Source organism: Bilifractor sp. HCP3S3_D3 (assembly GCF_052063915.1).
Lineage (GTDB): Bacteria > Bacillota > Clostridia > Lachnospirales > Lachnospiraceae > Bilifractor.
In genome coordinates this window covers 1-115,343 of record NZ_JBQHWP010000003.1, presented here as the reverse complement: position 1 = coordinate 115,343, position 115,343 = coordinate 1, and the positions used below count along the sequence as shown (strand labels likewise).

Annotated in this window: 97 protein-coding genes, 1 tRNA gene, 1 rRNA gene and 1 other RNA gene (1 of these 100 running past the window's edge); 89 read left to right on the top strand and 11 right to left on the bottom strand. The window is 50.4% G+C overall.

Features of this window, described 5'->3' with window-relative positions; translation table 11 throughout:
- The 22 genes from ACTNDI_RS02810 to ACTNDI_RS02705 all read left to right on the top strand — a co-directional run.
- Positions 1–1,122: the 3' end of a glycoside hydrolase family 2 gene (locus ACTNDI_RS02810; RefSeq protein WP_441099237.1), read on the top strand. 1,521 nt of this gene lie to the left of the window's left edge; 1,122 of the gene's 2,643 nt are visible here — the last part of the coding sequence; its start codon lies beyond the left edge, outside the window; it ends in the stop codon at positions 1,120–1,122.
- A 39-nt stretch (positions 1,123–1,161) separates the two neighbouring features.
- Positions 1,162–3,579: a GH39 family glycosyl hydrolase gene (locus ACTNDI_RS02805; protein ID WP_441099236.1), complete on the top strand. Its 2,418-nt coding sequence runs from the start codon at positions 1,162–1,164 to the stop codon at positions 3,577–3,579.
- Positions 3,580–3,841: 262 nt separating this feature from the next.
- Positions 3,842–5,521, top strand: coding sequence for an ABC transporter substrate-binding protein (locus tag ACTNDI_RS02800; protein ID WP_441099235.1), 1,680 nt, complete (start codon positions 3,842–3,844; stop codon positions 5,519–5,521).
- A gap of 161 nt (positions 5,522–5,682) precedes the next feature.
- Positions 5,683–6,651: an ABC transporter permease gene (locus ACTNDI_RS02795; protein ID WP_441099234.1), complete on the top strand. Its 969-nt coding sequence runs from the start codon at positions 5,683–5,685 to the stop codon at positions 6,649–6,651.
- A 15-nt stretch (positions 6,652–6,666) separates the two neighbouring features.
- Positions 6,667–7,575 carry an ABC transporter permease gene (locus tag ACTNDI_RS02790; RefSeq protein WP_441099233.1) on the top strand — a complete coding sequence of 303 codons (909 nt, stop codon included), beginning with the start codon at positions 6,667–6,669 and terminating at the stop codon, positions 7,573–7,575.
- A 13-nt stretch (positions 7,576–7,588) separates the two neighbouring features.
- Positions 7,589–8,578 (top strand): ABC transporter ATP-binding protein, encoded by a 990-nt coding sequence (locus ACTNDI_RS02785; protein WP_441099232.1) that lies wholly within the window; start codon positions 7,589–7,591, stop codon positions 8,576–8,578.
- The gene (locus ACTNDI_RS02780) at positions 8,571–9,536 is read left to right on the top strand and encodes an ABC transporter ATP-binding protein (RefSeq protein ID WP_441099231.1); all 966 of its coding nucleotides are present in this window, start codon (positions 8,571–8,573) and stop codon (positions 9,534–9,536) included. The genes ACTNDI_RS02785 and ACTNDI_RS02780 overlap by 8 nt, the downstream gene beginning before the upstream one ends.
- 17 nt (positions 9,537–9,553) lie before the next feature.
- Complete coding sequence (locus ACTNDI_RS02775; RefSeq protein WP_441099230.1) at positions 9,554–9,889, top strand: nuclear transport factor 2 family protein; 336 nt, start codon at positions 9,554–9,556, stop codon at positions 9,887–9,889.
- An 87-nt stretch (positions 9,890–9,976) separates the two neighbouring features.
- Entirely contained in the window at positions 9,977–10,144 is a 168-nt protein-coding gene (locus ACTNDI_RS02770) for a hypothetical protein (protein WP_441099229.1), read from the top strand.
- A 39-nt stretch (positions 10,145–10,183) separates the two neighbouring features.
- Positions 10,184–11,638 (top strand): FAD-dependent oxidoreductase, encoded by a 1,455-nt coding sequence (locus ACTNDI_RS02765; protein ID WP_441099228.1) that lies wholly within the window; start codon positions 10,184–10,186, stop codon positions 11,636–11,638.
- A 163-nt stretch (positions 11,639–11,801) separates the two neighbouring features.
- On the top strand, positions 11,802–13,916 hold the full coding sequence (locus ACTNDI_RS02760; protein WP_441099227.1) for an FAD-dependent oxidoreductase: 2,115 nt from the start codon (positions 11,802–11,804) through the stop codon (positions 13,914–13,916).
- Positions 13,916–15,091, top strand: coding sequence for an NADH-ubiquinone oxidoreductase-F iron-sulfur binding region domain-containing protein (locus ACTNDI_RS02755; protein ID WP_441099226.1), 1,176 nt, complete (start codon positions 13,916–13,918; stop codon positions 15,089–15,091). Before ACTNDI_RS02760 ends, ACTNDI_RS02755 begins: the two co-directional genes overlap by 1 nt.
- Before the next feature lie 163 nt (positions 15,092–15,254).
- Positions 15,255–15,788, top strand: a complete 534-nt coding sequence (locus ACTNDI_RS02750) for a hypothetical protein (RefSeq protein WP_441099225.1) — start codon at positions 15,255–15,257, stop codon at positions 15,786–15,788.
- A gap of 239 nt (positions 15,789–16,027) precedes the next feature.
- Positions 16,028–17,887, top strand: coding sequence for a BglG family transcription antiterminator (locus ACTNDI_RS02745; RefSeq protein WP_441099224.1), 1,860 nt, complete (start codon positions 16,028–16,030; stop codon positions 17,885–17,887).
- A 311-nt stretch (positions 17,888–18,198) separates the two neighbouring features.
- On the top strand, positions 18,199–19,140 hold the full coding sequence (locus ACTNDI_RS02740; RefSeq protein WP_441099223.1) for a sugar phosphate isomerase/epimerase family protein: 942 nt from the start codon (positions 18,199–18,201) through the stop codon (positions 19,138–19,140).
- Positions 19,141–19,158: 18 nt separating this feature from the next.
- Positions 19,159–20,085 (top strand): sugar phosphate isomerase/epimerase family protein, encoded by a 927-nt coding sequence (locus ACTNDI_RS02735; protein ID WP_441099222.1) that lies wholly within the window; start codon positions 19,159–19,161, stop codon positions 20,083–20,085.
- A 74-nt stretch (positions 20,086–20,159) separates the two neighbouring features.
- Positions 20,160–21,341 carry a Gfo/Idh/MocA family protein gene (locus tag ACTNDI_RS02730; RefSeq protein ID WP_441099221.1) on the top strand — a complete coding sequence of 394 codons (1,182 nt, stop codon included), beginning with the start codon at positions 20,160–20,162 and terminating at the stop codon, positions 21,339–21,341.
- 26 nt (positions 21,342–21,367) lie between these two features.
- Positions 21,368–22,357, top strand: coding sequence for a sugar phosphate isomerase/epimerase family protein (locus tag ACTNDI_RS02725; RefSeq protein WP_441099220.1), 990 nt, complete (start codon positions 21,368–21,370; stop codon positions 22,355–22,357).
- Between the two features lie 20 nt (positions 22,358–22,377).
- Positions 22,378–23,526: a Gfo/Idh/MocA family protein gene (locus tag ACTNDI_RS02720; RefSeq protein ID WP_441099219.1), complete on the top strand. Its 1,149-nt coding sequence runs from the start codon at positions 22,378–22,380 to the stop codon at positions 23,524–23,526.
- Between the two features lie 421 nt (positions 23,527–23,947).
- Complete coding sequence (locus tag ACTNDI_RS02715) at positions 23,948–24,460, top strand: VOC family protein (RefSeq protein WP_441099218.1); 513 nt, start codon at positions 23,948–23,950, stop codon at positions 24,458–24,460.
- 142 nt (positions 24,461–24,602) lie between these two features.
- The gene (locus ACTNDI_RS02710; protein ID WP_441099217.1) at positions 24,603–25,574 is read left to right on the top strand and encodes an aldo/keto reductase; all 972 of its coding nucleotides are present in this window, start codon (positions 24,603–24,605) and stop codon (positions 25,572–25,574) included.
- Positions 25,575–25,890: 316 nt separating this feature from the next.
- Positions 25,891–27,576: an ABC transporter substrate-binding protein gene (locus ACTNDI_RS02705; protein ID WP_441099216.1), complete on the top strand. Its 1,686-nt coding sequence runs from the start codon at positions 25,891–25,893 to the stop codon at positions 27,574–27,576.
- A gap of 205 nt (positions 27,577–27,781) precedes the next feature.
- Here the strand turns inward: ACTNDI_RS02705 and ACTNDI_RS02700 are convergent, their stop codons facing one another.
- The gene (locus ACTNDI_RS02700; RefSeq protein ID WP_441099215.1) at positions 27,782–28,501 is read right to left on the bottom strand and encodes a YczE/YyaS/YitT family protein; all 720 of its coding nucleotides are present in this window, start codon (positions 28,499–28,501) and stop codon (positions 27,782–27,784) included.
- A gap of 193 nt (positions 28,502–28,694) precedes the next feature.
- On the opposite strand from ACTNDI_RS02700, the gene ACTNDI_RS02695 reads away from it, so the two are divergent.
- Positions 28,695–29,576: a LysR family transcriptional regulator gene (locus tag ACTNDI_RS02695; RefSeq protein ID WP_441099214.1), complete on the top strand. Its 882-nt coding sequence runs from the start codon at positions 28,695–28,697 to the stop codon at positions 29,574–29,576.
- Positions 29,577–29,666: 90 nt separating this feature from the next.
- On the opposite strand, the gene ACTNDI_RS02690 is transcribed toward ACTNDI_RS02695, so the two are convergent.
- Entirely contained in the window at positions 29,667–29,894 is a 228-nt protein-coding gene (locus ACTNDI_RS02690; RefSeq protein ID WP_441099213.1) for a helix-turn-helix transcriptional regulator, read from the bottom strand.
- Positions 29,894–30,403, bottom strand: coding sequence for a hypothetical protein (locus tag ACTNDI_RS02685; protein ID WP_441099212.1), 510 nt, complete (start codon positions 30,401–30,403; stop codon positions 29,894–29,896). Before ACTNDI_RS02685 ends, ACTNDI_RS02690 begins: the two co-directional genes overlap by 1 nt.
- A gap of 501 nt (positions 30,404–30,904) precedes the next feature.
- Here ACTNDI_RS02685 and ylxM point away from each other — a divergent pair.
- The 13 genes from ylxM (at position 30,905) to ACTNDI_RS02620 (ending at position 42,755) form a co-directional block, all read left to right on the top strand.
- A complete protein-coding gene (gene ylxM, locus ACTNDI_RS02680) occupies positions 30,905–31,267 on the top strand; it encodes a YlxM family DNA-binding protein (protein ID WP_441099211.1) in 363 nt (120 codons plus the stop codon).
- Positions 31,268–31,306: 39 nt separating this feature from the next.
- Positions 31,307–32,668 (top strand): signal recognition particle protein, encoded by a 1,362-nt coding sequence (ffh, locus tag ACTNDI_RS02675; RefSeq protein ID WP_441099210.1) that lies wholly within the window; start codon positions 31,307–31,309, stop codon positions 32,666–32,668.
- Between the two features lie 124 nt (positions 32,669–32,792).
- The gene (gene rpsP, locus ACTNDI_RS02670) at positions 32,793–33,038 is read left to right on the top strand and encodes a 30S ribosomal protein S16 (RefSeq protein ID WP_441099209.1); all 246 of its coding nucleotides are present in this window, start codon (positions 32,793–32,795) and stop codon (positions 33,036–33,038) included.
- Positions 33,039–33,065: 27 nt separating this feature from the next.
- Complete coding sequence (locus ACTNDI_RS02665) at positions 33,066–33,296, top strand: KH domain-containing protein (protein WP_441099208.1); 231 nt, start codon at positions 33,066–33,068, stop codon at positions 33,294–33,296.
- A gap of 308 nt (positions 33,297–33,604) precedes the next feature.
- A complete protein-coding gene (rimM, locus tag ACTNDI_RS02660; protein ID WP_441099207.1) occupies positions 33,605–34,117 on the top strand; it encodes a ribosome maturation factor RimM in 513 nt (170 codons plus the stop codon).
- Between the two features lie 67 nt (positions 34,118–34,184).
- Positions 34,185–35,741, top strand: coding sequence for a DUF4190 domain-containing protein (locus ACTNDI_RS02655; protein WP_441099206.1), 1,557 nt, complete (start codon positions 34,185–34,187; stop codon positions 35,739–35,741).
- Between the two features lie 45 nt (positions 35,742–35,786).
- Positions 35,787–36,998 carry a tRNA (guanosine(37)-N1)-methyltransferase TrmD gene (trmD, locus tag ACTNDI_RS02650; RefSeq protein WP_441099205.1) on the top strand — a complete coding sequence of 404 codons (1,212 nt, stop codon included), beginning with the start codon at positions 35,787–35,789 and terminating at the stop codon, positions 36,996–36,998.
- 117 nt (positions 36,999–37,115) lie between these two features.
- Positions 37,116–37,463, top strand: a complete 348-nt coding sequence (rplS, locus tag ACTNDI_RS02645; RefSeq protein WP_441099204.1) for a 50S ribosomal protein L19 — start codon at positions 37,116–37,118, stop codon at positions 37,461–37,463.
- An 85-nt stretch (positions 37,464–37,548) separates the two neighbouring features.
- The gene (locus tag ACTNDI_RS02640; RefSeq protein WP_441099203.1) at positions 37,549–38,715 is read left to right on the top strand and encodes an iron-containing alcohol dehydrogenase; all 1,167 of its coding nucleotides are present in this window, start codon (positions 37,549–37,551) and stop codon (positions 38,713–38,715) included.
- Positions 38,716–39,369: 654 nt separating this feature from the next.
- The gene (gene lepB / locus ACTNDI_RS02635; RefSeq protein WP_441099202.1) at positions 39,370–40,077 is read left to right on the top strand and encodes a signal peptidase I; all 708 of its coding nucleotides are present in this window, start codon (positions 39,370–39,372) and stop codon (positions 40,075–40,077) included.
- Positions 40,078–40,225: 148 nt separating this feature from the next.
- Positions 40,226–41,071, top strand: a complete 846-nt coding sequence (gene ylqF, locus ACTNDI_RS02630; protein WP_441099201.1) for a ribosome biogenesis GTPase YlqF — start codon at positions 40,226–40,228, stop codon at positions 41,069–41,071.
- A gap of 41 nt (positions 41,072–41,112) precedes the next feature.
- Positions 41,113–41,847 carry a ribonuclease HII gene (locus ACTNDI_RS02625; protein WP_441099200.1) on the top strand — a complete coding sequence of 245 codons (735 nt, stop codon included), beginning with the start codon at positions 41,113–41,115 and terminating at the stop codon, positions 41,845–41,847.
- A gap of 530 nt (positions 41,848–42,377) precedes the next feature.
- Positions 42,378–42,755: a YraN family protein gene (locus tag ACTNDI_RS02620; RefSeq protein WP_441099199.1), complete on the top strand. Its 378-nt coding sequence runs from the start codon at positions 42,378–42,380 to the stop codon at positions 42,753–42,755.
- Positions 42,756–42,991: 236 nt separating this feature from the next.
- On the opposite strand, the gene ACTNDI_RS02615 is transcribed toward ACTNDI_RS02620, so the two are convergent.
- On the bottom strand, positions 42,992–44,161 hold the full coding sequence (locus ACTNDI_RS02615) for a ribose-phosphate pyrophosphokinase (protein WP_441099198.1): 1,170 nt from the start codon (positions 44,159–44,161) through the stop codon (positions 42,992–42,994).
- 208 nt (positions 44,162–44,369) lie between these two features.
- Between ACTNDI_RS02615 and ACTNDI_RS02610 the strand changes: the two genes are divergently transcribed.
- The 4 genes from ACTNDI_RS02610 to ACTNDI_RS02595 all read left to right on the top strand — a co-directional run bounded on the left by ACTNDI_RS02610 (position 44,370) and on the right by ACTNDI_RS02595 (position 48,784).
- Positions 44,370–45,764: a DUF512 domain-containing protein gene (locus ACTNDI_RS02610; protein WP_441099197.1), complete on the top strand. Its 1,395-nt coding sequence runs from the start codon at positions 44,370–44,372 to the stop codon at positions 45,762–45,764.
- Positions 45,718–47,049, top strand: coding sequence for a ribosome biogenesis GTPase Der (gene der, locus ACTNDI_RS02605; protein WP_441099196.1), 1,332 nt, complete (start codon positions 45,718–45,720; stop codon positions 47,047–47,049). Before ACTNDI_RS02610 ends, der begins: the two co-directional genes overlap by 47 nt.
- A 3-nt stretch (positions 47,050–47,052) precedes the next feature.
- Complete coding sequence (locus ACTNDI_RS02600) at positions 47,053–47,712, top strand: glycerol-3-phosphate acyltransferase (protein WP_441099195.1); 660 nt, start codon at positions 47,053–47,055, stop codon at positions 47,710–47,712.
- Positions 47,713–47,776: 64 nt separating this feature from the next.
- Positions 47,777–48,784 (top strand): NAD(P)H-dependent glycerol-3-phosphate dehydrogenase, encoded by a 1,008-nt coding sequence (locus ACTNDI_RS02595; protein WP_441099194.1) that lies wholly within the window; start codon positions 47,777–47,779, stop codon positions 48,782–48,784.
- A gap of 24 nt (positions 48,785–48,808) precedes the next feature.
- Here the strand turns inward: ACTNDI_RS02595 and ACTNDI_RS02590 are convergent, their stop codons facing one another.
- Positions 48,809–49,675 carry an aldo/keto reductase gene (locus ACTNDI_RS02590; RefSeq protein WP_441099193.1) on the bottom strand — a complete coding sequence of 289 codons (867 nt, stop codon included), beginning with the start codon at positions 49,673–49,675 and terminating at the stop codon, positions 48,809–48,811.
- 844 nt (positions 49,676–50,519) lie between these two features.
- On the opposite strand from ACTNDI_RS02590, the gene ACTNDI_RS02585 reads away from it, so the two are divergent.
- The 19 genes from ACTNDI_RS02585 to queA all read left to right on the top strand — a co-directional run bounded on the left by ACTNDI_RS02585 (position 50,520) and on the right by queA (position 74,302).
- Positions 50,520–50,876, top strand: coding sequence for a cobalt transporter (locus tag ACTNDI_RS02585; RefSeq protein ID WP_441099192.1), 357 nt, complete (start codon positions 50,520–50,522; stop codon positions 50,874–50,876).
- A gap of 31 nt (positions 50,877–50,907) precedes the next feature.
- Positions 50,908–51,090 (top strand): CooT family nickel-binding protein, encoded by a 183-nt coding sequence (locus ACTNDI_RS02580; protein WP_441099191.1) that lies wholly within the window; start codon positions 50,908–50,910, stop codon positions 51,088–51,090.
- Positions 51,091–51,321: 231 nt separating this feature from the next.
- A complete protein-coding gene (locus tag ACTNDI_RS02575; RefSeq protein WP_441099190.1) occupies positions 51,322–52,089 on the top strand; it encodes a nucleotide-binding protein in 768 nt (255 codons plus the stop codon).
- A gap of 188 nt (positions 52,090–52,277) precedes the next feature.
- Positions 52,278–54,167 (top strand): anaerobic carbon-monoxide dehydrogenase catalytic subunit, encoded by a 1,890-nt coding sequence (cooS, locus tag ACTNDI_RS02570; protein WP_441099189.1) that lies wholly within the window; start codon positions 52,278–52,280, stop codon positions 54,165–54,167.
- A 212-nt stretch (positions 54,168–54,379) separates the two neighbouring features.
- Positions 54,380–55,165 (top strand): nucleotide-binding protein, encoded by a 786-nt coding sequence (locus ACTNDI_RS02565; RefSeq protein ID WP_441099188.1) that lies wholly within the window; start codon positions 54,380–54,382, stop codon positions 55,163–55,165.
- Positions 55,162–57,285, top strand: coding sequence for an acetyl-CoA decarbonylase/synthase complex subunit alpha/beta (acsB, locus tag ACTNDI_RS02560; protein WP_441099187.1), 2,124 nt, complete (start codon positions 55,162–55,164; stop codon positions 57,283–57,285). The genes ACTNDI_RS02565 and acsB overlap by 4 nt, the downstream gene beginning before the upstream one ends.
- 332 nt (positions 57,286–57,617) lie before the next feature.
- Positions 57,618–58,562, top strand: a complete 945-nt coding sequence (gene acsD, locus ACTNDI_RS02555) for an acetyl-CoA decarbonylase/synthase complex subunit delta (protein ID WP_441099186.1) — start codon at positions 57,618–57,620, stop codon at positions 58,560–58,562.
- A 24-nt stretch (positions 58,563–58,586) separates the two neighbouring features.
- Positions 58,587–59,939, top strand: coding sequence for an acetyl-CoA decarbonylase/synthase complex subunit gamma (gene acsC / locus ACTNDI_RS02550; RefSeq protein WP_441099185.1), 1,353 nt, complete (start codon positions 58,587–58,589; stop codon positions 59,937–59,939).
- Positions 59,940–60,019: 80 nt separating this feature from the next.
- Positions 60,020–60,805 (top strand): carbon monoxide dehydrogenase/acetyl-CoA synthase methytransferase subunit, encoded by a 786-nt coding sequence (acsE, locus tag ACTNDI_RS02545; protein ID WP_441099184.1) that lies wholly within the window; start codon positions 60,020–60,022, stop codon positions 60,803–60,805.
- 309 nt (positions 60,806–61,114) lie between these two features.
- Positions 61,115–63,043, top strand: a complete 1,929-nt coding sequence (acsV, locus tag ACTNDI_RS02540) for a corrinoid activation/regeneration protein AcsV (protein WP_441099183.1) — start codon at positions 61,115–61,117, stop codon at positions 63,041–63,043.
- A 385-nt stretch (positions 63,044–63,428) separates the two neighbouring features.
- Entirely contained in the window at positions 63,429–65,120 is a 1,692-nt protein-coding gene (locus ACTNDI_RS02535; RefSeq protein WP_441099182.1) for a formate--tetrahydrofolate ligase, read from the top strand.
- Positions 65,121–65,548: 428 nt separating this feature from the next.
- Positions 65,549–66,211 carry a cyclodeaminase/cyclohydrolase family protein gene (locus tag ACTNDI_RS02530; protein ID WP_441099314.1) on the top strand — a complete coding sequence of 221 codons (663 nt, stop codon included), beginning with the start codon at positions 65,549–65,551 and terminating at the stop codon, positions 66,209–66,211.
- Between the two features lie 210 nt (positions 66,212–66,421).
- On the top strand, positions 66,422–67,276 hold the full coding sequence (locus ACTNDI_RS02525; protein ID WP_441099181.1) for a bifunctional 5,10-methylenetetrahydrofolate dehydrogenase/5,10-methenyltetrahydrofolate cyclohydrolase: 855 nt from the start codon (positions 66,422–66,424) through the stop codon (positions 67,274–67,276).
- Positions 67,273–67,584: a hypothetical protein gene (locus ACTNDI_RS02520; RefSeq protein WP_441099180.1), complete on the top strand. Its 312-nt coding sequence runs from the start codon at positions 67,273–67,275 to the stop codon at positions 67,582–67,584. The genes ACTNDI_RS02525 and ACTNDI_RS02520 overlap by 4 nt, the downstream gene beginning before the upstream one ends.
- A 294-nt stretch (positions 67,585–67,878) precedes the next feature.
- Positions 67,879–68,062: non-coding RNA, 6S RNA (gene ssrS / locus ACTNDI_RS02515), on the top strand.
- 867 nt (positions 68,063–68,929) lie between these two features.
- A complete protein-coding gene (gene pheS / locus ACTNDI_RS02510) occupies positions 68,930–69,949 on the top strand; it encodes a phenylalanine--tRNA ligase subunit alpha (protein ID WP_441099313.1) in 1,020 nt (339 codons plus the stop codon).
- Between the two features lie 187 nt (positions 69,950–70,136).
- A complete protein-coding gene (pheT, locus tag ACTNDI_RS02505) occupies positions 70,137–72,563 on the top strand; it encodes a phenylalanine--tRNA ligase subunit beta (protein WP_441099179.1) in 2,427 nt (808 codons plus the stop codon).
- A 19-nt stretch (positions 72,564–72,582) separates the two neighbouring features.
- Positions 72,583–73,287, top strand: coding sequence for a histidine phosphatase family protein (locus tag ACTNDI_RS02500; RefSeq protein ID WP_441099178.1), 705 nt, complete (start codon positions 72,583–72,585; stop codon positions 73,285–73,287).
- On the top strand, positions 73,274–74,302 hold the full coding sequence (gene queA / locus ACTNDI_RS02495) for a tRNA preQ1(34) S-adenosylmethionine ribosyltransferase-isomerase QueA (RefSeq protein WP_441099312.1): 1,029 nt from the start codon (positions 73,274–73,276) through the stop codon (positions 74,300–74,302). Before ACTNDI_RS02500 ends, queA begins: the two co-directional genes overlap by 14 nt.
- A gap of 94 nt (positions 74,303–74,396) precedes the next feature.
- On the opposite strand, the gene ACTNDI_RS02490 is transcribed toward queA, so the two are convergent.
- Positions 74,397–75,263: a DegV family protein gene (locus tag ACTNDI_RS02490; RefSeq protein ID WP_441099177.1), complete on the bottom strand. Its 867-nt coding sequence runs from the start codon at positions 75,261–75,263 to the stop codon at positions 74,397–74,399.
- A 459-nt stretch (positions 75,264–75,722) separates the two neighbouring features.
- Here ACTNDI_RS02490 and ACTNDI_RS02485 point away from each other — a divergent pair, with 459 nt between their 5' ends.
- The 7 genes from ACTNDI_RS02485 to ACTNDI_RS02455 all read left to right on the top strand — a co-directional run bounded on the left by ACTNDI_RS02485 (position 75,723) and on the right by ACTNDI_RS02455 (position 83,729).
- Entirely contained in the window at positions 75,723–77,069 is a 1,347-nt protein-coding gene (locus ACTNDI_RS02485) for a butyryl-CoA:acetate CoA-transferase (RefSeq protein WP_441099176.1), read from the top strand.
- A gap of 263 nt (positions 77,070–77,332) precedes the next feature.
- Positions 77,333–78,523, top strand: coding sequence for an acetyl-CoA C-acetyltransferase (locus ACTNDI_RS02480; protein ID WP_441099175.1), 1,191 nt, complete (start codon positions 77,333–77,335; stop codon positions 78,521–78,523).
- 99 nt (positions 78,524–78,622) lie between these two features.
- The gene (locus tag ACTNDI_RS02475; protein WP_441099174.1) at positions 78,623–79,417 is read left to right on the top strand and encodes an enoyl-CoA hydratase-related protein; all 795 of its coding nucleotides are present in this window, start codon (positions 78,623–78,625) and stop codon (positions 79,415–79,417) included.
- Positions 79,418–79,525: 108 nt separating this feature from the next.
- Positions 79,526–80,401 (top strand): 3-hydroxyacyl-CoA dehydrogenase NAD-binding domain-containing protein, encoded by an 876-nt coding sequence (locus tag ACTNDI_RS02470; RefSeq protein ID WP_441099173.1) that lies wholly within the window; start codon positions 79,526–79,528, stop codon positions 80,399–80,401.
- Between the two features lie 213 nt (positions 80,402–80,614).
- Positions 80,615–81,781, top strand: a complete 1,167-nt coding sequence (locus ACTNDI_RS02465) for an acyl-CoA dehydrogenase (protein ID WP_441099172.1) — start codon at positions 80,615–80,617, stop codon at positions 81,779–81,781.
- An 89-nt stretch (positions 81,782–81,870) separates the two neighbouring features.
- Positions 81,871–82,665 carry an electron transfer flavoprotein subunit beta/FixA family protein gene (locus tag ACTNDI_RS02460; protein WP_441099171.1) on the top strand — a complete coding sequence of 265 codons (795 nt, stop codon included), beginning with the start codon at positions 81,871–81,873 and terminating at the stop codon, positions 82,663–82,665.
- A 17-nt stretch (positions 82,666–82,682) separates the two neighbouring features.
- The gene (locus tag ACTNDI_RS02455) at positions 82,683–83,729 is read left to right on the top strand and encodes an electron transfer flavoprotein subunit alpha/FixB family protein (RefSeq protein WP_441099170.1); all 1,047 of its coding nucleotides are present in this window, start codon (positions 82,683–82,685) and stop codon (positions 83,727–83,729) included.
- Between the two features lie 283 nt (positions 83,730–84,012).
- On the opposite strand, the gene xylB is transcribed toward ACTNDI_RS02455, so the two are convergent.
- The 5 genes from xylB to ACTNDI_RS02430 form a co-directional block, all read right to left on the bottom strand.
- A complete protein-coding gene (xylB, locus tag ACTNDI_RS02450; RefSeq protein WP_441099169.1) occupies positions 84,013–85,470 on the bottom strand; it encodes a xylulokinase in 1,458 nt (485 codons plus the stop codon).
- Positions 85,471–85,548: 78 nt separating this feature from the next.
- Positions 85,549–87,042, bottom strand: a complete 1,494-nt coding sequence (locus ACTNDI_RS02445; RefSeq protein ID WP_441099168.1) for an L-fucose/L-arabinose isomerase family protein — start codon at positions 87,040–87,042, stop codon at positions 85,549–85,551.
- Between the two features lie 181 nt (positions 87,043–87,223).
- Positions 87,224–87,844, bottom strand: a complete 621-nt coding sequence (locus ACTNDI_RS02440; protein ID WP_441099167.1) for a DUF4867 family protein — start codon at positions 87,842–87,844, stop codon at positions 87,224–87,226.
- A gap of 327 nt (positions 87,845–88,171) precedes the next feature.
- Positions 88,172–89,464 (bottom strand): 3-phosphoshikimate 1-carboxyvinyltransferase, encoded by a 1,293-nt coding sequence (aroA, locus tag ACTNDI_RS02435; RefSeq protein WP_441099166.1) that lies wholly within the window; start codon positions 89,462–89,464, stop codon positions 88,172–88,174.
- A 131-nt stretch (positions 89,465–89,595) separates the two neighbouring features.
- Positions 89,596–90,690: a prephenate dehydrogenase/arogenate dehydrogenase family protein gene (locus tag ACTNDI_RS02430; protein WP_441099165.1), complete on the bottom strand. Its 1,095-nt coding sequence runs from the start codon at positions 90,688–90,690 to the stop codon at positions 89,596–89,598.
- A 294-nt stretch (positions 90,691–90,984) separates the two neighbouring features.
- Between ACTNDI_RS02430 and ACTNDI_RS02425 the strand changes: the two genes are divergently transcribed.
- From ACTNDI_RS02425 to ACTNDI_RS02315, 23 genes are all read left to right on the top strand, one after another.
- A complete protein-coding gene (locus ACTNDI_RS02425; RefSeq protein WP_441099164.1) occupies positions 90,985–93,075 on the top strand; it encodes an elongation factor G in 2,091 nt (696 codons plus the stop codon).
- Positions 93,076–93,412: 337 nt separating this feature from the next.
- Positions 93,413–93,964, top strand: coding sequence for a hypothetical protein (locus ACTNDI_RS02420; protein WP_441099163.1), 552 nt, complete (start codon positions 93,413–93,415; stop codon positions 93,962–93,964).
- 47 nt (positions 93,965–94,011) lie between these two features.
- The gene (locus ACTNDI_RS02415) at positions 94,012–94,812 is read left to right on the top strand and encodes a hypothetical protein (RefSeq protein WP_441099162.1); all 801 of its coding nucleotides are present in this window, start codon (positions 94,012–94,014) and stop codon (positions 94,810–94,812) included.
- Between the two features lie 450 nt (positions 94,813–95,262).
- Positions 95,263–96,297, top strand: coding sequence for a branched-chain amino acid aminotransferase (locus ACTNDI_RS02410; protein ID WP_441099161.1), 1,035 nt, complete (start codon positions 95,263–95,265; stop codon positions 96,295–96,297).
- A 228-nt stretch (positions 96,298–96,525) separates the two neighbouring features.
- Complete coding sequence (locus ACTNDI_RS02405) at positions 96,526–98,145, top strand: aminotransferase class I/II-fold pyridoxal phosphate-dependent enzyme (RefSeq protein ID WP_441099160.1); 1,620 nt, start codon at positions 96,526–96,528, stop codon at positions 98,143–98,145.
- Between the two features lie 38 nt (positions 98,146–98,183).
- Positions 98,184–98,936: an exodeoxyribonuclease III gene (locus tag ACTNDI_RS02400; RefSeq protein WP_441099159.1), complete on the top strand. Its 753-nt coding sequence runs from the start codon at positions 98,184–98,186 to the stop codon at positions 98,934–98,936.
- A 194-nt stretch (positions 98,937–99,130) separates the two neighbouring features.
- The gene (locus ACTNDI_RS02395; RefSeq protein WP_441099158.1) at positions 99,131–101,014 is read left to right on the top strand and encodes a Type II secretory pathway, pullulanase PulA and related glycosidase; all 1,884 of its coding nucleotides are present in this window, start codon (positions 99,131–99,133) and stop codon (positions 101,012–101,014) included.
- Positions 101,011–101,565 carry a DUF5662 family protein gene (locus ACTNDI_RS02390; protein WP_441099157.1) on the top strand — a complete coding sequence of 185 codons (555 nt, stop codon included), beginning with the start codon at positions 101,011–101,013 and terminating at the stop codon, positions 101,563–101,565. The genes ACTNDI_RS02395 and ACTNDI_RS02390 overlap by 4 nt, the downstream gene beginning before the upstream one ends.
- Positions 101,562–102,881, top strand: coding sequence for an aspartate kinase (locus tag ACTNDI_RS02385; protein WP_441099156.1), 1,320 nt, complete (start codon positions 101,562–101,564; stop codon positions 102,879–102,881). Before ACTNDI_RS02390 ends, ACTNDI_RS02385 begins: the two co-directional genes overlap by 4 nt.
- A gap of 111 nt (positions 102,882–102,992) precedes the next feature.
- Entirely contained in the window at positions 102,993–103,688 is a 696-nt protein-coding gene (gene pyrH, locus ACTNDI_RS02380; RefSeq protein WP_441099155.1) for a UMP kinase, read from the top strand.
- A 22-nt stretch (positions 103,689–103,710) separates the two neighbouring features.
- A complete protein-coding gene (gene frr, locus ACTNDI_RS02375; protein WP_441099154.1) occupies positions 103,711–104,265 on the top strand; it encodes a ribosome recycling factor in 555 nt (184 codons plus the stop codon).
- 191 nt (positions 104,266–104,456) lie between these two features.
- Positions 104,457–105,158, top strand: a complete 702-nt coding sequence (locus ACTNDI_RS02370) for an isoprenyl transferase (RefSeq protein ID WP_441099311.1) — start codon at positions 104,457–104,459, stop codon at positions 105,156–105,158.
- A 58-nt stretch (positions 105,159–105,216) separates the two neighbouring features.
- Positions 105,217–106,053, top strand: a complete 837-nt coding sequence (locus ACTNDI_RS02365) for a phosphatidate cytidylyltransferase (RefSeq protein WP_441099310.1) — start codon at positions 105,217–105,219, stop codon at positions 106,051–106,053.
- Between the two features lie 64 nt (positions 106,054–106,117).
- Positions 106,118–107,266, top strand: coding sequence for a 1-deoxy-D-xylulose-5-phosphate reductoisomerase (locus tag ACTNDI_RS02360; protein ID WP_441099153.1), 1,149 nt, complete (start codon positions 106,118–106,120; stop codon positions 107,264–107,266).
- A 15-nt stretch (positions 107,267–107,281) separates the two neighbouring features.
- Entirely contained in the window at positions 107,282–108,583 is a 1,302-nt protein-coding gene (locus ACTNDI_RS02355) for a site-2 protease family protein (RefSeq protein WP_441099152.1), read from the top strand.
- Positions 108,584–108,820: 237 nt separating this feature from the next.
- Positions 108,821–109,378, top strand: coding sequence for a phosphatase PAP2 family protein (locus ACTNDI_RS02350; protein WP_441099151.1), 558 nt, complete (start codon positions 108,821–108,823; stop codon positions 109,376–109,378).
- A gap of 194 nt (positions 109,379–109,572) precedes the next feature.
- Positions 109,573–109,656: transfer RNA gene (locus ACTNDI_RS02345), tRNA-Leu, on the top strand.
- 212 nt (positions 109,657–109,868) lie between these two features.
- On the top strand, positions 109,869–111,266 hold the full coding sequence (locus tag ACTNDI_RS02340) for a sensor domain-containing diguanylate cyclase (RefSeq protein ID WP_441099150.1): 1,398 nt from the start codon (positions 109,869–109,871) through the stop codon (positions 111,264–111,266).
- Complete coding sequence (locus ACTNDI_RS02335) at positions 111,244–111,810, top strand: DapH/DapD/GlmU-related protein (protein WP_441099149.1); 567 nt, start codon at positions 111,244–111,246, stop codon at positions 111,808–111,810. Before ACTNDI_RS02340 ends, ACTNDI_RS02335 begins: the two co-directional genes overlap by 23 nt.
- A gap of 639 nt (positions 111,811–112,449) precedes the next feature.
- On the top strand, positions 112,450–112,842 hold the full coding sequence (locus ACTNDI_RS02330) for a GntR family transcriptional regulator (protein WP_441099148.1): 393 nt from the start codon (positions 112,450–112,452) through the stop codon (positions 112,840–112,842).
- A 170-nt stretch (positions 112,843–113,012) separates the two neighbouring features.
- A complete protein-coding gene (locus ACTNDI_RS02325) occupies positions 113,013–113,708 on the top strand; it encodes an ABC transporter ATP-binding protein (protein ID WP_441099147.1) in 696 nt (231 codons plus the stop codon).
- Positions 113,702–114,484 carry a hypothetical protein gene (locus tag ACTNDI_RS02320; RefSeq protein WP_441099146.1) on the top strand — a complete coding sequence of 261 codons (783 nt, stop codon included), beginning with the start codon at positions 113,702–113,704 and terminating at the stop codon, positions 114,482–114,484. Before ACTNDI_RS02325 ends, ACTNDI_RS02320 begins: the two co-directional genes overlap by 7 nt.
- A gap of 645 nt (positions 114,485–115,129) precedes the next feature.
- A 16S ribosomal RNA gene (locus ACTNDI_RS02315) occupies positions 115,130–115,343 on the top strand; the annotation flags it as partial.

The following is a 115,343-nucleotide window of genomic DNA, read 5'->3' as shown; positions in this document are numbered from 1 at the left end:
TGGACAGGAAAATCGATGCCGATGCAGAAGGTGTGCAGGGTACTTATGACGCACCAGATTGATTTTGATATCGTCAGCCTGGACATGCTGGCCGATCTTCCGGCATGGAATGGCAGCGTCGGGGGCGGAAAGCTGAACATTAACGGAGAAGAGTTTGATACCCTTCTTATCCCTTATGCACAGTACCTGCCGGAGCGTCTGCTTGCATTTTGCAGAAAGGATCCCGGATTTCCGGTGTTTTTCATCGGAGGGTATCCGGAAGCTATTTTGATGGACGAGGAAAGAATCGCTCCGGAGGATGAAACCTGGAAGCAGAGATTCGGACTTCTTGCACCAGAGGATCTTGCCGGGGAGCTTCAGGCAAGGGGATGGGCGGAACCGCTTCTTGATCAGGATTTTCCGGATCTGTCTGCATACTTCTATGAGAAGGATGGAAAACAGATCCTGATGCTCTTTAACGAATCGGCGGACCGGAACTTCAGGGGCCGTGTAAAGCTCCCGTTTTCGGGTGATGCCTTCTATGAGGATCTTTTTGAGGAGATCCGCCGGACAGTGAAAACCGACGAAGAGGGACGGGCGGTGGTAGAGCTGCCTGCAGGAGGCAGCTGTCTGCTTGTAGAGAAGAATGAGGAAGAAGAGGAACCGGAAATCTACCGGCCGCTGTCAGATATTCTGGCGGGGGTAAAAGAGGTTTTTGATCTGTCCGGTGAATGGATGGTTTCAGCAGTGAAAGCCATCGACTATCCGGCATTTGGAACAGAAAAGGAAGAGAAGAGCTTAAGACCTTACAGTGAAGATCATCCGGATTTTTCCGGCGTAATCCGTTACCGGAAATCCTTTCATCTGAAGGAAAATTGGCATCAGGGATATCTGTCAGCGGAGCAGGTATTTGATGTTTTCCGCGTGACGGTCAACGGAAAGACGGCCGGCATTTGCCTGACGCCGCCCTATACAGTGGATCTTCGGGGACTGCTGCAGGAGGGAGAGAACGAGATCGTCTGTGAGGTTGCGACTACCCCGGCGAGGGAGCAGAGAAAGTATCCCTCGGCACCATTTGATTTTTGCCATGAGGTTACAGATCCGACCGGCATGTCCGGTAAAATTCGTCTCTACCTCATGTAAAGGAGTAGTATTTCATTTGATTCAGGAGAACAGAGAACAATGATCGGAAAAGAAAAGTTCAGAACAGAAGTATATGATCAGGCCAACGGAGTGGAGAATTTCCGACAGGAGATGGTGCTGGTCTTTGTACTGGAGGGAAGTCTGGAGGTCAGTGTTGAAAATAAGATCTCACATATGAAAAAGGAAGATATTCTGATTGTGAACACCAATAAACGGCATGTGCTCCGTTCGGCAGGAGAGGTTCTCTTTATGATTCAGATGTTCGACACCTCGCTGATCTCCGAAACCATGCAAACCCGCGACGTGATTTTTTGGTGCGATTCCTCCGTGTCTGAGAATGGGCGCTATGAAGATCTCAGGATTCTTCTTCGCAGAATGCTGAATCACTACATTGAGACGGGAGAGAATTCTGCAAGTTTCAGTTATCTGAGCGATTGCTATGCGATTCTGAACAACCTGACTGCAAATTTTATGATAAAGCCCGGAAATGACATCGAGGCAGATGCAGAAGAAGGTGACCGCTACGAGGAGAGGCTGCAGCAGATTAACAACTATATTTATGCAAATTATGATCAGGCGATCAGCATGAAGGATCTTTCCGAGAAGCTCTTTCTGTCGAACGGGTACCTCTCCCGGTTTTTCAAGAAGAATTATGGGATGAGTTTCGCAAGTTATCTGACCAATGTCAGGGTGTACCATGCGGCGGATGATTTGCTTTATACTGACGCGCCGATCACGCGGATCGCATATAACAACGGTTTTACCTCGGCGGCACTTTTCAATAAAGACTTTAAGAAGGCGTATGGAGTGACACCTTCGGAGTTCCGGAAGAAGTCCACGTCTTCCGATAAGAAGAAGGAGAATGAGGTTCGCTGGAAGACACTGGAGAAGAAACTGGAAAAGGTACTGGTCGAAAAAACGGAGAAAGACACAGGGGATGCGCATGCGGCGATTTGTTCCGGCAATTTTTCAGCACAGCAAAGTGAGCCGCTGCAGATGTTCTGGGACAAAATCATCAATTTCGGATCTGCAGCTGCGATACTGAATTCCGCGGTTCGGGAACAGCTCCTGATTCTGCATCAGGCACTGGGATTTGAATATGTGCGGTTCTGGAATATTTTTTCCAGAGAGCTGTATATCGATCCTACGCAGGAGGCGGACTACCACTTCAGCCAGATTGATTCGATCCTCGATTTCATTCTGGAGCAGGGGATGAAGCCGTTTATCGAACTGGGGATGAAGCCGGATGTTCTCCACTATGAAATCGGAAGAATCAGTCCCGGAGCGGAGGAAAGCGGGTGGCCGAAGCAGGAAACCATGGAGATGTGGGAGAGACTGATGAGAGCCTTTCTCCGCCATTTGTCAAACCGTTATGGGCAGGACGCACTTGACGACTGGAAGATGGAGCTCTGGTATGACGAGGATCTGAGAAGAGAACCCGACAAGTACAACGAGCTGTATCTGGAGAAGTTCCGGGTCACAAAAAGACTGATTAAGGAATGCAATGAGAAGATCCAGTTCGGCGGATACAGCATTCGCATGGATGCCGGCGCGGAAAGAAGAGCAGATTTTCTGAAACGGTGGAACCTGGAGGGAAACAGGCCTGATTTTATATCGATCATGTATTATGGATATGAGAGAGGCGGGGATGGACTCGATGAATTCGCAAAGAGGACAACGGACAATGAGGCTCTGCTGCATATGCTGACCCGGGAGAAAAAACTGATCCGTGAAGCCGGTTTTTCTGATGTTCCGGTGTATGTGAATGAGTGGAATCTGACACCAAGTGTACGAAATTACATCAATGATACAACCTTCAAGGGCGCATATATTATAAAAAATATTATCGACGTTTATGGTCTGGTGGACGAGATGGGCTATGGGGCAGGCAGTGATCGTGTGTTCAGCTATTTCGATACTTCGGATATCCTGTTCGGAGGGACAGGGCTTCTGACTAATGACGGAATTCTGAAGCCGGCTGCCTTTGCCTTTGATTTTATGAATCACAGGCTTTTTCCGTATTATCTTGGGAAAACCAGGAATTATCTATTGACGACTGACCGGCATGACAACTATGCGGTAGTCTGTCACAATCAGCAGCGGTTGAATTACAACTACTACCTGACAAATGAAACCGAGCTGGACCGTTCAAACATGTGGAAATACTATGAGGAGCGTAAAAAAATCAATATCCGGATCCGGATATCAGATGCTGTCGACGGGGAGTACACCGTCAAGATGTATCGGATCAACGATGACTATGGGAGTGTGCTGAAGATCTGGGAGGATCTGGATTTTGAGAAGGAACCGTCGCGAAATGACATCAAGTATTTCCGCAGAGCCTGCGAGCCGAATATGACAATTTGCAGAACAGAGGCGATCGGTGGAGTGCTCATGATTGAAGAACAACTGCAGCCGAACGAGATCGCCGTTATCCGGATTCACAAAGTCAGATAGACAGAAGAAGGCACCAGTCAGATTTATTAAACTGGATGGCCGGTTGAAAACTCGGATCGCAGAGACCAGTCTGAGAAGCAGACAAAAACCACCACCTGACCTGTCATATTTTGACCTCCTTTCAGACAAATCTTCGCATGAAGTCATTTTCTGATGGAAAAGGAACAAATTGCGGAGAATATAAAAAACAGCACACCTGATACAATGATCACAGTTGGAGAAGGAACAACTGTCTTTCACGAATCATTAAAGGAGGAGAAGAATGAAACTCGGGAAAATGGCAATGATGGGACTCGCCGGGGTGATGGCGTTTTCCATGGCGGGGTGCGGGAGCAAAGCTTCCGATGCATCTTCAAACGGAGCTGCCTCAACCTCTAATGCGGTTGTAGCAACATCCGGTCAGGCTCAGGCGGACGCAAATGCACAGGCTGCGGGAGTCCTGACTGCAAACACTGACCCGGCCAATACAGAGGTGACAGACAAAAACATCACGATTGGCCTGGCTTCGGAGCCCTCCGCAATCTGGGGAGCCGGTAACGGCACAACGGAAAATGAGGAACAGATCGTCAGCGGTGCGATCCTGGATACTCTGGTTGCCAAGGATCAGAAGACAGGTGAGATTATTCCGGAGCTTGCAACGGAGTGGAACTGGACGGACGGAACGCATCTGCAGTTTACGCTTCGTGACGGAGTGACAATGACTGACGGATCTCCGCTGACGGCGGACGACGTTGTATATTCCGTAAACGTATGGAAGACTGCTTCGGCCACCTCGGATACCGGACGTTTCCTGGTCGGAGCCACGAAGGACGCGGACAACAAGGTTACGATTGAGTATAACATTGCCGCTCCAGCCATGCTGGAGATGATGACGATGACCAACTTCGGAATCGTCAGCGAGGATGAGGTAAACGCAGCCGGCGGACTGGACGCGGCATGCAAGAACCCGGTGATGGGATGCGGAAAGTACAAATTCAAATCCTGGAATCAGGGACAGAACATTGTCCTTGAAAGAAATGATAATTACTGGAACAAGGATTACAAGGGATACTATAAGACGATTACCTTTACATTCACCAATGATGCGGCAGCACGTGAGATGGCTGTTGAGTCCGGCGACGCGCAGGTGGCATATGACATGCCGGTATCACAGGCGGCGACCTTCAAGGATAACGACGCCGTACAGACTTGCGTATACACCTTCGGACAGGTGGCACACCTCTGGTACAACATGACAGATTCTCATCCGACAAAGGAGCTTGCGCTTCGCCAGGCGATCGACAAGGCACTTGATTTTGACGCGATTGCACAGGTCGGAACCGCAGGTTTCGGTAAACCGGCGCTGGGCTATTTTGAGGATGACAGTCCATATTACAACCAGACCTACACGACAGAAGAAAGGGCTGTCGATATCGATGGAGCAAAGAAGATTCTGGAGGATGCCGGCATCGCAACTGACGGATCGGTTGAGCTGACCGCCATCGGCCTTCAGGATGTAAACCCAATCTATACTGTTATGCAGGAGAACCTTTCCAAGATCGGCATCACCCTGAAGATCGATATTACCGATACCCCGACCTTTGTACAGAATGCATTCGGCGGAAATTATGATCTCATCATGGTTGGAGAGTACACCGCCGAGAGATATCCTACACTGATGTGTTTCATGCAGCAGGCGACCATTGATTCCGGATTTGTCATCGGCGGACCTAAGGTCACCACACCGGAGATCGACGCGGCAATCACACAGCTGATCGAGGAGACAGATAGTGCAAAGGCAAAGGAGGAAGCAGGAGCGCTCGAGAAGACAATGAAGGAGCAGTGCATTGTTTCCAATCTCTATCCGGAGATGAAAGCATCAATTCTGGCAAAGAATCTGAAGGGATACACGACCAGAGAGCGCGGATTCCTGGATGCCACCAACTTCTACGAGGCGGAGTAAGCGTCTGGCCCCGGACATCGATCAGATTCACTGAATAACAGAAAAATTCAGATCTGAATCTTCCATTGGAATCAATGTCAGAGCACCGTGGAGGAATCCTCTTCGCGGTGCCATTCTTTGAGAAAAACAGGATTCATCTTTATCAAACAGGGAGAAAAATTATGTTCAAATATATTATCAAACGTATTCTTCTTCTCATCCCGATCCTGATTGGCGTTTCGGCAATCATCTTTGCCCTGAAAACGGTCACCCCCGGTGATCCGGCCAGACAGATTCTGGGCAACAATGCCACGCAGGAGCAGATCGATGAGAAAAGAGAAGAGTTGGGACTGAATGATCCCGTGCTGGTACAATATGTGAGATATATCGGTGGTGTATGTCATGGGGATTTCGGCAACTCCTACAGAACGGGCGAACCGGTTCTCTCAGAGATTCTTCCGAGACTGAAAACCTCCGGAATTATAACGCTCGGAGCAGTTGCAATCGGCGCGTTTCTGGGAATCATTCTGGGCATCATATCTGCTCTGAAGAAATACACGTGGATAGACTCGCTTGTTCTGGTCATCTCGATGTTCTTTCAGTCAGTGCCGGAGTTCGTTGTCGGTCTCGTTCTGATCCTGGTATTCGCAGTAAAGCTGCATGTCCTTCCGACATCCGGCATAGAAAATCCGCTCGGCTATATCATGCCGATGCTCTGTATCGGACTTCCGTCCATTGCGGGTTATACCCGTATCACGCGGTCTTCCATGCTGGAGGTTCTCGGCGAGGACTATATTCGGACGGCAAGGGCCAAGGGCCAGACCGAACATAACATCACATATCATCATGCACTTCGCAACGCGATGATTCCGGTGGCGCAGTCAGTCGGAACTTCTCTGGGCAACTCGATCGGTGGCGGCATGGTTGTTGAGACCGTCTTCGGAGTTCCGGGAGTCGGTAAATATATTGTTGACTCTATCACACAGAGAAACTACCCATCCATTCTTGGAGGAGCGCTGATCATCGCTATTGTTCTGGTTGTGATCAATCTTCTGGTAGATATCGCGTTCGTACTGATTGATCCGAGACTGAAAACGACAATTATTGCCGGTGAGAAGAAACAGAAGAAAGCCAAACCGGCAGTTGCTTAAGGGAGGCAGATAAAAATGGCAAAAATGCATACTCCCGCGATGGAGAAAATTGAAAGAAAGAATGCAAGACGGAAAAGACCAAGGAGGATTACCCCATCCTATGAAGCATGGAAGCGTTTCCGGAGAAATCCGACCGCGCTTGTCGGACTGATCATTGTTGCGGCACTGATTGTGATCGCGATTCTTGCGCCGGTGATTGCTCCTTATGACTATCAGTCGCAGGACTATACGGCTATGATGCAGAAGCCGAGCTCCGTCCATCTGTTCGGTACCGACCAGTTCGGGCGCGATATCTTCAGCCGGTGTATTTATGGCACCAGATATTCCCTGCTGATCGCAGTCTTCTGTACGCTGGCGGCACTGTTCAGCGGCGGATTGCTTGGTATCATTGCCGGATATTTCGGCGGCAAAGTGGATACAGTCATCATGCGTATTATGGATATCTTCCAGGCTATACCGATGATCATGATGGCTATGTGCATTGTGGCTGTCCTTGGAAATGGCATTCCCCAGCTGGTCGCTGCAATTATGTTTGCTTCGATGCCCACCATGGCGCGTAACAACCGCGCTGCGATTCTCCGGGTGCGTGGAAACGACTACATCGAATCTTCTGAGGCGATCGGATGCAGCAAGTTCCAGCTGATCATGAAACATATGATTCCGAATGCTGCCGGTATTATGGTCATTTTCTTTGTCGGATTCCTTGCAGTTTCGATCATGATGATGTCTTCCATGAGCTACATTGGCGTCGGTCTTGCTGCTCCTACACCGGAATGGGGACTGATTCTGAACGACGGAAAATCTTATCTGACATCAGCACCCTATATGATGGTATTCCCGGCGTTGATGATCATGGTTACCTGCTTTGCATTTAATCTGATGGGCGATGGTCTCCGTGATGCATTTGACCCGAAGATGAATTAAGGAGACGGCGAAAATGGGTGAGAGAATATTAGATATCAGAGATCTTGTAATACATTATGAAACCGATGAAGAGGTTGTCGAAGCCGTAAATAAAATTAATCTCTCTCTGGAAAAAGGAGAAATCCTTGGTCTGGTCGGCGAGACCGGAGCCGGCAAGACGACGACGGCTCTTGGAATCATGCGGCTGTTGCCGCCTAAAGTAGGGCATGTTATTCAGGGCAGCATTAATTTTGAAGGAGAGGATCTGATGAAGTGCTCTGAAAAAGAGATGCGTGCTATCCGGGGCAAGAAGATCTCCATGATCTTCCAGGATCCTATGACGGCTCTGAACCCTGTGAAAACTGTCGGCGATCAGATCGCCGAGGTAGTGGAGCTTCATGACAACTGCTCGAAGGTAGAGGCGTTGAAGCGTGCGCAGGAAATGCTTGCCATGGTAGGAATCGTCCCGGAACGATATAAGGAGTATCCGCATCAGTTTTCCGGCGGCATGAAGCAGAGGATTGTGATTGCGATTGCCCTTGCCTGCGAGCCGGATCTTTTGATTGCTGATGAGCCGACCACAGCACTGGATGTAACGATTCAGGCACAGATCCTTGACATGATGCGAAAACTTCAGAAGGAGAAGGGAACTTCGATGATTCTGATTACCCACGATCTGGGTGTGGTGGCAGAGATGTGCGATCACTGCGCAGTAATGTATGCGGGGGAGATCGTGGAATACGGTACAACCGAGCAGGTGTTTGATAATCCGAAACACCCATATACCAGGGCATTGTATCAGTCTATTCCAAGTCTGGACAAGGAAGTGAAGCGTCTTCACGTGATTCCGGGAATGGTCTGCGATCCATCCGATCTGCCGACCGGATGCAGCTTCTGCGACAGATGCACGGAAAAGAAGGCGGCGTGCGCCGAACATGATCCGTGGATCGTCAATGTAGAGGCGGGACATTATGCGAAGTGTTTCCAGTACACACCGGAATGGGAGGCGGACAAGAATGAGTGAGAATCTTCTGGAAGTCAGAAATTTAAAAAAATATTTTTCCACTCCGCGCGGGGCACTCCATGCGGTTGATAACGTCACTTTTAATATTGAGAAGGGAAAGACGATCGGAATCGTCGGGGAATCCGGATGCGGAAAATCAACACTGGGGAAAACTCTGATGCGTCTGCATGAGCCGACCAGCGGTGAGGTTCTGTATAATGGCGTGGATATTGCGGGTATGCCTCTGAAAAAATTCAAAAAGGAGTATCGTTCTCATATCCAGATGATTTTTCAGGATCCGTATGCTTCTCTGGATCCGCGTATGGACGTATTGCAGCTGATCGAGGAACCGATCAGGGTAAATAATAAGAATCTGAGCAAGAAGGAGGTAGAGGACAAGGCGAAGGAGATGATGGAGCTGGTTGGTCTGGCAAAGCGTCTCGAAACAGCTTATCCGCATGAGCTGGACGGCGGTCGTCGTCAGCGAATCGGAATTGCCCGCGCGCTCTCACTGAACCCGAGTTTTATCGTCTGTGATGAGCCGGTTTCCGCGTTGGATGTGTCCATTCAGGCGCAGATTCTGAATCTGCTGATGGATTTGCAGGAGCAGAGAGGTCTGACTTATATGTTCATCACGCATGATATGTCGGTGGTAAAGCATATCTCAGACGATATTGCCGTGATGTATCTGGGGCAGATGATTGAAAAATGCCCGGCAGATGAAATTTTCCGTGACACGATTCATCCCTATTCGCAGGCGCTCCTGTCCGCGATTCCGATTCCGGATGTGCACGCGAAGCATGAACGGATGGTACTGAAGGGAGAACTTACCTCTCCAATCAACCCTAAGCCGTGCTGCCGGTTTGCCAAGAGATGCCCATATGCGACAGAAAAGTGTCGTCAGGAGGAGCCTAAGCTTCGCGAGATGCGCCCGAATCATCTGGTTGCGTGTCATTATGCGGAAAAGTTTGTGAAATAACAGAACAGGAGGCTTGCATGACCAATAAAGAAATTATTACAGCAATGTATAAAGAGTTCTTCAATGAGCATAATTTAGATGCAGCACGGAAATATGTCCGGGAGGATTATAAACAGCACAATCCCGGCGTTGCACAGGGAAGAAAGGGACTGATGGACGGCTTTCGTCAGAAATTCATTGATGAACCGACCTTCCGGTTGGAGATTCAGATGATTATCTCGGAAGGAGATATGGTGGCTGTTTATCTGAAAAATGTGGATCCGGAAGGCAATACCAAATGCAGAGTGGTCGATATCTACCGGATTCAGGGAGGACAGCTTGCGGAGCACTGGGACGTGCTTCAGCCCTGCTGAGGTCAAAATATGACATCTTTTCTGACCTGGCGAAAAAAACAGGCAGGAGGATGTCATTTTTTTTCGCGGGATGGGTTTGTAAAGGAAATGCATCCGGCATCAGACTGCAATACAATAATGCCAGAAATCAGGAAAGAAACCAGGCTGAGGGAAAGTGCATCGGCAAAATCAGAAGCACTGAAGCTGAAAATCAAAAAGTTCAGCAGGAAAAATAAGAAGTACAGTAATAAAGATGTGACAATTGAAAAGCTTTGACAGAACACATGGACGAACGGTCCGGAAATGAGGAGAGATATGGCAGATTTTGAAACCCAGATTGTAGTAATTGCGGGTGGCCCCGCAGGATTATGCGCAGCTGTTCAGGCTGCCGAGGATGGCGCGGATGTCATCCTGATCGAGAAAAATGCAGCAGTCGGCGGCGCGGCCAACATGGGAATGGGCCCGTTGGCAATCGGTTCCAAATACCAGAAGAGACAGATGTATGACATCACTGTTGAGAAGGCACTCAACATGTTTATGGAGTACACCCATTACAATGTAGACGCCCGTCTGATGAAGAGATATTTTGAACAGTCCGCGGAGACGATCGAGTGGCTTGAGGACATGGGCGTTGAATTCGAAGGCGCTTATAAGTACTTCACAAAGAGCGAGCCGACCTGGCACATCGTAAAGACAGATCAGGGAATCGGACCGCGCGCGGCTTCCTTTATGAACAAGGCCCTGTTTGCAAGGGCACAGGAGCTGGGTGTAAAGGTTATGCTTGAGACCCCGGGAAAGAAAATTCTGAAAGACGAGAATGGTCATGTATGTGGTGTCCTTGCCACAGATAAAGAGGGCAAAGAGATCACGATCGCCTGCAAGGCGGCAATCATTGCTACCGGAGGTGCCGGCGCAAACCCGAAGCTGATCAAGGAAGAGACCGGATATGAGTTCGGAAAAGACATGTTCAACTTCGCAATCCCGGGAAATGTCGGAGACGGAATTCGTATGGCATGGGAAGCCGGCGTAGACCATGTGCCGGTACGCATTGAGCAGGCGGCAAACTTTGAAGGAATCGATGAACTTCCGCAGAGCGTGCCCAATGTTCTGATGCAGCCGAATCTTCTTGTAAACCTGTTCGGCAAGCGTGTCATGGATGAGGAACAGATGCAGAACACGACATTCCTGAGCAACGCGGCATCTCATCAGAAGGAGCGCAAGCTGTTCAGTATTGTAGACAGTTCCATTGTGAAATACTATATGCGCAACGGCGTGGATGAGATTTCCATGGTTCGTACAAATCCTGATGTATCCGACTTTATCGAGGGAGTGAAACAGGCAGAGGAGAGCGGCAATAAGGGACTCTACGTGGCTGACAGTATTGAGGAGCTGGCGGAGAAGACAGGAATCGACGCTGACAATCTGGTAGAAACCGTCGAGGAATATAACGATTACTGCGACAGCACAGATGAAGAGTTCTTCAAGCGCAAAAAATATCTTCGCCCACTTGTAAAAGCACCGTACTATGCGGCAGCCATTCGTCCGGGCGGATATGGTACGGTCGGAGGCATCCGGATCAATGAAAACTGTGAGGCATGCGATAAGGACTTTGAGCCGATTCCGGGTCTGTATGCTGCCGGCGCAGATGCCTGCAACATTTACGATGATTCTTACATGTTCCTGCTTCCGGGCAACTCCATGGGATTTGCTGTCAACAGCGGCAGGATTGCAGGTATGGAAGCTGCGGAATTTGTAGAGGATGAAGACTGATTATAGAGGAGTCGGTCTGCGTCGTGCGGGGCATATAAATATATAGGTTTCCCGCGCGGCTTCCATGCTTCGGAAGAAGAACTTATACAGGTATAGGACAGCCATGGCTTTGAAGAACATAATATTCTCAGACCATGGCTTTTTTGAAGAGGAGAATGTAACGATGGCTGTCATCACAATTGATGGAGTAAAAATTGAAGTTCCGGAGGGGAAGAACGTCCTGGAATGTGCATTGGACGCGGGAATTTACATCCCGCACCTTTGCCATCACAAGGATCTGAATCCGCTCGGTTCCTGCCGGATGTGTATCGTGCAGGTAGAGGGACATGATCAGGTAGAGCCTTCCTGTATGCTGAAGGCAGAAGACGGGATGGTGATCGAGACACAGAATGAAGAGATCAAGAGACTTCGCATGCTTGCACTCGAACTGCTTCTGGCAGGACATCCGGAGGATTGTTCAACCTGTCCGAAATATGGGCACTGTGAGTTGCAGGTATTGATCCAGTATATCGGACCGAAGACCGGACGCATGAAAATGCGTTCCAAGGGATTCGCTGTCAATGATAAAAATCCCCTGCTCCTTCACGATATGAATCGCTGCATTCTCTGCGGACGATGTGTCCGCGCCTGCGATGACCTTCGCGGCGTCAACGTCCTGCATTATCAGAAGAGAGAGGATCTGGAGGTTTATACAGGAACCCTGAAGAACCGGCTTCTCAAGGACGCCGACTGCCGTTTCTGCCAGGCATGCGCAGAGGTATGCCCGACCGGAACGATCCGGGATATACTGGCATCGACGGAAAAGAGCAAGGAAGATTACGTAGTTCCCTGCAAGGCAGGATGTCCGGCCCATACCAACATTCCGGAATACCTTCGTTATATCAAGGAAGGTGACTATGATGCGGCAACGGCCGTAATTCGTGAGAAGCTCACCATGCCGAAAACTCTTGGATATATCTGTACCCATGCCTGCGAGCTGGAGTGCAAGCGCAGACTGGTCAATGAGCCGATGTCCATCCGGAATCTTAAGAGATACGCGACGGAGCACGAGACAGGCAGGTACTGGAGAGGAAAAGGCAAACAGCTTCCGGACACCGGCAAGAAGGTCTGTGTTGTCGGCGGAGGTCCTGCCGGACTTACCGCTGCGTATTATCTGAGAAAACAGGGCCATGACGTAACGGTGAAGGAAGCGCTTCCTACTGCAGGCGGCATGCTTTCGTATGGAATCCCCTCCTATCGTCTGCCACGAGAGATGGTACAGGAGGAGATTCAGGTCTTCACGGATCAGGGAGTAAAGATCGAGACCGGTGTGCGGGTAGACAAGCCGACAGAGCTGCTTAAAGAGTATGATGCGGTTCTGATGGCGATCGGCGGACACAATGGCGTACGCCTTCCGATGCCGGGAAAGGACCTGCCGGGAGTTCTGGTGAATATCGATTTTCTCCGCAAGGCGTCGATGGGCCTGGAAACAGGAATGGGACGCAAGGTCATCGTTCTCGGCGGCGGAAATGTTGCCTTTGACTGTGCAAGAACGGCAAAGAGACTTGGAGCGGAAGAGATCCATGTCGCCTGCCTTGAGGCAAGAGACAAGATGACCTCTGACGATGAAGAGATCGAGCAGGCACAGGAGGAAGGGATCTTTGTTCATCCGGCTCAGACCTTCGAGGCGATTACGGGTGAAGATCATGTGACCGGTGTCGACTTCATGAATGTAGAATCCTTTACGTTCGATGAGAACCATCGCGCAATTATTAAGAAGGAAGCAGGCTCCGAGCACCATATTGACGCGGATACTGTTATTTTTGCGACAGGACAGAGACCGGATATCACTGAGGATGCAGGCCTTACCCTTGGACGTGGGAACAGTATCACGGTTACAGATATTGTAAAGGATAAGAGAACTTCAGTGGAAGGAATCTTTGCTGCCGGTGACTGCATTTATGGTACAAAGTCAGTGGTTATGGCGATTGAGTCTGGCCGCGAGGCTGCCAGCCAGATTGACCGTTATCTGGGTGGCGATGGTGATATAGAGGAAGAACTCGCTCCGAAACAGGCAAAGAATCCATACATCGGAAAGATTGAAGGATTTGCATATCAGCAGAGACGTCAGCCGAAGATTGACCCGGCAGAGATGCGTCAGAACAACTTCAGCCTGTTCGATCATGGTCTGTGTGAAGAGGATGCTTGCGCTGAAGCCGGCAGATGTCTGCAGTGTGATCTGCGGCTGCAGATTTCAACACCGAAGACATGGGCAGACTTTGCAAAGGAGGCAAAATGATGGGAGCTCTTGCAAATGCGAAACAGGCAGGCCGCGAAGCGGTTCTTGCAAAGATCAAAGAAGCCGGACTGTGGGAGTACGGGGTAAAAAAGGAAGCACTTTCCGATAAATTCGAACGCGCAGCAGAGGGCGCGGCTGTGGAAGCCGGACTCAACAACGCCGACACAGACAAGGTTCTGCTTGGCCTTCTGAAGGACACACCGGAAAAAGTGCTGGAAGGAATTGCTGTAGCAGGATTCCTTACCGGGACAGAGTCTCTATCTCTTTATCTCCCGGAGAGTGAAACAGAGCTGACGGAAGCGTTGAAGGATAAGGCTGAGGCTTACGGCATTCAGCTCTTTAATGAGATCATCAATGTAAGAGCAGCTGGAGATGCGGTACTTCTTCATATTGTGACGGCTGCAGATCTTGCGGATCTTATGGACGGCTGTTATCAGAAAGGAGTCTATGTATCTGTTGACGGCGCACCGCTTCAGAAGAAGGCCGCCGATACCGGAATCGGTGAACTGGTATCCTTGGGATCGGCAAAGGCCGTAAAACTCGGATATCGCTATTATACTCCCACCGAGGCAGAAAGTCTGACGGCGGCGGATGCTACTACAGGCCTGATCCATGTTCTGACGGACAAGGACTGCATCGTAGCGGAGACGAGAGATCAGATGACCGAGTACCGCAAGGTCAGCTGCGGCAAATGCGTTTTCTGCCGCGAGGGACTGATTCAGCTGGAGTATGAGCAGAAAGAAATCACACAGGCACGCGGTAAGATGGAGTTCCTTGATCTCACGAAAGAAATCGGCGATGCCATGAAATTCTCGTGTCTGTGTTCCGTCGGACAGGAGGCGGCAAAAGCTGCTCTAGACGCGACAGAGAAATTTACGGGAGAGTACGAGGCACACATCAGGAAGAATAAGTGCCCGGCTGGTGTATGTACTGCTTTTGTACATATTTATATCGACCCACATACTTGTACGGGATGTGGAGAGTGCCTGGATGTGTGCCCGGCAGATTGTATCGAGGGCAAGGATAAATATATTCACATGATTGATGAATTTGACTGCACCAGATGCGGTAAGTGCATTGAGGCCTGCGAGGAAGGCGCTGTCATTCAGACGGCCGGAAAGCTTCCGAAACTTCCCAACCGTCTTACAAAGGTCGGAAAATTCCGCAGACATTAATTCGATGTGGACCGTTGTGTCCGTCTTTCTATATCAGGGGACAGAAACTGCGAAGAGGCGAAATGACAAGGGAACCTATACATTTTGTGGTGCTCCGGTTGCAGGAGATGAGTTGTTCGTGTATGAAAATCCTTTGTGTATATGGAGCGGAGGTGAACAGCAAGTGAAAAGTTTTCAGGAACGGCTTCTGAAGGACTTTGACATAAAACAGAAGATGGTCAATGGCAGGATGAAGAATGTTTATGTATATAAAGGAAAGTACGTCGCCTGGGATGTGAAACCGGATATACTGCAACGCTTTCGCAGAATCCATCTGGGAGGCGGGATTCTTGCACTGCTGCTTCTCCTGTGGGGAGCTTTCCAGAGCGTACCGGTTAATGCCTCCCACCTGACAGGATTTTTTACCCTGGTTTCCTGTGTGCTGATGGCGGTTCTGTTTTATGGAATTGTCTGGTTCTGCCGGTCGGGGGAACGAATGTACCTGAGAGACTGCAGGATGATCAGAGATATTATTCTGTGGAGTGGGATCACTTATGCTCTGGCTGCCGCGGCGAATGGAATTTGCGGCTTTATTTACCTGGTGTTGAATGGTGCGGGGGTCCGGTCAGTGCTTACAATTCTGGCTTATCTGGCTTCCGGTGTCATTGTACTTCTGGTCTACCTGGCTCAGCTGAAGCTGGCCTACCGGGAAGTATGATAAATAGGTTTGCAGTAATTGGAGTAAAAATGGAGGGAATCTCGAAGCGGGGCTTTGGGGTTCCTTTTTTACGCGAGCGTCGCGATAGCGAGATTAAAACTCGCGTAGCTTGTTTTATCTCGTTGAGTGAATGGAGAAGGGCTTTATCGGGTGAATCAGTGCTATGTGGATGGAAGATCATCTGATAAAATATAAGGTGAACTTAGAAACCACACTTCATAGCAGAAAGAAGAATTGTTGTGGAAAATTTCACGTTGAGCGCAAGGCAGAAGGTCATCCTTGAGCTTTTGAATCATTCGGGCGGAATCATGGCAGGTCCGCAGCTGGCCCGCAAGGTCGGTATTACGACGAGGACGCTTCGGACAGAAATCCGTCAGATGCAGGAGATACTTGACCGCAGAGGAATACGGATTCTGTCTCATTACGGAAAAGGGTATGAGCTGGAGATCATCAACAAGAAGACCTTTCAGCAGATTTTCTCAAACATGAATGAGGGACTGTCTAAAACCGACCGCATTCACTATATGATGATGAGACTGATGAATACCAGAGACCGGGTGGATATGTATGATATGGAGGATGAGATGTTCGTAAGCCGGTCTACGCTGGAAAGCGATCTGAAGGAGTTGCAGCGCATGATCAGCTGGAATGAACCTTTCATCGGCCTTATGGTGGGGAAAAATCAGATTCTTCTGGAAGATGATGAATTAAAAAAGCGGGACATTATGATCCGTATCCTGATGGAGTCATGGGATTTCAATTCCGAACAGGGGATTCAGGAAAACCGCTGGCTGGAAGGACTTGAGTATATTTCGCACGTTCAGAAAACCTTATACGCTGTATTTCAAAAGAGAAATATTCATCTGGACGAGTTTCAGTTCGTCTATCTGACCATCATGGTGCTTGTCATTTATACGCGAAATCTGAATGGATATCTCCTATACAGCGGAAATATCACGAACAACACCGCAAGATTTCTTTCTGTTGCGCATGAGATCCTCGATAATCTTGGTGTTCTGCAGGACACAGATATGGAAGAAGGCGACTATGAATGGCTGGCTGAGAGTCTTTCGGCATATTGCATCTGCAACGGAGAGGTTGAGGATGTGACTGTCGAAGATGATCATGAGCTTGTCGCGGAGCTGATCGACGGGCTGCGGGATGAATACGGAACGGATTTTTCGGGAGATACGGTGTTTCGTGCGGCATTGCAGGAAAACATCCGGAGGTACCGGTACCGCAGAGTGGCACTCACAAGCCGGATGCAGTATCTGTATCAGGACATTGAAAGAAACAATCCCATACTCGGGGACATGGATCGTTATCTGGAATGGAAGCTGGAGACAAAGTTTTCCTATCACGCGCACAGAGAGGAGCGCGGGCATCTGCTTCCGGTTCTTGCTGCCGCGTGGATCCGATACCAGAGGAGCCATCAGATGGAACTGACGGCTGTGATTGTCAGTGGTTTTGATTCTCAGATGCGAATGTATACGAAGGAAACCATCTGCAGAATGTTTGGGGGACGAATGCATGTGATCGCCTGTATTGCTCCGTTCGAGACGGAAGAGCTGAAAAAACTGCGTCCATCTCTGATCATATCGACGCAGAAACCTTCGGCGGAGAGGGAAAGCGGCGTGCCCATTGTCTCGGTCTCACCGGTTCTACAAGATGAAGATGTCCGGAAAATTCACTTTATCCTGGAAGAGCTTGAAAACGACATGCTTTTCCCTCGGATGAAGTATCCGATTGAAAGCTGTTTTCCGAACGATCTGCGTAACGTATGTCCGTCCGGCAGAGATCTGCGGGAGGTCCTCTCCGGATTTTCCGGTGCAATGAAGGAGATGGGCTATATTAAAGAGCTTCCGGATTTGTCCGAACTACGGTTCGGATTTCCCATGGAGCGGACGTTATTCTGTTACTGCAGTCGGGAAAGCATCTCGCAGACGGTTTTTGCAGAGCTGACCCTGAATCGCGAAATGATGTGGAACAAACAATATCCGGTCAACCATATCATCTTCGGAGCAGTCAGTAAAGGAGATCTTATCTACATCGGGCGTTTTTACCGGCATTTCGGGAACAGGATTTCCGATAAAATTTAAAAAAGCCTGAAAGAACATAAAAAACTATGGCGACGATTCAAGGGAACGGATGGTGCGGCAGTGCACGGTCCGTTTTTTATATGTGTGAATAGATGTCGTCAGCTCTGTGACATTTCTGCATGGAAGAGAAGCAGACATTCCGATATTTCCGCCATATAGGGGAAATAATCCGTTTGCCGCTGACGATACAAAACCGTATTCTGTAATTATCAGTTCTACATGATTTGGTGATGTAAAACGTATGAATTCCGCATGGTGCTCCGCGAGAAGCGCGAATGCATGAAGCGGCTGCGAGAGTTGGGAGGTAAGATATGAAACTGAGCTTCAGTACAGAGGTCGTAGACCTGGACCATCAGGCTCCGAACCGAAATAAACGGGAGAGCAAGTATTTCTGGGATGAAATGTATCAACTGATTTCCGCGGGTGGATTCCGTAAAATTGATATTCCTTATGAGCCGAAGTGGGATTTCGGCGGCAGATCAGGAATTCCGAGAACCAGGAGATCGATCGACATCAAATTCGGGAACACAGAAGGATATCTGAAATTTCTATCGGAAAATGGAATAGAAGGAATCAGCTCGGTGCATCTGGACCCGACGCTTTTCTGCCAGGGGGCGCTTCCAATATTTTTTGGAGCGGCAGAGCATTTTGGAAGGGATGCGATTCAGTTTGCTTCCGAGGCAGGTGCCGATTCTTTTATCCTTACCGCGACACCGACCTGTTATGCCGTGCGTCGGACTCTCGGGGAAGCATCTGAAGAGGATTTTTTGAAGCAGATGAAGGAACTGACAGAGAGACTGGCGGATTTTGCAGAGGAAAAGGGCGTCAGGCTTTGTCTGAAAAACGAATACTGGGGACTGCTTCGGGGAGACGGGATCACAAATTTTGTGAGAGATATGAAAGAGAATGTGTATCTTGATGTGGATACCGCGCACCTCTCCATTGCCGGAGCAGATGTTCGGGAATTTATCAGGGAGAATAAGCGGCGGATCGGGTCCGTTACCCTTACAGATACTTCTTTTAAGGATCAGAAAGAAGCCTACAGGCAGGTTATGCCGGAATTTCCGGCGAAAGCGGCAACATGGGTATTCCGGGATCCGGGATTTGGAACGGTTGATCTGAAGGCATGTGTCGAGGCTGCGGGCGAGGCCGGGTATGATGGAACATTCCATTTGAACTGCAGAAATTCTGCTGCTATCTGCCGGTCTATTCTGCGGGCACGCTATTATGCGGACCATGTCCTGCATGCATGAGAAGGGGGTCAGACGATCATGGAGAACAATATCAGATTATCACATATGAGTCATTGGAAGACGGTTCCTTACAAACAGATCGACAATTTCCGGGACTACTATTATGAAGACAAGTCAAATGTCTGCTACTACCAGGACTGGGACAGAATTCTCCGGTATCACAAGCAGACCGGTTACGAGGGGATCGAGCTGGCACCGTGGGATCTGAATGAAATCCTCGGTCTTTTCGGAACACCTCAGAATTTTACAGACTTTGCCGCGGATCATGGAATCAAGGTGAGTGGAATGTTCCACGGATGTGACGACTCTCACCTTGCGCAGAAGCATGACGAGGTGGTACAGGCGGGAAAGGACGCGGTGGATATCTGTGCGTCCTTTGGCGGAAAGCATCTGAACACCTGTCCGGGAAATAACTATTACGGCAATGGGCCTCTGGATGAGCAGGGCCTGAAAAATATTGCCTCCTGTCTGAACGAAATCGGCGCCTACGCGGAATCGAAGGGGGTTCAGATCGGCATTCACAATGAATTTTTCTGCGTTTCCAATAAATATAATCATCGGCAGCTGATTGAGCTGACGGATCCTAGATATGTGCATTACTGTCTGGACACCGCGCAGATCGCACTGATGGGGGATGATCTGATCGACTTTTATGACACGTACAAGGAGAGAATCTGTACCTTCCATCTGAAGGACACCGCGGATATCGGCGTTCCGGATGAAATCCGTTTTGCGCAGGATGTCGAGATTCAGGATGACGGTCACCGCTGGTTCTGGGAGCCCGGAGAGGGCGTGCTTCCTCTGCGTGAGCTGTGGAAGCATGTGGCTGACTATGGATTCAAGGGATGGGTTACCGTCGAGGATGACGGCGCCCCCGATTATCTGGCGGCGATGACGCTATCGGCGTACTATGTACAGCAGGTGCTCGGCAGCATCTACAGATAAGAAGGGCTGTAAGAATCGGTGATGGCAGGAAATCTGTGAAAAACAGGAGAAAAGAAATGCAAGGGGACAAATATATGGAGAAGAAAGACAGGGTGAAAGTGGGAATCATCGGTTGCGGTACGATTTCCGACGTCTACATGACAAATATCACCAAACATTATCATAATCTGGAGCTCGTCCGAGTCGCGGATTTATACGTGGAAAAGGCGAAGAAGGCGCAGGAAAAGTATGGGATTTTGCACGCGGGCAGCGTAGAAGAACTTCTGTCGGATCCGGAGATTGAACTTGTGCTGGACCTGACGATTCCGGCGGCTCATTACAGCGTCAATCGGCAATGCCTGGAAGCGGGAAAGCATGTATATTGCGAGAAGCCTCTGGCGCTGAAATTCTCAGAGGCAAAAGAGCTGAATGATCTCGCGGCCGCAAAGGGACTTTTCTGTGTGGCCGCACCGGACACTTTTCTGGGAGCCGGCATACAGACGGCACGGTCCGTGCTCGACGGCGGAAAAATCGGAAAGCCGGTCGGATTTACCGCGAACATGACCTGCGCCGGACATGAGCTCTGGCATCCGAACCCCGGATTTTACTATCAGAATGGCGGAGGACCGATGTTTGACATGGGGCCCTATTATCTCACTGCTCTGGTATATCTTCTGGGATCGATTCATTCGATTTCCTGTTTCGCCGTGAAGGGGCGGCCTGTCAGAAATATACTGGGAAATCAGGTGGAATCAGAGGTTCCAACGACATATACCGCGATTTTATCCTTTGTCTGCGGCGCTGTGGGAACCATGACCATGAGCTTCGACACCTGGAAAACAAGGCTGCCGCTGCTGGAGATCTATGGAACAGAGGGCAGCATGGAGGTGCCGGACCCGAACGGATTCGGCGGGAAGGTGGAAATTTTTGACGGGAATAAGCTTCGGAGTATTGTGGATTCGGTTAAGGATCCGTTCCCGGCAAAGCTGATCGCCATGATGCAGAATCAGGCCAACTGCACGGACGAGATACGCTCGGAATTTGCAGAGGATCCGGATCCGCAGGGCAATATGCGGGGCCTCGGCGTCAGCGATCTGGCGCAGGCAATCCGCTTCCACAGGCAGCCAAGGGTATCCGAGGCAGTCTCTCTGCATGTCGTTGAGGCGCTGAATGCCTTTGAGATTTCTGCGAGAAGCGGCGTGGTTTATGAGATGACGACTAAGGCTGAGAGAACGGAGCCGATGGGAAAAGACTGGAAACTTTGGGAAGTAAGATAAGTATCAAGAAGAAAAGAGGTACAGATATGGGAAGACTTGTGACCATTATGACTTCGCAGTGGGCGGATCTTGATTTGGATACCATGTGTAAAATTGCGAAAGAAATGGGATATGACGGAATTGAGCTTGCCTGCCAGGGACAGCATCTGGATGTAAAGCGCGCGGCGACAGAGCCGGACTATGCGAAAGAGGTCAGGGACACCCTGAAGAAATATGATCTCAAGTGTGAAGCGATTGCGGCGCACGTCATCGGACAGTGTGTCGGAGATTATAATGATCCGCGGCTGGACAATTTTGCGCCGCCGGAGCTGGCCGGCCAGCCGGATAAGATCCGGGCATGGGGAATCGAGTATATGAAATACTCTGCGATTGCCGCGAAAAACATTGGCGCACATATTGTGACAGGTTTCACGGGATCTCCTATCTGGAAATGGTTTTACTCGTTCCCGCAGACGACAGAGGAGATGATTCGAGACGGCTATCAGCAGATTTATGACCTTTGGTGTCCGATTCTCGATGTGTTTCGTGAGAATGGAATCCGGTTTGCACTTGAGGTTCATCCTGGAGAAATCGCATTTGACTACTATTCGACACAGAGAATTCTTCAGGTATTTGCTGACCGCCCAGAGTTCGGTATTAATTTTGACCCAAGCCATCTGATCTGGCAGGGGGTGACGCCGCATGTATTTTTGAATGATTTTATTGACAGGGTTTATCACGTACATATGAAGGATGCCGCTGTGACGCTAGACGGAAGAGCGGGACTTCTCTGCTCGCATATTGACTTCGGCGATCTCAGAAGAGGCTGGAATTTCCGCTCTTTGGGACATGGAAATGTGAATTTTGAGGAGATAATCCGTGTCCTGAACGCACATGACTATGAGGGACCGCTTTCCGTAGAATGGGAGGATTCCGGCATGGATCGTATCGCGGGAGCGACTGAAGCTTGTGCGTTTGTCAGAAAAGCAGATTTCAAAAAATCGGCAATTAAATTCGATTCGGCGATCGCAAACTAAACAGGAAGGGGATGCATAGGATGAAAAAATATGTTTCTTACGGAATGGTTGGCGCGGGTCTGGACTCGTTCATCGGGAATGTGCATCGTGTCGCAGCCGGTTTTGACGGCCTGGCATTTCTGACGGCCGGCTGTTTCAGCAGGCATAAGGAGAAAAACCAGGCGGCCGGAGAATTCTACCGCCTGGATGCGGACAGGGTGTATGAGGATTACAGGGAAATGGCGGAAAAAGAAGGGGCGCGCCCTGACGGCATCGACTTCGTGGTGATTTCTGCGCCTAACAACGCCCATTACGCGACGGCAAAGGCGTTCCTGGAAAACGGCATCCATGTACTCTGTGAGAAACCGCTCTGCTTTGAGGTGAGTGAAGCGGAAGAACTGAAGCAGCTGGCGCAGGAGCGGAATCTGATGTTCTGCGTCAATTACTCCTATTCCGGCAATAACATGGTCAAAGAGGCCCGGGAATTGATCCGGAGCGGATATATCGGGCAGATCATAGACGTGAATGCGGAATATCTGCAGGAATATCTGGTGGATGATATTGGAAAAGGAGACCAGACGATGAATAAGCTCTCTTCCTGGAGAAAAGATCCGAAAATCGCCGGGATCTCCAACTGCGTCGGAGACATCGGAACACACATCGAAAACACGGTGGCCTATATGACCGGGCTTCGGGTGAAACGAGTGGCTGCAAAGCTGGACTATTTCGGACAGCCGTTGGATTTGAACGCGAACATGCTCGTGGAGTTCGAGAACGGCGCGCACGGTGTATTCTGTTCCTCACAGGTTTGCGTCGGGCATATGAATGGTCTTGTCACGCGAATATTCGGTACAGAAGGGGCGATTGAATGGCACGAGGAGGAACCGAATATTCTGTATGTTACAAAGAAGGGACAGCCTACAGAAATCCGGCACAGAGGGATGGCTTATGTCAGTCAGAGGTCTGCAGAGATGAACAGACTTCCGGCTGGTCATCCGGAGGGACTTTATGAGGCGTTTGCGAACATCTATAAGGTCTGGATCGGAGCAATTCTGAAGCTGAGCAGCGGGGAGACGCTGACGGAAAAAGATTGTGATTTTCCGACTGTAGATGACGGGATCGAGGGCGTAAAATTCTTGCACGCCGCGGTGGAAAGCAGCCGGAGAGATGCTGCCTGGGTAGAAGTCTGAAGCAGTTGTCCGGAGACGGACATGGTATGATTTACGCGAACAGTGAGCCGCAGCCGAATGCGCAGTATTCGTGTGCGGCGAGCGTCGCGATAGCGAGATAAAACTCGCGCAGTATGTTTTATCTCGTTTGAGAATTGTTGTTACGTGATGTGGGTCGGGCCGATAGAACCGCTGGAGTGCTTTGCACTCTCGAGCGGTGCTGTCGGCCTGACTTTTCTATTCAATAAAATATTTCCTCTACATAGCGGAAATCGTCGCTTTGCGTATACATTTTCCGGGTGATAGGATGGAACCATCGAAAGAGCCCGGGATCAAAGCGCTGGATCAAATAGCGCAGAAGATATTTTTACATAAAGTGAAAATACAAAAATCTTATACAAATGAATTTGAAAACGATGAAAGCGTCAGGAGGATAAAGAAAATGACACCTAAATTTCCTATGTTGTTTCAGATCGGAATTATTGTTCGGAATGTAGAGGAAGCAGTTAAGAACTGGGAAGCAATCGGCATGGGCCCGTGGGCGATCAATGAGATGAGCGGCGAGAATCCGCCAACCACAGATCTCACGATCGACGGAGTCGCAAGACACGGAAAGGTCGCCAGACAGGCGTTTCTCTCTGCGTATGGAATGGAAATTGAATTGATCGAGCCTGTAGAGGATTCTCCTTACAAGCAGTGGCTGGATGAGCATGGACCGGGAATCCATCATATCGCGGCAGCGATTGATCAGCCATATGAAGAGGTTCTCAAGGAGTACAAGGAAGAGACCGGAAAGGATCCGTGGATCCGCGGCCAGGGAATCGGCGGGCTCATGGATTTCTCTTATCTGGATCTGAGAGAAAAGCTTGGAATCATCGTTGAGATCTATAAGAATATAGATCCGGCCAAGGTGGGACACAGCTACGATGCAAAGGGAGAACCAGCACTTAAATAATAAACACGCATACTATATGTTGTGCCACAAACTGTATAAGTTGCGGATTGCTCCGTGCTGCGCACTTCCGCAATCTACAGGTATCATCAGAAACAGAATGTAATATTGTCGATTGTTAGAGAAGGAAAAGGAGAGTACAGATATGGAATACAGTACATTTGAAGAAGGCGGAAAAAAAGTCAGCCGTTTTATCGTCGGAACCATGAATATCATCAACAAGGATGATAATGAAGAGGATTTCAAGCGCCTGGATGACGCGCTGGAACTGGGAATCAATGTAATTGATACCGCAATGGGATATGGAAGAGGAACAACCGAGATTGCGCTCGGAAAATATTTTGAGAGCCGGAAGAACAGAGACGAAGTTTTTCTGATCAGTAAATGCTGTCATCCTTCACCATGGCGTACCAGAGTCACAACCTTCGATATGGAGGCAGATCTGAATGATGCTCTCGTCAAGATGAAAACGGATCATATTGATCTGTACATGCTCCACAGAGACGATCCAACAAAGCCGGTCGGACCACTGGTAGAGACATTGGATAAATATTACCGTGCCGGCAAAATCGGCGCATACGGGGCTTCCAACTGGAGTATTGAAAGAATTCAGGAGGCGAATGATTATTGCCGTGAGCATGGTCTGAAAGGATTCTCCGTATCCAGTCCGAACTACTCGCTGGCACAGCAGTACAGCAATCCTTTCGCACCCGGATGTGTATCAATTTCCGGACCGGAAAACGTAGAGGCGCGACAGTGGTATGAGAAGACACAGATGCCGGTGCTGGCATGGTCTTCCATGGCCGGAGGAATGATGAGCGGAAGATTCACCAGGGAAATGTGGAAGAACCATCCGGAGGAGCTTCCGGGAAGCGTTCAGGCATACCTGGGAGAGGAGAATTTTACAAGGCTCGAAAGATGTGCGCAGCTCGCAGAGAAACATGACTGCGAAATCCCGCAGATTGCTCTGGCATTCGAGATTGACGGACCGATGAATGTATTTCCGATTTTGGGAGCGGCAAATAAGGAAGAGCTGGAGTCCTCCCTGCGTGCTCTCGATGTGAAGCTGACGAAAGAAGAGTGCGAGTACCTGGATTTAAAGAAAGAGGAACTTTAATCCATATCTAGGCTCGTCTGATAAATAGTATGGTAATTTTCAAGGCAGGAGCTGTACCGATTGGTACAGTCCCTGCCTTCTGCATTATTAAGAATATGAAACCATACTTAGGTACGTCATCGCCTTTGATATTGACATGCGGAGGGTGATCTGCTGCGTCAGTTTACCCAGTTATGTTTTTCCTCTAGAAAGCGGAAAAATAAAAATTGAATAAAAATTAGACAAAATGTATCTTGGTTTTATGAAAAGTTCGCGGACGGTACCGAGAATTAAATACAATTTAGAACGTAAATGCTAATAAAGGGAGGAAAACAGGATGAAGTACAGAAGAATGATTAGTTTTGGACTGGCAGTTCTGATGGCTGTTTCTATGTCCGCATGCGGAAGTACAGGGAAGACGGATAAGGCATCCTCTAGTACCGGAGCCGCTGTCTCGGCATCAAAAGCTGCGTCCGGGGAATCTGCAGAGGCATCATCTGTGGCATCCGGAAGCAGTGATGCACTTTCAGATATTTCAGCAATCGCCATGGATCCGGCAAATACAAAAAAGACAGATGAGACGCTTGTTGTATCGTGTCAGTCAGAACCATCCGGTCTTTGGGCAGGAACGGGAAAAATGGAAAATGAGATTCAGATTATTGATAACACCATCATGGATCGCCTGGTAAAACTGAGCGACGATAAGAAAGAAGTACTTCCAAGCCTGGCAACGGACTGGGATTGGACAGACAGTAATCATATCCGCTTCACTCTACGGGATGATGTAACGATGACGGACGGTTCTCCTCTCACACCAGAGGATTGTGTATATACTTTCCAGACACTTGCCGCAAACAGTGCCAATACAGATACCGGGCGCTATATTGATCCAGATACGACTTCCGTCAATGACGAGCATTCCTTCACCCTAGGGCTCAAGGAAGCCGATCCTGATATACTGTATATGCTGGCGTGGTCGAACTTCGGGATTATCAGTGAAGATGAGGTTAATGCAGCCGGCGGTATTGATGCCGTGGTGAATACACCGGTTATGGGATGCGGCCGATATAAATTTTCCGATTGGGTTCGTGGAGAATCTGTTACTGTAGAGAGAAACGAAAACTACTGGGATCCGGATTATGTGGGATACTACAAGACGATTAAATTCGTCTTCACACAGGATCCTGCGGCGCGTGAAATGGCAGTAGAAGCAGGAAATGCCCAGGTTGCCATGCAGATGCCGGTATCTCAGGCTGCTACCTATGCGGGCAATCCGGCTGTTCAGGTTAAGATCTATGGATTTGGACAGGTGCACCATCTGTACTATAATCTGCGCGATGGCGCATGCAAGGACCAGAAGGTTCGTGAGGCAATTCAGGCCGCACTTGACTTCAATGCGATCGCACAGATCGGAACTGCCGGCCATTCCGGTGTAGCGACCGGGTGGTTTGCAAACAGCAGTAAATACCATACCGATACCTATAAAGAAGGGGAACGCACAAGAGATATCGAAAAAGCAAAGCAGCTCCTCGCAGAAGCCGGTTATCCTGACGGACTTGAGATTTCAACCGTTACGACTGCAGATGGCACAACACTTGCAACGGCTGTTCAGGATCAGCTCAGAGAGGCTGGTATCACGCTGACGGTTAATACGGCAGATACACCGCAGTTTGTACAGGATGCTTTTAACGGTAATTATAATATTATCTTTGTTGGATCGGATGAATTCGTTCGTACACCGACTGCTTTTACAGCATTCCGCAAGGCGAATCTTGATTATAGTATCGGTGGACCGAAATGGACTACAGATGAGATTGATGAGTCAATCGCGAAAGCTTTATCCGAGACGAATGAGGACAAAGCAAAAGAAGAACTTGCACAGATTGAACAGACCTTTAAAGAGAATCATTACGTGGAAGATCTATTCGAAGAACAGTATAGCGTTATCCTGGCCCCGAATCTGAAAGGAATTACAACGATGGAGAGAGGGTGGCCGGATATGACAACCTTCTACGCAGAATAATCGGTTCCTTAGCGATCCTTTAGCATCCGGTCAGTTCCATTGCAGAACATCCGGATGCCGGATAAAATATTATATTCGGTATAAAAAAAGAGACTGTCGCGATAGCCCATGGTACGAGAACGGCTTACGCGAAGGTCTCTTTATGTTTGCAATTACGTATAGCAGAGGGATAATAGAGTAATGGAGTATTTTATCCTTGGATTCGTCAGTTCTCGGAACCTGTCTCGACAGAGCGGGAGGTAGAATAGAACCACTTCTCCATGATCGGGTTAAGAAGTCTGCAGAACTGACGGGCAATATAACCGACAATGATGGCAGAAATCACAGTACCTTCACGAACGCCGTTGACACGGTGGAAGAGGACAAGGGAAAGAACAACTGCGGAAGCCATCATGCTTACATCGACAATAATTTTTACACTGCCAGCTTCTTTCCCGGTAATCTGATGCAGAGCGGTCGCAACGCCTTCGCCAGGCAGCATGATCACATTGGCTGTGAATTCCATGGATACGCCGAAGGCGAGGATCAGACAGCCGACCAGGAGACTGATAATTTTCATCAGATACTGCTGCGGATTCAGCCAGTAGATCAGGTATTTCATGGAAAAATCAATAAAATATCCGAAAAGGATGGAGACCGGAATTTGAAGGAGCTGGATCGGCTGATAGTTCTTCCGGAGCAGGATGAGCTGAAGCGCAACCAGAAGAAGGCTGAACAGAATGGTAAATCCGCCGAGCGTCACGGGGTACTTCAGACTCAGAACATAAGGGATGCTGGAGATGGGAGAAGTACCGAGGCGGGCATTGGTGATGAAAGCCACTCCAAGAGAATTGACGAAGAGACCGATGATGAAGTACAGATATTTTTTGAGAAGCGGCATATGACGCATAGAAACCTCCTCTAAAATGAAAACAATTTCTTTCATGACAGACTTCCTTATCATAAAAAGATCAGAGCAGAATATCAAACAGAAAAATCCATGAGAATCATAAGAAAAAGTTATGAGGAGTGATGGATGTTGTGTTATTCTGTTTATATAGCGCCGTTAAAGATCATTCATGGGTTCCGGCTGTCGGACAGTCTGCTGCCGGAGAAGGAAATCAGAGGAGGTATGTGACTTGACAATTCGTCAATTGGAATATTTTCTGACAGCAGCGCAGACGTTGAGTTTTACGAAGACAGCGCGACAGTTCTTTATTTCACAGTCGGCGGTGACGCAGCAGATCCATGCGTTAGAAGAGGAGTTCGATGCGGAATTGTTTCTGCGCAGAAATAATAGAATCCGCCTGACCCCGGCAGGAGAAACGCTGGTGCAGGATGCGGAAATGATGGTAGCCAGATACTATGACGCGCTCGAAAAGGTGCATGCCACACGGGACGGCATGAGCGGAGAATTGCGGATCGGTTATCTGCAGGGAATGGAGATGTCCCGCTTCCCCAGGACAGTACAGGAATTCCGCGCGGATTATCCGGGAATTCAGATTTCCTTGAACCGTGACAATGCCGTAAATCTGCACGATGATTATCTGAATGGCAGATACGATATTATTTTTAATGTAAAAAATCCCCTTCTTCGGTATTCAAACAGCATTTCATGGACGATTGGAGAATATCCGTATTACGTGGTGGTTCCGACGGATCATTATCTGTCTGGCATGCGAAAGGTGGAATTGTCTCAACTCCAGTATGAGAAGCTGATTCTTCATGATTTTAAGATTGAAGTACCGGCAAATTCGGAGATCCATCCGCATCCGTTTCTGAATAAGGAGATCATGAAGAATGTCGCACAGGTCACGGATGATATCGAGAATATTCTCATCTTTGTAGCGGCGGGGATCGGCATTGCGATTGTGCCGGAATTCGATGTCTTTAAGCCGCAGATCAATATCAATCTTTCGTATATACCGCTCGATACGGGAGACTTTCGGGAGAAGCTGGAGATCGTATACCCGGAAAAAGATGCAAATCCTCTGCTGCGTTATTTTATGGATAAGATCTAACAATTCTGCCGTATATAAAATCAGGATTATTGAGCTGGAATGATAGGCCAAGCCTGAAAAAACCTTATTTTATACGGGTTTCAGGCAAATTCATGTTGCTGCATCTCCGTGGTTTTGAATGTATCCAGCCTCCCAGAATAGATCGTCAAGCGTTTTATCCAGCGCTTTGCAGATGGCGATGCAGAGGCGGATTGTGGGATTATAGTCCCCTTTTTCAATCGCGTTGATTGTTTGCCGTGACACGCCGACCAAATCGGCAAGCTGCTGTTGGGAGAGGTCTTTGGCGGCTCTTGCGGACTTCATCTTCAGATTCTTCATCAGTCCTCACTCCGTTTCTCTCTCGCTTTTTGGATCAAGACAGCAGCCACGATGACCATAAACATAACGCCCATTATGACCGTGATGTTGGTAGCAGTTAGCTTCCCTTCCGGCAGCCCATCCTCGGCGATACGAAGTATGCCAGTGATGAGATTGCAGAGACCGATGATAAAGATCAGGAGAGTCCATTTCTTCCATTTTCCCGAAACGCCAAAGTAAACGCCCTTCATGACCATATAGACAACGTAGACTGTAATCATCAGAAAGCTGACAGCCATTATTGCAAGGCTTCCGTCCATAGGGAATGCATCCCAGTCCAGAAGGAACGAAGTTATGATCCCGGAAAGAACACCGGTGACAGTCGCATACTGATACGCACGTCCCCTGACTGCTGCCTGCATCTCATCATACATAACCTGCTTGGTCTTTTTCTTCTCATTGAGTACGAGCACAAGAAGCACAAAAACTGCAAATGCCAATCCAATACCGATACCTATTTCGTAATACATGATTCGTCCTCCTTACTTTGTGTCAAGTTTATTTGACATCAAGAGCATAGCATAATGAATAGCAAAATGTCAACTATATATTACATGTTTTTGGGAATAATAAAACAATAGAAATATCAACGATTTCGTGATGTGATAAACAAGACTTTTGAAGCAGAATCTATCGGAGGAAAACATAATGGCTGTGCAGTATAACAGGCTTTTTAACTTTAAGCTTGACAGGATCGAGTTCGAATAATCAGATCAGTGAATTAGATCAGTCAAGTAAAAACACTTGACACGGATTGCGATATCGTGTAGGATAAGCGGGTACGTTAGAAAAGCGTACCCGTTTTGTGCGCAAACAGGGACACACATGTGACTGAGAAGCAGTCATTCGCGGCGGGTATCGCAATAGCGGGATATCATCAGCGAGGAGCAATCCGTAGCTTATACAGTTTGTGGCACGACTTATCGTATGGACGTTTGCTGTCGCTGCAGGATGGGAGATCGGGAATTGCTATGGAAGAGTTTGTGGAGAAATCTTACCTGTTTGATTTTTACGGCGAACTCTTGACAGAGCATCAGAGACGGATCTACTCCGAGATTAACTTTGAGGATTATACTGCTGCGGAGGTGGCCAGAGATGAAGGAATCAGCCGCCAGGGCGTGCACGACCTGATGAAGCGCTGTGACAGGATACTGGAGGATTATGAGAAGAGACTTCACCTTGTCGAGAAGTTTCTGAAGATCAGGAACAGCGTCAGGGAGATTCAGAAACTGACGGATTTCGGAGATCCGGCAACCCGGGCAGATGCTGCGGAGGCAGATCATCGTATGGAGAAGATTTACGGTATTTCTTCTTCAATTCTGAAGGAACTGTAAACCCGGGCAGAACGCCGCATGATATGAGGAACAGAGAGTATGGCATTTGAAAGCTTAACCGATAAACTTCAGAATGTGTTCAGGAATCTTCGAAGCAAGGGTAAGCTGACGGAGGATGATGTTCACGCCGCGCTGAAGGAAGTCAAGATGGCGCTTCTTGAGGCAGATGTCAATTTCAAGGTTGTCCGCAAATTCACGAAAACCGTGGAAGAGAAGGCAATCGGACAGGATGTCATGAACGGACTGAATCCGGGTCAGATGGTGGTCAAGATCGTAAATGACGAGCTGATCAATCTGATGGGCTCCGAGACGACCGAGCTTCCGCTGAAGCCGGCCTCGCAGATTACGGTTCTCATGATGATTGGTCTTCAGGGATCTGGTAAGACAACGACCGCCGCAAAGCTTGCAGGCAAGCTGAAACAAAAGGGCAGGAAACCGCTTCTGGTTGCCTGCGATGTATATCGTCCGGGCGCGATTGAACAGCTGCAGACCAACGGCGGAAAGGTCGGAGTCGATGTCTTTTCCATGGGAAACAAGGCAAAGCCGGTGAACATATCGAAGGCCGCATATGAGCATGCCAGAAGCAACGGCTACAATGTGGTCATCCTTGATACGGCAGGCCGTCTGCAGATCGATGAATCGATGATGGAAGAGCTTGTGGCCATCCGGGAAGCGGTGACCGTTGACTGTTCGATCCTTGTGGTAGACGCTATGACAGGACAGGAAGCTGTCAATGTGGCGAAGACCTTTGAGGATAAGGTCGGCATCGACGGCGTGGTACTGACGAAGCTCGATGGAGATACAAGAGGCGGTGCGGCACTCTCGATCCGTTCCATCTGCGGCAAGCCGATCCTGTACGTGGGTATGGGAGAGAAGATGGAGGATCTTCAGCAGTTTTATCCTGACCGTATGGCGTCCAGAATCCTCGGCATGGGTGATGTGCTCAGCCTGATCGAAAAGGCACAGGCAAATGTCGATGAAGAGAAAGCCAGGGAGATGGAACAGCGTGTCCGGAAGGCGCAGTTCACCTACGATGACTACATGACCAGCATGGAGCAGATGAAGAATATGGGCGGCATTTCAAGTGTCCTTTCCATGATGCCGGGAATGACCGGAAGCAAGATGAAGGAAGTGGAGGGGATGATCGATGAGAAGGATCTCGCCAGAAAAGAGGCCATTGTCCGCTCGATGACGCCGAAGGAACGCGCAAATCCTGATCTGATGAACATTTCCCGAAAACGGAGGATTGCCGCAGGAGCAGGAGTGGACATTTCCGAGGTCAACCGCTTTATCAAACAGTTTGACCAGACCCGTAAGATGATGAAGCAGATGCCCGGCATGATGAAGCAGCGCGGCAGGAAAGGCATGTTCGGTAAGGGAGGTTTCAATTTTCCTTTTTAACCGGATGGAGATATCCGGAACGAAAGAGGGAAGATTGTTCTCATAGAAGTAATCAGAGGAGAGATACCTTACAGATTACAAATCACATTATATACAATTATTTTTATTATGGAGGAAAAGAACAATGGCAGTTAAAATTCGTCTGAAGAGAATGGGACAGAAGAAGGCACCTTTCTATAGAATCGTGGTAGCAGATGCGAAGTCTCCGAGAGATGGCAGATTCATTGAGGAAATCGGCACCTACGATCCGACCAAGGATCCGAGCGTTTACAAGGTGGATGAGGAAGCTGCTCAGAAGTGGCTGAAGAACGGCGCTCAGCCGACTGCAGTTGTCGAGAAGATCTTTAAGCTCGCCGGTATCCAGAAGTAATCATATTCAAGCCGGAGGTGGATTTTTGTGAAAGAGCTGGTTGAAGTAATCGCCAAAGCTCTTGTAGATAATCCCGATGAAGTGGTTGTCACGGAGATTGAAGACGGCAGCGACCTTCGAATTGAACTCAAGGTCGCAGCGGCGGACATGGGCAAGGTCATCGGACGGCAGGGAAGAATTGCGAAGGCAATCCGATCCGTTGTGAAGACCGCCTCTACCCGGATTGACAAAAAGGTGACAGTCGAGATCATCGAGTAAATCGCATGAGCAGCTTGCGGTGACGGATAAATGATTCATAAGAGCAGTCGTTTAAGGAGCATCTCTCTAGGGCTGATGCTGCTTGATCGGCGGCTCTTTTTATATAAAGATAGTAGAACGTTCAAAAATAAACAAACCAATTATTGGTACAAGATGGCACTCTGTAAAGCCGTACTCAATATATCGATTGGTCTGGACGAATAAAGAACGCTCTGATAGTTCACAAAATATCAAGGTGGAAATGCTGACAGATGGTCTGCGTGCGGCGCTGACCGGAACAGATGTACAGGAGATAAGGGGCAAACAATATGGAAAAATTTCTGAAAATCGGTGCGGTGACGACGACGCACGGTGTCCGCGGGGAGATGAAGGTATTTCCGACGACGGACGACCCTGAGCGGTTCCTTGATCTGGATGAGGTGATTCTGACAAACGGAAGACAGTCGGAGACCCATCAGATCCTTGGCGTCAGATTTTTCAAGAATCTTGTCATACTGAAACTGGAAGGGATCGGATCCATGGATGACGCGGTGAAATACCGCTCGTGGGATGTGATGATTCCCCGGGAAAAGGGAGTGCCGCTGAAGGAAAATGAGTACTACGTTGCGGATGTGATTGGAATGACAGTCCGGACGGAGGACGGGCAGATCTTTGGAACGCTCAAGGACGTTATAGAGACCGGGGCCAACGATGTCTATGCGGTTGAGACGCAGGAGCACGGCGAAGTGTTGATTCCCGCAATTAAAGCGTGTATTATGAATGTTAACGTCGAAAAGGGCGAGATGACGGTCCATCTGCTTCCCGGTCTGATCGACGGGTAAGAGTGGTAATCGAGATGCAACCCGCGCAGAGCGTGTTATCTCGATTGAGAAGAGAGGTATACACGAATTGAAAAAATGCATACATTGTGGCGCGGAACTGCCGGATGACGCAAAGGCGTGCAATAACTGCGGCTGGCCGGTCGGTAAACCGGATACGATTTCCGGGAGTTCACCTGAAATACCACGGGGATCATCGGAGACGCCTTCCGAAGAGCGCAGCGCCGGAACGGACGCGGAAGTAAATAAATCCGGGGACACAAAGACACCCGCGGCTCTGGATACACCGGAAGAGCAGGAGAAAACGGCAGAGCAGGAGAAAACAGCAGGAGCTTTGGGAGCCGCGGATTTTCCGGAAGCGGAAGATATTGACCATAAAGAACAGAATGCGGCATCGACCGCGACTGACGCGGAGACAGCGAAAACAGAATCCGAAGTGCGGGAAGAACAGAATGCGGCATCGGCTGCGACTGATTCGGAGACGGCGAAAACAGAATCCGACGTGCGGGAAGAACAGAATGCGGCATCGGCTGCGACTGACGCGGAGACGGCGAAAACGGAAGCCGGCGTGCGGGAAGAACAGAATGCGACACCGGCTGCGACTGACGCGGAGACGGCGAAAGCGGAAGCCGGCACACAGGAAGAGCAGAAGATCGCCATGGCTGCGGCGGGTCACGGCGTTATATGGGATAAGGCTGATTCCGAGGACAAGATCGACATTCCTTGGGATCCGGAAGAGGCTGACCGGAAGAAGGCAGAGGCCAGAAACGGCGGCGGAGACGGCGGATTTGGGAATGCGGAAAGTTCCGGGAATCACACGGATGTGTTCCGGAACAGAAGCGGTGAAGAACATTCTGAGCAGCCCGGAGGCTACTGGTTCCAGGGAAAATGGCATCCCATCTCGGATCTGAATTCCGGTGAGAGCAGTAATCGGGAAAGGACGGGATCCGGTAACGGCAGGTACTGGGAAAATGGTGCCTGGCATGATGGTCCGTCTGCCGGAAATTGGAAAAATAACCGTGACAGTTCTGAGAACAGCGAAAATGCGGGCGGCTGGAACGGAAGTGGTTCAAACGGAGGAAATTCCGGAAACGGCTGGAACAGTGGGAAAGCAGATAGTGGCTGGAACAACGGCAGTTCGAACGGCGGGTGGAATAGCAGCAGTTCGAACAGCGGCTGGAATAATGAACAGAATACCAGCTGGAACAGCAGCAATTCAAATGGAGGCTGGTCCGGAAACCAGGGAAATGGTTCTTACGGACAGGGTTATGGTCCCGGATATCCGATCAGGAACAACAGCTTTGCGGTTGCGGCAATGGTACTCGCGGTCATTTCGATCTTTCTGAACAGCCTGTACTGTATCCCATCGGTGCTCGGCATTTTCTTTGCAATTGTCGCACTGAACCAGATCCGGAAAAATCCGAGGGCATACAGGGGAAGGGGGATGGCAATAGCGGCGCTGATTATGTGTATCGTGCTGTTTATCGTCTATCTGATTGCCTTTATCGAGGTCTTCAGGCTGATGCGGGATCCTGCGTTCATGAAACAGATTGAGGATTATCTGAAGCAGCTGCAGGGAGCTGCTTCCTCATCCGCCGGTCAGGCGGCAGCGATGTTCCGTATGTGAGACTGGAGAAGACACTGAGAAGAATCCCTTCACGAGGTATGCAGCTTGAATTTTTATGTATTGACTTTGTTTCCGGAAATGATACAGAATGCCGTGGGAACGAGCATCACCGGACGCGCCATCAAGAACGGCAGCATCCGTGTAGACACTGTGAATATCCGTGATTTTTCTACGAGAAAGACCATGCGCGTGGACGATTATCCCTATGGGGGAGGCGCGGGGATGGTGATGGAGCCGGAACCGGTATTCCGCGCGGTGAAATCCGTTGAGGCAAGGATCGGACGGAAGCCGAGGGTGGTCTATATGACCCCGCAGGCGCGGGTGCTGGACCAGACAAAAGTGGAATCGCTTGCGCAGGAAAAAGATCTGGTCATCCTTTGCGGTCATTATGAGGGGATCGATGAGCGTGTTCTCCAGGAAACGGTGACCGATTATATTTCGATCGGCGACTACGTGCTTACGGGAGGAGAACTGGGAGCCCTGGTTCTGATTGACGCGGTGTCCCGATTTGTGCCCGGTGTACTTTCAAATGAGGAATCCTCGCAGTTCGAATCTCTGCAGGACAATCTGCTTGAATATCCTCAGTACACGAGACCGGAGGTGTGGCATCAGCAGAGTGTTCCTCCGATTCTGCTGTCCGGCGATCATCTGAAGATCGAGGAGTGGAGACATGAGGAATCTCTGAAACGTACAAAGGAGCGCCGTCCGGATCTTTTGAAGAACAGCTATCGCGTGATCTGCGTGAGCTATGGAGAACCGGGGGCGGCGGAAAATGGACGTCTTCTGACGGAATCTGTATCCCGTTACGGGGAATACATGGATTATAACCGACGGAAGCTGCAGAAAACGCTTCTTCGCATGAAACCGTGGAACCTGCTGCTTCTGGTAATGCCGGGGGCTGCGGGAGAGGACAGCGCATTTCCTGCGGAGATGCCCGGAGCGGCAGGGGTGGAGAAGGCGAAGCCTGCGGCGATTCCGGGAGCTGCGGGAGAGGAGAAGACAGCCTCTGCGGAGGGGAAGACCGCCGTCCGTTATGACCCGTCCGTTCCGTTTGCGGAGCGGTTCCGCGGCCTGTACGGTTCAGAGACACCGGCGGTTCTCGTTGGCAGCGATGACGAGATCGAGAAGGCTTCGGCCTTCCTCGAAAACCGCAAATTCCGTGTAATTGCCCGGGTCAGCCCTGCGGTGTTCGGCGGGGATTCGCTTCTTCGTAATGCCGCGCTGGATATCAGGGAAAAAGTCTTGCATTTCCACTGAGCATAAGGTATAATGTCAAAGTCTGTGGACAGGTGAGCAAGTCCCGGATGATGGTCCGCTGTCACGTTTATCGGTGGTATGAACATCCATTTTATATAGTATCAAGGAGAGATAGAAATGAACGAGATTATCAAGAAGATCGAAGAAGAGCAGCTGAAGAAGGACGTTCCGCAGTTCCGCGTTGGCGATACCGTTAAGGTTTACGGCAAGATCAAAGAGGGAAACCGTGAGAGAATTCAGGTATTCGAGGGTGTCGTACTGAAGAAGCAGGGTGGAAGCAACCGCGCTACATTCACGGTTCGCAAGACTTCCAACGGCATTGGCGTTGAGAAGACATGGCCGCTTCATTCTCCGCTTGTAGAGAAGGTGGAGGTTGTTCGCCAGGGTAAGGTTAGACGTGCAAAGCTGAACTACCTCAGAGGTCGTTCCGGTAAAGCCGCAAAGGTTAAAGCGCTGGTTAAATAATTCATTTCAGACGGACAAGGAGGCCCCGAAAGGGAGCCTTCTTTTTGTTTTATCGGATGTGAATAATTCCGGGAAAGGTGGCAAAATGTACAATTTCAGATTCAGTATTCCCACAACAATTTATTTTGGAAAGGGACAGATCTCTCATCTGTCAGAGCTTTCCGATTATGGATCAAAGGTTCTGCTCGTCTATGGCGGCGGGAGTATCAAGCGGAACGGAATCTATGACACGGCGATGAAGATCATGAACGATGCGGGGCTTACGGTGATGGAGCTTTCGGGGGTTGAGCCAAATCCCAGAATTGAGACGGTGCGTAAGGGCGTTGATCTCTGCAAAAAAGAGCAGATCGACATGGTTCTTGCGATCGGCGGCGGAAGTACGATTGATTGTGCGAAGGCTGTGGCCGCTGGAGCTGCGTACGACGGCGATGCCTGGGATCTGGTACTTGATCCGTCGAAGATTACCGGGGCTCTTCCGATTTTCTCCGTTCTGACGATCGCCGCGACCGGTTCTGAGATGGATAAGTTTGCGGTTATCTCGGATATGACAAAGAATGAGAAGTGGGGAACATGCGCTGAAGCGATGAAACCGACGATGCCCATTCTTGATCCGGAATATACCTATTCCGTCTCCCGCAGGCAGACCGCGGCAGGAACCGCTGACATGATGAGCCACACTTTCGAGAACTATTTTACAAAGGAACCCGGATGCGACGTCCAGCAGAGATTCGCGGAGGGCCTTCTGAAGACCATGATCAAATATGGCCCGGTTGCTTTGAAGGAGCCGGATAACTACGATGCGCGTGCAAATCTGATGTGGGCGGCAAGTCACGCGATCAACGGACTGATCTCAGACGGCAGCAAGCCGACATGGTGTGTTCATCCGATGGAGCATGAGCTGTCAGCTTTTTATGACATCACACATGGAGAGGGACTTGCCATTCTCACTCCGGTCTGGATGGAATTCGTTCTCGGAAAGGATCCGTCTGTTGTCCGGAATTTTGCGGAATATGGCAGAAATGTATGGGGGCTTTCCGGTGAGGATGAGGCGAAAATCGCAAAGGACGCGATCGCGAAGACGCGGACATTTCTTTTCGAGACCATGGGACTTCCCTCCAATCTCCGCGCGGTCGGAATCGACAGCACGGAGAATTTCGAGACGATGGCGGCGAAGGCGGCCAGGAAGAGCGTGGGAAGCTTCGTACCGCTTACCAGAAGGGATATTGTAGAGATTTACCAGGCTGCCTTTTGATGGAACTGCCTTCAGATCGGTCAGCTTTCGGATAGGTTAGCTTTCGGATAGCTGTTGTACAGTGAAACAGGTGCGAATTCCCCTCGTCGGCTCCTGTTTTCTTGCCTTCGAAATCGCATCCAGTCTCTTACACACGCTTCGCGCGTGATGATCCTGTCTGCGTTTTCGAAGAGCTTATACAGTAAACCTCATACGATAAGTTGTGCCATATACTGTATAAGTTCCTGCGTCACTTCGCTGCTTCGCAGCTTCCGTGCCGCTAACAGGTGACCGACTTCGTCGGTCTGTCGCGGCGTTCGCCCCACCGCTTCACACTTTGTGTGAGCGGATGTGGCTCACTGCCCGCGCATATTCGCATTCCCGCGTTGCTTCGCACCGCTCCATGCTCATACCTGTTGTCGTCGCTAATGTTCTTGCCCACTGGTGAGCAAGCTCCCCGTGGGCCAAGAACATTGCGACTGGACTTATACAGTAAAGAGATTTTTCTTCTGCGGGACCATCGGTCTTTGCTGTGGACAGTTCCCACGGCGGCGGAAGGAGGATCTCTTTTTTGCGTGAATCGGTCTCTTTTTTGCCCGAATCGGTCGTGGCGATTTTACGGCTTATGTGGTATGATTTAGCAATACAGTTTACAATGGACGGGGAGCGGAAGTTATGGGGAGAATGAAAAGAAAACGGCAGGAGACGCCGGCCGGTGTGAAAACGGTGGAACAGCAGGCACTGGAACGACGGCAGGCAGAGGCGGCGCTCCGGCGCGATGCGGAACGGGAGGCCGATAAACCGGAGGATCCGGGTGTTCAGGAGAGCCGGAAAGGGGTGAAGAAGGCGTACCAGCATTCGCGTGGATTCCGGATCGGAGGATGGTGCGCTGCAGCAGCCTGCGTACTTATTCTGGCGTTTCTGTTTGCACAGGCATTCTGTCATGCGATTGTGATCAACGAGGGGTCTATGGAACCGACGTTATCAGCGGGACAGACCTGTCTGATTAATGAGGCGGCATACAGGCTGAGCCGGCCAAAGCGCGGAGATATTATTGTTTTTCGTTCAGGGAACGGAAGGTATGGGGAGGGCCTGCGGATCAAGAGGATCGTGGGACTGCCCGGAGAGACGGTTCAGATCAGCGATGGAAGGATACTGATTAACGGGACGGCGATGAAAGATGACTTTGCCTCAATCGTTGATCCGGGTGTGGCGTCAGAACCAGTCACTCTTGACGCGGATGAGTATTTCGTGCTCGGAGACAACCGCAACGGGAGCGAAGACAGCCGTTATGACGCGGTCGGGAATATTGCGGAATCGGAGATCGTGGGGAAGCTGTGGCTCCGTGTGCTGCCGTTTCGAAAGCTTTCGGTTCTGAGGTGAGAGAATTGTAAAGCCGGAATTGTACAGCCGGAATCTTATATCCGGGAACGCGCGGTCGAATTTATTTGAAAGGCATTTACACATCTGTCTTCTTGTGACGGCGGCAGGAAGGCTCATGTGCGGAAGAATCATTTTCGGGAGGTTCTGAATGGAAATACAGTGGTATCCGGGACATATGACGAAGGCAAAACGTCAGATGCAGGAGGATCTGAAACTGATTGATATCATCATTGAGCTGATCGACGCGAGAATTCCTTATTCCGGCCGGAACCCGGATATTCGCAGCATGGGCGCACAGAAATCGAGGCTGATTGTACTCAACAAGGCGGACCTTGCGGATGAGAAAAGGAACAGGCTGTGGATGGAATATTATCAGCAGCAGGGAGCCCAGGTCCTGCTGGCGGATTCGAGAAACAGAGGAACCTTGAAACAGATCCAGCCGCTGATCCGGGAGGCATGCAGAGAGAAAATAGAAAGAGACCGGCGCCGGGGGATCCGGAACCGCACGATCAAAGCGATGGTTGTGGGCATACCGAATGTCGGGAAATCGACCTTTATCAACTCCATGGCCGGAAGGGCTTCGGCAAAGACAGGCAATAAACCCGGTGTCACCAAGGGAAAGCAGTGGATTCATCTGAGTAAGGAACTTGATCTGCTGGATACCCCGGGCATCCTGTGGCCGCGGTTTGACGATCCGAAGGCCGGGGTGCGCCTGGCATTTATCGGCTCTGTCAGTGATGATGTGGTGCAGACCGAGGAACTTTCGCTGGAACTGATCCGCTATCTGACAGCGGAATATCCGGGCATGCTGGAGGCAAGGTATGGCGTCTCCGAATCGGAAGAACCGGTAAAGATTCTGGAGAATATCGCAGTAAACAGGAAATGCCTGTCGGCCGGAAATCAGGTATCATACGAGAAGGCGGCGGCTATCCTGCTGGATGAATTCCGCAGAGGCGCTCTCGGGAGAGTGACGCTGGAGATCCCCGAAGCTTGATGTTTTTACGAAATGTCTCCGTAAAGTCTCAGGCTTTGGTAATGGGGAGGTCAGGCGGCAATAATGAGATCAGGTATGCTGAGGCCGTAAGAAGAAAGGACCGTATGTCAGATATGACGAAGAAAGAGGAAGCGGAATTAAAGCGGGAGGCAAAGCTTCGGAAGGAAATGGAGCGGGTAGAGGCTCTCTGTGAGTTTGAAAAAAAATATCCGGACTGTGAACTGATCTGCGGGATCGACGAGGTGGGAAGAGGACCTCTTGCCGGGCCGGTGATGGCAGGAGCCGTGATTCTTCCGAAGGAGATCCGGATCCGCTATATCAATGATTCCAAGAAGCTCTCCGAGAAAAGACGAGAGGAGCTGTTTGAGGTGATTTCGCGGGAAGCCACTGCGATCGGGATCGGAACGGCTTCTCCGGAGAGGATCGATGAGATCAACATCCTTCAGGCAACATATGAGGCGATGCGGATGGCAGTCGGAAAGCTCGGGGTAAGTCCGGATCTGCTCCTGGTGGATGCGGTTCATATTCCGGATCTGGCGTTCAGACAGGTCTCCATTGTAAAGGGAGACGCGAAGAGCCAGAGCATTGCTGCGGCCAGCATTATGGCGAAAGTTACCAGAGACCATCTCATGGAGGAGTATGACCGGAGATTTCCGGAATACCGGTTCGCGAAGAACAAGGGGTACGGAACGGCAGAGCATATTGCGGCGCTTAAGGAATACGGTCCCTGTCCGATTCACCGGAGAACATTTATCGGCCATTTTGTTGACGTCTGATAAGGCGCGTTTTTGCATTTCCCGATTTTTTTACATAGAAATTCAGTTTTTCTTTCTGGCGACGTGTAAAAAATCCATCCGTCTTTTACATGTTGCATTGCATTTCCAAAATCTTCGCCCTTCACAAGACGGCTGGCGATGCAAATCATTAAATCCACGGAATCGCCGCTCTTCACAAAATGGCCGGTTGGAGAAAAACAAGAATCTAATACGTTTGTCTGTTGGTTCTTGTACCGTCAGTTTTGCACATCTGGGGCAGGAAAAAATCCTGATGATTCTGATCCCCGATTCCGGGGGCAATTTCCCTTGTTTCTGATAATAAAACGAAAATACATGTAACGACCCAGCGCACCATTAATAAAACGAAAATACATGTAACGACCCGGCGCACCATATAATAAAACGAAAATATATGTAACGACCCGGCACACCATATTAAAACAAAAATATATGTAACGATTCATCACATTGTAATTTTGAGCGGAAAAGACTGCTTGTGGGCTTTAAAACGGATGGATTGGAGGAAAAGGGTGAATAAGAGGAAAACGGGATCAAAATACGAAACGCTGGCGGCAAGGTATCTGGAGGATAAGGGCTATCTGATTCTTTGCCAGAATTTCCGGTGCCGCACGGGGGAGATTGACCTGATCGCGAGGGATGAGACGAAGGAACAGAGAACTCTTGTTTTCGTAGAGGTGAAATACAGAAGAAACGGCGCCGCCGGACTGCCCGAGGAGGCAGTCAATGAAAATAAAAGAAGAAGAATCAGCCGGGCGGCAGATTACTTCCGGATGCAGTACCGGATTTCTCCGGATATGCCGTGCCGGTTTGATGTGATAGCGATCGAGGGTGACAGGCTGAGGCACCATGTCAGTGCATTTGAGTATGAGGCGCAGAGGCAGTATTGAATGTATGGAAAGGGACATGGAGAGTTGGCTCTGGGATGCAGGGATGAGAGCCGGCATTGAGAGACGGTATTGGGATGCAACTCAACGAGATAAAACACGCTGCGCGAGTTTTATCTCGCTATCGCGACGCTCGCCGCACACGAATACTTCGCATTCGGCTGCGGCTCACTGTTCGCGTAAAAAAATACTGCCGCACAAATTGAATTGTACGGCAGTTATAGTCTTTATGGTCTGAGTTAGCGTCCGTGCTGCTTGAGAAGCTTATTGATCTTCAGGGTGTTGTCACGCACCTTGTTGATGGATACGTCGTGATTCAGGGTATCAATGATGCTGGCCATGTACTTACCCATCTTCGCGGTGGAATACCACGGGCGGGAGAGCAGTTCCGGTGTCTGGTAGATCAGGTTGGTGGTGATGACCTTCTTGATCATTCCCTTTTCGTAGTATTCATCAAATTTGGCCAGTCCGTCCGTGAACAGACCGAAGGTGCAGCAGACATATACGTTGCGGGCACCGCGGCTTTTCAGCTGTGTCGCGACATCGAGCATGCTGCCGCCGGAGGAAATCATATCGTCGATGACGATGCAGTCCTTGCCTTCTACGGAGTCGCCGAGGAATTCGTGGGCGACGATGGGGTTCTTGCCATTGACGATTCGGGAATAATCACGGCGCTTGTAGAACATGCCCATGTCAACTCCGAGCACATTGGAGAAATAGATGGCGCGGGACATGGCTCCCTCATCCGGGGAGATGATCATCAGGTGGTCATTTGAAATCTGGATATCGGACTCTGTCTTCAGCAGTGCCTTCAGAAACTGATAGGTCGGGAAGAAATTATCAAAACCGTGAAGCGGAATGGAGTTCATGACGCGCGGGTCATGTGCGTCAAAGGTCAGAATATTGGTCACGCCGTAGTCCACGAGCTCCTGCAGGGCAAGCGCACAGTCGAGGGATTCCCTTCCGGTTCTCTTGTGCTGGCGGCTTTCATACAGGAACGGCATCATGACGCTGATTCTGTGTGCCTTTCCGTTTGCCGCGGCGATGACGCGCTTGAGGTTCTGGAAATGGTCATCAGGGCTCATGTGGTTGATGTTTCCGAACTCGCTGTAGGTGACGCTGTAATTGCATACATCAACAAGGATGAAAAGGTCAACGCCCCGTACGGACTCATTGATGACACCCTTGCCCTCGCCGCTTCCGAAACGGGGAAGGTTCACGTCGATGATGTAATTGTCTGTGGCATATCCATAGGTGTCCTTCTTTGCGGTGTTCTGGGCAGAAATCTCCTGCCGGAACTGGATCAGATACTTGTTGATGGTCTTAGCCATTTCTTCGCATCCGGGCAGAGCGATCAGCTTGAGAGGAGCGACTGCAGATGCATTCACCAGATATTTTGTATTAGCCATGAAAGCCTCCGGTATAATGTTTTTTCACAACGGGATGCCCGGAAATTCGCGTAAAAAACGGCTCCGCTATAGCAGATAATGAATTCGCACGGGCGTACACGACACATATTAGCATTGAAAAAAAGGGGTGTCAATGCCTGCTTCCGCGGTCAAGTTGCTTTTTCAGTGCGGATTTGTTATGATTTGAAGGATGATCGGAGGATGGAAAATGGGAAAGACTGCACATATAATAAGGAAAATCGAGCCCGGAAGCATTGCTGAGGAAATGGAAATGGAGCCCGGCGATGAGATCCTGAAGATCAATGGAAACGATATCGAGGATATTTTTGATTACCGGTTTTTAATGAATGACAGTTATATTGTGGTCCTGCTGAAAAAGAAGAAATCCGGCGAAGAATGGGAACTGGAAATTGAGAAGGATCCGGATGAGGACCTTGGTGTGGAGTTTGAAAACGGGCTGATGGATGACTACAAATCCTGCAGCAACCACTGCGTTTTCTGCTTCATAGACCAGATGCCGAAGGGGATGCGGGATACGCTTTATTTCAAGGACGATGATTCCAGGTTGTCTTTCCTTCAGGGCAACTATGTCACGCTGACGAACATGAGCGACAGCGATATCGACCGGATTATCCGCTACCGAATGGAGCCCATCAATATTTCGTTCCAGACCACGAATCCGGAACTCCGCAGGAAGATGCTTCACAACCGGTTTGCGGGAGATGTTTTTCCGAAGGTGAAGCGGCTGGCGGACGCCGGGATCGAGATGAACGGGCAGATCGTTCTCTGTAAAGGCCTGAATGACGGGGAGGAGCTGGAACGGACCATCCGGGATCTCACCGGATACCTGCCTGCTCTCCGGAGCCTTTCCGTTGTTCCGGTTGGGCTCTCCAGGTTCCGGGACGGTCTGTACCCCCTCGAGCCGTTCAATGGAGATGATGCGGCGAAGGTAATTGACCGTATCGAAAGCTGGCAGAAAAAGCTGTACCCAAAGTACGGAGTGCATTTTGTGCATGCGTCGGACGAGTGGTATCTTCTGGCGGGCAGGGACATTCCGGAGGAGGAGCGGTATGACGGCTATCTTCAGCTGGAAAATGGTGTCGGCATGCTGAGGCTTCTGGAGACAGAGGTGAGAGAGGAGCTGCGGGAACGCAGCGGAGATGACAGGACACGGAACCTGACGATTGCGACGGGACAGCTTCCTGCCGATACCATTCGAAAGCTGTGCGGACTGATCCGGGAGAAATATCCGCAGGTCTGCGTCCGGATCGTACCAATCCGGAATGACTTTTTCGGCGAGAGAATCACTGTGTCCGGACTTGTCACAGGGACGGATCTGATTCGTCAGCTGAAGGGAAAGGAACTCGGGGAGGAGCTTTTGATTCCCTGCAATATGCTTCGTTCCGGGGAAAATGTTTTTCTAGATGACATCACGGTTGAACAGGTTATAATGGAACTAAAGGTTCCCGTCACTGTGGTGGATCCGGAGGGAAAGGATTTCTGCCTTGCGGTTCTCGGAGAGACGAAGGGCAGTACACATAGAAGGAGACAGATGTATGAGCAAACCGATCGTAGCAGTTGTGGGACGCCCGAACGTGGGTAAGTCTACATTATTTAATGCTCTTGCAGGAGAGAGAATCTCCATTGTGAAGGATACGCCCGGAGTGACCAGGGACCGGATCTATACCGATGTCAGCTGGCTCTCCCATGAGTTTACGATGATTGATACCGGTGGAATCGAGCCGGACAGCAGCGACGTGATCCTCTCGCAGATGAGAGAACAGGCGATGATCGCCATCGACACCGCGGATGTGATCATTTTTATGACCGACGTTCGTCAGGGACTGACGGACGCGGATTATCAGGTTGCCACCATGCTGCGCAAGAGCCGGAAGCCGATTGTGCTTGCCGTGAATAAGGTGGACAGCTTCAAGACACAGCAGATGGATGTATATGAGTTCTATAACCTTGGTATAGGAGAGCCTTATGCGATTTCTGCAGAAGGAAAGCAGGGACTTGGGGATCTTCTAGATGCGGTGATTTCGAAGTTCCCAGAGGGAGCAGAGGCGCAGGAGGAGGACGAGAATCCCAGAATTGCCGTTGTCGGGAAGCCGAATGTCGGAAAGTCCTCCATTATCAATAAACTGCTCGGCGGTAACCGGGTCATTGTATCGGATATCGCAGGCACCACAAGAGATGCGATCGACACGGTTATTTCCCGGAACGGGAAGAATTATACCTTCATTGATACCGCGGGTCTTCGGAGAAAGAGCAAGATAAAGGAGGACCTGGAGAGGTACAGCATCATCCGGACTGTATCTGCGGTAGAGCGCTGTGATATCGCTGTTGTCGTGATCGACGCGACGGAAGGAATCACCGAGCAGGACGCGAAGATCGCAGGAATCGCCCACGAGAGAGGGAAGGGGCTGATTGTCGCGGTGAATAAGTGGGATGCGGTCGAGAAGGATGATAAATCCGTGAAGGAGTTTACGAACAAGGTGAGAAATACCCTCTCCTTTGCTTATTACGCGGAGATTATCTTCATATCCGCCAAAACCGGACAGAGACTTCCGAAGCTCTTTGACACCATCGATGAGATTTTGGATTCGCAGACGCTTCGTGTGCAGACCGGTGTTCTGAATGACATCCTGACCGAAGCTCTTGCCATGCAGCAGCCGCCGTCAGATAAGGGAAGGAGGCTGAAAGTTTTTTATATGACACAGGTAGCGGTGAAGCCGCCGACCTTTGTAATCTTTGTGAATGAGAAGAAACTGATGCATTTCTCTTATCAGAGATATCTGGAGAACCGGGTGCGTGATGCCTTCGGTTTTAAGGGAACCGCGATCCGTTTCATTATCAGGGAGAGACAGGACAAGGAGGAGAACTGAGAGATGCTTGCACGGGCTTGCAGTCTGCTGATCGGATACGGATTTGGTCTGTTTCAGACCTCTTATTTCATCGGAAAAGCAAAGGGCGTGGACATCCGGAAGATGGGGAGCGGCAACGCGGGAACGACTAACGCGCTTCGCACGCTCGGAACGAAAGCCGGTCTCATGACGATGGCCGGGGACGTAATGAAGTGTATTCTTGCTGTTATTCTTACCTGGCTGATTTTCCGCAATTCATACCCGGAGCTCTTCCCGCTTCTCAAGATCTGGACAGCTGCCGGAGTCATCCTCGGACATGACTATCCGTTCTATATGGATTTTCGAGGGGGCAAGGGAATCGCTGCGACGGCGGGAATGGTCATCGCTTTTGGCGACTGGCCGATGATACTGGTGGGTACGGTGCTGTTCTTTTCGATTTTTTTCGCGACTCACTATGTGTCTCTGAGCTCGCTGTCACTGTCTACGGAGTTTCTGGTATTTCTCTGCGTTTTTTGTGCAATGGGAAGATATTCGATGACAACAGCCCGGCTCACGGAGATGTGTGTGCTTACGGCGATCCTCACCGCACTCGCGTATTTCCAGCATCGTGGCAATATCAAGAGGCTTGCGGCCGGGTGCGAAAGGAAGACTTATCTGAGTCATCGCCATCCGTCGGATAAATAATAACGGTGACTCGCGCATTGCAGCGGGGCCGTGGCGGCACGGCAGATATTAGGGAGGTGAATCGATGGCAAAAATCAGTGTGATTGGTTCGGGAAGCTGGGGGACCGCGCTTACCTGGCTTTTATGCAATAATGGTCACGAGCTGACCCTTTGGTCCTACCGCGCGGAAGAAACGGAAATGTATCAAAAGAATCATCAGAACACGGATAAACTTCCGGGTGTGATTCTTCCGGATTCCGTGGAGTATACGACAGATCTCGGGGAGGCCTGTGCCGGAAGGAATCTCATTGTGCTGGCAGTTCCTTCTCCTGCCCTGAGGAATACGGCACACAAGATGAGTGGACTGGTCCGGCCCGGACTGCTGATCGTCAGTGTGGCAAAGGGGATCGAGGAAAATTCTCTGATGACAATGAGCGAGATCATTGAGCAGGAGATTCCGCAGGCGGATGTGGCTGTTCTTTCCGGCCCCAGTCACGCGGAGGAGGTCGGAAGAGGCCTTCCGACGGCTATTGTCGCCGGGGCGCACAGCAGAGAGACCGCGAACCGGGTGCAGTCCGTCTTTATGTCGCCGGTATTCCGGGTGTACACAAGCTCGGACATGAAGGGAATTCAGCTCGGGGCGGCATTGAAGAACGTGATGGCTCTTGCGGCGGGAATTGCGGACGGGCTCGGATACGGGGACAACACAAAGGCGGCGCTGATCACCAGAGGAAGCGCAGAACTTGCAAGGCTTGGAGGCGCGATGGGCATTCACATGAGAACGCTCTACGGTCTGTCCGGAATTGGTGATCTGATCGTAACCTGCGCGAGTCTGCACAGCCGCAATCGGAAGGCGGGCTATCTGATGGGGCAGGGATATACCATGGAAGCCGCGATGAAGGAAGTGCACCAGGTGGTCGAGGGCGTATATTCTGCCAGGGCGGGAAAAATGCTCGCGGAGAAATATCACGTGGATATGCCGATCGTGAATGAGGTGAATGAAGTGCTCTTTCACGGAAAGCCCGCCCGTGACGCCGTAAATGAGCTGATGCAGCGGGACGGAAAAGATGAGATCGAAGAGTGGGACGAATAAGTTATCCTTTAATCAATCCGTCTGTCAGTCAGTCAGAACCGCCCATTCCGTATCAACAAGATCCTGAGGGATGTGAGCGGTGCGAAGCCCTTCATCCATCGCGTCGATTGCGGTCATCTCCGGTTCTGTGAGGGCAAAATCAAAGATGTCCGCGTTTTCCACGATGCGGGAAGGGTGTACGGATTTCGGAATCACTGAGATGCCCCTCTGTATCAGCCACCGGAGACCGGTCTGGGCGGCCGTTTTTCCGTATTTTTCGCCGATCTTGATGAGAATCTCGCGGTCCTTGTATGCGCCGCGCGCGAGCGGCGCATAAGCCTGAACCTGAATACCGTGGCTCTGGCAGTAATTTACGGTTTCGCGCTGACGCCAGAGGGGATGGCATTCTATTTGATTGAGTACCGGAACAACGCCGGTTTCCTGCTCAAGACATTCGAGCTGAGCCGGGGAAAAATTGCTCACGCCGATGGATCGGGCAAGTCCTGATTCCTTCAGGCGGATCAGTTCCCTCCAGGTCTGCCGGGTACATCCCGGAACCGGCCAGTGAATCAGGTATAGATCGATATAAGCGGTTCCGAGCCTGTCCAGCGTCCGCTGGAAGGCACCCGACACGTCTCCGAGCCGCTGGGCGTTGTTCCAGACCTTCGACGTGAGAAAAATCTTCTCTCTCGGAATATCAAGGTCCCGGATGGCATTTCCCAGAAGTTCTTCATTGCCGTAGACAGAAGCAGTGTCAAACAGCCGATAGCCGCAGCGGTAAGCTGCATCCACGGCAGTATGCATGTCTTTTTCATCAGTTGTCTTGTAAACCCCGAGCCCCAGGAGCGGGATGGAATTCCCGTCGTTCAGGGAGTGAGAGGGGATATTTATCTTCTTAAATACTTCGGTCATAGTCTGATACCTCACATTAAAACATCTGAAATACTCTGCCTATCATTTGATACCCATTGAAAATGATTTACGCGAACAGTGAGCCGCAGCCGAATGCGAAGTATTCGTGTGCGGCGAGCGTCGCGATAGCGAGATAAAACTCGCGCAGCGTGTTTTATTTCGCTTTTGCTCAATTGCTCCGGTTATCTTTGAACATCCGGTTGATAAATATCAGAACGATAAGATGTGACATTGCTTACAGCTGCAAGACGAAGCTGAGAATGCCGGAATGTGCAGAATGCATGAAAAAGTATGGAAATTACGGATGAAATCATTTAAAATAGAGATGTTACCGGAAACATAATATCTGAAAGCGGGGGAAAATGCACAGCGCCATTGATGATATTCCCTGCACAGATGGAAAATATTGCTATTATCATAATACACATTGTGAAAAAGTGCAATCATCACCGCGGCGTAAGGACAGATATGCGCTGTGTTTGCAAAAAAATACAATTTTTTGATACCCTGCGGAAGAATTGTGCAGATTACATTAAAAAGACGTGCCAAAAATGTGCAAGTTTTCGGGCTGGAGAACCCCCTGGGGAGGATGGTGACGGCAACAGACAAAAGCTCTTCCTGTTGTCAAGGATGACTTGTGCATACCTGTACAAAAAGATCGGGATTCAGGAGAAGTTTAATTTTGTGAAAACGTTTTTTTACGTTCACTTTGTACAAAAAACGAGCCCTTCGCCAAATGACTTCTATTGATATTTTCCATGGGTGAGTATATAATCAAAGTGATTGTGAAAAGAATATCATGCTTGTTTTTTTCAGCAATTGATCATTTCAGCGGAGGTCTCTCATGCATATTTTAAGAGATGAAAATGGAAATCTGATTCCTCACGGTGCGCACGATCATGATCACCACGATCACGATCATGCGGCAGCCTGTGATGCCGGATGCGGAAACTGTGAACCGGAAAGCGGGAAGTGCAAGGATCAGACATTTGCTTTACTGAACTATATGGTTCAGCACAACACACAGCACGCCGCGGAAGCGGAGAAGATGGCCGGCCAACTGGAGAATCAGGGACTGGCAGATGTTGCGGCACAGATCAGGGAGGGCGTCACCGAATATCAGAAGGGCAACATGTATCTGAATATCGCTCTGACACTTTATAAGGAACACCTGAAGGAAAAGGCCGGAGAGGAGCACTGACGCAGAAGACACAGCAAAGGAGTTGATAGAAATGTGTCTCGCAACCGTATATAAAGAAAGCGACAATACCGTAATCATGGAAAACACCGCACGAATCGATGTGGACGGTGATTTTGTGATTGTAGAAGATATTGTCGGAGAACAGACAAGAATTCAGGGCAGAATCAAGTGGGTGGATCTTGCGGCGAGCAAGGTTATGCTGGTCTGCGACTGATGAAGCGCGAACGCGCGAAATCCGAATATGCGCGGGCAGTGAGCCACATCCGCTCACACAAAGTGTAAAGCGGTGGGGTGAACGCCGCGACAGACCGACGAAGTCGGTCACCTGTAGGATTGCGGGAGTGCGAAGCACGGAGCAATCCGTAGCTTATACAGTATGTGGAACGATTTATCATATGGGCGTTTGCTGCAGATGCAGATAAGGAAACAGGAGGTGTAATCGCCAATGGCGCATGTGATTGCCGTTGCAGGCAAGGGCGGTGTCGGAAAGACGACACTGACTGCATTATTAATACAGTATCTCTGTAAGAGCGGGAAGGGTCCCGTGCTTGCGGTGGATGCGGATGCAAATTCAAATCTTAACGAAGTTCTCGGAGTCGAGGCACCGCCGACACTCGGAGAGATTCGTGAAGAGATCAATCATGCGGAGGATTTTGGAAGCAAGCTTCCCTCCGGAATGAGCAAGGCGGAGTACGCGCAGTTCCGTTTACAGGGCGCGCTCACAGAGGAGGATGATTTTGACCTCCTGGTCATGGGGCGTACTCAGGGGAAGGGATGCTACTGCTACGTCAACGGACTGCTTCAGACACAGCTTCAGAAGCTTCAGTCGAACTATCCCTACATTGTAGTGGACAATGAGGCGGGACTTGAACATATCAGCAGGGGCATTCTTCCAAGTATGGAGACGGCAATTCTTGTCAGTGACTGCTCCAGAAGAGGCGTTCAGGCTGCCGGAAGGATCAAGGATCTGATTGCAGAGTGTCATCTGAACCCGGAGAGAATCGGACTGATTGTCAACCGTGCTCCGAACGGAAAGCTCAATGAGGGCACAAAAGAGGAAATCGAGAAGCAGGGCCTGGAGCTGCTCGCGGTGGTTCCGGCAGATGATACCGTGTATGAGTTCGATTGCGATGGAAAACCATCTGTTGATCTCCCGGAGGATTCACCGGTAAGAGCTGCTCTGATGGAGGCAGTCAAAAAGCTGGGACTCTGAGATCCGGATGCGGGTAACGTACCGGAGGGGCGTAAGCCGGGTACGTATTTCATTTCGAATGCTGGCACAGGCGATGCAGTGGTTCTGCTGCCTGCGGCAGAGCGGTTCTGTGATGAGGGACCGCAGATAGATTATATTTTTGTTTAATTAACTTAATAAACCATTATACTTTTGAGGAGGACAAAAGCATGGCATTCAGACCGTATACGATCGAAGAACTCGAGGCGGCCACCAACAGATTATTGGAAACTGGCGCAAAAGTAGGAGCGGATTCCTATCAGGCCAGACTGAAGAATCAGACCCCGCACTGCGGATTCGGTGAGAAGGGAATCTGCTGCCGGATCTGCCGCATGGGCCCGTGCCGTATCACACCGAAGGCACCTCGCGGAATCTGCGGCTGCGACGCGCATGGAATTGTTGGAAGAAACTTCCTGCGTTTTGTAGCGGGAGGCGCTGCCACCCATTCAGATCACGGACGTTCCATCTGCTACACCCTTTACAATACAAAGCCGGAAGGCCCGTACACCGTGAAGGATCCTGAGAAACTGACCCGTATCGCGAAGGAGTGGGGCGTTGAGACTGAGGGAAAGGATATCTATGACCTCGCTCACGAGGTTGCGTACATGGCAATGGAGGAGTACGGAAAGGTATTCGGCACGCAGAGATGGCTGTCGAGAGCTCCGGAGCACACCAGAGAGCTCTGGCACAAGGCGGAGATTGAGCCGAGAGCAATCGACCGTGAGATTTCCTGCTCCATGCATATGACACATATGGGCAACTCCTCTCTGCCGGAGGCACTGATCCGTCAGTCTCTGAGAGCCGGAATGTCCGACGGATGGGGCGGTTCCATGGCCGGAACCGAGTTCTCCGATGTTCTGTTCGGAACACCGAAGCCGGTTGACACAAGCGCGAACCTTGGCGTAATGGTCGAGGAGAACGTAAATATCGTTGTACACGGACACGATCCGGCACTTTCCGAGCTTGTCTGTGACTATGCGGAAGATCCCGAGATGATCGAGCTCGCCAAGAGCGTCGGCGCAAAGGGAATCACCGTATCCGGCGTGTGCTGCACATCCAATGAGGTTGCGATGCGCCGCGGAATCCCGATGGCAGGAAACTTCCTGCAGCAGGAAAATGTAGTTCTGACCGGAGCCTGCGAGGCGATTGTTGTTGATGTTCAGTGTATCTTCCCGGCACTTGGACCCCTGTCCAAATGCTTCCACACAAAGTTCATCACAACTTCTCCGATTGCCAGAATGCCAGATTCCGATTTCATCGAGTTTGATGTAGATGACGCGGATAAGCAGGCAAAGCTGATCGTTGAGACGGCTGTGAAGAACTTCAAGAACAGAAAACCGGAGCTTGTACATATCCCGCAGCTGAAGACAAAGGCAACCGTCGGATATTCTGTTGAAGCAATCAAGAAACAGCTCAACGTGGTTACAAACTCTCAGGTGGACGAGCTGGATACGCTTCAGCCGCTGGTTGACTGCATCACATCCGGTGTTATCCGCGGATGCGTTGCGATGGTCGGCTGCAATAACCCGCGTGTTCGTCCGGATACCGCTCACATCGGGCTGATGAAGAAGCTGATCGAGAACGATATTCTGATTGTCGCATCCGGATGTTCGGCACAGGCAGCGGCAAGAGTCGGACTCATGGATAAGGAGGCAAAGGAGATCTGCGGAACCGGTTTGAAGACCGTTTGTGAACTCGCAGACATCCCGCCGGTTCTTCATATGGGATCCTGCGTAGATATCAGCCGTATGTGCGTACTGGTATCGGATCTGGCAAAACAGGCTGGCTGCAATATTTCTCAGCTTCCTGTTGTCGGCTGCGCTCCGGAATGGATGTCCGAAAAGGCAGTATCCATCGGAAACTATGTGGTTGCTACCGGAATTGATACCTTCCTTGGAGTTGAACCTGGAGTATCCGGATCGGATCAGATCACTGACCTTCTTACCGGTGGAATCCGCGACTGGGTTGAGGCTGCATATACCTTCGAGCCGGATATCGATAAGCTTGGTGACGAGATGATCGAGAGAATCGAGGAGAAGAGAAAAGCACTCGGAATCTGATCAAAAGCCGCACAGACAGATTTACAAATGCAGGCCGGCGCACCCGGATGCGGGACGCCATAGAAAAGTATCAGCTGCGGATCGCTTCGTGACCTGCATCTTCGCGGGTTCCGGGGCTGTCCGCCGCTGTTTCCGGCTGCTTTTGCGCAGATTATCCGTGTGATAAGAACGTGAGCGGCCGGAATTATTCAGCAGAGTTGGAGGCTTTATTAATGAAGATAGCGATCACCGGAAAAGGCGGCGTCGGCAAGACCACGTTTGCGGCAACACTGGCCAGGATGTATGCGGATCAGGGCAATGGGGTGCTTGCGGTGGATGTGGATCCGGACGCAAACCTTGGACTGGCGCTCGGTTTTTCAGAAGACGAACTCGACCAGATCGTTCCGATCACAAAGATGCGTGAGCTGATTAATGAGAGGACTGATCTGGACGAAATTACGAATATGTACAAGCTGAATCCGAAGGTTGATGATCTTCCGGATAAGTTTGCAAGAGAGAAGAACGGCGTGAAGCTTCTTCTTCTCGGAACCGTAGATACAGCGGGCCGCGGGTGCGTCTGCCCGGAGCACGTGCTGCTCCGAAGACTGATTCATCATCTGATGCTTCGCAGCAACGATGTGGTGATCATGGATATGGAGGCAGGACTGGAGCATCTCGCAAGAGGAACCACAAAGGGAATGGACCAGTTCATTGTCGTGATCGAACCGGGGGCGAGGAGCATTCAGACATACAAAAATGTAAAACGGCTTGCCGCTCAGCTTGGCATCAACGATGTCAATGTAGTGGCAAATAAGATCCGTGACGAGAAGGATGAAGAATTTATCCGATCCCGGATACCGGAGGAAAATATCCTCGGATTCATACACTATAATACGGATATCATGGATGCCGACAGGCAGGGCTGTTCACCGTATGATTACAGCAGGCAGCTCCTTGAAGAAGTTAGTTCTATTAAAGAAAAAATAGATCAAATAAAAAACGCGGAGGTAGAAAAATGACTTTATTTGATGTGATTTTTCAGGGAAATGATGCAGTTTACGGACTGACAGAAAAGGCCGTAGACGATGCCATCGCAAAGTATGGCGCAGACAAAAAGGTAGGCTTTCCGGGGACTGCATACAGCATTCCGTGCTATTATGCTGTTACAGGAACCAAGGTCGGCACACTCGGCGAGCTGAAAGATGCGCTTGCGGTTGTCAAGACACTTATGACAAGAGGGGCAAAGCTGAATGACGCTCTGATGTCCGGTGTAGCAACGGCTCTTCTTGCGGAGTTCATCGAGGTTCTCAAGTATATCGATAACGATACGCCATATGAGGCTCCTTACACAGGTCATCTGCCGGATCCGGTTATCCGTGAGCTCGGTGTTCCGCTTGTTACCGGAGACATTCCAGGCGTTCCGGTTATCATCGGTGAGGCTCCGACAGCAGAAGAGGGCGCAGCCCTTGTTAAATCCTATCAGGAGCAGGGACAGCTCGTTACACTGGTCGGCGGAATCATTGATCAGTGCGCGCAGCAGAAGGTTAAGATGGGCGCTAATGTCCGTGTAATCCCGCTTGGCAAGGATATCACAGCTGTTGCACATGTCGTTTCTGTCGCGATCCGTGCGGCTCTGATCTTTGGCAACATCAAACCGGGTGACGCCGCAGGACTCATGGCATATACCAAGGAGCGCGTTCCGGCATTTGTCAATGCTTTTGCTCCTCTGAACGAAGTTATCGTGGCTGCCGGCGCCGGCGCGATCGCGCTTGGATTCCCGGTTATCACGAACGAGGATACCTTCGCGGTTCCGGAATGCCTGATTCCGAAGGTCCCGGTAGAAAAGATGAATGCTGCTTCCCTGGAAGCGAGAAACATCAAGATCAAGATTACAAAGGTAGATATTCCGGTTTCTTTCGGCTCCGCGTTCGAAGGTGAAATCGTACGCCGCGGTGACATGCAGGTTGAGTTTGACGGTTCCCGTGTGGATTGCTGCGAGCTCGTACATATGAAGGATCCGTCAGAGGTTGAGGATCACTCCTTCGAGCTGATCGGACCGGACTTCGATGAATTCCCGGTCGGCAGCAAGCAGTCTATCGCCTATGTGGTTGAGGTTGCCGGAAAGAACATGCAGGCAGACTTCGAGCCGGTATTTGAGCGTAAGTTCCATTCTTACCTCAACTGCATCGAGGGTCTGATGCACACCGGTCAGCGTGATATGATCCGTATCCGTATCAGCAAGGATACCTTCAATGCCGGCTTCCGCGCAAAGGATCTTGCAGAGGTTCTGTACACCCAGATCAAGAACGAATTTGCCGCTGTTGTAGACAAATGTCAGGTAAAGATTTACACCAAGCCGGAGGACTGCACAAGAATTCGTCATGAGATTGCCATTCCGATGTTTGACAAGCGTGACGAGAGACTGTCGAGCATGACTGATGAGGCAGTTGATGTATATTACAGCTGCATCATGTGTCAGGCATTCTCTCCGAGCCATGTATGTATCGTAACTCCGGAGCGTCTTGGACTGTGCGGAGCCGTATCCTGGTTCGATGCAAAGGCAACGCATGAGCTGGATCCGAACGGACCCTGCCAGGTTGTTACAAAGGAGCGCCCGATCGATGAGAGAATCGGTGAGTATGAGGATGTAAACGAGGCAGTCAAGAAGTTCTCCCAGGGTGCGCTTGATGATGTATCTCTGTATTCCATTATGGAGAAGCCGATGACATCCTGCGGATGCTTCGAGTGTATCTGCGGTATTGAGCCGTTCTCCAACGGTGTCTGCATCGCAAACCGTGAGTATGCAGGTCAGACTCCTCTCGGAATGACATTCTCAGAGCTCGCTTCCATGACAGGCGGCGGTGTTCAGACACCGGGCTTCATGGGACATGGCAAGCATTTCATCGCATCCAAGAAGTTCATGAAGGCAGAGGGCGGAATTGCCAGAATCGTATGGATGCCGAAGGATCTGAAGGATCAGGTTGCGGATGCTGTCAATAAGACCGCGAAGGAACTGTACGGAATCGACAACTTCTGTGATATGATCGCGGATGAAACCGTTACGACCGATCCTGAGGAGCTGGTTGCATGGCTGACCGAGAAGGGACATCCGGCACTCAGCATGGATCCGATGATGTAATTCGTTGATCAGGCTGGTCGGAAAAGGCGTTTATGGGGACGCCTTTTCCGGCAGGCTTTTTTACGCGAACAGTGAGCCGCAGCCGAATGCGAAGTATTCGTGTGCGGCGAGCGTCGCGATAGCGAGATAAAACTCGCGCAGCGTGTTTTATCTCGTTGTGGTATTTCACCTGTCAGGATGGAATATTGATGCATTTTTTGGTATGATAGAAGGGTAACAATTCCGGCATCGCAGAAGCTGCCTGTGTATTTTTGCTGACAGATAACCTGGCGGAGCCGGCAGAAGTTTAAGATTGTTATACTATTTTTACTCGCTTAGGAGGAACAAGAGAAATGCCGTTTAACCGTAAAGCACACAAATTCAATGCCTCTATTAATGAGGTTGAAATCGGAACAGGCGACAAGGCGATCAAGCTCGGAGGGGAGAATACATTTCCTTTCTACAGCTTTGACGGGTCGCTCGGCTCCGGCCCGAAGATCGGCGTTGAGATCACAGATCTTGGTCTTGACGGAGAGCCGGATGGCGTAAAGGCTTATTACGCGGGATGCAATACCATCGGCGAAATCGCCAAGAAGGCAGCACAGATGCCCGGCGGAGATTTTGTCGTACTTCGTTTGGCTGGCGGAGATCCGAACGGAGCAAACAAATCAGTGGATGATCTGGTAGCGGTTGCAAAGGAAGTTGCCGATGCCATCGACACTCCGCTGGTTGTGGAAGGCTGCAAGAACGTTGAGAAGGATGCGGATCTTCTCGCGAAGGTTGCGGGAGCCCTTCAGGGAAAGAATATTCTGGTAATGTCAGCGAAGGAAGAGAACTACAAGGCAATCGGCGCAGCTGCGGGCCTTGCTTACGGTCAGAAGGTCGGAGCAGAATCCGCGGTTGATATCAACCTTGCAAAACAGCTGAACGTAGTAATGACGCAGCTCGGCGTTCCGGCATCCAGTATCGTGATGAATACCGGTTCCGCAGCGGTCGGATACGGCTTTGATTACACGATTTCCACATTTGACCGTGTACGTGCGGCGGCACTCGGACAGGATGACAAGATGCTTCAGATGCCGATCATCACACCGGTTGCTTCCGAGACATGGGCAGTGAAGGAATCTACGGCTGCAGAGGAAGATGCTGATGAAGGATGGGGACCGGTTGAGGCCCGCGGAATTTCCATGGAGGTTCAGACCGCGACAGCCTGCCTTGTTTCCGGTTCTGATGCTGTAATTTTGAAACATCCGGAATCTGTTAAAACAATTTCCAGGTTAATCAAGGAATTAGTCTAAGAGAGCAGAGGAGGATAAAGAATTATGGCATTAAGTGGTATTCAGATTTTCAAACTGACCCCGAAGAAAAACTGTAAGGAATGCGGATGCCCGACATGTATGGCATTCTCCATGAAGGTAGCGCAGGGCGCAAAGCAGATCAGTGAGTGCCCGCATATGTCTGCAGAGGCTCTGGAGCAGCTCTCTGAGGCAACTGCTCCGCCGATGAAGACGATTAAGGTAGGAGCGGGAGACAGCGAGCATACGCTCGGCGGAGAGACGGTTCTGTACAGACATGAGAAGACCTTCGTAAATAAGACTGTTTACGCGGCAAACATCTGCACCTGCATGGATGACGCGGAGATCGATGCAAAGCTCGCACAGGTTCCTTCTGTAGACTACGACCGTATCAACGAGCGTATGTATACAGAGATGATCAATGTAAACTTCGGTAAGGATACGACACCGGAAAGATTCGCTGAGGTGGCAAAGAAGGCTGCAGCGGTTCGCCCGGTTATCCTTTCCGTAAAGGATGAGGCAGCGGCAAAGGCTGCACTGGATGCGGTTAAGGATACCAAGCCTGTGCTTGACGGAGCGGACGCTTCCAACTACGAGGCATTCAGCAAGCTTGCGACCGATGCCGGTGTTGTGCTTGGTGTCGGTGGTACTAGTATCGACGAGCTGTATGATACCGTTCAGAAGCTTGAGAAGCTTGGCAATAAGAACCTGATTCTCGATGTGACAATGGATTCCATCAAGGCTACGTTTGAGGCTGCTGTTATTATCAGACGTGCGGCACTGGCAGACGGAGACCGCAGCTTCGGATATCCGTCCATTGTAAAGGTCAACAAGCTGACCGATGACAGAGAGCTTCAGCAGTCTCTCGTTGCTCTGTTCACACTGAAATACGGCTCCATCGTCGTTGTGGACACCATGGATTACGCTATGGCCCTTCCGCTCTACGGACTGCGTCAGAACCTGTTCACTGATCCGCAGAAGCCGATGAAGGTCGCACCGGGAATCTATCCGATCAACGGAGCAGATGAGAACTCTGTATGCCTGACGACCGTTGACTTCGCTCTTACGTACTTCCTTGTATCCGGTGAGCTGGAGAGATCCGGAGTACCCTGCAATCTGATTATTTCCGATGCCGGCGGACTTTCCGTACTGACATCCTGGGCTGCAGGAAAGCTCTCCGCAACCTCCATCTCCAAGTACATCCAGGAGAACGTTGAGGGCAAGATCAAAAATCGTACCCTTATCATTCCTGGTAAGGTCGCTGTTCTGAAGGGAGATCTTGAGAACAAGCTTCCGGGCTGGAAGATTGTAGTGGCTCCTCTTGAGGCAGTTCAGCTTGTGAAGTTCCTGAAGGATATGAAAGCAAACGGAGAGATCTGATCTCTTCGGGCAGGGTGGACAGCAGTTATGCTGCCCGTCCCGCGGCAAAATCTATATAAAAGTATAAAGGAGACAAAAACATGGCAAAATTCGTTACAATCGGTGAACGCATCCATTGCATTTCCCCGGCAATCCGCAGAGCTATGGACAACAAGGAGCCGGAGGCTATTCTGAAGCGTGCAAAGGAGCAGATTGACGCAGGCGCTACGTATCTTGACGTTAACATCGGACCTGCTGAGAGCAACGGACCGGAGCTTATGAAATGGGCGGTTGAGCTTATTCAGAGCAATTTTGACAACGTTCCGCTTGCGCTGGATACCTCCAACAAGGCAGCGATTGAAGCGGGAATTTCCGTTTACAACCGTTCCAAGGGCAAACCGATCGTGAACTCCGCGGATGCAGGAGACCGCATGAGCAACATCGACCTTGCTGCGGCAAATGATGCAATTGTTATCGCACTTTGCTCCAACGGACCGATCGCTGCCGATAACGATGAGCGTATGATGCATTGCCAGAATATGCTTGAACACGGCATGGAGCTCGGTATGGAAGCTGAGGATCTCTGGTTTGATCCGCTGTTCGTCGTTGTAAAGGGAATGCAGGACAAGCAGATGGAGGTTCTGGAGTGCATCAAGATGTTCTCCGATATGGGACTGAATTCTACCGGCGGTCTTTCCAACAACTCCAACGGAATGCCGAAGAACATCCGCCCGATCATGGATTCTGCACTTGTTGCCATGGCAATGATGCAGGGTCTTACCTCTGCAATTGTGAATCCGTGCGATCAGAGACTGATGGAGACAATCAAGTCCTGTGATGTATTCAAAGGCAACACACTGTATGCAGATTCCTATCTGGAGCTGTAATCACAGAGGATGGAAAAACAGGCTCCGGGAAGAATACTTCCCGGAGTCTGTTGCTGTATAAGGCTGTCGTCAAGCGGAAAGCTTTTGTGCATGTGAAGCATGGTAAGAAGTCCGGAACGGAAACAACGATGAATTTTACACAGGATAAAAGTCTCTCTGCATGCGAAGCATGCTCGGAAAACAGCATACATATTGTGGTGTCCTGCTTGCGGGGCAAGTGGTGACACGGGGCTGATACAGCCGGATAACCGGTGTGATAACCGCCGGATCCGTTACCGGAGAGAGAACAGTAGAAGGTGGAGGTAAGGTATGTACAAGATTACATTTGTGACAGAGGAAGGCAGCCGGACGGAAGCCTTTGCAAATGATGGAGAAACGATTCTGTCTGTAGCGCAGAAGAGTAATGTCGCGATTGACGCACCCTGTTCCGGGAATGCTTCGTGCGGAAAGTGCCGGGTAAAAATCGTGTCAGGGGAAGTGGAGTCCAGGCAGACGCGGCACATCACGGATGAGGACTATGCGGCAGGATGGAGACTGGCCTGCGCCAGCAAGGTGATCGGGGATGTCACAGTTGAAGTTCCGGATATTGCTTCCGCCTACAAGAGCAGAATGCGGGTCGCGGATTTGAGTTCTCCTGCTGAGCTGAAAATCTTCCGGGATGCGACGGATCAGGTAAAGAAGGCGGGGATTGAGTACCGGAATAATATGGATGTCATCGAGATCCGGATGGATGCTCCGACGCTGGATGATACCAGGCCGGACAATGAGAGAGTTGTGGATGCGATCGAGGAGAAAACCGGGATTGAGAAAGTGAGCCTGCCTTATTCTGTCATGCGGAAAATGGCGCATGTCCTCCGGGTGAGCGATTTTCATGTGAAATGTGTCGTCCGGACGACCGGGAAAAATGTGTTTGTATATGACATGCTTCCGGCCTCCGTTGATGTTGTGATTGGCGGACTTGCGGTTGATATCGGTACCACTACGGTTTCCGCGGTGCTGCTGAATATGAAGACCGGAGAAATCCTCGGAAAGGCGTCATCGGGCAACGGTCAGATCCGTTATGGAGCAGACGTCATCAACCGGATCATTGAATCTCAGAAACCGGGAGGTGGTAAAAGACTCCAGGACGCGGTGATCAAGGAAACGATCAATCCGCTGATTCAGGAAATCTGCCGGGCGGCAAAATTTCCGAAGAGCCACATCTACCGAATGGCTGTCGCGGGAAATACGACGATGAACCATCTTCTGTTCGGCGTCGATGCGGATCCGATCCGAAAGGAACCCTATATTCCGACGTTCTTCAAGACGAATTCACTGTTTGCCTCGGATATCGGAATCGACATTCACCCGGATGCACACATCATTCTGGCTCCGAATATCGGAAGCTATGTGGGAGGCGACATCACAGCAGGAGCGTTCATCAGCATGATCTGGAACCGTCCGGAGATGTCGCTGTTCATTGATCTTGGAACGAACGGAGAGCTGGTGCTGGGAAATTCCGATTTTCTCGTGAGCTGCGCATGTTCAGCAGGACCCGCGTTTGAGGGAGGCGATATCAGCTGCGGTATGCGCGCGACAGACGGCGCGATCGACGCGATCACGATCGACAAGGAGACGATGGAGCCGACGCTCAGCATCATTGGAGATAAGGGGCAGAAGCCGGTCGGCCTGTGCGGATCAGGGCTGATTGACACTATCGCTGAGCTGTATATCAACGGGATTATCAATCCGAAGGGAAAGTTTGTCCGTGAGGGGGAGAGAATCCGACACGACAAATACGGAATGGGAAGCTATGTCATTGCATATGAGAAGGATGCAGACAGCGTTAAGGACATTGAAATCACAGAGGTTGACATCGACAACTTCATCCGTGCGAAGGGAGCCATTTTTTCCGCGATCCGCACGATGCTCAGGCAGCTGGAGCTTCCTGTCGAAGTTATCGATGATGTATATGTGGCAGGCGGAATCGGCAGTGGCATAAACATGAAAAACGCGGTTACGATCGGAATGTTTCCGGACATACCTCTTGAGAAATTCCATTACATTGGCAATTCCTCTCTGACGGGTGCGTACAGCATGCTGCTGTCGGGAGATGCTGAACGAAAGGTGTATGAGATTGCGCGCAGCATGACTTACATGGAACTTTCCACAGTGAATACGTATATGGATGAATTCGTCGCATGCTGTTTCCTGCCGCACACGGACAGCACGCTGTTCCCGTCCGTAAAGCTCAGATGACGGCAGAAATCTTTAATTGGGCAAATTGTACAAATAATTTCAAAAAGATTCCGCAAAGATCACGGACGGTCTGATTGTTATTTATTTCACACAAATATTGGTTAGACTGAACAAAAAACAGGAGATTGAGTCAAAAAGATATGATTCAATCTCCTGTTTTTTGTAGGAGATTGCACAATTTTTGAGGAAAATTATTTGCGCCAGAACGAGAAAATGACAGTAAATAAAAGATATAAAAGCATACATGATTGAATTATATTAAATATAATTAGAAATAACAGAATAATATTAAAAAAAGAAGTAGATGACTATTGTAAACTGTGTTACAATAATTACCGGTACAGTATAGTATATGAGATGCTGTCTTAAAGGAGGATATTTTAGTATGGGCTACAAATCAGACATTGAGATTGCTCAGGAATGTGTAATGGATCCGATCTCGAAGGTCGCTGAAGCAGCGGGTATCGACGAGGAGTATCTGGAGTACTACGGAAAGTATAAGGCGAAGATCTCCGACAAATTAATGGACAAACTGGATAAGCCGGACGGAAAGCTGGTTCTTGTCACCGCAATCAATCCGACTCCGGCAGGCGAGGGCAAGACAACGACTTCCATCGGTTTGATTGATGCCCTTTCCAGATTAGGCAAGCATCCGGTAGGTGCGATCCGTGAGCCTTCGATGGGACCTGTATTCGGTGTCAAGGGCGGAGCCGCAGGCGGCGGCTATGCTCAGGTTGTGCCGATGGAGGACATTAATCTTCATTTTACCGGCGACATGCATGCCATCGGAGCTGCGAACAACCTTCTCGCGGCAATGGTAGACAATTCCATTCAGCAGGGAAATCCGTTCAACATTGACCCCAGAAAGGTGATCTGGAGACGCTGCGTAGATATGAACGACCGTCAGCTCAGAAACGTAATCGATGGTCTTGGAACCAGACTTGACGGTGTTCCGCGTTCTGACGGATTTGATATCACCGTGGCTTCTGAGGTTATGGCTACCTTCTGTCTTGCAAAGGATCTGATGGATCTGAAGAAGAGATTGTCAAAGCTTATCGTCGGCTACACCTATGGCAAGGCTTCAGAGGAGAAGCCGGTTACAGCCGGAGATCTCGGCGCAGCCGGAGCAATGACCGCCCTTCTGAAGGATGCGATCAAGCCGAACCTGGTTCAGACGCTGGAGCATACGCCGGTTCTGGTTCATGGAGGCCCGTTCGCCAATATCGCGCACGGCTGCAACTCCGTTATCGCTACACGCACAGCTCTGAAGCTCGGTGATTACTGTGTGACAGAGGCCGGATTCGGCGCGGATCTGGGAGCGGAGAAGTTCCTGGATATCAAGTGTCGTTTTGCAGGCCTTAAGCCAAACGCGGTTGTGATTGTCGCTACCGTTCGTGCTCTGAAGTACAACGGCGGAGTCGCAAAGGCGGATCTGAACAATGAAAATCTTGAGGCTTTGGAAAAAGGCCTTCCGAACCTGCTCAAGCATGTAAGCAATATCAAGAACGTATATCATCTTCCCTGCGTGGTTGCGATCAATGCGTTCCCGACCGATACAAAGGCGGAGCTTGATCTTGTTGAGGAGAAGTGCAAAGAGCTCGGCGTAAATGTCTGCCTGTCCGAGGTATGGGCTAAGGGCGGCGAAGGCGGTATTGATCTTGCCAAAGAGGTGGTACGTCTCTGCGAGCAGGACAATTCCACATTCACCTACAGCTATGAGCTTGAGGGTACCTCAATCGAGGATAAGCTGAATGCCATTGTTCAGAAGGTATATGGCGGAGATCATGTTGAATTCACAGCGAACGCGAAAAAGCAGCTGAAGAAGCTGGAAGATGCGGGATACAGCAATGTTCCGATCTGCGTGGCGAAGACACAGTACAGTCTCACGGATGATCCGACCAGACTCGGCGCACCGAGCGGTTTTGTTGTAACAGTCCGTAATTTGAAGATTTCGGCGGGAGCAGGCTTTATTGTAGCGCTTACCGGTGAAATCAGCACAATGCCGGGACTTCCGAAGCATCCGGCGGCAATGGACATCGATGTGGATGAGAACGGCAAGATCACAGGCCTGTTCTGAGATGACCTTCTGCGTCCGGCTGATCCGGTAAAGCTTATAGGGACTGTACTTTCATGTACAGGGTGAAATAACCAGTGTGCCTGCGGTTTTCTTGCTGTTCAACGGCAGTTGCCGCGGGCACATTCTGTATCTGCGCGGGCGGAAAACCGCAGCCGGGGCAAAGAGGATCAGAGGTCGGGATAATGTTACGAAATCCGCGGAGTGTACCTTATCTCGTCAGCTAAAAGATAAACGTCCAATACATTGTGCCATGAGCTGTATTAATTTATAAAATCTATAATGAAGGTCCGGATTTATATGCGCTGCGGATTCCGCGACGGGTGATCTGTTTGCGTTTCCGGATAATGAATAACGGATGGTGTATGTAGTGATCTAACGTTTCAGAATCAGAAAAGGAGGCAGACTATTCAGTGAGTGATGAAAAAGTAATGAATCAGAAGGATTCAGCGGGACAGACTTACAGATTCACAGATCTTTCCTGCGAAGAGTTTACGGAAAAGCTTTCCTCGAAGGCTCCTGTACCCGGCGGCGGCGGAGCTTCAGCTCTTGTAGGCGCCCTTGGGGCGGCGCTCTGCAACATGGTGGGGAATCTCACGGTTGGCAAGAAGAAATATAAGGATGTTGAAGCGGAGATTCTGGATCTGATGGAAAAGGTCACGAAACTTCAGCAGGAGCTGCTCGAGTGCGTGGAGGAGGATGCAAAGGCGTTTGCTCCGCTGGCAGCCGCATACGGGCTTCCTCACGCGACGCCTGAAGAGCAGGCACATAAGGCGGAAGTTCTTGAGGAATGTCTGAAGGGCGCATGCAGCGCGCCGATGCAGATCATGCACAAGATCTGTCGCGTGATCTCTATGATCCGTGTCTTCCAGACGAAGGGATCGGTTCTTGCGGTAAGTGATGCGGGAGTTGCGGCGGCTCTCTGCAGCGCGGCTCTCCGGGGAGCGAGTCTGAATGTGTACATCAACACGGGATCCATGAAGGACCGGGAGTACGCGGAGATGCTGAACAGAGATTGTGATGAGATGCTGGACATCTATTGCTCCCTGGCGGATCAGATTTATCAGGAAGTACTCCGGAAGCTGAATCCGTGACAGGGTTCACTGTATCGACAGACCTCTTGCAATTTCATGGAGAAGAAGAGGCCGGAGTGATCTCTGCATGTGAAGAAGAGGCCGGAATGGTCTGTCAGATCTTGTGACGTGGAGTCAAAGAGACGAGCGTGACCTTTTAAACCTGTGGAAATGCAGAGCTTTGGGCGGCAATACGAATCAATATCATTATAGAAAGAGGGATTGACAGAAATGGCAAAACAGTTATTGGGCAAGGAAGTAAATGCGGATCTGAACCAGCAGATCATTGACCGGGTCAATGCGCTGAAGGAAAAGGGGGTCGTTCCCACCCTCGGAATCATTCGTGTAGGCGAAAAGGACGCGGATCTGTCATATGAGCGCGGTGCAACTAAGCGGTGTGAAAAACTCGGCGTGGAATACAAGAAATTTGTATTTCCCGAGAACGTTTCTCAGGAAGAGCTGATGGGCGCCATCGATCAGGTGAACAAGGACAGTTCGATTCACGGAGTGCTGATTTTCCGTCCGCTGCCGAAGACGCTGGATGAGAAGGCGGTCATTGCGGCTCTCGATCCGGAGAAGGATATCGATGGAATCACAGACGGATCCATGGTAGGTGTCTATACTGGTCAGAAAAAGGGCTTTCCTCCCTGCACAGCACAGGCGGTAATGGAGATCCTCAGACATTATCAGGTGGATCTGAAGGGAAAGAAGGCTGTCGTCATCGGAAGAAGCCTGGTTATCGGAAAGCCGGTTGCAATGATGCTGCTGAAGCAGAACGCGACCGTTACCATCTGCCACACCAAGACAAAGGATATGGCAGCGGAGGCGAGGGAGGCGGATGTTCTTGTGGTCGCAGCGGGACACCGTGACGTTGTCGATGACACTTTTGTGAGACCGGGACAGATGGTAATCGATGTGGGTATCAACGTGAATGACGAGGGGAAACTCTGCGGAGATGTTTCTTACGACAAGGTGGAGCCGATTGTTGATGCGATTACACCGGTGCCGGGAGGCGTGGGAAGCGTAACGACATCTGTTCTTGTAAGCCATGTTGTTGAGGCGGCTGAAAGGAGTCTTGAGAAATGAGTGCATTCGATGAGAAATTCGGGGAATTGAAGAATTCCGCGAAAGAGCTCGGAAGCAGAATCGGGAAGGGTGCGCAGGATCTCGGAAGCGCGGCTTCCACCAAGGCAAAGCTTGAGATGGAGAAAGCAAAGCTTAAGGATATCTATGCGGAGCTGGGCTCGCTTTATTACAGAGAAAACAAGGATACACCGCCCTTTGAATACTCGGATCTGTTCGAGAGAATTGAGAAGGGAGAACAGGCTGTCGCCGATTATGAGGAGATCATCGACAAGAACCTCAAAAACTTGAAAAAACAGGAACAGTCCTGAGCTGTGGCGGTATTCCGTAACGCAGGGTCAGGCATACGCCGGAGAGATGATTTATTCGATTGCTCCTGGTTAGAAGATGCTTTTTGCAATTGAAAAACAGAGAACAATCATATATAATCTAATTAGATGAAGCGGTCGGCAAATTCACCACTAGTCATATGAAGTGGTCAGCAGATATAACGTTTATCTGGAGGATTGCGAGAACGCAGAGCACGGAGCAATCTGAAGCCTGTACAGAGTGTGGTAGAATGGATCGCATTTCAGTTTAATGAATAACACGAAATGTTGAAATGAATTTTCCTGGGGTGTTCGATCCCCTGTCTATTATGAACCTACATTTACTTTAAAACGGGATTCCTATATCAAGGTACGGCTGTCAGGCCTCCGTTTGCAGAGGAAGGCAAAAGTACGTTTGCGGTTGCCCACCTGGAATTTATTTCTAGGAGTCAAATGGCAGGAACGGCATTTCGGGTCGGAGGAGAGTGTATGCTCTCCTCCCTTTTTTTACGCGAGCGTCGCGATAGCGAGATCTGCAAGTTCGGCGCTTTCGTTGGCATGACCGGGCGATCGTATGGTCTCCCCTTTTTTGCGAGAGCTGAAAGAGGAAATAAATCCACCACATACATTTTATGCCGTTTTTCTTGACACTGTTAGGGGAAGAAGCTAGAATAACAGGCAGTGAAAAGCGTTGAAGACGTATGTATGGGTATATTGACCCGCAGAGAGGAAGGATCGATGGCTGAAAGTTCTTCCGGGCTCCGGTATATTCAGAGTTTCGCGTCGGAGCTTCTTTTCTGAACGCCGGAGTTTTTCCGGCCGGTAGGATCAGACGTGTCTGCACGTTACAGCAGCTATGAGTGTCCGTTTTTTCTGTGTGGAGAACAGCCTGCGGCAGCAGGGAGAATCATGCGGGAGAATCGGGAATCAGGGTGGTACCGCGAGAGTTTTGCCTCGTCCCTAGACAGGGATGGGGCTTTTTTTACGCGAACAGTGAGCCGCAGCCGAATGCGAAGTATTCGTGTGCGGCGAGCGTCGCGATAGCGAGATAAAACTCGCGCAGCGTGTTTTATCTCGTTGCGCTTCTGTTTTCAGCTGAAGGAGCGGCATTCAGACGGAAATAACATTTTTTCGTCGGAAGGCGGCCTGGCCTTGACCGGAATGCAGCATTTGTCGGAAGCCCGTTGACAGGAATGGTGCCGGCGGCCTTCCAGTGATGCGGAGGAGTTACCGGTAAGACAGCGATGGGGCCCTGCCCGGGCGGTGAATCAGAGAGCACCGCTGAAGTATCATGTAAAGATCAAAAAAGATCAAAAATGAAAGAGGAAAAACAATGAGTGATGTAAGCATGAAGGAAAAACTGGAAGCGATTGTCGGCAAGACATTGGAGAGCCTTCGGGAAGCTCACACTCCGGATGCGTTGAACGAGATCCGTGTCAATGTACTTGGAAAAAAGGGTGAGCTGAAGAATCTGATGAAAGCCATGAAGGATGTGGCGCCGGAGGATCGTCCGAGGGTCGGGCAGCTTGTCAATGAGGCGAGAGATACAATTTCGGAGAAACTGGATGAGGCAAGGCAGAAGATTGAACTGGAGCAGATGAATCTGCGTATGAAGCAGGAGACCATCGATGTGACGCTTCCGGCGAAGAAGGCTGAGATTGGTCATCGTCATCCGAACACAATCGCACTCGAAGAGATGGAGAGAATCTTTGTCGGAATGGGATACGAGGTCGTGGAAGGACCGGAAGTTGAGTACGATGAGTATAATTTCACAAAGCTGAATATTCCGGCGAACCATCCGGCAAAGGACGAGCAGGATACCTTCTACATCACAAAGGACATCGTGCTGCGTACGCAGACGTCTCCGGTTCAGGCCAGGAGAATGGAGCAGGGGAATCTGCCGATCCGTATGATCTCTCCGGGACGGGTATTCCGTGCGGACGAGGTAGATGCCACCCATTCTCCATCCTTCCATCAGGTGGAGGGCCTTGTCATCGACAAAAATATTACATTCTCAGATCTCAAGGGCACACTGGAAGAGTTCGCAAAGGAAATCTTCGGACCGGACACGAAGACAAAATTCCGTCCGCATCACTTCCCGTTTACAGAACCGAGTGCAGAGATGGATGTCAGCTGCTTCAAGTGTGGTGGAAAGGGATGCCGGTTCTGCAAGGGCGAGGGATGGATCGAAATCCTCGGATGCGGAATGGTTCATCCGCATGTACTGGAAATGTGCGGCATTGATCCGGAACAGTACACGGGCTTTGCGTTCGGAGTTGGACTTGAGCGTATCGCACTTCTGAAGTATGAAATTGATGACATGCGCCTTCTGTACGAGAACGATGCGCGGTTCCTGAAGCAGTTCTGATGATCCGGAGAGATAGAAACGGAACATGGATGCGCCGGGTTCAGAGAAATAAAAGACTGAGGCATGGATAAAGCCGCAGGCATGGATAAAGCCGCAGGTGAGGATAAAGCCGCAGGCGAGGATAAAGCCGCAGGTGAGAATAAAGCACAGGCGAAGACAAAACCCTGATCAGATATAGGAGAGAAAAATGAATACATCTTATTCATGGATAAAAAAATACGTACCGGATCTTGATGTCACCCCGCAGGAATATTTTGATGGGATGACGCTTTCCGGAACAAAATGTGAGACCTACGAGGTACTGGATAAAAATCTGAAAAATATTGTGGTCGGACAGATCCGGTCGATCGAGAAGCATCCGGATGCCGACCATCTGGTGATCTGCCAGGTGGACATCGGGACCGGGACGATACAGATCGTGACCGGTGCGCCCAATGCACATGAGGGCATGCTGACTCCGGTTGTCCTTCCTGGAGGAAAAGTCGCCGGCGGACATGACGGAGGCGCGCTTCCCGAGGAAGGCATCGAGATCAAGGACGGTATGCTCCGCGGAGTTCCATCGCACGGAATGATGTGCTCGATTGAGGAGCTTGGAAGTTCGAGAGAATTCTATCCCGAGGCGCCGGAGAACGGAATCTATGAGTTTTCAGAGGATGACGGGGTGAAGCCCGGCGATGACGCGATTGCAGCGCTCGGGCTTCACGATGTGAACTTCGAATATGAAATTACCTCGAACCGTGTGGACTGCTACAGCGTGATTGGTATCGCGAGGGAAGCGGCAGCTACCTTCCATCAGAAATTTTACCCGCCGGTGATCAGGGAGACGGGCAACAACGAGGATGTCAATGACTATATCAGGGTAACCGTTGAGGACCAGACTCTATGCCCGCGCTATACGGCAAGAGTCGTGAAAAACATTCATCTGGCACCGTCGCCGAAGTGGATGCAGAGATGTCTCGCTTCAAACGGCATCCGTCCCATCAATAATGTCGTGGATATCACGAACTATGTGATGGAGGAATACGGGCAGCCGATGCACGCTTACGATCTCGATACGATTGCCGGAAAGCATATCATCGTGAGACGGGCAGATGACGGGGAGAAATTCACCACTCTGGACGGAAAAGAATACACACTGGATTCCTCGATTCTGACGATCCGTGACGATGAGAAGGCAGTAGGCCTGGCCGGAATCATGGGAGGTGAAAATTCCATGATTACGGACAGTGTACACACCATGCTTTTTGAAGCGGCCTGCTTTGACGGTACCAATATCCGTCTTTCCTCAAAAAAGATTGGAAACCAGACGGATGCATCCAGAAAATTTGACAAGGGCCTCGATCCGAATACTGCCCTTGAAGCGATGAACCGCGCCTGCATGCTTATCGAAGAGTTCGGGGCAGGAGAGGTAGTCGGCGGAGCCATTGATATCTACCCGGTTAAACGAGAAGAGTCGAGAGTTACGTTTGAGCCTGACAAAATCAACCGCCTTCTGGGCACGAACCTTTCAGCGGAGGAGCAGCTGAAGTATCTTGCCTCTGTGGAACTCAGATATGATAAGAAGACGAATGAGATCGTGGCTCCGACCTTCCGGCAGGATATTCACAGAACCTGCGATATTGCGGAGGAAGTCGCGAGATTCTTCGGTTATAATAATATCCCGACGACACTTCCGACCGGAGAGGCAACTACTGGAAGACTGTCCTTCAAGAACAGGGTTGAGGCCAAGGCAAGAGACGTGGCAGAGTACTGCGGATTTTCTCAGGGCATGTGCTACTCCTTCGAGAGTCCGAAAGCCTTCGACAAGCTTCTGTTCCCGGAGGATGACCCGGTCAGAAAGGCTATTGCGATTTCCAACCCGCTTGGTGAGGATTTTTCGATCATGCGGACCACTTCTCTGAACGGCATGCTGACATCCCTGGCGACCAACTACAACCGGCGCAACAAAGATGTCCGTCTCTACGAGCTCGGAAATATATATATCCCGAAGGAACTTCCGCTGAAAGAACTTCCGGACGAGAGAATGCAGTTTACTCTGGGCTTTTACGGCAAGGGCGACTTCTACGATATGAAAGGTGTGGCAGAGGAATTCCTCGGACAGATCGGCATGCATGACAGGGTAGAATACGATGCGAAAGCCGGAAAACCGTTCCTTCACCCCGGACGCCAGGCACTGATCCGATATGACGGAAATATTATCGGGTATCTCGGCGAAGTTCATCCGATGGTACTGAAAAACTACGGAATCGGTGAGCGCGCATATGTGGCTGTACTTGATATGCCGGAGATCCTTCCGTTCGCTTCCTTTGATCGTAAGTTTGAGGGGATTGCGAAATTCCCCGCGGTAACCCGTGATATATCCATGGTAGTTCCGAAGGAAATCGAAGCGGCAGTTATTGAGAAAATGATCCGCCAGAGGGGCGGAAAAATCCTGGAGGATCTGAAGCTGTTCGATATCTATGAGGGAGAACAGGTTGAGGCAGGACATAAATCCATGGCTTATTCGCTGACATTCCGTTCCAGAGAAAAGACGCTGGAGGAGTCGGATATCGCGGCATCAATGAAGAAGATTCTGAACGGACTGTCAGGTCTCGGCATCGAACTCCGGCAGTAATGTAAGAGGAGAGGTAAAGGTGAAAATATACGCAATCCGGCATGGCGAAACATCCTGGAACAAAGAAAGACGACTGCAGGGGCAAAAGGGCAGTGATTTGGACAGCGAGGGAGTATTGCTCGCGGAGATGACGGCGGAAGCACTTCGGGAAGTGAAATTTGATATCTGCTACACAAGTCCTCTGGTTCGTGCCCGTCATACGGCTGAAATTATTCTCGCGGACCGCAAGGTTCCGGTGATTCCGGAGCCGAGAATTGAGGAAATCGGATTCGGAGTCTGGGAAGGATTGTGCTGCGATGCGGATCATCCGGAGAGAATGCAGATTCCGCTGCATGAGTATATCCGGTTTCAGGAGGATCCGCTTCATTATATTCCGCCAGCGGGCGGGGAACGGATACAGGATGTTCTGGAGAGAACTCATAGTTTTTATGAGGAGCTGATTCACAACCCCGATCTGCAGGACAAAACCGTACTGGTATCCTCACATGGCTGCGCCGTCCGCGCTTTTCTGAACAATGTATACGAGGACAAAAAAGATTTCTGGCACGGAGGTGTGCCGATGAACTGCTCCGTCAGCATTATTGACGTGGAAAACGGAGTGGGAAGGCTGGAGGCATCGGATCAGGTATTTTATCCGAAAAAATACTATCACAGTTTTTACAAGCATCCGTCAGATGCCGGTGATCAGAAGGAGAAAAAGAAACATGCCGATGAAAACAAGTGATTTCTATTACGACCTGCCGCAGGAACTGATTGCCCAGGACCCGCTGGAGGACAGAAGTTCCTCCAGACTGATGTGCCTGAACAGAGAGACCGGAGAGGTGCGGCACGAACACTTCACACAGGTGATAGATCATCTGACAGATAAGGACTGTCTGGTCATCAATGATACAAAGGTGATTCCTGCCCGTCTTTACGGGACCAAGAAGGATACTGGCGCGGTGATCGAGGTTCTGCTTCTGACACGGAAGAAGGATAATATATGGGAGACGCTGGTGAAGCCCGGAAGGAAATGCAAGGTTGGAACGGAACTTGTTTTCGGACACGAGGGAATCCTGACAGGCACCGTCGTTGATGTGACGGAAGACGGAAACCGGTTTATTCAGTTTCATTATGAGGGAATTTTCGAGGAAATTCTGGACAAGCTCGGAGAGATGCCTCTTCCGCCGTACATCAAACACAAACTGAAGGACCGCACCAGATATAATACCGTCTACGCGAAGAATGACGGATCGGCAGCGGCACCGACGGCAGGGCTTCATTTTACAAAGGAACTGCTTCAGCAGATCCGGGACAAGGGCGTGAAGATTGCGCATGTGACGCTTCATGTGGGCCTCGGCACCTTCCGTCCGGTAAAGGTGGAGGATGTCACGAAGCATCAGATGCATTCCGAGATGTATATTGTAGAGCCGGATCAGGCAAAAATCATCAATGATACGAAGGCAGCAGGAGGCCGGGTGATCTGTGTGGGCACAACCAGCTGCCGCACACTGGAATCCGCGACAGATGAGAATGGAATCCTTCAGCCGGGCAGCGCCTGGACCAGCATCTTTATCTATCCGGGCTATCAGTTCAAGATCATGGACGGACTGATCACGAATTTTCACCTCCCGGAATCCACACTGATCATGCTGGTATCCGCGTTTGCGGGTAAGGACAATATCATGAATGCGTACCGCATCGCTGTGCAGGAAAAATATCGCTTCTTCAGCTTCGGGGATGCGATGCTTATAGAATAATAGCAAAATCTCATTATTTGCGGTTTGCGGCCGCCTGTGGCCGTAAACACGATTAAGGGCGGCTGTTTTGCTTATGCAGAACAGCCGCCCAAGCTTATACAGTGACCGCAGCGATGCCCATGGCACCTTTTCCGCCGTGGCAGGAAATGGTGCAGCCGGTCATGACATACTCAGTATTCCGGAATCCACTCTCGATGGCGATTTCCTTCATGCGGTCCAGAACATCCTGAGCGAGTCCCTTTCCGTACATCAGATACAGGGTATCCTTGCGGCAGTCATAACGGCTGAGAAAATCCCGATAGAACTTATCGACAATCTTGCGCATGGAACCCCGGTATTTCCTGGTTGCGATCAGGTGACCGGTGCTGTCAATCTCGATCAGAGGTTTCAGATTGAGGATGTTGGCGGCAATGTATGAGGCATTGGATACTCTTCCGCCAGCCCGCAGATATGCGAGTGTCGCCGGGATGAACTGGCATTCGATATGATCTGAGATGGATCGGAGTTCATCCGCGAAGGCGCTGTAATCGGTGATATGCTCCCCGCGTTCCCGGATCAGACGGTATGCTTCTGAAATGTAAGCGGTGCAGCCTCCGGATACAGACTTTGTATCAATCAGATAGACATCCTGAAAACCCTCGTCATCAATGGCAAGCCGGGCGTGGTCATATGTGCTTGATGCGGCGGCAGAGTAGGCAAAGTGATAAATCACACATCCGGGATGCTCTTCCTGCAGCTTGTGGAAAAAGTCGATGTATTCGCCTTCATTTACCGCGGATGTCGTCGGTATCCTCCCGGTTTCGTCAAAATAGTCAAAAACGCGGTCAATCGGAAAATGACCGTCGTCAAATGACTCGCCGTTCATAATGACATGCATTGGAACAACATGGATCTGATATTTTTGTACAAGTGATTCCGGAAGATCGGATCCGCTTTCTGTTGATATGAGAATCTCTCTCATATATATTCTCCTGTCCAGCGCCATGAATTTGAGTTGTTGCAGACGCTTAAACTCAGTATATCCTTTTTCGAAAGAAATGAACAGTGCAAAGCAGGAATTTTCGCTGTTCTTGCTGTTCCGGTCAGACTGTTGGTGGAAAATTGTTCCGTTTGTGGTGCTTCCTTCGGCAGGGCTGTTCCATGAAGACTGCCCTTGAGGTGTGGCGGATAATGTGAAAAAACTGTCTTTTCTAACTGTGATTGGTAACCAATGCAAAATTATATACAGAACCGGATGTAAACGGAAAATGGAGGAGGCGAAGAAACAGAAAGACAATAGCGGGAAAAGAAAATAGCAGAAAAATAATTTACATCTGTCACAAAAATGGTAAAATACAGATAGGTTGTTAAAAAAATATCATAAAAACGCGATCCCTGAAAATGGAAACGGAAAGGCGTCTGGAAGAGGAGGAATGAGCTGATGAATTACGATGAAAAGTATAAAGAGAAACTGGTAACGGCCGAGAAAGCAGCTTCCGTGATAAAGAGCGGCGACTGGGTTGATTACGGATGGTGTGTCGGTACGAATGTCGCGGTTGATAAAGCTCTGGCAAAGAGAATGCCTGAGCTTCATGACGTGAACATCCGCGGCGGTGTTCTCTGTCATGCTCCGGCTATCTTCGGAATTGAAAATCCGGCGGAGCATTTTATCTGGAACAGCTGGCATATGAACCCGGTGGAGAGACATTCGGTCTCCAAAGGTTTCTGTTTTTATACGCCGCTTCGTTATTCTGAGCTGCCGCGCCTCTACAGAGAAAGCACGATGCCGCTGAATGTGGCAATTTTTCAGGTATCGCCAATGGACAAACACGGCTACTTTAATTTCGGTCCCTGCGCGAGTCAGATGAGCGCTGTTGTGGAGACGGCAGATATCGTAATCGCAGAGGTGAACAAAAACATGCCGGTATGCCTCGGAACCCGGGATAATTACGTGCACATCGACCAGATCGATATGATCGTCGAGGGAGATGATCCTGCGATTGACGAGGTGCCGGCAGGAGGAGAGGCCAGCGATGTGGATAAGGCGGTCGCGGAGCTTGTGGTACCGGAAATTTCGGACGGCGCCTGCCTGCAGCTGGGCATCGGCGGAATGCCGAACGCGATCGGCAAAATGATTGCAGAAAGTGACCTGAAGGATCTTGGTATACACACGGAGATGTATGTGGATTCCTTTGTAGATATGGCAGAGGCAGGCAAAATTAACGGATCAAAGAAGAACATTGACCGGGGGCTTCAGGTATACGCTTTCGGCGCCGGTACCAGAAGAATGTACGATTATCTGGACGGAAATCCGGAATGTATGGCTGCCTCTGTCGGATATGTCAACGACATCGATACCATCGGCGCGATTGACAATTTTATCTCTATTAATAACGCTGTGGACATTGATCTTTACGGACAGGTTAACGCCGAGAGCGCAGGGATCAAGAATATTTCGGGAGCCGGCGGACAGCTTGACTTTGTACTCGGAGCGTATAAATCCAGGGGCGGCAAGAGCTTTATCTGCCTGTCGTCCGCGTACAAGGACAAAAAGACCGGGGAGATCAAGAGCCGGATCCGTCCGACGCTGACCCCGGGAAGCGTGGTTACAGATACCCGCGCGAACACGATGTATATCGTGACCGAATATGGAAAGGTCTGCCTGAAGGGGCTCTCCATGTGGCAGAGAGCGGAACAGCTGATCAATATCGCACATCCGAAGGTACGGGATGAACTGATCCGTGAGGCGGAGAAAATGAACATCTGGAGACGGTCCAATAAGAGATGACATGCGGCGGCGATGTCAAGGAAAAAACTATACAAGATTGCAATCCAAATTTAGTAAGTTTTTTCCGAAATAAAGATTGATAAATATTTGACAAAAAGGCGGAATAGGGGTATTATGATTACATCGTTAAGAAATAAACGAGCATTGTTCCGGCGGTCTGGATCAGAAGACGCGGTACAGCGTTCCGGCTTTTTCCTGACGGTGATTCATGAGGAAATACATATTTCACGTACTAAATATTTATTTTTTAAGGAGGCTTTAATATGGCTGAGAAAATTGTTATTGCTGGCGCCTGCCGTACTGCGATCGGTAAGATGGGTGGAGAACTTAGCACAGTTCCGGTTGCTGATCTCGGAACAATTGTTATCAAAGAGGCTCTGAAGCGCTCCGGAGTACCGGCGGATAAGGTAGACATGGTATACATGGGATGTGTACTTCAGGCAGGACAGGGACAGAACGTTGCCCGTCAGGCTTCCGTAAATGCAGGAATTCCGGTTGAAGTTCCGGCAATGACTCTGAATATTCTCTGCGGTTCCGGACTTGCGGCTGTGAACATGGCAGCAGACATGATCCGTGCTGGAGAGGCAGAAATCGTTGTTGCAGGCGGCATGGAGAGCATGTCCAAGGCTCCGTACCTTCTGCAGAACGGACGTTATGGATATAGAATGGGCGATGGAGCACTGATTGATTCCATGACGCATGACGCTCTTACCGATGCGTTCAACAATTATCATATGGGAATCACAGCTGAGAATGTTGCCGAGAAATACGGCCTGACCAGAGAAGAGCTCGACGAGTTCTCCGCAAAATCTCAGCAGAAGGCCTGCAAGGCAATTGAAGAGGGCAAGTTCAAGGATGAGATCGTTCCGGTAGAGGTGAAGGGACGTAAGGGCAAGGTTACCATCGTTGATACCGATGAGGGACCGCGTCCGGGAACAACAGCAGAAGGACTTGCAAAGCTTCGCCCCGCTTTCAAGAAGGACGGAATTGTAACCGCGGGTAATGCTTCCGGAATCAATGACGGTGCGGCAGCAGTTGTAGTAATGACAGAATCCAAGGCAAAAGAGCTCGGTGTAAAGCCGATGGCTTCCTGGATCGCAGGCGCGCTCGGCGGTGTTGATCCGGCTATCATGGGCGTGGGACCGATCGTAGCTACCAGAAATCTGCTGAAGAAGACCGGAATGACCGTTGCGGACTTCGATCTGTACGAGGCAAATGAGGCATTTGCTACACAGTCTCTCGCAGTTGCCAAGGAACTCGGATTTGATCCGGAGAAGCTGAATGTAAACGGAGGAGCAATCGCTCTTGGACATCCGGTAGGATGCTCCGGAACAAGAATCCTTGTTACTCTGCTCTATGAGATGCAGAAGAGAAAAGCGAACAAAGGTCTTGCAACTCTTTGCATCGGCGGCGGCATGGGCTGCGCTACCGCGGTAGAGAGATACGAGGAGTAAACGGAAACTTATCAGGAGCTGAAACGGAGCTGTTTTTCCCTGCACAGGGAGAGCCGTTTCCGGCTCCTGAATCATATTGGATAAGAAAGGGTTTCTATCATGGCATATGTTACATATGAAACCGAAGGCGCGGTAGCAATTGCCACTATTGACCGCCCGAAGGCTCTGAATGCATTAAACAGCGAAGTTCTTGACGATCTGGAGAAGGTGATTGAGGGCATTGATCTTGATACCATCCGCTGCCTTATCATCACCGGTGCCGGCGATAAATCCTTCGTAGCCGGTGCGGATATCGGAGAGATGAGCACCCTGACAGCTGCCGAGGGAGAGGCTTTCGGCAAGAAGGGAAATGACCTGTTCCGCAAAATTGAGACGCTCCCGATTCCTGTCATTGCCGCGGTTAACGGATTTGCTCTGGGCGGCGGCAACGAGATCGCGATGAGCTGTGATTTCCGTATCTGCTCTGAGAATGCCGTATTCGGACAGCCGGAAGCCGGTCTTGGAATTACGCCGGGCTTTGGAGGCACACAGAGACTTGCTCGTCTGGTAGGACCGGGAATGGCAAAGCAGCTGATCTACACCGCAAGAAACATCAAGGCGGATGAGGCGTTCCGCATTGGTCTTGTCAACCAGGTGGTGCCACAGGAAGAGCTGATGCCAACGGTGAAAAAAATTGCTTCCATTATCGCGGGCAATGCGCCGATCGCGGTAAGAGCATGCAAGAAAGCGGTTAATGAGGGCCTTCAGGAGAATATCGATGATGCACTTGTGATCGAGGAGAAGCTCTTCGGTTCCTGCTTCAATTCCGAGGATCAGAAAGAGGGAATGGCAAATTTCCTCCGCAAAAAGGATGATCCGAAGAAGGTAAAACACGTGGCATTCCAGAACAAGTAATCGTATAATACAGTACAGGTGTCCGGCGCCGGTTTTTTCGCGTTCCGGAAGCCGGACACCAGATACTGTTTCCATCACTATAGAATAATCTATGCAGGAGGTACAGCAATGAAAGTTGGTATTATTGGCGCCGGCACAATGGGTTCCGGTATTGCACAGGCATTTGCACAGTGCGGCGAAGTGGAGAAGGTTTATCTCTGTGATATCAAGCAGGAGTTCGCTGACGGCGGCTTCGCGAAGATCAAGAAGGGCCTCGATAAGAGAGTGGCGCGGGGAAAGATTGACCAGGCAACTGTCGATGGAATCCTTGGCAAGATCGAAACCGGACTGAACACAATCTGCACAGATGCTGATCTGATCGTAGAGGCGGCTCTTGAGAATATGGAAATCAAGAAAAACTGCTTCAAGGATCTTCAGGAGAACGTTGTAAAGAACCCGAACTGCATCTACGCGTCCAACACTTCTTCCCTGTCTATCACCGAGATCGGATCCGGACTTGCAAAACCGGTCATCGGAATGCATTTCTTCAATCCGGCACCGGTTATGAAGCTGGTAGAGGTTATTGCCGGAATCAACACTCCTGCTGAGATCGTTGCCCGGGTCAAGGAGATTGCGGTTAAGCTTGGCAAGACTCCGGTAGAGGTTAATGAGGCAGCCGGATTCGTTGTAAACCGTATCCTTGTGCCGATGATCAATGAGGGAATCTGTGTATATGCTGCAGGCGTTTCTGATATTGAAGGCATCGATACCGCTATGAAGCTCGGATGCAATCATCCGATGGGACCGCTTGAGCTCGGCGACTATATCGGACTTGATATCGTACTTGCCATCATGGATGTCATTTACAAAGAGACCGGTGATTCCAAGTACCGCGCATGCCCGCTCCTTCGCAAGATGGTTCGCGGCAAACAGCTCGGAGTCAAGACCGGAATCGGATTCTATGATTACTCCAATGGCGGAAAGGTTCCGACCGACAAGAAGTAATCAAATCATAAAGCATACATTTTCCGGCGGCGGAGCACTGCGTCCGTTTGCCGGATAAACGCGTGTCCTTTCAGGACACCTTCGAAAAGACGTCCGGCTCCGGTTTCCAGCGCTGCATCGAGTGGCTGTACAGACGTATCTGCCACCGGTTCACGCGTGCGGTTGCCCGTTTTGCTTTCCGGAAGAGATTATAATAACGTTTGGAGGTTAGACATGGATTTCACGTTAGATAAAAAACATGAAATGGCGAGATCTCTTTTCAGAGACTTCGCGCAGAATGAAGTAAAGCCTCTTGCGCAGGAGATCGATGAGGAAGAGAGATTTCCGCGCGAGACATTTGACAAGCTCGCAAAATACGGCTTTATGGGAATTACCGCTCCCAGAGAGTACGGCGGACAGGGCTGCGATGAGCTGACATATGTGCTCTGTCTGGAAGAGATCGCAAAGGTCTGTGGAACGACTGCGGTTGCTCTTTCTGCTCATACTTCACTGTGCATCGACCCGATCATGACCTTTGGTACTGAAGAGCAGAAGAAGAAATATATTCCGAAGCTCGCAAAAGGTGAGTGGCTCGGTGCCTTCGGTCTGACGGAGCCCGGCGCCGGAACAGACGCGCAGGGACAGCAGACAAAGGCGGTTCTTGACGGAGACGAGTGGGTACTGAACGGCTCCAAGTGCTTCATCACAAACGGCAAGGAAGCAGATGTCTACATTATCATCGCGGTAACGGGAACCGTTGAGAAACGCGGCAGAAAACAGAAAGAGATCTCCGCATTCATCGTGGAAAAGGGAACACCGGGCTTCACTTTCGGAACGAAGGAGAAGAAGATGGGTATCCGCGGATCCGCGACCTATGAGCTGATTTTCCAGGACTGCCGTATTCCGAAGGAGAACATCCTCGGCGCGAAGGGCAAGGGCTTCGGAATTGCCATGCACACGCTGGACGGCGGACGTATCGGAATCGCGACACAGGCACTCGGCCTCGCGGAAGGCGCACTTGACCTTACGGTTGCCTACACGAAGGAGAGAAAGCAGTTCGGACGCTCCATCGCGCAGTTCCAGAACACACAGTTCCAGCTGGCAAATCTGAAGACGACCTGTGACGCGGCTCAGCTTCTGGTATATAAGGCTGCCTGCGCGAAGGACGCTGCCGGATTCTCACCGGCATCCACATACAGCGTAGAGGCTGCAGAGGCAAAGCTGTTCGCGGCAAAGGCAGCGATGGATGTCACGACAGAATGCGTACAGCTCCACGGCGGTTATGGTTATATCAGAGAGTATGACGTAGAGCGTATGATGCGTGACGCAAAGATCACCGAGATCTATGAGGGAACCGCAGAAGTTATGCGTATGGTTATTTCTGCGAATCTATTGAAATAAGCTCTTCGAAAACGCAGACAGGATCGTCACACGCGAAGCGTGTGTAAGAGACTGTATGCGGTTTACTGAAATAACAGGAGGAATATACCGTGAAGATAATTGTTTGTATTAAACAGGTACCGGATACCGCAGGCGGTGTCAAATTCAAACCGGATGGTACCCTGGACCGTGCGGCTATGCTTGCCATCATGAATCCGGACGACAAGGCCGGACTTGAGGCGGCACTGAGAATCAAGGACGAGACCGGAGCAGAGGTTACGGTTCTCACCATGGGACTTCCGAAGGCAGCTGATGTTCTTCGCGAGGCGATCGCGATGGGCGCGGACAAGGGCGTTCTTCTGACCGACCGGAAGCTCGGCGGAGCAGATACCTGGGCGACTTCTTCGACGCTTGCTGCCGGAATCCGCAAAATCGGAGAGTATGATCTGATCATCACCGGACGTCAGGCGATCGACGGCGATACCGCGCAGGTGGGACCGCAGATCGCGGAGCATCTCGGTATTCCGGTGATCTCGTATGCGCAGGCGATCAAGGTGAACGAGGCGGAGAAGACCGTAGAGGTTGAGCGTCAGTTCGACGACAGATATCATGTGCTGAAGGCAAAGATGCCCTGCCTGATCACAGCTCTTTCCGAGCTGAATCCTCCGCGCTACATGACTCCGGCGGGAATCTGGGATGCGGTTGACGCGGAAATCACCACTTACAACCGCGATGATCTGACTACACTGAAGGATGAGGACTGCGGTCTCGCTGGTTCTCCGACAAAGATCGCGAAGGCTTCCGACAAGGTACGCAAGGGAGCAGGCACCATGTTCAAGGATCTTGATCCGGATGCCGGTGCGGCTGTCATCTGCGAAGAACTGACAAAGAGACATTATATTTGATGAAGGCGGTGAGTAGAATGAGTTTAGAAGATTACAAGGGTGTATATATCTTTGCACAGCAGGTAGATAATCACATTGACAACATTGCCTTCGAGCTCCTCGGAAAGGCGAGAGACCTGGCAAAGCCTCTGAACACACAGGTTACCGCGGTCCTGATCGGATACCAGGTTGGAGACCTTGCGGACGAACTTGCCGAGTACGGCGCGGACAGGGTCATCGTTGTGGATGATCCGGAACTGAAGGAGTACCGCACGGAGCCTTACGCACACGCACTGGCATCCGTTATCGAGAAGTACAAGCCGGAGATCATGCTGGTAGGCGCAACCGCGATCGGACGCGATCTCGGACCTACGGTATCGGCCCGTGTTCATACAGGACTTACCGCGGACTGCACCTCCCTCGATATCGGAGATTTCCCGCTTCAGCCGAAGCCGAATCAGGAGCAGAAGCACAATCAGCTGCTCATGACCCGTCCGGCATTTGGAGGCAACACCATTGCCACCATCGCATGCCCGGACAACAGACCGCAGATGTCGACCGTCCGTCCCGGCGTTATGGAGAAGATCACGCCGATCAAGGGCGCAAAGGCTGAGGTTATTAACTACAATCCGGGATTCACTCCGGATGACCGCTATGTCACGATCGAGAAGGTCGTAAAGAAGGTCACCGAGACGGTAGATATCCAGAAGGCAAAGATTCTGGTATCCGGCGGCCGTGGTGTCGGAAGCCCGGAGAACTTCCAGATCCTCAGAGACCTGGCGGATGTTCTTGGCGGAGAGGTGTCCTGCTCCCGTGCGGTTGTTGATAACGGATGGGCACCGAAGGATCTGCAGGTCGGCCAGACCGGCAAGACCGTTCGTCCGAACATTTATTTCGCAATTGGTATTTCCGGAGCCATCCAGCATGTAGCTGGTATGGAGGAGTCCGACCTGATCATCGCGATCAACAAGGACGAATCCGCGCCGATCTTTGATGTTGCAGACATCGGAATCGTCGGAGATCTGAACAAGATCGTTCCGAAGCTCACGGCGGATATCAAGGCTGAGATTGCAAAGAAAGCCTGAATGAAATATCAGAATGAGAGATTCTGATGTGATGGCTGATATTGTAAGGAAAGCCTGAGCAAAATATCGGAATAAGTAATTCTGACATCCGGGATAAAAGAAAACAGAATCCGCAGGATTTATAAAAACAGAAAAAGGAGGGCTTTCATGCGATGAAATTCGTGTGAAAGCCCTCCTTTTATTTACGCGAACAGTGAGCCACAGCCGAATGCGAAGTATTCGTGTGCGGCGAGCGTCGCAATAGCGAGATAAAACTCGCGCAGCGTGTTTTATCTCGTTCATGTCAGAACAGGCCCTTGAGAGCAGGATAGAATTTACGGAACCGGTTATACTTCTCCTCGTATTTTTCCGTGAGAACCGGGTCTGGCTCGATTGTATCTGTGACATGTATAATGCGATCTGCCGCGTCCTCGACAGAAGCGAATTCACCACAGCCGACAGCCGCCAGCATGGCACCGCCGAGAGATGGCCCCTCCTGAATGGCGGGGACATCAAGCGTCAGATTCATGACATTAGCGCAGATATTCATCCAGAGTTTTGATTTGGAACCACCGCCGACAATCATGGAACGGGTGATATGGAGACCCAGGCTTCTGGCGATTTCAAGAGAATCCCGAAGACCAAAAGCGACACCTTCAAGAACAGCCTGTGTCATTTCAGCGCGTGTCGTATCCATGCGCATGCCGATAAAAGCTGCCTTGCAGGAGGGGTCATTGTGCGGGGAACGCTCGCCCATCAGATACGGGAGGTAGAAGACATTGTTCTCTCCGAGCCGGGAGATGGACGCCTGCTCGCCTGCATAATCCTTTGTATTCAGAATCTCTTCATTCCACCATTTGTTGCAGGAGGCGGCACTGAGCATGCAACCCATCAGGTGATAGTGACCGTCTGCGTGGCAGAAGGAGTGAAGCGCGTGGTTGGGGGTATCCACAAACGAGGAACTTGAAATAAAGAGCGTGCCGGAAGTTCCGAGCGAAAGGTTGCATCTCTCATTTCCGACGGTTCCGGTTCCGACGGCGGAAGCCGCATTGTCGCCTGCACCCGCGATGATCTTCACCGTGCGGGGGAAGCCCAGCTCCTCCGCAACGGAAGGCTTGAGTGTTCCGACCGGCTCATAGCTTTCATAGAGCTTTGGAAGCTGTGATTCTGTGATGCCGCAGATCTCAAGCATTTCCGGGGACCAGCGTCTGTTTTTCACGTCGACGAGAAGCATTCCGGATGCGTCGGACAGGTCTGTGCAGAAGCTCCCGGAAAGCATATATGCAAGGTAATCCTTCGGAAGCATGATTTTGCATATTCTGCGGAAATTATCGGGCTCATTTTTGCGGACCCAGAGGATCTTGGGGGCAGTGAAGCCGGCGAAAGCAATATTCGCCGTCCAGGAAGCAATTTTAGTCTCACCGACGGTATGATTGAGGTAGTCGGTTTCCTCCTGTGTGCGACCGTCGTTCCACAAAATTGCGGGACGGATAACCTGATCCTTGTCATCAAGGATGACGAGGCCGTGCATCTGGCCTCCAAAACTGATTCCGGCGATCTCGCTTCTGTCAATATCTTTGGTCAGGATCTTCATGCCCTCCAGGGATTCTCTGTACCAGTCCGAAGGGTCCTGCTCGGACCATCCGGGGTGAGGAAAGTGGAGAGGATATTCGCGGCTGATGATGTTCCGGATCGTACCAGCGGAATCCATAAGAAGAAGCTTGACAGCAGATGTGCCAAGGTCAATGCCGATATAGTACATAGAGCGGTTCCTCCTGTATATATTTCTGTGAAATATTGCAGCGCCCCGCCTGTGGGGCAGGGCGCTTACTGGTGATTGTCAGGCAAAAGGATTTTCGTCCGCGTAGCGGTCCCCGGCGGGATGATTGTATCCGATCTCATCAACCGGGACACCGATGAATTTCAGGGTGTCGTAGAGAGTCTTTCCGTAATGACCAAACATTACGGCACCGTGGTGCGGGAAATTCTTCTCAATCAGCCAGTGACGATAGAAACGGCCCATCTCCGGAATCGCGAAGACGCCGATGGATCCGAAGGACCTTGTCGCAACCGGAAGGACCTCGCCCTGTGCGACATAGGCGCGGAGCTTGTTGTCTGCGGTTGACTGGAGTCTGTAGAAGGTGATGTCGCCAGGAACGATATCGCCTTCGATTGTTCCGTCGCACCACTCCTTCGGATGGGTGTTCGCCATGATGGCCTGATAAGCCAGATGCGGATTTGTCAGCTTGTTGGAGCAGGTGTTGCCGCAGTGGAAGCCCATGAAGGTGTCGCTGAACTTCCAGTTGTATGCGAATTTGCCCTCGATACTTTCCTTGTACATATCCTTCGGTACGGAGTTGTTGATATCGAGAAGAGTTACCTCATCCTGGCTCAGGCAGAGACCGATGTACTCGGACAGGGTGCCGTAAATATCAACCTCGCAGCTTACCGGGATTCCCCTCTTCATGAGGCGGCTGTTTACATAGCAGGGAACAAAGCGGAACATATCCTGGAACGCGGGCCAGCATTTTGTGGTGAGTGCCACATATTCCTTGCAGCCCTTGTGGCTTTCCGCCCAGTCAAGGAGCGTCAGCTCGTACTGCGCAAGCTTCGGGAGCATCGCCGGCCGGTTTGCCTCGGTGTATCCCATTTCGTTGGACATGTCCTCGACAACAGATGCGATTCTTTCATCATCCGCGTGCTTGGTATAGGACTCATAGAGGTCAAGCTCGGATTCTTCCTCGATCTCGACGTTCAGATTGTAGAGCTGCTTGATCGGTGCATTGCAGGCAAGGAAGTTGGACGGACGCGGGCCGAAGGAGATAATCTTCAGGTTGTTCAGTCCGATGGAAACTCTGGCGATTGGAAGAAATTCATGGATGCGGTCTGCAAGATCATCGGCGTCGCCGACCGGTTCATCAGGGATGTAGGCTTTAACATTGCGCAGAGCCAGGTTGTAGCTCGCGTTGAGCATTCCGCAGTATGCGTCGCCGCGGCCGCCCTTCAGATTGGTCTGTGTCTCTTCGGCGGCGGCACAGAACATCACCGGTCCGTCAAAATATTTCGCGAGCATTGTCTCGGAGATCTCAGGGCCGAAATTGCCGAGGAATACGCACAGGGCATTGCAGCCTGCGGCCTTCACATCCTTGAGTGCGTTCATCATATCTGTCTCGCTCTCAATGATGGTGATCGGACACTCGTAAATATCTGCGGCGTTATATTTCGCGGCATAGGCATTTACCAGAGCCTTGCGCCGGTCAAGTGTGAGACTTGCCGGAAAACAGTCACGGCTCACGCCGACAATGCCGATTTTTACAACTGGAATATTATTCATTATGATATCCTCCTGATAGATAAAAAGTCTGTGAAGCTTTCCCGGACAGATAAAGAATCTGTGAAGCATTCCGGGATAAATAAAAAATCCTGTGAAGCATTTCGGGATAAAATAAAAAACTTTTGAAGCGTTCCGGGATAAAATAAAATGATCTGCGAAGCTTTCCCGGGTAATGGGCTGGTCAGTCCACCCTGAGATTCTCGCCATCGAGACCGTTAAAAGCGCCTTCGATTCCGGCATCCGGATGTGCGATGAGCCATTTGTTGACAGCGGTAATCAGTTTGTCTTCGCTGTCTCCCCCGTGAGCGGAGGTCAGCTCGGTATTCGTGCCCTTCGGGAGTACCACGACACAGCGGAACGGCTTGCCGTCAACGCTGCACGGCGCGTAATGAAGGGTGGTGGCGTAAACCTCGATCACTGTACCTGCCGGCACGAGGAATGCCTCAACCTTTGAGGTGTCATAGTGAAAATCATCTGTGATATCCTGCTGCTTTCCGAGAAGGAGAATGAGATCATTCTCTGCAATATTGATCTCGGATGAACGGTGATATTCCAGAGCGTTCAGAAAAACATTATACCCATTGCAGTATCCGATCTGGACTGGAAGCTCGCCATATACAATCTGGCGGACTTTCTCTCCGGATGCGGTCTGCTCAAGCTTCGGATCCGATGCGACGTATATGGTGTGATCCGTCGGACACTCGGTATCCTTTAAAGCCTCCATAATGCCGGAAACATCGAGGCCGTTGATTACGCGGCCGTATGGATGAAAGGATTCATCGTGGACATTATGTATTACCATTCTAAAAACCTCCCTTAATATCTGTGAAGTTTGTCCTGATATAGAAAACTTCTCTAGTCATCGTCTATCATTATAACAGATTGTGCCGGAAATACGATGCATTTTCTTGACAAAAGGTACAAAAAACATAACAAAAAACAGAACAAAAACAGAACAAGGAAAAAGACAGAGATATAGACGAAGATTCCGAACAGAAACAGAACTGCAAGATAGAACGAAAGATCGGGCGGTCTTCGGCTGTGGGAAGACCGCCCGGTGTGTTGTGAAGCTTTTATTCAGGAAGAAGAAAATTGGTATGAGGCAGACCGCAGATCGACGTAGCCTACGTCATTGCTGCAGAAGAGACTTCAGATCCCGGTAGAATTCCGGATAGGATATGTTCACGCATTCGGCGTCCCGGATCTCTGTCTCGCCATCGGCGGCGAGGGAGGCAATGGCAAAGGACATGGCGATGCGGTGATCAAGGTGGCTGTCGATGAGCGCGCCGTGAAGCGGCTTTCCTCCCTTGATAATCATTCCGTCATCGGTACCGGTGATGTCGACACCCATGCGGGAGAGATTGTCCACCATAATGTCAAGACGGTTGGATTCCTTTACCTTCAGCTCTCCGGCATCCCGGATTACGGTTGTTCCCTCGGCCGTCGCGGCGAGAACGGCAATGATTGGGATCTCATCAATCAGGGTCGGAATCAGGCTGCCTTCAATGACGGTGCCATGAAGCGGAGTGTACCGCACCTCGAGGTCTGCCGTGGATTCTCCGCCGGAAGCCGAGAGCCTGCGGTAGGTCACAGTTCCGCCCATGTCCTGAATGACGCGCAGTATACCGTCGCGGGTCGGATTGGTGCCCACGTGCCGCAGCAGAATCTCGGAGCCGGGGATCATACAGGCGGCCGCCAGAAAATAGGCGGCGGAGGAGATGTCGCCGGGTACTTTTACCGATATTCCGGAGAGCTCATTTCCGGGATGAATCGTTGCCGCAAGACCGTCGGAGGACAAATCGGCGCCGAAATGACGAAGCATCAGTTCCGTATGATTTCTGGAAAGAGCCGGCTCAATGACGGTCGTGGCAGAATCAGCGTAAAGCCCTGCAAGCAGAAGGCATGATTTTACCTGGGCGGATGCCACCGGAGAATGATAGGTAATGCCGTGAAGCGGCTGACCTATGATCTGAAGAGGCGCGCATCCGTTGTCACGCTCGCTGGTGATGCATGCACCCATCTGCGTCAGTGGTTCGATGATCCGGTTCATGGGCCGCTTTTGTATGGAGGCGTCTCCGGTGAGCGTACAGGGAAAATCCTGTCCGGCGAGAATGCCGGAGATGAGGCGGGTCGTTGTTCCGGAATTGCCGCAATCGAGCACAGTGTCCGGAGCGTTGAGCCCGTGGAGCCCCTTCCCGTGGACGATGACATGATCCGGGTGTTCCGGATCGGTTTCGATGTCGATCCCCATGCTGCGGAAGCAGCTGATGGTGGAAAGACAGTCAGCGCCGGGCAGAAAATGGGAGATCTCAGTCGTCCCGTTTGCGAGACTGCCGAACATGACTGCCCGGTGAGAGATGGATTTATCTCCCGGAATATCCAGCTGTCCGTGAAGCGGTTTATCTGTAGGATAAAATTTCATGACACGGTTCCTTCCTTCTGAAAGATATGCAGAATCGTTTGCATTGTATCTGAAAGCTCTGCAGAATCGTTTGCATTGTATCTGAAAGTTCTGCGGAATCATTTAGAGAGACGGCGGGAAGCAATCTTTTTTCAGACCTTGCGCCGGACGAGGTAGTTTCGCTTTCGCAAAACGTCATCAGCGTCATTGCGGGCGTTTTCATCATAAAATTCGATCCGGAGGACTCCGTCTTCAAATTCCCGGTTGTGAATGATGCCGATGTTCCGGATGCTGATCTGATTCATGGCGAGCAGCGTCGTGACGGTTGCGATTCCGCCAGGTTCGTCGTAGATATCCACGTACAGAAGATATTGCCTTGGAACCGATCCCCTCTTGATGTCATCGATGGAATCCCGGTAATCCTTGGACGAGGAGAAGGTGCGGTAGAGGCCGTCGGCATCAGCCGAATCGATCATGGAGCGGAAATTGGAAAGAAATTCCATGTAGCGATCCAGCACCTTCAGGATATCGTTCCGGTTGGCGAGGCAGATTTGCTGCCACATAACCGGAGACGAGGAGGCAATCCTTGTGATGTCGCGGAACCCGCCCGCGGCAACGAGCTTCATCTTTTCGTCCGGGGTATCGATGCTTTTCACTGTATTTACCAGAGATGAGGCAACGATATGCTCGAGGTGGCTGACACCTGCGACGATGTAGTCGTGTTCTTCAGCGGAGACAACGATCGGGAGAGAGCGGATGGACCGGATCAGGTCCGAGTAACGATGAACCTTTTCTGTGTCAGTTTCCCGGTTTGTCGTTATAAAATAGTACGCGTTCTCCAGAAGGTAATCCGTGGAGCTGGAAAAACCGGTTTTTTCTGTGCCAGCCATCGGATGGCCGCCGATGAAGTTCGGCGCCAGGCCTGTCCGGATCGCGGCCTCGGTCGTCTCGCCCTTAACGGAGCCTACATCGGTCAGTATGCAGTCTTTCCGGATGATGGATTTGAGAAACGGAAAATAGGTGATATTGGTCTGTACAGGTGCGCACAAAAAAATAAAGTCACAGTCTCCGAAGCGCGGGTCATTCTGGCAGAGGGCTTCATCGATTGCGCCTGCCGCAAGAGCCTGCTCAAGCGTGGAAGGAGTGTGAGAGTATGCAAGTATATGAAAATCCGGATGGAATTTTTTGATGGATCTGGCCAGGGAACCTCCAATCAGTCCGAGACCTATAAAGCCGATACAAGTCATAGGAGTTTTTCCTCACTGTAATATACATCAGCACGTCAAAGTGCTAAAACAACTTATGTCAGTGTACTGGATAAACAGAGAAAAGTCAATGAAGGCAGATCAGACGATAATCGTTTAAAAACAAGACGTAAATGCGGCGGAATAACAGCTCTTTTATGATCACACCTCCGGAAATGTTGGGTAAATGACACAAAAAGGTTGATAATATTGCGAGTTTTTAGTAAAATATATCCATAGCGCCGAGAAAGAGAGAAAGCGCTTTCGAGGCGACTCAAATGTATGGAGGTTAACATTATGGAGGTTTTCAGAACTGACAGGGTCAGAAACGTCGTAATACTCGGACACGGCGGAGCAGGCAAGACTACCCTTGTTGAGGGAATGGCATATCTTTCCGGCATCACCAGCCGTCTCGGAAGTGTTAACGACGGAAATACAATCAGTGATTACGATAAAGAAGAGATTAAGCGCAAGATTTCGATCAATACATCCATTGTTCCCGTTGTGTGGAACAAGTGCAAGGTAAATGTACTGGATACCCCTGGTTATTTTGATTTTGTCGGCGAGGTTGAAGAAGCAGTTTCTGCCGCGGATGCGGCGGTAATCGTGGTTTCCGGAAAGGCCGGCGTTCAGGTAGGCACAGAGAAGGCATGGGATCTTTGTGAGAGATACAATCTTCCAAGAATGATTTTTGTTACAGACATGGATATTGATGATGTATCCTACCGTGATGTTGTGCTGAAGCTTCAGGAGCTTTACGGCAAGAAGATCGCGCCCCTTCACATGCCGATCCGCAAGGACGGGAAGTTTATCGGCTATGTGAACATTGTGAAGAACAAGGGCCGCAGATATATTAATAAGAATGAAAAAGAGGAAATCCCGATACCGGACTACCTGACGGATTACCTCTCTGAATATAGAGACGCGCTGCTGGAGTCGGTTGCGGAGACCAGCGAAGAGATGATGGATCGCTATTTCAACGGAGAAGAGTTCTCTCCAGCGGAGATCGGCGCCGCGCTTGCAATGAATGTCGGCTCCGGCGATATGGTTCCGGTCTGCATGGGATCTCCGATCAATCTGCAGGGCGTGAAAATTCTCCTAGACGATATTGTGGAATATTTCCCGGATCCTTCCCGGAGAGCGCGCGCGGGACTTGACCGCAGCAGCAATGATGTATTTAATGCCGACTATAATTTCACCAGCCCGAAGAGCGCGACGGTCTGGAAGACGATCGCGGATCCGTTCCTCGGAAAGTATTCCATGATCAAGGTCTGCTCCGGCGTACTGAAGTCCAATGACGTGCTCTACAATGTCACGCAGGATTCCGAGGAGAAGATCGGGAAGCTGTATGTCATGACCGGCAACAAACCTGTGGAGGTTCCGGAGCTTCATGCGGGTGATATCGGAGCGCTGGCAAAGCTCGGCGACGCAAAGACGGGCGATTCTCTGGCGACAAAGGACCATCCGGTTGACTTCGGTCCGGTTGCAGTATCGAAGCCTTATACGGCGAAACGGTACAAACCGCTGAACAAGAACGATGTAGATAAGATTGCGCAGGGCCTTTCCAGACTTCAGCTGGAGGATCTGACGATGAAGGTTGTCAATGACTCGGCAAATCATCAGTCCCTGATCTATGGCATTGGTGAACAGCACATCGAAGTAATCGCAGCGAAGCTGAAGGAGAGATATAAGGTCGATATCGAGCTCTCTGAGCCGAAGATCGCTTTCCGTGAGACGATCCGCAAGAAATCCGACGTGGACTCCAAGTACAAGAAGCAGTCCGGCGGACACGGTCAGTATGGACACGTGAAAATGCGCTTTGAGCCTTCGGGCGATCTGAACACACCGTTTGTTTTTGAAGAGGAGGTTGTGGGAGGCTCTGTTCCGAAGAACTATTTCCCTGCGGTTGAGAAGGGCCTGGCAGAATCGGTGACATCCGGACCGCTTGCGGCGTATCCGGTAGTCGGCGTCAAAGCGATTCTTTATGATGGATCCTATCATCCGGTTGATTCCTCGGAGATGGCGTTCAAGACCGCAACCATTATGGCGTTTAAAGATGGTTTTATGAAGGCGGATCCGGTATTGCTGGAGCCGATTGTAGATCTTAAGGTGACTGCACCGGATGCGTTCACCGGCGATATAATGGGTGACCTGAACAAGAGACGCGGACGCGTCCTGGGAATGAACCCGGCAGGAAACGGGAAGACGGAGATCGAGGCGGAAGTACCGCAGCTCGAGCTGAGCGGATATTCCAATACGCTTCGTTCCATGACCGGAGGTGCCGGCGATTTCTCCTATGAGTTCGCGAGATATGAGCAGGCTCCGGCGGAGATCCAGAAAGCACAGGTTGAGGCGAGAGCAGGAAAGGTTACGAAGCTTGATGACTGACGGGACGGCTCCTTGCTGCTGAGACTGTTTTGTTGAATATTGCTGTCTGCTGCATTGGCTGAGAGGCTGGATGCGGCAGACAGTTTTTTTACGCGAACAGTGAGCCGCAGCCGAATGCGAAGTATTCGTGTGCGGTGAGCGTCGCGATAGCGAGATAAAACTCGCGCAGCGTGTTTTATCTCGTTTTAGAGTGTTTTAACTCGCTTTCCGGACAGCCTTTGTGTTATGATGAGAAAGGTTATAGAAATGCATCACAGGCGGAGGGGCAGGATCCATATAAGCCACCGCGAAGACGGAGGCGGAGATCAGGGCGCCTGCAATGGAAAGGAGACAGAAAATGGGGAATGATAAGGAATTTGAGGCTGGCAGTACAGGAAGGAATCCTCTGGGAACTGACATCAGTGCGGAGGAAGTGCGGGATCTGGCGGAGAAGTTCATTTACTCCAGATATATTGTGGGTAAGGAACAGAACCAGAAATTTCTGCATAACCTGAAGATGCCGGAATACCTGGCATTGCATATCGTGCGGGAATATGTAAAGGATCTTCCTGAGGACAATCGGAAAATGTATCTGAATGTTCTGTCGGAGAAGCTGGAGCTTCCGATAAACGAAACCTCCCATGTGGCCGAGGCACTGAAAAACCGCGGTTACGTGACCTGGACCTTTGATGGGAAGGGAAACGGAGGCACTTATCTCAATATTACCCAGCGCGGGCTTGATATGCTTGCGGATAATGAGAAGCGCGTGGACAAGTTTACGAAAAAGGTCGTTAATCGTTTCGGACTCGACCGGATGCTTCAGTTTATGGAAATGAGCTCGGAGCTTTCCCGGATCATGAAGGATGAGCGGGAGGAAACAGAGTCCGGAGAAAGTGACGGTAAGGCATGATTTCTCCGTATAATTTCCGCAGACTGGAGATAAGGTGGCAGGGCCTTTTGGGCCCCTCCGCTGATGCCCGGGACGGGATACCGGAGTATTATCAAAGGGAATACGGGCAGGACGCGATGCGCATGTATGTCCTGTTCTCCGGAAAACTGCCCGGAAACAGTGAACGGGATGAAGCGTGCGCCGAGGGAATTCTTCGGTATCTTCGCAGATACTGGAGAATCGCGGAGGCGATTCTGGAACGGTCGAATGAGTCAGAGTCAGCAGATGAAACAGAGACTGGTGACAATTTCGACGCATGCAGCGTGGAAAAACTGCCGGGAGAAGCCCGTGAGCTGATATATACTGTGAATGAGAGAGTCAGCCGTTCTAAGTGGAATACAGCGGCAGCTTCGATGATGGAAGGCCTTAATCTGCTGCGTAAGGAGGAGCGTGGCCGGGGATTGATGAACCCTGCGGAAGAACTTCTTTTTATGAAGAATTACATTCTTCTGTCAGCTCCGTTCACTCCTTACATCGCACAGGAGCTTTGGGAAAGGTACGGCGGGTGCGGATATCATGATGGGCGCGGATATCATCGCGGTGTGCCGGACGTTTTGGAAGATGAAGACAGAAGAAGCGTCATGGATGAGCCCTGGCCGATTGCCGGGGATGCAGATAGGTCCGGTGATCCGGTTCGCCTTCCAGTCTGTATCGATGGAAGAAAAAGAACCGAGATACCGGCACTTTTTGGGTGGACCCGGGAACGGGCGGAAAGGGCAGCGGCCGCTGCCCTCGGGAGCAGGATGCCATCAGATGTCGGGAGAATTGTCTATGTGCCGGGGCGCATTCTGAACCTTGTGACAAAGTAAACGGCCATACGATAAGTCGTGACACATATTGTATAAGCTATGGATTGCTCCGTGCTTCGCACTCCCGCAATCCTCCAGGTATTCGCACTTCCGTGCCGCTTAAGCGTCACTTCGTGCTCATACCTGTTGCCTTCGAAATCGCATACAGTCTCTTACACACGCTTCGCGCGTGACGATCCTGTCTGCGTTTTCGAAGAGCTTATACAGTAAACGGCCATACGATAAGTCGTGACACATACTGTATAAGCTATGGATTGCTCCGTGCTTCACACCGCTCCATGCTCATACATGTTAGCGTCGTTCAGGCATGCAGTTTTCTGTGCATGCTTCGCATGCCCGAAAACTGCCCGCTTGACGACGGCTTTATACAGTAAACCTTTTCGTTTTTTTGTTTGCAAAGTGAAATTTTGGTGTATAATATCAACAGATTATCATTAGGAGGACAAATCAATGGCTACAAAAGATATTGACTGGGGAAGCCTGGACTTTAATTACAGAGAAACAGATTACAGCTATGTCTCCATGTACAGAGACGGAAAGTGGGATGAGGGCAGGCTGACGAAGGATCACACAGTTACGATGAGTGAGTGCGCGGCGGTTCTTCAGTATTCTCAGTCCTGCTTTGAAGGCCTCAAGGCATATAGAACGAAGGACAACAAGGTGGTATGCTTCCGCCCGGATATGAATGCGCAGCGTATGTATGACTCCTGCAAACGGCTGGAAATGCCGCCGTTCCCGGTTGATCGTTTTGTGAAGGCTGTTGAAGAGGTGGTAAAGGCGAACGTTGACTGGGTACCGCCATATGGCTCCGGCGCAACGCTCTATATCCGTCCTTATATGTTCGGATACAATGCGGTTATCGGAGTAAAGCCGGCTGAGGAGTATATGTTCCGTATCCTCGTGACGCCGGTTGGCCCGTATTTTAAGGGCGGAGCAAAGCCGGTTGTTGTGCGTATTCCTGACTTCGACCGCGCCGCGCCGCATGGAACCGGTGGAATCAAGGCCGGCCTGAACTATGCGATGAGCCTTCACCCGATTATGGAGGCGCACAGAGAGGGATTCAACGAGAACCTGTATCTGGATCCGGCAACCAGAACAAAGGTGGAAGAGACCGGCGGAGCAAATGTAATCTTTATCAAGGACAACGGGAAGACACTGGTAACGCCGAAGTCCGATTCGATTCTTCCGTCCATCACCCGCCGTTCCCTCTGCTATATTGCCGAGAATATGCTGGGCATGAAGGTGGAGCACAGACCGGTTATGTTCAGTGAAGTACCGGAATTTGAGGAAATGGGTCTTTGCGGAACCGCAGCCGTTATCAGCCCGGTAGGACAGATCAATGACCATGGCAGAATCATCAACATTCCGAGCGGCATGGAGAAGATGGGACCGGTTCTCACAAAGCTTCGCAGCACACTGACAGGTATTCAGGACGGAGAGATCGAAGGACCGGAAGGCTGGGTTCATGAGATAGACGTTGACTGAAGAAAAGTGAATCCGTGACGTTCTTTTTACAGGTTAATTGAATTAACAGAAAATTGATGCTAATATGAGACTGTCGCATGATATGCATACAGTGAATCAGCGGACCGGCCGCAGGAGGAACACGTACTGCGGACCGGGATAAGCAGAGAAGATTTTGATTCACGGGTAGGCTCAATGCGGTGGTCTCATTTTTTGTGAGCCCGGAAGAAAGACAGAGAGGCATCATAAGTGAATCAGAATAGTACACCGATTTTGGACGCAATTGAAAATTTCCGCAGCGAAAGGCCGGCATTTTTCCGTATTCCGGCGCATCGCTTTGAGCGCGGAGCAGACCCGAGAGCTTTGGAAGTGCTCGGGGAAAGGGCGTTTATGAGCGACCTTACGGAGGCAGAGGGACTGGATGATCTGCATCAGCCGGCGGGACCGATCCGGGAGGCTCAGGATCTGGCTGCAGAAATCTGGGGATCGGATCATTGCTGGTTTCTGGTGAACGGTACAACGTGCGGAAATGAAGCTATGATTCTCGCCTCCGTACAGCCTGGTGAAAAGATCCTGGTTCCAAGGAATGCACATAAATCTGTGCTGATGGGCCTGATTTTGAGCGGAGCTGTTCCGGTATGGGTAAACACGGAGACGGTTCCCGGATGGAATATTTCCGGCGAAGTGAAGCCGGAGGAGATTGAAAAGGCACTGGAGCGGGACAGCGAAATCCGGGCTGTCTTTGTGGTGAGCCCGACTTATTACGGGATCTGTTCCGATTTGCGGAGAATTGCGGACATCTGTCACCGGCATGGGATTCCTCTGCTTGTCGACGAGGCACATGGATCCCACCTGTATTTTTCGGACGAGATGCCGGAAGGAGCGATCCGGGCAGGGGCGGACGTGGCGGCACAGAGCATTCACAAGACATCCGGAAGTATGACGCAGAGTTCAATGCTTCAGTGGAAGAGCCGTTTTATCTCGCGACAGAGGCTGGATGAGTGTCTGAAGCTCGTGATGAGCACGAGCCCGAATTATCTGCTCATGGGTTCACTGGACGGAGCACGCCATAATCTTGCGCTCCATGGCGGAGAACTGATGAGCAAATCGATGGCGATGGCAGACATACTTCGTGAGGAGCTTGCGCGGATTCCTTACGTGGATGTACTGACGACAGATGTGTGTTATGAGATGTCCGGAGAAGAAAAAATTGCCCTTGCGACTGCAAAGTCAGCGGGAATTCCTGTGGAAGAGCTTCTCGGGAAGGGAAAAAATGTGCCGGAACACCTGACGATGGATCCGCTCCGGATCGTTTTTTCGGCAAGGAGAGCGGGAATTACAGGTTTTCGCCTGCAGAGACTGCTCTATGATAAGGGCAGAGTCAGCACGGAACTGGCAGATTTTGAAAACGTAGTGGCAGTCGTCACGTGGGGAAATAACGGCGACGATATCCGGCGGCTGGTAGAGACACTGAAGAAGATCCTGAGGGAACAGACGGGCTGCGGCACAGAGGACATTCCGAGGGAAAGTGCGGAAGAAATTGGGAGCTTGTCGGACGGGAGACGCGAGGACTATCTCAGGCATGCTGCATCTGTGCTTCCCCAGGTGGTAATGACACCGAGAGAAGCTTTCTACAGTGAGAAGATTCTGGTGAAATGGGAAGATGCGGTCGGCAGAGTTGCCGGGGAAAGCATCATCCCGTATCCGCCGGGGATTCCGCTGATCTGCCCGGGTGAGGTGATCACCAGGGAGATTTTCGACATTGTCCAGCGGTACAGGGAAAACCGGCTGCCGATCCACGGACCTGCGGACCGTGATCTGGAAACCATGAGGGTCATCCGATATCGAACAAAGCTGGATATCACCTGAGGATGGCATGAGGGAAAAATATTAACCGGGAGGTATGCATGAAATTTATATCCTGGAATGTGAATGGGCTGCGAGCCTGTGTGGGAAAAGGATTCAGGGAGTATTTCGACAGCACCGGCGCGGATTTCTTCTGTATTCAGGAGAGCAAGCTTCAGGCTGGTCAGATCGATTTTGCGCCGGAGGGCTATTACTGCTACTGGAATTATGCCGACAGAAAGGGATATTCTGGCACAGCGGTTTTTGCAAAGCAGGAGGCGCAGAATGTCACTTACGGGATCGGAGTGGAGGAGCATGATCATGAGGGACGCGTGATCACTCTGGAATATGAGAAGTTCTATCTCGTGACCTGCTATACGCCAAATTCCCAGAGTGAACTGAAACGGCTGGATTACCGGATGCGCTGGGAGGATGATTTCCGCGCATATCTTCACGCCCTCGCGGAGAAAAAACCGGTGATTGTCTGCGGGGATCTGAATGTGGCGCATGAAGAAATCGATATCAAAAATCCGAAGACGAACCGCAGAAATGCCGGATTTACCGATGAAGAGCGGGAAAAGATGACGGAGCTTCTGGATTCGGGGTTCACGGATTCCTACCGCTGGCTGCATCCTGATAAGATTGAGTACTCCTGGTGGTCGTACCGCTTCCGGGCGCGTGAGAAAAATGCGGGATGGAGAATCGATTATTTCCTGATCACCGATAATCTCAGGGATCATGTCACCGATGCAATCATCCACACAGATGTGATGGGATCGGATCACTGCCCGGTTGAGCTGGATCTTACGATATGATTTCAAACCGGATGAGATCGGATTCGGGGAAGCCGGCTATCTGACAACAGGTATGGGATGAAGCTGCGAAGCAGCGAAGTGACGCGCAAGCGGCACGAAAGTGCGAATATGCGCGGGCGGGTGAGCCACATTTGCGCACACACAGTGTGAAGCGGTTTACCTGTCTGTGATCAGGGAAGAACCGGAGGAAGAGAATGGCAGAGAAGACAGAATTCAGGGTAACACCATCAGATCCGGAAAGACTTGGAGTGCACGGCATTACGACGAACGGAGTACGGAACGGAAACCTGTTCGCCTGCGTGATTCCGGAAGGGAAGCGGGCGGAGCTTCTGCTCTATCATACAGGGGAGATTGAGCCTTGTCAGGTGATTCCTCTCGAGGAAAAATACCGGATCGGCGACATCAGCGCAGTCTTTGTGGAGATGGAGAATGCGGGAGCGTATGAATACAATTATCGGGTAGAGGGGAAGACCGTTGCGGATCCCTATGCCAGATCTGTTCGTAGAATCACAAATCCGGTCAGCGGGGAGGAAGAGTACCGGTGTTCCATGAAGGTCTATTTCAAGGCAGGAACAGAGCCCCTCAATATACCCTATGAGAACAGTATCTTCTACAAACTTCACGTGAGAGGCTTCACAAAGACCCGGCCGGCGGGCGTGAAGCATCCCGGAACATTTCTCGGCGTCACGGAGATGATCCCGTATCTGAAGGACATGGGGGTGACTTCGCTGATCCTCATGCCGTGCTATACGTTCGAAAATCAATCAGATGAGGAAAAATATTATTATCTGGATCAGCAGGTGCAGGTGAAGGAACCGGAGAATAATGCGGACCCGGTTTTGAATTACTGGGGGTACACGAAGGGACTTTATTTTGCGCCGAAGAAGGCTTACTGCGCCACGGATAATCCGAACAAGGAGTTCGCGGAAATGGTGGATGTCCTCCATGAGGCCGGTCTGGAATGCATCCCGGAGTTCTATTTTCTTCCGGAAGCGGATGCAAGACTTGTCACTGATGTGCTGCGCTACTGGCGCCTTCACTTCAAGGTGGACGGTTTCCATCTGGTCGGCGACGGGAGCTGGATTCACGCGGCCGTTACTGACCCCCTGCTTCGGAGAACGAAGCTGATTACCTCCGGCTATGATACCTCCGTGCTGTACGGAGGCAGAAAACCGGCTTTCCGGAACCTTGCGGCTATGAATCCGTCCTACGAGCAGGCAATGCGCCGGTTTCTGAAGGGCGATCCGGATGTCGGTACGGACGAGGCCGGCTGGTATCTCCGGAGAAACTCCGAGGACCAGGCATTCATCAATTATTTTGCGGATCAGGACGGCTTCACGATGTATGACATGGTTTCCTATGAGGAAAAACATAACGAAGCCAACGGTGAGCAGAATCACGACGGGACGGATTTCAACTTTACCTGGAACTGCGGGGAGGAGGGGCCATCCAGAAAGAGCGCGGTTCGTGCGCTGAGGCGGCAGCTGCTCAGGAATGCGTTTCTCATGCTGATGACCAGTCAGGGTACACCGATGCTCTACGCAGGGGATGAGATAGAGAACAGCCAGGGCGGGAACAACAATGCCTGGTGCCAGGACAACCGCACGGGCTGGGTTACCTGGAGCAGATCAAAATCAGCGAGAGAGATGCATGATTTTGTCAGGAAGGCCATTGCGTTCCGCAGAGAACATCCGGTCCTCCGATCCGCGCGGGTGCTGCGGATGGCGGACTATAAGGCCTGCGGATTCCCGGATCTTTCATTTCACAGCGAGGTGGCATGGATGAGCGCTTCCGGAAAGACGAAGACAGGGCTCGGTGTCATGTACTGCGGACAGTATGCGGAGAAGACGGACGGGACATCGGACGACACGATCTATATCGCGTACAACATGTACTGGCAGATGCAGCGGTTCGCGCTTCCGGACCTTCCAGAAGACCTCCGGTGGGTGATCTGCGCGGATACGTCGCGTGAGCAGGCGTTTCCGGAGAAAGGCACAGAGATGGAAATCGATTCGGACGAGAAGTCGGTGGAGGTATCTCCGAGGAGTATCGTGATCTTAATGGCGGTGCGAAAATGAAGAAAAATTACGCGTGGCAGCATTTCAAGACAATTACACATCATAAATGTCTGGTTCTTCATTATTGTTTCCGGATGGGGCTTTACTGGCAGGGAATCGTGCATGATCTGTCCAAGTATTCTCCTACGGAATTCCGTGAGGGGGCCAGATACTGGCAGGGAACCAGAAGCCCGAACAACGCGGAACGCGAGGATACGGGAGTTTCCCTTGCCTGGCTTCATCATAAGGGACGCAACAAGCACCATTTCGAATATTGGATTGACTATGGAATAAACTGTGATACAATCATCAAAGGCGTGCCGATTCCCCGCAAATATGTGGCGGAAATGGTCGCGGACCGTATCAGCGCATCCAGAGTGTATCTGGGAGACAACTACAATGACTGTGCTCCCTATGAGTACTGGAAGAAGGGCAGAGACAAGCTATGGTTTGTCGATGATTCCGTGAAGAATCAGCTTGATCTGCTGCTCGGGATGCTGGCAGAGAAGGGCGAAGACGTAACTGTTTCTTACATAAAACACACATTTTTGAAGGGTGGACAACAGGAATGAAAAAAGTAGTGAAATTCGGTGGAAGTTCTCTCGCAAATGCTGAGCAGTTCAAGAAGGTCGGAGAAATCATCCGGGCGGATGAGGGCAGACGCTATGTTGTCCCGTCAGCACCCGGCAGACGGTTCAGCAATGACACCAAGGTTACCGATATGCTGTATGACTGCTACCATCGCGCGGAGGAAGATCAGGATTTCTCCGACGCGCTTCAGAATATTCGCGATCGCTACGATGAGATCATCAACGGACTGGGATTGTCTCTCAATCTGGACAGTGAGTTCGAGACAATCGCTGAAAATTTCCGCAGCAAGATCGGAACCGATTACGCTGCGTCCAGGGGAGAGTATCTGAACGGAATTGTGATGGCGGAATACCTCGGATATGAATTTGTCGATGCCGCAAGAGTAGTGGCCTTCGATGAAGAGGGAAAGTTTGACGCGGTAAGGACAGACAAGCAGATGGGTGCGGTGCTTGAGCCTCTTGAGCATGCGGTGATCCCGGGATTCTACGGCGCAAAACCGGATGGTACCGTTGAGACCTTCTCCCGGGGCGGGTCCGACATCACCGGATCCCTTGTGGCAAAGGCGGTTCATGCGGATCTGTATGAAAACTGGACGGATGTATCCGGCTTCCTGATGGCTGATCCGAGAATCATCAAGGATCCGGTTACCATCAATACCATTACCTATCGTGAGATGCGCGAGCTTTCCTATATGGGAGCAACAGTTCTTCACGAGGATGCGGTATTCCCTCTCAGAAAGGAAGGAATACCGATCAATGTTCGAAATACAAACCGTCCGCAGGATCCGGGCACGATGGTTGTCGAGAACACCTGCAACAAGCCGAAATATACCATCACCGGTATCGGCGGCAAGAAGGGATTTGCTTCCATCACAATTGAGAAGGCGATGATGAACGCGGAAGTCGGATTCGGCCGCAAGGTGCTTGAGGTATTCGAGGACTGCGGGATGACGTTCGAGCATACACCTTCCGGTATTGACACCTTCTCTGTGTATGTCAACCAGAACGAATTCGAGAAGCATGAGCAGCAGGTTATCGCCGGACTTCACAGATCCGTTCATCCGGACATGATCGAGCTGGAATCCGATCTGGCGCTGATTGCAGTCGTGGGCAGAGGAATGAGAAGAACGAGAGGAACCGCGGGACGGATTTTTGCTGCACTGGCTCATGCGCATGTCAATGTCAAGATGATCGACCAGGGATCCTCCGAGCTGAACATCATCATCGGTGTGGAAAACCGTGATTTTGAGACGGCGATCAAGGCGATTTACGATATCTTTGTTGTTTCACGGCTGTAATCGTCAGATTTCATAGCGATAAGGGATTTCTTTATGCTATAATATAAGCAGTTGCCGTACGAATCATTGGCGGCAGGGTCCGTAAACAGAAGAAGAACAAGGAGATCGTGCATGAAAAGACTATTGCTGAAGCTCAGCGGAGAAGCGCTTGCAGGAGACAGGAAGACTGGATTTGACGAGGAAGTTGTAACAGGTGTCGCGAAACAGGTTCGGAAACTGGTGGATGACGGCTTCCAGATCGGGATTGTTATCGGAGGCGGAAACTTCTGGAGAGGCCGCTCCAGCAAGAATATCGACCGCACGAAGGCGGATGAGATCGGTATGCTTGCGACGGTTATGAACTGCATCTATGTGTCCGAGATTTTCCGGTCACAGGGGATGATGACATCGGTCCTGACACCCTTTGAGATCGGCGGAATTACGAAGCTGTTCTCGAAGGATCGAAGCAATAAATATTTTGCGCACAACATGGTTGTATTCTACGGAGGAGGAACGGGCAGCCCGTATTTTTCGACAGATACCACCGCCGTTCTCCGCGCGATTGAAATCGATGCTGACGAACTGCTTCTGGCGAAGGCTGTCGACGGCGTCTATGACAGCGATCCGAAGAGCAATCCGAACGCAAGGAAGTACGATGAAGTTTCGATTCAGGAGGTCATCGACAAACAACTTCAGGTGGTGGATATGACCGCGTCGATCCTGGCAAAGGAGAACAGGATGCCGATGGTAGTATTCGGCCTTGACGGGGAAGACAGCATCGTCAATGCTGCGCACGGGAAGATCACCGGGACAAGGGTGACCGTGTAAGAGACCAGGGAGGAATTTTACAATGAATGAGAGAGTAAAGGCATACGATGCCAAAATGGAGAAGACACTCGCAAACCTTGCAAATGAGCTCGGCGCTATTCGTGCCGGCCGTGCGAATCCCCATGTCCTGGATCGTATCACGGTTGACTATTACGGCGCTCCGACACCACTGAATCAGGTGGCGAATATTCAGGTTCCGGAGGCCAGAATCATTCAGATTCAGCCGTGGGAATCCTCCATGATCAAACCGATCATCAAGGCAATCCAGACGTCTGATCTCGGCATTAATCCGAATACGGACGGCAAGGTGATCCGCTTGATTTTCCCGGAACTGACAGAGGAGAGACGTAAGGAGCTCACAAAGGAGACAAAGAAGAAGGGCGAGGAAGCCAAGGTGGCTGTCCGCAACATTCGGCGGGATGGCAATGAGGCCTTCAAGAAGCTGGAGAAATCCGAGGATCTGTCCGAGGACCTCATTGCGGAGCTTCAGGATGACCTTCAGAAGGCAACCGATAAGAGAATCAAAGAGATCGACAAAGCTGTGGAAGAGAAGTCCAAAGAGCTGATGAAAGTCTGATCGGCACAGATGGCTTCGTGAAACAGAAATGAGGGGGAGCTGACGTACGAAATGCTTGTTGTATCATTTGCCGCAGAGGTTTTGCTCCGGGGCATTGTGCAAAAAGGTATTTCGCACGGCAGCTTCTTTCTGTACTTGCTGCATTTACTGCAGCTGGAGGAAAAATGAAAGAAGAAGACCGGCTTGAGGGCCTGAAGGTCCCGAACCATATTGCGATTATTCTGGACGGCAACGGAAGATGGGCAAAGCGCAGAGGAATGCCGCGCAGTTACGGGCATATTGTCGGCTGCAATAACCTGGAGAAGATGTGTGATGAGATCTGCGAAATGGGGGTAAAGTATCTCACGGTCTATGCGTTTTCCACCGAAAACTGGAAACGGTCGGCGGATGAGGTGAAGGTGCTGATGAATCTTTTTCGGAAGTATCTGAGGCGTGTCGAGATGAAAGCGCACAAGAACCGGATGAAGGTGCGGATCATCGGTGATCCTTCCGCGCTTGCGCCGGATCTCCAGGAAGAGATCCGCGAGGTTGAGGAGGCATCTGCAAATTACGATCAGATGTATTTTCAGATTGCCCTGAATTACGGTGGAAGAGATGAGATCGAACGCGCGGTCACAAGGATTGCGGAGGATGCCAGAAACGGCAAGCTTCCGGAGGGACGGGTGACCGGAGAGATCTTTGAGAGATATCTGGATACAGCCGGAATACCAGATCCGGACCTTCTGATCCGCACAAGCGGAGAGCAGAGGATCTCGAACTTTTTACTGTGGCAGCTGGCTTACACGGAATTTTATTTTACCGATGTGGCATGGCCTGATTTTCATAAGAAGGATCTGATTGAGGCGATCGAAAAGTATAACGGGCGGGACCGTAGATTCGGAAACGCAAAGTAAGGACAGCAGGGAGGAAATACAAATGTTTTATATTCTCGGCCTTGTCGGGGTACTTGTGATGCTTGTCGTTCAGTATCTGACAAGAAAGACGACAAATTCTTTTCTCACAAGACTGGTCAGCGGTGTGATTCTGGTTCTGATCGCGCTGATGGGAATCAATGCCGGAGGATGGGTGCTCTATCTCATCTCTCTCGCTCTGGCTCTGATCGGCACATTTGAATTGTACCGTGCCCTCGGCATCCACAAGGGCGGCAGGACGATCGATATGCTTGAACTGTTCGGATATATCTCGGTGGTTCTCTACTATGTGAGCCTCGTTTATATGTGGGGCAGTTATCAGGTGTTCGCAATCATCTGCAGCCTGGTCATCGTGATGTTCGTCTATGTATTTTCTTATCCGAAGTATAATGCCCGTCAGATTATGGAGACGTATTTCGGTGTGATATATGTGGGTGTTATGCTGTCCTTCGTCTACCAGACCCGGTGTCTTGAGGGCGGACAGTTTATTGTCTGGCTTATTTTCCTGTGCTCATGGGGATGCGATACCTGCGCCTACTGCGCGGGAAGACTTTTCGGCAAACATAAGATGGCGCCGGTGCTCAGCCCGAAGAAGACCATCGAGGGAGCCATCGGGGGAGTCGCCGGAGCAACGATTCTGGGCATGATCTATGCATTTCTCACACGGGGACCGGTGATGGAATATATGATCATCTGTCTCGTCGGGGCGCTGATCTCAATGGTTGGCGATCTCTCGGCATCTGCGATCAAGAGGAATGCCGATATCAAGGATTACGGAAAGCTCATACCCGGTCACGGCGGTGTTCTGGATCGCTTTGACAGTGTGATCTTTACCGCTCCGATTATCTATTTTCTGGCAGTGACACTGGTAAAGTGAGCATAGTTCGGACGGAAGCTCCGGTGAAGTGAGCAGAAGTGCGGCAGAAAGGGGGCAGGCAGGAATGAAAAAAATAGCCATCCTGGGTTCGACCGGATCAATCGGGACCCAGACGCTGGATGTGGTGAGGAACAATGGGGATATCCGCGTGGTTGGAATTTCCGCGGGACACAATGTAGATAAGGCAGAAGAGCAGATCCGGGAATTTCATCCGGAGATTGCGGTTATCTACGATGGGCAGGCGGCGGAGGATCTCAGAATCAGAGTCCGGGACACGGATACAAGAGTGCTGTCGGGCATGGACGGACTTCTGGAGCTGGCGGTGATGCCGGATGCGGACATTCTGGTCACCGCTATTGTAGGGATGATCGGGATCCGTCCGACACTTGCCGCCATTGAGGCCGGAAAGGATATTGCTCTTGCCAATAAGGAAACCCTGGTGACGGCGGGACATCTGATCATGCCGCTGGCGCGGAAGAAGGGCGTGCGGATTCTTCCAGTTGACAGTGAGCACAGCGCGATTTTCCAATGTCTGCACGGCGAGGACAGAAGGCAGATACATAAGCTCCTCATCACAGCCTCCGGAGGACCCTTCCGGGGTAGAAAAACAGCAGAGCTTTCGAACATCCGGCCGGAGGATGCCTTGAAGCATCCGACGTGGTCGATGGGAAGAAAAATTACCATTGATTCCGCGACACTGGTCAATAAAGGTCTTGAGGTCATGGAGGCCCGATGGCTGTTCGATGTGCCGCTGGAAAGAATTCAGGTCGTTGTCCAGCCACAGAGCATCATTCACTCTATGGTGGAATTTGAAGACGGGGCGGTTATGGCACAACTCGGTTCTCCGGATATGCGGCTGCCGATTCAATATGCGCTCTATTATCCGGAGCGAAGATATCTTCCGGGAGAGCGGCTTGATTTCACAAAGCTGCGCTCCATCGAAATCGATGAGCCCGATATGGAAACCTTCCGGGGTCTGCCGCTTGCAATTCAGGCGGCGAAAGAAGGCGGCTCAATGCCGACGGTCTTCAATGCAGCAAACGAGGAGGCAGTGGCTCTTTTTCTGGATCACAGAATCGGTTTTCTGGATATCTATCGCATTATCGAGGGGGCAATGAACAGACACAGAACGATTGAGAATCCGGATCTCGGGCAGATACTCGGCGTTGAGGCAGAGACGAGGAGACGGATCTCGGAAGAATGGTACAGATAATATAGGGGAAACGTATTGAAATATATCATCGGAATCCTGGTGCTGGGACTTGTTGTTCTTTTTCATGAGTTCGGCCATTTTATCCTGGCGCGGAAAAATCACATCGTTGTTGAAGAGTTTGCCATCGGCATGGGACCGAAGATTTTGTCGTTCAAAAGCAAAAAGAGCGGAACGGTCTTTGCGTGGCGCCTTCTTCCCTTCGGAGGATCCTGCGCGATGCTGAATGAAGATGAAGGAGAGGAGATCCCCGGCAGCTTCATCGGCGCTCCGGTGTGGAGGAGGGCGCTCGTCGTCGCGGCAGGACCCGTCTTCAATTTTATTCTGGCATTTCTGCTGTCTCTTGTGATCGTCGGGGCAACGGGAGCGGACCCGGCAGTAGTCGCGGAGGTTCCGTCCGGCACACCGGAGGCAGAGGCGGGTCTTCGCGCCGGGGATGAAATCGTATCCTACAATGGAGAGTGGATCGTAAATTCCAGGGATTTCTATATGGATCTTCTGATGAAGGAGATTCCGACAGATAAGATCGCGCTTGTCGTAAGGAGGGACGGAAAGAACGTCCGGATCAATTATCAGCCGTCATCACAGACAAAATACCTGCTCGGAATTCACTGGCAGGAGGCGGAAGCCGGAAGCGGCCTTCAGCTGACCATGGTGAACAAGGGAACAGCCGCCCGGAAGACAGGCCTTGAAATGGGTGATATTGTAACTGCACTGAACGGGACGAAGGTTCGCAGTACGGAGGATATCAGCAATTATCTGGAGGAGCATCCTCTGGACGGGTCTCCCGTGAAAATCACCTATGAGAGAAACGGTAAAGAAGGAACGGTGACGGTAACTCCGGAAAAGACCGTTACTGCCACATTGAATTTTTCGTATCAGTCGATCCGCGTAAAGCAGGGATTTTTTGGTGTAATCCGTTACTCCTTTTATGAGGTGATTTTCTGGATCAAGATGGCCTGGAAGTCGCTGGCAGGGATGCTGAATGGGACTTTTGGTATCAATGACATGTCCGGACCGGTGGGAATCGTCAAAACGGTAGGAGACACCTACAGCGCGGCAGCGGCAGAGGTATCGCCGGCAGCGGCTCTCCTCACGCTCCTGAGCGTAATGTCCATGATATCCGTCTCTCTGGGATTCATGAACCTGATTCCGCTTCCGGCACTTGACGGAGGAAGACTCCTTCTGATGCTTATCGAAGGCATACGCAGGAAGCCGGTTAACCGCAAGATCGAGGAAAATATCAACTTCTATGGCCTGATGGCGTTGCTGGTATTTATTGCGTATATAACGGTGCATGACATTATGAAGCTTATCTGAGCCAGACGGAGCCGCGGCGTGGCTGTCGTATATGCATCGCGATGCGCGCGGGAGTTCGCGATGCCCGCTGCACAGGGGTCGCCATATTTTCGTGAGATCGCGATGCCCGCTGCACAGAGGCCGCCATATTTTCGTGAGATCGCGATGTCTGCTGTGTTGTGGTTCGTTGTAATGGCAGGAGAACGAATGGCCGCGTGTCCTGGCGGGTTTCCGGTTAAAAGAAGAAAGGAAATAAGAATGATTTCATCAATTACGGCAATGGATGTGAGGGTACTGGTATTCTTCCGGGATCACCTGCGCTTTTCGTGGATGACACCGATTATGCAGGGAATCAGCGCCTTCGGTTTTTTCGGCTGGTTCATTCTGACGATTCTTCTGCTGGTATTTCGGAAGACAAGGGATGCGGGCAAGGTTGCCGCGGTTTCACTCGTGATTGAGGCAATTGTTGTCAATCTGATGATGAAGCTGATCTTTGCGCGTATAAGACCCTTTGATGCCTTCAACTTTTTGATGCCGATCGGAAAACTGCCGACGGACTACTCCTTCCCGTCAGGACACACGGCGAACAGCTTTGCCGTAGCGCTTTCGGCTGTACACATGCTGCCACGGAAAGAGGGGATACCCCTTGTGATCCTCGCATCGCTTGTCGCGTACTCAAGGATGTATCTTGGGGTTCATTACCCGTCTGACGTGATCGGCGGCTTTCTGGTAGCACTGGTGATCAGCCAGGCGGTGTGGTATTTCATGGTAAAGAGACCGGTGAGAATGGAATCCAAGGCTACAGAGTCCGAGTAGACTGTTGATTAATCGGTGAGGCGGCAGCGTTTCTCGCCGGACTGCTGTTATGCTGAGAAGGTCAGATGGCGGGCACGAGAAAAACTAAAATTTTTTCTCATAAATTTCAAGAAAACTGTTGACGAATCCGGGTACAGGTGCTATTATAATATTCGTTGTCGGCGAGAACAACGGCGACAACAAAATGAATAAATGCGGAAGTGTCGGAACTGGCAGACGAGCAAGACTAAGGATCTTGTGGTAGCAATACCGTGTGGGTTCAAGTCCCATCTTCCGCAGACCAAAACCGTCTGATTTCATCAGGCGGTTTTTTCGTGCCCTGAAATGCCCGAAAAGCCGCGAAAATGGGCCTGAAAAAGAGGCTTTAGATGGCGTTTTACAGAGGATGATGTCGTATCTGAAAATTACACGCTGTTTTTTCTCTAATTCGTGCTTTCTGCGACAAAATATGTTACTATATACTAATATATTTGCGCAGAAGGAGAAAATTTTGGACAAAAAGACAAAGAAGAAGGGGAGCGCACTCCGCAAAAGGTGGATCATTACCGGTATCGTTTTTTTGCTATGTGCAGCTACATTATGGCTCTTTATCGGGGCGGTACGCAGAAAATCCGCAGCACAGATGAGAGAGATGTGTCGTCTGAGCGAGCAGGCACGGATAAGCGAGCTTAACGCAGACATTGATCAGTGCAAGGATATCACGCAGACGCTGAAATTACTGCTGCAGGACAGCAACAGTGGAGAAATCCGGAATTTTACCATGATCTCCAGGAATATGCTGTACGGCCGTAATGAAGTGGCTTGCCTGCAGCTGGCTCCGGATGGAATCGTCAAGGAGACATATCCTGAGGATGCCGGATACTCGGATAAGAAAGATCTTTTCCAGGATAAGGAAACAAGGGAAATATGTGAGTATTCCAAAACATCTGGCGCAATTGTGGTTCAGGGGCCGATAGAGATGAAGCAGGGCGATTCATGTATCGTGGTGCGGAATCCTGTTTATCTGTACGGGCAGGACGGGAAGAAGCACTTCTGGGGCTTTACCATTGCGATTATCCGTGTTTCCAAGGCATTTCAGGCAGCGCTGAATTCCCTGAGTTCCTTCGGATATGATTACCACCTGTATAAGACAAATCCGCTGGAAACAAAATATCATCTGGTGAATTCTTCAAAAAGATACCTGGTGAAGCCTGAGACGGTTTCCTTTGTAAATGGTGGCTGCACCTGGCGACTGGATGTGACGCCGAAAAAAGGCTGGCAGGTTACCGATTCCTTGAAAAATTACTATTATTTCGGCACGGTAATCTGTGTTCTGATCACGGTGCTGGTATATCTGGTGCTGATGATTTCGGAGGATCGGAAAAAGCTTGTGTCGATGTCAGAGCATGACAGTCTTACCATGTTGTTAAACGGACGAAGGTTCGGCACAGATGCCGCTGCCGCTGCCGCAAAGGCAGCTTCGGACGGATGCGGATTCGGAATTATTTATATCGATCTCAACTGCTTCAAGAAGATCAATGATCAATATGGCCACCAGACCGGTAATGATGTTCTGGTGGAGGTGGCGAGGAGGCTTTCTGCGTCGGTACCATACGCATCTTACCGGCTGGGCGGAGATGAATTCGCTGTTCTTGTAACAGACGATTACACGGAGGACGGATACCGGGATATTATTCGAGGCATCAAGGCATTTTTTGAGGCGCCGGTTGTTGTAGGGAGCCATCTGATTTATGTCAGTATTAGCGCAGGATATGCGTTTTCTTCCAGAGATGGAAATGATCCGGAGAAGCTCAGGTCAATTGCGGATCAGTGGATGTATCGGGAGAAGCAGAAGTATCACAGAATGAAGGAGATAGAGAATATTGATGGGACTAAGCAAGCTTATTGAGTACTTTAAAACCAGTGATACCATTGGCGAAAATCAGGAGGCTATAGAGACTATGCGTTACTATAGCCGCGAATCCCAGAAGCTGACCATGGAATTAAATACCAGTTTTCATGAGCCGGAAGAAATCGCGGAGCTCTTCTCCAAAATTATCGGAAAACCGGTAGGAGAGGGATTTGGGCTGTTTCCTCCTTTTTATACGGATTTTGGAAAGAATATTACAGTAGGAAAAAACGTCTTCATCAATTCTGATTGTAAATTTCAGGATCAGGGCGGAATTTTTATTGACGATGATGCCCTGATCGGGCCAGGAGTTGTGCTTGCAACACTGGACCATGATTTCAACCCGGAAAAAAGACATCAGATGCATCCCGCACCTATCCATATTGGAAAAAGAGTCTGGATTGGTGCAAATGCAGTGATTACCAGGGGAGTAACCATTGGAGATAATTCTGTTGTCGCAGCAGGTGCGGTTGTAGTGCGTGATGTACCTGAAAACACGGTTGTTGGGGGCGTACCTGCCCGCATGCTCAAAAGTATTACCTGAGAATTCTCCGGTACGCCTGTAGACATTGTGTAAGACATTGCGTTACGTACCCATCGTAGCCAACGAAGTAGTGGTTGAAGCAGGAAGCTCCGACTTCTATAAGTCGGAGTAGTTCACGTCCGGCCACAGAGCACTGATGATGACGCAGCTTGCCACAGGTTTATTGTACGTGATTGCATTTTTCTTTGGGAAAAGCAGCATCGTGCTTCTGTTTGTAGTTTCGTTTTGCGCAACCGCAGTAAGTGGAAAGGAAAAAGTAAAAGAGAATAGAAAGCATTTGATTCAGGAGACCTCAGGCGGATACTGCAGAGGTCTTTTTTTACGCGAACAGTGAGCCGCAGCCGAATGCGAAGTATTCGTGTGCGGCGAGCGTCGCGATAACGAGATAAAACTCGCGCAGCGTGTTTTATCTCGTTGATGATGGAAAATACCGCGGAATCTTCAGATGTGTACTGCTTCTTACAAAGAACAAAAATGAATGTTTGTCTGCATGTAGAATCATGTTGAAATTATTTTTTGTCATATTGTATTAATCTATTGACACAGATAAGAACTCGTGATATTGTTCTAGTGTACTAAGGAACTAATACAGACATGCGAAAGAGATGATTGCAAGCCCGTAGGGAGGTGGTTATACAGATGGCATGGGAATTTAAGAACGGTATTCCGATTTATCTTCAGATTATGGAAGGAATAAAAACCCGGATTGCTGGCGGACTGCTTCCGCCGGGAAGCAAGCTGCCTTCGGTCAGAGACCTTGCTGCGCAGGCAGGGGTGAATCCGAATACGATGCAGCGGGCGATGACGCAGCTGGAGCAGGAAGGGCTGCTTTATACACAGCGGACAAGCGGAAGATTTGTGACGGAGGATGAGGAGAAGATGAAGGAATTAAGAAGCAGCCTGAGTGAGAGGTACGTGGAGGAATTGTTCACACAGCTTTCGCGGCTTGGTATGACAAGAGAGGAAATCATTTCTGAAGTCAGCCGGTGGAGACCACAGGAAGACAGGAATGTTAATAAGAATAGTGAGTGAAAATCGGATTTCAATCGGGAATGTTCAGAGTTCTAATGAGACGTCAGGCTGCCGGATTAATGAGAACAATGACCGGGTGTGACGAAACGGTGATCGAATGTAATGGAACTAAGGTTAGATGCAATGAGACAAAGTTATTTTTCATAGAAAAGGATGTAAGGAGAAAAATAATGGCAGAAATAGAATGCAGGGATCTGGTAAAAAAATATGGGGCGAAGGTCGCGCTGAATGGAGTGAACCTGTCTCTGGAGAAACAGAGAATCATCGGACTGGCGGGGCCGAACGGAAGTGGAAAGACGACGCTCATCAAGCTGATTGAGCGTCTGCTTACGCCGACATCCGGGGAAATCTTAATTCACGGATTGCAGCCGGGAAAGGAAACAAAGGAAATGGTCTCTTACCTTCCGGACCGGGATTTTCTTCCGGATTGGATGAAGGTAAAAGAACTGCTGGCATTTTTTGAAGCTTTCTATAGCAATTTTGATCGGGTTAAGGCTGAAAATCTGATGGATAAGCTGGAAATCGACTACAATTTGAACTTTAAAAAGATGTCGAAGGGGACCCGGGAAAAAGTGCAGCTGATTTTGTGCATGAGCCGTAAGGCAGAGGTATATCTGCTGGACGAACCGCTTGCCGGCGTGGATCCGGCGGCGAGGGACTACATTATTCATACAATATTGGAAAACTATAACGAGGACGGATTGGTTCTGCTTTCTACACATTTGATTACAGATATTGAATCGATTTTGGATGAGGTGATTTTTCTTCAAAACGGAAAAGTCCTTCTTCACCGGAACGCAGATGATCTCCGCGCGGAAACAGGAAGAAGCATCGATGATTATTTCAGGGAGGTATTCGCATGCTGAGCAAGTTAATCGGTTATGAAATGAAAGCTTTTGGAAGGATTCTGTTTCCGGTTTATCTGGCGATCGTAGTGGTTGCGGTACTGCTGGGCATTGATTTTCGTCTGTTTTCGGCTCCGGAAGGTGCGGCCGGATCTGTTGCGCTTACCATTATACTCGTACTTTTGATTGTGGCCGTGTTCCTTATTACGATTATTCTCTCTGTAGGGCGTTTTTACACAAATCTTCTGGGGCGGGAAGGATATCTGATGTTTTCCCTGCCGACGGGAACGGGAAGCCTGATCTGGGCGAAGGTTATTTCTTCTGTTATCTGGAGCCTGTTCAGCGTAATCGTGGCAGCTGCATCGGTCATTCCGTTTTTCCTGATCCCGTCTTTTTCTGAGGAAGTGGAGAAAATCGAAATCAGCAGCATCGTCTCAAAGGTTTTTGAAGCGGCGGCGCCGTATACGGCAACTATTGTGCTGGGAGTTCTTATCGTGATTGCTTCGACTGTTGCGGCGATCGTTCGGATATATGCGGCCATATCCATCGGACATTTATGGTCGGATCACAGAATCATCGGTGCGGTTCTGACGTATATAGGATTTGAGATTCTGGAATTGATCATAATGGCCATTCTGGGCAGCAGCCTTTTCATAACAATTAACCTTCCGGGTTTATTCCGTGCGATGGGATCAATCGGAGCGGAGGTGTCCGTTTTGCTGGGGTGTATTGTGATAATTGCGATTTATAGTATCGTTGCCTGGATCGTTCTCGACAGGAAACTCAATCTAGAGTAAGGGTGAAGCTGGAGTAAGGGCGAATCTGGAACGAAGGCTGAAACGACTGGAATTAGTGGTTTAAACAGGAAGCTCCGACTTCTATAAGTCGGAGTAGTTCACTGGCTGGATCGAGAAGAGGCTGACACATCGAGGGAGCAGATCGATTATTCAGGTAAGGCCTGTTGTATACGAACAGGATCGAAGACGGTAACGCCGGTTGAGAAAAAAGTCTCACCGGCGTGTTTGTCTTTGCGGTGTGGTCATGCCAACAAATGTCCAAATTACGCAGACAATAGATACAATAAGATGCGGTATGTTGGGCAGCCGGGTGAAAAACGCATATTTAAGGGAAATGTTAGTGATAAAAATTTTTTTCAAAAATCTACAATTCATGGTTGACATTTATATCGTACGGTGTTAAAGTACCATTTGTCGCCGAAATACAGCGACAGCATAGAAGTAACACAGAATGAACATTGACAACTGAACAGTAAAACACATCCTCGAAAATTCAAATGAAGTTTTATAAAATTTTTGTTTGAACGATCGATGAGTATTCATGAATGTAACGTTCAGATGAACGATACATGAATTGATTACGATCCTTTAAAACAGTAAAAAGGGATGAATTAGCCAAGTGTTAATTCTGAACGAATCAATCTTTTTTATGAGAGTTTGATCCTGGCTCAGGATGAACGCTGGCGGCGTGCTTAACACATGCAAGTCGAGCGAAGCACTGAAGAAGATTTCTTCGGAATGATTTTTCAGCGACTGAGCGGCGGACGGGTGAGTAACGCGTGGGGAACCTGCCTCATACCGGGGGATAACAGTTGGAAACGGCTGCTAATACCGCATAAGCGCACAGTACCGCATGGTA

What these genes read in the sequence shown, in the direction of transcription:
- ACTNDI_RS02805 (WP_441099236.1), top strand. Translation starts at nt 1,162, where the DNA reads ATGATCGGAAAAGAAAAGTTCAGAACAGAAGTATATGATCAGGCCAAC.
- ACTNDI_RS02800 (WP_441099235.1), top strand. Translation starts at nt 3,842, where the DNA reads ATGAAACTCGGGAAAATGGCAATGATGGGACTCGCCGGGGTGATGGCG.
- ACTNDI_RS02795 (WP_441099234.1), top strand. Translation starts at nt 5,683, where the DNA reads ATGTTCAAATATATTATCAAACGTATTCTTCTTCTCATCCCGATCCTG.
- ACTNDI_RS02790 (WP_441099233.1), top strand. Translation starts at nt 6,667, where the DNA reads ATGGCAAAAATGCATACTCCCGCGATGGAGAAAATTGAAAGAAAGAAT.
- ACTNDI_RS02785 (WP_441099232.1), top strand. Translation starts at nt 7,589, where the DNA reads ATGGGTGAGAGAATATTAGATATCAGAGATCTTGTAATACATTATGAA.
- ACTNDI_RS02780 (WP_441099231.1), top strand. Translation starts at nt 8,571, where the DNA reads ATGAGTGAGAATCTTCTGGAAGTCAGAAATTTAAAAAAATATTTTTCC.
- ACTNDI_RS02775 (WP_441099230.1), top strand. Translation starts at nt 9,554, where the DNA reads ATGACCAATAAAGAAATTATTACAGCAATGTATAAAGAGTTCTTCAAT.
- ACTNDI_RS02770 (WP_441099229.1), top strand. Translation starts at nt 9,977, where the DNA reads ATGCATCCGGCATCAGACTGCAATACAATAATGCCAGAAATCAGGAAA.
- ACTNDI_RS02765 (WP_441099228.1), top strand. Translation starts at nt 10,184, where the DNA reads ATGGCAGATTTTGAAACCCAGATTGTAGTAATTGCGGGTGGCCCCGCA.
- ACTNDI_RS02760 (WP_441099227.1), top strand. Translation starts at nt 11,802, where the DNA reads ATGGCTGTCATCACAATTGATGGAGTAAAAATTGAAGTTCCGGAGGGG.
- ACTNDI_RS02755 (WP_441099226.1), top strand. Translation starts at nt 13,916, where the DNA reads ATGGGAGCTCTTGCAAATGCGAAACAGGCAGGCCGCGAAGCGGTTCTT.
- ACTNDI_RS02740 (WP_441099223.1), top strand. Translation starts at nt 18,199, where the DNA reads ATGAAACTGAGCTTCAGTACAGAGGTCGTAGACCTGGACCATCAGGCT.
- ACTNDI_RS02735 (WP_441099222.1), top strand. Translation starts at nt 19,159, where the DNA reads ATGGAGAACAATATCAGATTATCACATATGAGTCATTGGAAGACGGTT.
- ACTNDI_RS02730 (WP_441099221.1), top strand. Translation starts at nt 20,160, where the DNA reads ATGGAGAAGAAAGACAGGGTGAAAGTGGGAATCATCGGTTGCGGTACG.
- ACTNDI_RS02725 (WP_441099220.1), top strand. Translation starts at nt 21,368, where the DNA reads ATGGGAAGACTTGTGACCATTATGACTTCGCAGTGGGCGGATCTTGAT.
- ACTNDI_RS02720 (WP_441099219.1), top strand. Translation starts at nt 22,378, where the DNA reads ATGAAAAAATATGTTTCTTACGGAATGGTTGGCGCGGGTCTGGACTCG.
- ACTNDI_RS02715 (WP_441099218.1), top strand. Translation starts at nt 23,948, where the DNA reads ATGACACCTAAATTTCCTATGTTGTTTCAGATCGGAATTATTGTTCGG.
- ACTNDI_RS02710 (WP_441099217.1), top strand. Translation starts at nt 24,603, where the DNA reads ATGGAATACAGTACATTTGAAGAAGGCGGAAAAAAAGTCAGCCGTTTT.
- ACTNDI_RS02705 (WP_441099216.1), top strand. Translation starts at nt 25,891, where the DNA reads ATGAAGTACAGAAGAATGATTAGTTTTGGACTGGCAGTTCTGATGGCT.
- ACTNDI_RS02700 (WP_441099215.1), bottom strand. Translation starts at nt 28,501, where the DNA reads ATGAAAGAAATTGTTTTCATTTTAGAGGAGGTTTCTATGCGTCATATG.
- ACTNDI_RS02690 (WP_441099213.1), bottom strand. Translation starts at nt 29,894, where the DNA reads ATGAAGAATCTGAAGATGAAGTCCGCAAGAGCCGCCAAAGACCTCTCC.
- ACTNDI_RS02685 (WP_441099212.1), bottom strand. Translation starts at nt 30,403, where the DNA reads ATGTATTACGAAATAGGTATCGGTATTGGATTGGCATTTGCAGTTTTT.
- ylxM (WP_441099211.1), top strand. Translation starts at nt 30,905, where the DNA reads ATGGAAGAGTTTGTGGAGAAATCTTACCTGTTTGATTTTTACGGCGAA.
- ffh (WP_441099210.1), top strand. Translation starts at nt 31,307, where the DNA reads ATGGCATTTGAAAGCTTAACCGATAAACTTCAGAATGTGTTCAGGAAT.
- rpsP (WP_441099209.1), top strand. Translation starts at nt 32,793, where the DNA reads ATGGCAGTTAAAATTCGTCTGAAGAGAATGGGACAGAAGAAGGCACCT.
- rimM (WP_441099207.1), top strand. Translation starts at nt 33,605, where the DNA reads ATGGAAAAATTTCTGAAAATCGGTGCGGTGACGACGACGCACGGTGTC.
- rplS (WP_441099204.1), top strand. Translation starts at nt 37,116, where the DNA reads ATGAACGAGATTATCAAGAAGATCGAAGAAGAGCAGCTGAAGAAGGAC.
- ACTNDI_RS02640 (WP_441099203.1), top strand. Translation starts at nt 37,549, where the DNA reads ATGTACAATTTCAGATTCAGTATTCCCACAACAATTTATTTTGGAAAG.
- lepB (WP_441099202.1), top strand. Translation starts at nt 39,370, where the DNA reads ATGGGGAGAATGAAAAGAAAACGGCAGGAGACGCCGGCCGGTGTGAAA.
- ylqF (WP_441099201.1), top strand. Translation starts at nt 40,226, where the DNA reads ATGGAAATACAGTGGTATCCGGGACATATGACGAAGGCAAAACGTCAG.
- ACTNDI_RS02625 (WP_441099200.1), top strand. Translation starts at nt 41,113, where the DNA reads ATGGGGAGGTCAGGCGGCAATAATGAGATCAGGTATGCTGAGGCCGTA.
- ACTNDI_RS02615 (WP_441099198.1), bottom strand. Translation starts at nt 44,161, where the DNA reads ATGGCTAATACAAAATATCTGGTGAATGCATCTGCAGTCGCTCCTCTC.
- ACTNDI_RS02610 (WP_441099197.1), top strand. Translation starts at nt 44,370, where the DNA reads ATGGGAAAGACTGCACATATAATAAGGAAAATCGAGCCCGGAAGCATT.
- der (WP_441099196.1), top strand. Translation starts at nt 45,718, where the DNA reads ATGAGCAAACCGATCGTAGCAGTTGTGGGACGCCCGAACGTGGGTAAG.
- ACTNDI_RS02600 (WP_441099195.1), top strand. Translation starts at nt 47,053, where the DNA reads ATGCTTGCACGGGCTTGCAGTCTGCTGATCGGATACGGATTTGGTCTG.
- ACTNDI_RS02595 (WP_441099194.1), top strand. Translation starts at nt 47,777, where the DNA reads ATGGCAAAAATCAGTGTGATTGGTTCGGGAAGCTGGGGGACCGCGCTT.
- ACTNDI_RS02590 (WP_441099193.1), bottom strand. Translation starts at nt 49,675, where the DNA reads ATGACCGAAGTATTTAAGAAGATAAATATCCCCTCTCACTCCCTGAAC.
- ACTNDI_RS02585 (WP_441099192.1), top strand. Translation starts at nt 50,520, where the DNA reads ATGCATATTTTAAGAGATGAAAATGGAAATCTGATTCCTCACGGTGCG.
- ACTNDI_RS02580 (WP_441099191.1), top strand. Translation starts at nt 50,908, where the DNA reads ATGTGTCTCGCAACCGTATATAAAGAAAGCGACAATACCGTAATCATG.
- ACTNDI_RS02575 (WP_441099190.1), top strand. Translation starts at nt 51,322, where the DNA reads ATGGCGCATGTGATTGCCGTTGCAGGCAAGGGCGGTGTCGGAAAGACG.
- cooS (WP_441099189.1), top strand. Translation starts at nt 52,278, where the DNA reads ATGGCATTCAGACCGTATACGATCGAAGAACTCGAGGCGGCCACCAAC.
- ACTNDI_RS02565 (WP_441099188.1), top strand. Translation starts at nt 54,380, where the DNA reads ATGAAGATAGCGATCACCGGAAAAGGCGGCGTCGGCAAGACCACGTTT.
- acsB (WP_441099187.1), top strand. Translation starts at nt 55,162, where the DNA reads ATGACTTTATTTGATGTGATTTTTCAGGGAAATGATGCAGTTTACGGA.
- acsD (WP_441099186.1), top strand. Translation starts at nt 57,618, where the DNA reads ATGCCGTTTAACCGTAAAGCACACAAATTCAATGCCTCTATTAATGAG.
- acsC (WP_441099185.1), top strand. Translation starts at nt 58,587, where the DNA reads ATGGCATTAAGTGGTATTCAGATTTTCAAACTGACCCCGAAGAAAAAC.
- acsE (WP_441099184.1), top strand. Translation starts at nt 60,020, where the DNA reads ATGGCAAAATTCGTTACAATCGGTGAACGCATCCATTGCATTTCCCCG.
- acsV (WP_441099183.1), top strand. Translation starts at nt 61,115, where the DNA reads ATGTACAAGATTACATTTGTGACAGAGGAAGGCAGCCGGACGGAAGCC.
- ACTNDI_RS02535 (WP_441099182.1), top strand. Translation starts at nt 63,429, where the DNA reads ATGGGCTACAAATCAGACATTGAGATTGCTCAGGAATGTGTAATGGAT.
- ACTNDI_RS02530 (WP_441099314.1), top strand. Translation starts at nt 65,549, where the DNA reads ATGAATCAGAAGGATTCAGCGGGACAGACTTACAGATTCACAGATCTT.
- ACTNDI_RS02525 (WP_441099181.1), top strand. Translation starts at nt 66,422, where the DNA reads ATGGCAAAACAGTTATTGGGCAAGGAAGTAAATGCGGATCTGAACCAG.
- ACTNDI_RS02520 (WP_441099180.1), top strand. Translation starts at nt 67,273, where the DNA reads ATGAGTGCATTCGATGAGAAATTCGGGGAATTGAAGAATTCCGCGAAA.
- pheS (WP_441099313.1), top strand. Translation starts at nt 68,930, where the DNA reads ATGAAGGAAAAACTGGAAGCGATTGTCGGCAAGACATTGGAGAGCCTT.
- pheT (WP_441099179.1), top strand. Translation starts at nt 70,137, where the DNA reads ATGAATACATCTTATTCATGGATAAAAAAATACGTACCGGATCTTGAT.
- queA (WP_441099312.1), top strand. Translation starts at nt 73,274, where the DNA reads ATGAAAACAAGTGATTTCTATTACGACCTGCCGCAGGAACTGATTGCC.
- ACTNDI_RS02490 (WP_441099177.1), bottom strand. Translation starts at nt 75,263, where the DNA reads ATGAGAGAGATTCTCATATCAACAGAAAGCGGATCCGATCTTCCGGAA.
- ACTNDI_RS02485 (WP_441099176.1), top strand. Translation starts at nt 75,723, where the DNA reads ATGAATTACGATGAAAAGTATAAAGAGAAACTGGTAACGGCCGAGAAA.
- ACTNDI_RS02480 (WP_441099175.1), top strand. Translation starts at nt 77,333, where the DNA reads ATGGCTGAGAAAATTGTTATTGCTGGCGCCTGCCGTACTGCGATCGGT.
- ACTNDI_RS02475 (WP_441099174.1), top strand. Translation starts at nt 78,623, where the DNA reads ATGGCATATGTTACATATGAAACCGAAGGCGCGGTAGCAATTGCCACT.
- ACTNDI_RS02470 (WP_441099173.1), top strand. Translation starts at nt 79,526, where the DNA reads ATGAAAGTTGGTATTATTGGCGCCGGCACAATGGGTTCCGGTATTGCA.
- ACTNDI_RS02465 (WP_441099172.1), top strand. Translation starts at nt 80,615, where the DNA reads ATGGATTTCACGTTAGATAAAAAACATGAAATGGCGAGATCTCTTTTC.
- ACTNDI_RS02455 (WP_441099170.1), top strand. Translation starts at nt 82,683, where the DNA reads ATGAGTTTAGAAGATTACAAGGGTGTATATATCTTTGCACAGCAGGTA.
- xylB (WP_441099169.1), bottom strand. Translation starts at nt 85,470, where the DNA reads ATGTACTATATCGGCATTGACCTTGGCACATCTGCTGTCAAGCTTCTT.
- ACTNDI_RS02445 (WP_441099168.1), bottom strand. Translation starts at nt 87,042, where the DNA reads ATGAATAATATTCCAGTTGTAAAAATCGGCATTGTCGGCGTGAGCCGT.
- ACTNDI_RS02440 (WP_441099167.1), bottom strand. Translation starts at nt 87,844, where the DNA reads ATGGTAATACATAATGTCCACGATGAATCCTTTCATCCATACGGCCGC.
- aroA (WP_441099166.1), bottom strand. Translation starts at nt 89,464, where the DNA reads ATGAAATTTTATCCTACAGATAAACCGCTTCACGGACAGCTGGATATT.
- ACTNDI_RS02430 (WP_441099165.1), bottom strand. Translation starts at nt 90,690, where the DNA reads ATGACTTGTATCGGCTTTATAGGTCTCGGACTGATTGGAGGTTCCCTG.
- ACTNDI_RS02425 (WP_441099164.1), top strand. Translation starts at nt 90,985, where the DNA reads ATGGAGGTTTTCAGAACTGACAGGGTCAGAAACGTCGTAATACTCGGA.
- ACTNDI_RS02420 (WP_441099163.1), top strand. Translation starts at nt 93,413, where the DNA reads ATGGGGAATGATAAGGAATTTGAGGCTGGCAGTACAGGAAGGAATCCT.
- ACTNDI_RS02410 (WP_441099161.1), top strand. Translation starts at nt 95,263, where the DNA reads ATGGCTACAAAAGATATTGACTGGGGAAGCCTGGACTTTAATTACAGA.
- ACTNDI_RS02400 (WP_441099159.1), top strand. Translation starts at nt 98,184, where the DNA reads ATGAAATTTATATCCTGGAATGTGAATGGGCTGCGAGCCTGTGTGGGA.
- ACTNDI_RS02395 (WP_441099158.1), top strand. Translation starts at nt 99,131, where the DNA reads ATGGCAGAGAAGACAGAATTCAGGGTAACACCATCAGATCCGGAAAGA.
- ACTNDI_RS02390 (WP_441099157.1), top strand. Translation starts at nt 101,011, where the DNA reads ATGAAGAAAAATTACGCGTGGCAGCATTTCAAGACAATTACACATCAT.
- ACTNDI_RS02385 (WP_441099156.1), top strand. Translation starts at nt 101,562, where the DNA reads ATGAAAAAAGTAGTGAAATTCGGTGGAAGTTCTCTCGCAAATGCTGAG.
- pyrH (WP_441099155.1), top strand. Translation starts at nt 102,993, where the DNA reads ATGAAAAGACTATTGCTGAAGCTCAGCGGAGAAGCGCTTGCAGGAGAC.
- frr (WP_441099154.1), top strand. Translation starts at nt 103,711, where the DNA reads ATGAATGAGAGAGTAAAGGCATACGATGCCAAAATGGAGAAGACACTC.
- ACTNDI_RS02365 (WP_441099310.1), top strand. Translation starts at nt 105,217, where the DNA reads ATGCTTGTCGTTCAGTATCTGACAAGAAAGACGACAAATTCTTTTCTC.
- ACTNDI_RS02360 (WP_441099153.1), top strand. Translation starts at nt 106,118, where the DNA reads ATGAAAAAAATAGCCATCCTGGGTTCGACCGGATCAATCGGGACCCAG.
- ACTNDI_RS02350 (WP_441099151.1), top strand. Translation starts at nt 108,821, where the DNA reads ATGATTTCATCAATTACGGCAATGGATGTGAGGGTACTGGTATTCTTC.
- ACTNDI_RS02335 (WP_441099149.1), top strand. Translation starts at nt 111,244, where the DNA reads ATGGGACTAAGCAAGCTTATTGAGTACTTTAAAACCAGTGATACCATT.
- ACTNDI_RS02330 (WP_441099148.1), top strand. Translation starts at nt 112,450, where the DNA reads ATGGCATGGGAATTTAAGAACGGTATTCCGATTTATCTTCAGATTATG.
- ACTNDI_RS02325 (WP_441099147.1), top strand. Translation starts at nt 113,013, where the DNA reads ATGGCAGAAATAGAATGCAGGGATCTGGTAAAAAAATATGGGGCGAAG.
- ACTNDI_RS02320 (WP_441099146.1), top strand. Translation starts at nt 113,702, where the DNA reads ATGCTGAGCAAGTTAATCGGTTATGAAATGAAAGCTTTTGGAAGGATT.